This window comes from Blastococcus sp. SYSU DS1021 (assembly GCF_054050995.1).
This window is the reverse complement of the sequence record NZ_JBJHAL010000016.1, coordinates 1-99,946: the sequence shown is the minus strand read 5'-3', so window position 1 is coordinate 99,946 and position 99,946 is coordinate 1. Positions and strand designations below refer to the sequence as shown.

Sequence of the window (99,946 nt, the reverse complement as noted above, 5' to 3'; positions counted from 1 at the left end):
TGTTTTTAGGTTTTTTATTTTGTTTTTGGTGGGGGGGGGGGGCGGGGGCGGGGGGGGGGGGGCCCCCCCCCCCCCCCCCCCCCCCCCCCCCACCTCACCCGCCCGATCCGCCTCTGCACCACCCATGGAGTTCCACCATGCCCACGCGCCGCACCGCCCGTACCGCCCTCGCCGGCGCCGCTCTGCTGACCCTGCTCACCGGCTGCGCCCCCACCGGCACACCCGCCGCACCCGCGCCCGGCGACATCACCGGCACGCTGCCGGCCGCGCACGTGCACGCCGTCGCCGTCGACCCGGGCGACGGTGCACTGCTGCTGGCCACCCACGAAGGGCTGGTCACCGTCGGTGACGACGGCCGGCCGGCAGCCGTCGGCCCGGTCATCGACCTGATGGGGTTCACCGTCGCCGGCCCCGACCACTACCTGGCCTCGGGCCACCCTGGGCTGCGCACCGACCTGCCCAACCCGGTCGGGCTCATCGAGAGCACCGACGGGGGTGAGACCTGGACGCCGCTGTCGCGCACCGGCGAGTCGGACTTCCACGCCCTCACCGCCCTGCCCGGAGGCGGTGCGCTGGGCTTCGACGGAACGCTGCTGCGCACCACCGACGGCACCACCTGGGAGCAGCTGGCCATCCCGGCCGAGCCGCACACGCTCACCGCCGCCCCCGACGGCCAGGTGCTGGCCACCACCGGTGCCGGGCTGCTGCGCTCCACCGACGCCGGAGCGACGTGGGCGCCGGTAGACGGGGCTCCGCTGCTACAGGTGGTCACCTGGCTCGGTGACGGCACGGCCGCGGTCGGCATCACACCAGACGGCGCGGTGTGGACCAGCACCGACGCCGCGGCCAGCTGGACCCACCGCGGGCATCTGGACGCGACGCCGGAAGCGGTGGCCGCGACCACCGTCGACGGCGACGTGCGCGTCCTCGTCGTGGCCGACCACGGCCTGCTGGAATCCACCGACGGCGGCGCCACGTTCACCACGCTGTTGCCGGCCTGAGCCCCGGCGCGGGTCAGCCGGTCGGTCAGTCGCGCAACGCCGATCCCTCGAACTCCGGAACGGGCCGGGTCCGCCGTGCCGGGCGCGGTCCTCGCCTCCACCGACGGCGGGACGACCTTCACGGAGCTGTACCGCGGGGTGTGACGAGCCCCCGTCAGCCGGGGAGCCGGCGGCGTCCCCGCTCCCCCAGGTGGCCCATCAGCAGGAAGGCACCCCAGGGGACGATCACCCAGAACGGCCAGAAGTACAGGAACTCGCCTGCGGCGATCGAGGTCACCGCCCAGATCGCCAGCACGAGCAGCGCCGTGCTCGACCACGATCCCCAGGCCTGCCGGCCGTGTGAGAACCCGTGGCGCGTGGCGCCGGGCGTGCAGGGGCTCGTGCCCGCGGGAACCGGCGCCGGTGCGGGCCGGGCGGGTGCGGCCGGCAGGTCGGCGGTGAGCTCGGCCAGCTCACCGAAGGTGCGGGCGGCGTAGGCGCGGGCGAGGCGCTCGTCGTACTCGGCGACGGTGAGCCGGCCCTCCGACATGGCGTGCCCGAGCGCGGTGGCGACGGCGGCGCGGTCGGAGTCGGCGGCGCGCAGGTAGGGCTCGGGCACGGTGCTCTCCTCGCTCGGGGACACCAGTCTGGTCCGGCGGGGCGGGCGTGGACCACTGACAGCTGTCACCGGTTCCACGTGGAACCCGTCAGCTGCGTGGAGGCGCGGGTCAGCCCGCCGGCGGGGCCGCCTGGGCGGTGAGGTGGCGGCCGATGACCATGCGCTGGATCTGGTTGGTGCCCTCGAAGATCTGCATGACCTTAGCCTCGCGCATGTACCGCTCGGCCGGGTGGTCACGGGTGTAGCCGGCTCCGCCCAGCACCTGGACGGCGTCGGTGGTCACCTTCATCGCCGCGTCGGTGGCGACCAGCTTGGCGATGCTGGCCTGCCGGGAGAACGGCTTGCCGGCGTCCTTGCGGCGGGCGGCGACCAGGTAGGTGGCGCGGGCCGACTCCACGGCCGCCGCCATGTCGGCCAGCAGGAAGGCCACGCCCTGGTGCTCGGCGATCGGGCGGCCGAACGCCTCTCGCTCGACCGCGTAGGCGACGGCGACGTCGAGGGCCGACTGCGCCAGCCCCACGGCGACGGCGCTGATGCCCAGCCGCCCGGAGTCCAGCGCCCCGAGGGCGATCGCCATGCCCCGCCCGGGCTCGCCGACCAGCCGGTCGGCGGGGATCGGCACGTCGTCCAGGCGGATCGCCGCGGTGGTGGAGCCGGTCAGGCCCATCTTCTCCTCGGGCTTCGCGGCGCTGAACCCGGGCAGGTCGGGCGTCAGGTGGAAGCAGGAGACGCCCCGGGGTCCGTCCGCGGGCGTGCGCAGGAACGTCGAGTAGAAGTCGGCGTGCCCGCCGTGGGTGACCCACGCCTTCTCGCCGCGGGCGACCCAGCCGTCGTCGGTGGCGGTGGCCGTGGCGCGCATCGCGGCGACGTCGGAGCCGGCATGCGCCTCCGACAGCGAGTAGGCGCCCAGCAGCCCGCCGCCGACCATCTCGGGCAGCAGGTCCCGGCGCTGCGCCTCGGTGCCGAAGTTCGCGATGGGGGAGCAGGCGAGCGTGTGCACGCTGATGCCGAGGGCGACGCTCGCCCAGCGGGCCGCCAGCTCCTCGAGCACCTGCAGGTAGACGGCGTAGGGCTGTCCGCCGCCCCCGACCTCCTCGGGGAACGACAGGCCCATCAGGCCGGCGTCACCCAGCAGCCGGAAGACCTCGCGGGGGAAGCGCTCCTCCCGCTCGTACGCCGCCGCCTTCGGCGCGAGCTCCGCGTCGGCGATCTCCCGGGTGAGGGCCAGCAGGTCCTCGGCCTCGGGCGTGGGCAGCTCGCGCTCGACGGCCACGGATCTCCTCCGGAAGGTCGGGGAACAGTACTGCTGACCGTACCGCAGTACTGTTCTGCGACCAGGTCCATGCTGGCCCGCCGGGAGGAGGTGGCATGGAGACCGCCGAGGGGCGGCTGACCCGTCGCCAGGCCGAGCTGCTCGACCAGCTCGAGGAGGTGTTCCTCGCCGAGGGCTTCGCCGGGTTCACGCTCGAAGACCTCGCCGTCCGGCTGCGCTGCTCGAAGAGCACGCTCTACGCGCTGGCCGGGAGCAAGGAGCAGCTGGCGCTCCGGGTGATCCGGCACTTCTTCCGCAAGGCGACGGCGGCGGTGGAGGCGCGCACCGTCACCGAGGCCGACCCCGCCCGGCGGGTGACCGCCTACCTGACCGCGGTCGCCGCCGCCCTCGCCCCCGCGGGGCCGGCCTTCCACCGGGACCTGGACGCCTTTCCCCCGGGGCGGGAGATCTACGAGCGCAACACCGCCCTGGCGGCCGGGCGGGTGCGCGAGCTGATCGCCGAGGGCGTCGCCCAGGGCCGGTTCCGCGAGGTGCACCCGGCGCTGGTTGCCGACACGGTGACCACGCTGATGCTGCGCATCGGCCGCGGCGACACCGGGCGCGCGACCGGCCTGGACGACGCGACGGCCTACCGGGAGCTGGCCGTCCTGCTGCTGCACGGCATCACCTTGTGATGATCTCCGCCGTGCGGGTGGAGGAAGCGGCGTGGGACGACGCCGACGTGCGACGGCTGACCACCGACCAGCAGACGGAGGTCCGCGCCCGCTACGGCGGCAAGGATGAGCCGGGCACCCACCCCTCCGCGGCCGACGTCGCCGTGGTGCTGCTCGCCCGCGACGACGACGCGACGCCGCTGGGTTGCGGGGCGCTCCGGGCGCTCGGCGACGGCGTGGCCGAGGTGAAGCGCATGTACGTGGTGCCGGCGGCACGGGGCCGCGGGGTGTCGAAGGCGGTGCTCGCCGGGCTGGAGGACGCCGCACGCGCCCGGGGGTGGACCAGCCTGCGGCTGGAGACCGGCCCACTACAGCCGGAGGCGATCGGCCTTTACTCGGGCGCCGGGTACCGGCCGATCGGCGCGTTCGGGGACTACGTGGGCGACCCGGACGCGGTGGACTCGCTGTTCTTCGCGAAGGAGCTCGACGCGACCTGAGGCCGTTCGGATACCGGCCGGTCCCCTTCCTCGCGGCCGCGCTGTGTGAGGGTGGAGCCATGCGCATCCGGGAGCTCGTCCTGCTCGCCGCCGTGGCGACCGCTCCGCTCGGCCTCACCGCCTGCGGTGGCTCCAGCGTCGAGGACTTCTGCGGCCAGTACCTGGCGACCGCCGAGATCGAGCCGGAGGACGGGGAGGAGGCCCGGGAGGTGCTCGAGGACCTGGCCGACAGCGTTCCCGACGAGGTGGACGAGGTGCAGGAGGCCGCCCGGTACATGGCCGAGAACTTCCCTGCCGCTGGCGACCTGGACAGCGCGGTCGCGGAGGGGCAGCTGGGCGAGGAGGAGCTGACGGAGTTCCTCGCCGCGGCGGACACCGTCAGCGCCTATGGCGACGAGAACTGCCAGGGCTGAGCGTCGGCGACGTTCCCGCGGGATCGCCGGCGTTCCCGGCGGCGGGGAGGCGACCGCGGTCTCCCGGGAGGAAGCCGTGAACCAGATCCGCCGCTCCGGACATCAAGGGATGTGACCACTTCACCGATCGCGGCCGGATCACCACCGGCCGTGACCCCGACGGCGCTGCACCGATCCGCCGGTCCACCCGCCGAACCCCCGCGGCTGCGCGCCCTGCCCGACTCGCTCCCCAGCGACGCGGAGCTGATCGCCCGGTCGGTCGACGACCCGGCGGAGTTCGCCCCGCTGTTCGACCGGCACGCTGCCACGGTGCACCGCTACCTGGGCCGCCGGGTGGGGGAGCTGGCCGACGACCTGCTCAGCGAGACGTTCCTCATCGCCTTCCGGCGCCGGGCGGCCTACCGGGCCGACCACGTCGAGGTCCGGCCGTGGCTGCTGGGCATCGCGACGAACGTCGTCCACGGGCACGTGCGCACCGAGCAGCGCCGCTACAAGGCGCTGGCCCGCGCGGCCGCCGAGCCCGAGCGGCCCGGCGACGACCCAGGGGACGCCGCCGGCCGGCTCGACGCCGAGGCGCTGCGCGGCCCGCTCGCCGCGGCGCTCGCCGGCCTGAAGCCGCGCGACCGCGACGCCCTGCTGCTGCTCGCCTGGGGCCAGCTCGGCTACGAGGAGATCGCCGCCGTCCTCGACGTCCCCGTCGGCACGGTGCGGTCCCGGCTGCACCGCGCTCGCCGCCAGACCCGCGCCGCGCTCGGCGGCGTCCTCCCGCTCGACCCGACCTCCGAGGAGGGGGACCGATGAACGACGTGACGCTCCTGCGCGAGGCGGGCCCCGCGGCGCCGCCGCTCTCCCCCGCCGCCCGCTCGGCCGCCCGCGCCGCGCTGCTCGCCGAGATCGAGGGGCCGGCCCCCCGACGGGCGCGCCGGCCGAGCCGTAAGGCCACCCTGCGCATCGGGCTGGCCGCCGTCACGGTGGCGGCGGCCTGGGCCGCCGCCGTCGTCATCGCCGCGCCCGACGGGCCGGGGACCCCGGCAGAGAGCGTGACCCTGGTGGACTTCCGGATGCCGACCTTCCCGCTGTCGCTGGAGCCCGAGCCCGTGGGGATGCGGCCCGGCTTCACCGGGGACGGGGAGTCCGCCGGCTTCGCCGAGTACGACTCCGCGGACGGGGCCGACCGGTTCACCGTGGGGGTGCACGGGGACGAGCCCGACGGGTGGGAGGACTCCTTCGAGCACGTCGACGTCACGGAGCGCTCGCAAATCAGCGTCGACGGTGTGTCCGCCGACCTGGTCCACGGGACCCGGGACGTGTACTGCGACGACGGCCTGACGGTCTGTGGGCGGGAGCGCTTCGCCGAGCTCCTCTGGGAACGCAGGGACGACCAGTGGGTGACGATGACCGGTGAGGGCCGGTACAGCGCGACCGCCGACCTGGTCGCGGTCGCCGAGTCGCTGGTCGATCGGCCGCAGCGGGCCACGCTCGCCGCCGAGCTCGCTCCGCTGGGCTGGTCGGTGCAGTTCTACAAGATGGGGCGGGTCCTCACCCTGGTGAACGACGCCTACGAACAGCAGACGATCACGGTGCACGTGCCGCTGCCGGAGGACGTGTCGCCGCTCGCCGAGGTGCGCGCGAACCTCATGGGTCCGGTGGGGCCGCAGCTGGAGGTGGTGGTGCAGGGCCGGCCGGCAGCTCTGGTCCGGGTCGACAACGGGCCCAGGGACCGCGGCTGGTTCCTGCAGGCGCAGTTCGAGGACGGGACGACCTTCACCCTCCAGGTGCCCGACGCGTTCACCCAGGAGCAGGTCCTGCAGTTCGCCGAGCAGGTGACCTACCACCCCTGAGCCCACGAGATCTGCACACCGGCCCCCGTCGACGGCCCGATGGGGGCGAGTGTGCAGATCTCGCCGGGGCAGCGGGGCGGCGATGTGGTGAGCTGAGCGCATGCCCGACACCTGGCCCACCAGCGACCGCACCGAGGTGGAGCTCACCGCCGGCGACGCCCGCCTCGCCCTGGACCTCCGCGGCGGGACCCTTCGCCGGCTCGTGGTCGGGGATTGGGAGGTCCTCGACGGCTACCCGGCCGGGCAGGTGCTGCCCGGCTGGCGCGGCGCGACCCTCGCACCCTGGCCGAACCGGCTGCGGCACGGCCGGTGGAGCTGGCGCGGCGAGGAGCTCCAGCTCGACGTCCGTTCGCCCGACGAGCCGCACGCCATCCACGGCCTGGTCGCCTGGCAGCCGTGGACGGTGCTGGCGGAGGCGGACCGGTCCGTCACGGTCGGGACGACGGTGGAGCCGCACCCCGGCTATCCGTTCCGCCTCGCCGTCGCGGTGGACCACACGCTCGACGCCGACCGGCTCACCTGCACGCTCCGCGTCCGCAACACCGGCGACCGGCCGGCGCCGTTCGGCGCCGGTTTCCACCCCTACCTCTCCGTCGGGGCCACCCAGGACGGCGGCATCGGCGACGCGGAGGTGGAGCTCCCGGCCCGCACCGAGCTGGCGCTGGACGGCGGCCTGCCGACGGGGGAGCGGCGGCCGTTCGACGGCGCCGTCGGCCGGATCGGCGACCGGGCGCTCGACGTCCCGCTCACCGACCTCGACCGGGACGACCAGGGGTGGTGGCGCGTGCGGCTGCGCGGCGCCGCGGGGGAGCTGCTGCTCTCGGCCGACGCCGCCTGGCCGTGGCTGCAGGTCTACAGCGGCGACACCCTGCCCGAGGGCCAGTGGCGGCGCAGCCTCGCCGTCGAGCCGATGACCTGCCCGCCCAACGCGCTCGCCGACGACGTCGACCTGCACGTGCTCGAGCCGGGCGCGGAGTGGGCCGGCACCTGGTCCCTCGCCTGGACGCCGGCGGGCTGAGATGCGCGTCGCGGAGCTCTGGCGCTACCCGGTGAAGTCGCTGCAGGGCGAGCGGCTGGCCGAGGCGGAGCTCGGCCCGCTCGGCATCAGCGGCGACCGGCGGTGGGCGCTGTTCGACCGCGACACCGGCTTCGGCCTCACCGCCCGCCGGGTCCCCGAGCTGCTGTTCGGCGCGGCCCGCGTGCGCCCGGACGGCGGGGTCCAGGTGGTGCTCCCCGACGGAACGGTCACCGCCGACGAGGCCGTGCTCTCCGACTGGCTCGGCCGCCGGGTGGAGCTGCGGGCGGCCGGGGACGACGACACCGTCCCCACCTACGAGTCGGCCGTGGGCGACGACGAGCCCGATCCGAACGAGTGGCGGCAGTGGGAGGGCGCCCCCGGCCCGTTCCACGACAGCCCTCGCATCCGGCTCTCCCTGGTCTCCACCGGCACGCTGGGCACCTGGGACCGCCGCCGCTTCCGGGCCAACGTCGTGCTGGACGGCGCCGGCGAGGACGCGCTGCGCGGCACGGAGGCGGACCTGGGCAGCGCGCGGCTGCGGTTCGGCACCGGCATCCCGCGGTGCGTGATGACCACCCGCCCGCAGCCCGGCGGCATCCCGCGCGACACCTCGGTGCTCAAGACGGTGCACCGCGAGCGGGAGGGGCTGCTCGCCGTGCGGGCCGCCGTCCTCGCACCCGGGCAGGTCCGGGTCGGCGACGAGCTGCGCCGGACGGCAGACTGACGACCGTGCGCACCGTCGATCTGCGTCCCGACGAGGACAGCATCCGGCTCGGCCAGCTGCTCAAGCTGGTCGACGCCGTCCCCACCGGCGCCCAGGTCAAGGACGTGCTGCTCTCCGGCGCGGTGACGGTGAACGGTGAGCCGGAGGACCGGCGCGGCCGGCAGCTCCGCTCCGGCGACGTGGTGGCGATCGAGGGCCACGAGGACGTCCGCATCGCCTGAAGAAGGACCCCCTGCCCCCCGCGACTCGCAGGCTCGCCGCGGGACCCTGCAGGGGGCCGCGTGGAACCGACCCGGGAAAGGAGCCGCATGACCGCACCGCTGGCGTCCCGGCTGCGCGGTTTCGGGACGACGATCTTCGCCGAGATGAGCGCGCTCGCCGTCGCCACCGGGTCGATCAACCTGGGTCAGGGCTTTCCCGACTACCCCGGCCCGGCGGAGGTGCTCGACGCCGCCCGCGCCGCCATCGGCACCGGCGCCGACCAGTACCCGCCCGGCCCGGGCATCCCCGAGCTGCGCTCCGCCGTCGCCGAGCACCGGCAGCGGTTCTCGGGTGGCACCTACGATCCCGACACCGAGGTGCTGGTCACCGCCGGCGCGACCGAGGCGCTGGCGGCGGCGATGCTCGCCCTGCTGGAGCCCGGCGACGAGGTGGTCCTCTTCGAGCCCATCTACGACAGCTACAGCGCCTCGGTCGCCATGGCCGGCGGCGTGGTGCGCCCCGTCCCGCTGCACGCGCCCGCGGACGGCTCGGGCCCCTGGGTGTTCGACGAGGCGGAGCTGCGCGCCGCGATCACGCCGCGCACCCGGCTGCTGTTGGTCAACTCCCCGCACAACCCGACCGGCACGGTGCTCACCCGCGACGAGCTGGCCGTGCTGGCCGAGCTCGCCACCACGCACGACCTCACGGTGGTCACCGACGAGGTCTACGAGCACCTGGTGTTCGACGGCGCGGAGCACGTCTCCCTCGCCACGCTGCCCGGCATGCGCGAGCGGACGCTCGTCGTCTCCAGCGGCGGCAAGACGTTCAACGTGACCGGCTGGAAGGTCGGCTGGGTCTGCGGCCCGGCTCCGCTGGTGGCCGCCGTCCGCACCGCCAAGCAGTTCCTCACCTACGTCAACGGCGGGCCGTTCCAGCCCGCGGTCGCCGCGGGGCTGCGGCTGCCGGAGGCGTACTTCACCGGTATTGCCCGCGACCTGCAGTACCGCCGCGACGTCCTGGTGGCGGGGCTGCGCGAGGCCGGGCTGCCGGTGATCAGCCCGCAGGCGACCTACTTCGCCACCGTCGACGTCCGCGGGGTGCAGCCCGACGGCGACGGGCTCGCCTTCTGCCGGGCGCTGCCGGAGCGGGCGGGCGTGGTCGCCGTCCCGACCGTGGTCTTCTACACGCCCGAGCACGCCGCCCTCGGGCGGCACCTGGTGCGGTTCGCGTTCTGCAAGAGGGATGACGTGCTCGGCGAGGCGGTCGAGCGGTTGAGGAGGCTGGCATGAGGGTCGCAGCGGTGCAGCACGACATCGTCTGGGAGGACCGGGGGGCGAACTTCGCCCGGCTCGCCCCGCAGGTGGCCCGGGCGGCCGCCGCCGGCGCCGAGCTGGTGCTGCTCACCGAGACCTTCTCCACCGGGTTCTCGATGACGCCGGGCATCGGGGAGCCCGAGGACGGGCCGTCGGCGGCGTTCCTCGCCGCGCAGGCCGCCGAGCAGGGCGTGTGGGTGGGCGGCAGCTGCCCGGAGATCGCGCCGGGGGAGCAGCTGCCCTACAACTCCTTCGTCCTGGCCGGGCCGGACGGCGGGACGCACCGCTACCGCAAGCTGCACCCGTTCAGCCACGGCGGCGAGCACGAGCGGTTCCGCGCCGGCGACGGGCCACTCACGGTGACCATCGGGGGGCTCAGGATCACCCCGTTCATCTGCTACGACCTGCGCTTCGCCGACGTCTTCTGGCGCGCCGCCCTGGAGACCGACCTCTACGTGGTGGTGGCCAACTGGCCGGCCGCCCGGCGCCTGCACTGGCAGACGCTGCTGCAGGCCCGGGCGATCGAGAACCAGGCCTACGTCGTGGGGTGCAACCGGGTGGGCACCGCCGGGGACGGCACCGAGCACACGGGCGACAGCCGGATCGTGAACCCCATGGGCGAGCTGCTGGCCACCGCCGCCGGGACCGAGACCCTCGTGCTCGCCGACGTCGACGCCGCCGAGGTGGCGGCCACCCGCGACCGGCTGCGGTTCCTCCCCGACCGGCGCGGCTGAGAGGCCGGCGGCCGTCAGCTCCGGGGCGTGCCGTCCTGGTCGACGGTGATCTGCTCGCGCAGCACCTGCTCGGTGACCGTCTCCCGGCCCTCCACCACCTCCGTGCGCAGCCGCACCCGCTCCACGGGCACCACCTCGACACCGAACACAGGACGCTCGGCGTGCAGCACGATCTCGTCCGGCAGGCCCGTCGCGGCGGTGTCCTCGGGCACCAGCGACTCACCGGAGTGGGGGGCGTCCCCGGCCGCCGCGGTGCCGTCCAGCGGGATCTCCTCCAGGCGGATCTCCTCGCGCCGGATGGGCACCGTCACCTGCACCTCCTCGGTGACGACGTACTTGACCAGGCGGACCCGCCGGTCGGCGACCCGCTCGGTGTCGACCCGCAGCCGTTCCTCGCTCCGCGTCATGGCGCCGTCGGTCGGGGTCGCGGCGTCGTCGGGTTCCCGGTGGCGCCCACCGCCGGTTCCCGCGCCCCGCGCCTCGTCGATGCCGTAGTGGCGCCGCAGCTCGGCCTCCTCGCCCGGGTCGAGGTGGTTCCCGCCGACGGCCGGGGCGCTCGTCACCGCCTCCGCGGTGACCGGCAGCCGCAGTCGGCCGTCCTCCCAGGAGGCCTCGCGGGCGGGCACGATCGAGTGCCGGGTGCCGAACAGGCCGGTGGTCACCGCCACCCAGGTCGGCTCACCGGTCCGGTCGTCGACGAAGAAGTGTTCGACGGTGCCCAGTTTGTCGCCACCGTCGCCGTAGGCGGTGCTGCCGATCGCTTCCGCGACCTGGTGCTCGCTCAACATGGGTCGGCTCCCTCCATGCGGCGCGCCCGGTCGCGCGTCCCGCCGTACAAGGCTGCCCACCGGGCGGGGTCGGTGAACATCGGCTGCCGCGCCTCAGCCGCCCGGCACCACCAGGTCGACCACCACGGACCGGTGATCGCTGCCCCGCACCGGGACGAAGCCGCAGCCGGCGACGGCGAGTCGCGGATCGACGAGCACGTGGTCGAGGGCCAGCCGGGGGACCGGGACCCGCAGCGGCCGCCAGGTCCAGGTGTGCCCCACGCCGACGGCGCGGGCGGCGTCCAGGTACCCCAGCCGCAGGACCGCGCGCAGCGCCGCGTGGTCGAGCGTGGCGTTGAAGTCGCCGGCGAGCACCCGCAGCACCGCCGGATCGGGAGCCGGCAGGGCGGCGAGGTCGGCGGTCCAGGCGCGGACGGCGGCCGGTGACGTCGCCGGGGGCACGGCGTGCACCGCGGTGATCTCGAGCGCGGGCCCCGCGCCGATCGGCAGCCGGACCGTCGGCTGCTCGAAGCCGCCCGGCACGGCTCCGCGGCCGTCGACCGGCAACCGGCTCCAGACGCCACCGGAGGCCGCCGCGACGCTGCCCGGCCGGGCGGGGATGACGTGGGCGTGCGGCAGCAGCTCCGCCAGCCCGGCGGCGGTCAAGCGCCCCTCGGCCTCCGGGGTGAGCTCCTGCACCGCCAGGACGTCGACCCCGTGCCGGCGGACCAGCTCGACGACCGGCTCGGCGGGGACCAGCCCCCGGCGCAGGCTCACCGTGGCGATGCGCACCCGTCGCCCCGTCGGCGGGTCGCCGGCGGGCGGCCTGCCCCGGTGCGAGCGCACGGCGGCGCCGAGCGTGGCGCCCGCCGCCGCGGCGAGCAGGGTGCCCGCCCGTGACCGGGCCCGCACGGCCGCGACCAGGGGGACGACGGCGGCGGCGGCGGCGTACGGGGTGAACGCCAGCGCGGGCACCAGCGGGAAGCCCCGCTCGGCGCCGGCGCGGCGCAGCACCGCCCACACCGCCCACGGCGTGGCGGCCGCGACGGCCCACCGGGGATCGGTATCGGTCCGGGCCATGGCGGTCACGCTAGCCAGGGCGCCGGTGGGCCGCCGCCCCGGTCGGTGCCCTACGGTCGGGCCGTGGTCGCCGAGCAGCTCGAGATCGAGCGGAAGTTCGACGTGGACGAGGCGTTCGTGCCGCCGTCCCTGGACGCGGTCCCCGGCGTCGCGGTCGTGGACGCCCCGGTGGTCCACCAGCTGGCGGCGGTCTACCACGACACCCCGGACCTCCGGCTCGTGCGCGCCCGGGTCACCCTGCGCCGCCGCACCGGGGGGCCGGACGAGGGCTGGCACCTCAAGCTCCCGGCGGACGGGGCCCGCCGGGAGCTGCACGCGCCGCTGGCGCACGGCACCGACGTGGCACCGGCCGAGCTCCTGGAGGTGGTCGCCGGGCTCCTGGCCGGGGAGGTGCCCGGGCCGGTGGTGACGATGCGCACCCGGCGGGTGGTCACCGCGCTGCGGGACGCGGCCGGCCGGGTGCTGGCCGAGCTCGCCGACGACACGGTGACCGCGACGGTGGCCGCGACCGCTCCCGGCGACGTCCCCGAGGTGCGCAGCTGGCGCGAGCTGGAGGTCGAGCTCGTCGACGGCTCCGAGCCGATCCTGGCCGCCGTGGGCGACGTGCTCGTCGCCGCCGGCGCCCGCCCTTCCCCGCGGGCGTCGAAGCTGGCCTCCGCGCTCTCCTCCCGGCTTGACGGCACCGGCTGATCCCGCTCCGGGAACACCCCGGCGTCCTCCGTCGTCCATCCTCTGCACCGGCGTGCATCGACCCGGTCCCGCCGTGCTCCCCGATCCCGCCGGAGGTCCGCCCTGTCCCTCATCGGTCTGCTGGGCTTCGGGACGGTCGTCCTGCTGGCCGTGGGGTTGCTGCACGCCTACCTGTGGCTCCGGCTGGTCCGGAGCACCACCGAGCCCGGCCGCCTGCGCCGCCGGCTCACCCTGCTCACCGTCCTCCTGGCGGTGTCGCCGGTGGCGGCGTTGCTGTCGCGCGGCGTGCTGCCGCTGGACGCCGGCACCCCGCTGAGCTGGATCGGCTACAGCTGGCTCGGCATCGCCCTCTACGCCGTGCTCGCGCTGCTCGTCCTCGAACCGGTGCGGCTGGTCGGGAACGCGCTGATCAGCAGGCGTAGCGGGGGAGTTGTGCGCCAGGTCGTCCCGAGTGGGGCGTGGAGCGCTCCGCGGAGGGACGACGCAGCGGCTCCGTCCGACAGGGGGACGCCACCTGGCCGCGGCGCCGTCCGGGCGGACGGCGACCTCCTCGCCGACGCCCCCGCCGATGCTCCGGCCGACGCCCCTGCCGACGCCCCTGCCGACGGCATGGGGCGGCGGCTCTTCCTGGCCCGCGGCCTCGCGGTGACCGCCGGAGCGGTCGCCCTGGGCACCGCCGGCACGGGCGCCTGGTTCGCCAACTCCGCGCCGGTGGTGCGGCGGGTGCCGGTCACCCTGCGGGGGCTGGACCCGGCGCTGGACGGGCTGCGGATCGTCACCTTCTCCGACGGCCACCTGTCGGCCACCTACGGCGGACGGCGGTTCGAACGGGTCGTGGAGCTGGTCAACGAGCAGCGGCCGGACGTGGTGGCCATCGTCGGCGACCTGGTCGACGGCGACGTCGACGAGCTGCGGGAGGACGTGGCCCCGCTGGCGGACCTGGTCAGCGAGCAGGGCGTCTACTTCGTCACCGGGAACCACGAGTACTTCGTCGACACCCGGGCCTGGATGCGGCACCTGCCGACCCTGGGCGTGGACGTGCTGCGCAACGAGCGGGTGGCGATCCGCCGCGGCGCCGCGTCCTTCGACCTCGCCGGGATCGACGACCGGACCGCGGCGGTCTCGGGCCTGCCCGGCCACGGCGCCGACCTGGACGCCGCGCTGGACGGGCGCGACGACGCCACCCCGGTGGTCCTGCTCGCGCACCAACCGGTGATGGTGGAGCAGGCGGCCGCGGCCGGCGTCGACCTGCAGCTGTCCGGGCACACCCACGGCGGGCAGCTCTGGCCGTTCGACTACGCCGTGCGGCTCGACCAGCCCTCCGTGGAGGGCTGGTCCCGGCACGGCGACACCCAGCTGTACGTCTCCTCGGGGGCGGGCTACTGGGGCCCGCCGATGCGCATCGGCGCCCGGCCGGAGGTCACGGTCGTGGAGCTGCGGGCGCCGGGTCGCTGAGCCGGCGCCGAGCCCCCGGTTCGGTGGGTGCGGCGGGCATGTCGAGCCGCGCCGTCGGGTGTCCAGCCGCGCCGTGACGCGGCGGAACGTCCGGTGCAGCGGCTCGACCCATGCCGGACGGGGTCAGGCCCTGGAGAGGGCGTCGAAGGCCTCGGTCAGGCACCCCCCGAGTTCCCGCTCCCCGTCGCTGTCGGCCCACACGAGCATCCCGGTGGTGAACGCGGCGAGGTGGGCACTGGCGATCACCAGGTCCGACGACCGGACGGGCTGATCGCCGGCGCTGGCCTCGGCGACCATCGTGGCCGTCATCCGGTCGAACTCCCCGGCCCGGTACCGCAGCGCGGGGCTGCCGGCGATGATCCGCCAGCGCGCGAGCAGCTGGGCCCGCTCCCCGTCGTCGAAGCTGGTCAGCGAGTTCACCGCCGCCTGTCGGATCCGCGCGCCCAGCGGCTGGTCGGCCGGCTGGGCGGCGATGAGCTCGGCCACCTGGTGCGGCGCGAGGAGGGCCATGATCAGGTGCTCCTTGCTCGGGTAGTGCGCGTAGAAGGTGGGCACCGACACGCCGGCGGCGGACGCGATGCGGGCGATCGGCACCTGGTCGTAGCCCTCGTCCTCGAACAGTCGCAGCGCCATCTCGTAGATGCGCAGGTGGGTGGCCCCCCACCTGCGCCTGCGCCAGTCGGGTGAGTCCGTCACACGGTGATCATCGACCGGTCACCCGGGTGGCTGCCAGCCGCCGTACCGGGCGACATCCCGGTGGGCCACGTGACGCACGCCACGACACGATCGATGTGACGTCTCATACGACATGACGACCAGACGTCTCCTCGGGCAGTACCTTTGTCCCGTGGTCAGCCCCGTAGCAGGTCCCAAGTACCTGTCGGTCCGCGAGCACCTGCGCCGCCGGGTCGCCGCGCTGCCCGAGCTCACGCTGCTGCCCCCCGAGCCGGTCCTCTGCGCCGAGTACGGCGTCAGCCGCATCACGCTGCGGCGCGCGGTCGACGGGCTCGTGGCCGACGGCCACCTCGTGCGGGAGCAGGGCCGGGGCACCTACGTGACCCGCCCGGCCATCCGGCACGAGTACCGCGAGAGCTTCGTGCACCGCATCGCGGGCTTCAACTCGGTCATGACCGAGCAGGGCGCGCAGGTCGGCACGACGGTGCTCGTCCAGCGGGTCGTGCCGGTGCCCGCCCCCGTGGCGACCGAGCTGAAGCTGGAGCCGGGGTCGGAGGTGGTGGAGCTGGTGCGGCTGCGCAGCGTCGACGGCACGCCCAACCACGTCGCGCACAGCTTCCTGCCGGCCGCCGCGTACCCCGGCGCGGTGGACGCCGACTTCAGCGAGGGCTCCCTCTACGACTACCTGCGCCGGGAGTACGCGGCCGACCTCGCCCACGCCCGCATCGTCGTGGACGTCGGCACCGCCGCCCCCGACGAGGCCGAGGCGCTCGGCGTGGTCGCCGGCTCCCCGCTGCTGGTCGTCCGGACCACCGTGCGGGACGGCGAGGGGCGCCCGCAGGTGCACAGCTTCTCCCGACTGCGACCCGACGTCAGCCAGGTCGAGTTCGAGGTCTCCGTGGGCGGCCGCTGACGTGCCGACGACCGCGACGGGCACCCGGGAGGTGCCGCAGCCTCGCGCGGAGGTCTGGCGCGCGCTGGCGGTGCTGGAGCCCTACTGCGCCGTCTGCGACGTCTCCTACGTGCTCGCCGGCACCGGGTCCCCCGGGGTCGGCACGACGTTCGTCTGCTCGCCCGGGCAGCTCGACGGCGGCGCTCCGCGATCGGGCGCGCCACGCGGGGAGATCGTCGCGTGGGAGCCGCTCCGGCGGGTGACCACGCGCCTGGAGCTCACCCCGGAGACGTGGACGACGGAGATCGAGCTCTCCGACACCGCCGCCGGCGGCACGCATGTCTCGATCACGATCGGTCACGAGCCCACCGGGGGCAGCCGGCTGGTCCGCCGGCTGACCCGCACCGCCGTGCGCCGGCTGGTGCAGCGGACGGTCGACGCCGAGCTGGCCAAGGTGCCCGCGCACGTGGCTCAGGCGGCCGCGGGCTCCTGACCGGGGAAGCCGTGCCGCTCGTTCGGGGGAATCACGCATCGTCGTGATCAACCGGGGTACAGGGCCTTGTCGTGCACCGGCGGCACGCTCGGCACCGTGCCGGGAGAACCGTGCTCGCCGGTCGAGCGAACTGAGGAGCTTGCTGTGGAAATCATCGGTCTGATCATCGCCGGGCTCATCATCGGCCTGCTGGGGAAGTTCGTCGCCCCCAGCACCCGGGACAACACGCCCATCTGGCTCACGCTGCTGTGCGGCGTCGGCGGTGTGCTCCTCGGCTACTGGGTGAGCGGTCTGCTGGGCGTCGAGGACACCGCCGGCATCGACTGGCTGCGGTGGATCATCTCCATCGTCCTGGCGGCGGTGCTGGTGGTGGCGGCGTCCACGCTCACCGGGCGCAACGACCGCGCCGTCCGCTGACCTGACCGCCGTCCCCGGCGGAGGCGGTCGGGTTCAGACCTCGACCGTCTCCCCGGGGGTCAGCCGGGCGACCGGCGTGGGGGTCCCCGGACCCCGCTCCCCGAGCAGCCCGCTCACCACACCGATCCCGGTGTCGTTGAGCAGCCCGTCGTGCACGGCGTAGGCCTGGTCGGCCCGCACCTCCCGCAGGTAGTCGATCACCTCGGCCGTGCGCGACCAGGGCGCGTGCAGCGGCAGGAGCAGCGTGGGGACGGGCGTGCCCGGCACGGTGAAGGCATCGCCGGGGTGGAAGACCTGCCCGTCGACGAGGAATCCGACATTGGCCACCCGGGGCAGGTCCGGGTGGATCTCGGCGTGCAGCTCGCCGTGCACCTGCACCTCGAACCCGGCGACCGTGACCGCGTCGCCGGCCCCGACCACGTGCACGCGGTCGCCGGCGCCCTCGAGCGCGGCCGCCACCGCCCGGTTGGTCCACACCTCGAGCGACGGGGTGGCGTCCAAGGCCGCCCGCAGCCTGTCGGCGACGAAGTGATCGGGGTGCTCGTGGGTGACCAGCACCGCCGTCGCACCGTCGAGGGCGACCGGGTCGGTGAAGGCACCCGGGTCGATGACCAGCCGCCGGTCGCCGTCGGAGAGGACCACGCAGGCATGCCCGTGCTTGGTGAGCTCCATGACCTGATCCTGCACCCGGCTCCTGCGGCTCACCCTTCGGGGTGAGGAACCGCGCCGCACCCGTCGCCCGCGCCCGCGCACCTGCCGACCTCCTCAGCATGATGCTGACGACCACCGCGTTCGCCGCCGCCCGCAGCCGCGCGCACGGTCCCACCGCCGCGCTGTGGCACGCCGTGGAGCTGCACCGGCCGCCGGCCGAGGTCGACAGCGCCTGCGAGCTCACCGTCTGCGGCTCGCTGGCCCGGGTCACCCCCGAGCAGCAGTGGCCGCTGCGGGCCTCCGACGTCTGCCCCGCCTGCGCCACGCTCGCCCGGTGACCCCGTCGCCGGGAACGGCGGCCCCCTGACGCCCTGCCGCCGGCCCGGCCCGCCCGCCCGGCGGCAGGTGCACTCCTCCCGCGGGCCGGCCGCCTCAGCGGCCGGTGAACCGCGGCGCCCGCTTGGCCAGGAACGCCTCGACGGCCTCGCGGTGGTCGGCGGACTGCCCCACCTCGTTCTGCAGCCGCCCCTCCAGGGCCAGCGTCTCCTCCAGCGAGTCGGTGGCGGCGGTGGCCAGCACCGTCTTCACCGCGCGGTAGGCCGCGGTCGGGCCGGCGGCCAGCCGGGCCGCCAGCTGCTGGGCCTCCGGCAGCACCTGCTCCGGTGCGACGACGCGGTGCACCAGCCCCCACTCCGCGGCGCTCTCGGCCAGGAACGGCTCCGGCAGCAGCAGCAGCTCCGCGGCGCGCGAGCCGCCCACGCTGTGCACCAGCCGCGCCGCCAGCGCCGAGTCGCTGGACAGCCCGATCCCCGTGAACGCGGTGGTGAACTTGGCGCCGGCAGCGGCCACCCGGAGGTCGCCGGCGAGGGCCAGGCCCAGGCCCGCCCCGGCGCAGGCGCCGTTGATCCCGACGACGACGGGCACGCGCAGGCCGGCCAGCGCCAGCACCAGCGGGTTGTACTCCCGCTCCACCACCGACAGCGGCGCCTCGGCGCCCCCCTGCATCTCCGCGAGGTGCTCCCCGAGGTCCTGCCCGACGCAGAACGCCCGTCCCGTGCCGGTGAGCAGCACGGCGCGCACCGAGTCGTCCGCCGCGACGTCCTGCACAGCGGCCAGGAGGTCGCGGCGGGAGGCGTGGGTCAGCCCCGGGCGGAGCAAGGTGAGGGTGGCGACGCCGTCGGCGTCCTCCCGGGTCACGGTGTCGGACATCGTCGCCCGCCTTCCGGTTCGCGGTCGGCCGCGGCGCGGCCCTGTCGCCGGTCACCTTGCCAGGCCGCGGGCAGCGGGAGGCAGTCCCCCGGCCCGGACCCGGCGCCGGGGGATGCGTGGTGCCTCGTGCACGCCACGCAACCGGCGCGCCGACGAGACGGGTGGTGTGGGAGGGGCGGATGCGGCGCCGCGGGTCGGGTGGTGGACGATGATGCGCGTTCCGCGACGCGCCAGGCGGGTCGTGGAGCGGACAGGCGGGCGCGGGCGGCGCGCCGGCCCCGTGCGGCGACGCCACGGCCCGTGCGCACGGGCCGGACGGACGAGGAGTGACCCCCGTGGTGGAACCAGGACGCCGGTGCCTGGGTGACCGCTACGAACTGCAGCAGCTGATCGCCACCGGTGGGATGGGCCAGGTCTGGCGGGGGCTCGACGTCGCCCTGCACCGCCCGGTCGCCGTGAAGGTCCTGCGCAGCGAGTACACCGGCGACCCCACCTTCGTCGCCCGGTTCCGCGCGGAGGCCCAGCACGCCGCCGCGCTGAACCACCCCAACATCGCCGCCGTCTTCGACTACGGCGAGGAGACCGCCCGGGACGGATCGGGGGAGACCCTCGCCTACCTGGTGATGGAGCTGGTGGAGGGGGAGCCGCTCTCGGCGTTGCTGCGCCGGGAGGGCGCGCTGGACGCCGAGACGACGCTGTCACTGCTCGGGCAGACCGCGGCGGCGCTGGCGGAGGCGCACCGTCGTGGCCTCGTGCACCGTGACGTCAAGCCCGGCAACATCCTCGTCCGCCCGGACGGGACGGTGAAGATCACCGACTTCGGCATCGCCTGGTCCGCGCGCAGCGTCGCGCTGACCCGCACCGGGCAGGTCATCGGCACGCCGCAGTACCTCTCCCCCGAGCAGGCCGAGGGCCGGCACGCGACCCCGGCCAGCGACGTCTACGCCCTCGGTCTGATCGGTTACGAGTGCCTGACCGGGCACCCGGCCTTCGACGGCGACAACGCCGTCACGATCGCCCTCAAGCAGGTGCAGCAGGAGCCGGAGCCCCTGTCCGGGGCGCTGCCCCCCGGCGTCCGGACGCTGATCGGCCGGGCGCTGGTCAAGGATCCCGAGGCGCGCTTCCCCGACGGCGCCAGCTTCGCCGCGGCCGTCGCCGAGGTCCGCGCCGGTCGGCAACCGGACCCGGGCACGGTCGAGGTCGGCGTGGTGCCGCGACGTCGCCGGGCGGCGCCGGCTCGCCGCGCCGGGGCGTCGACCACCGGCCCGCGGGCCACCCGCCCGCCGGTGGCGCGGCGGCGCGGCCGGCTGGCGGTCGTGCTGCTGCCGCTCATCGGGCTGCTGGCCGGCGCGGGGATCACCGCCACCCTGCTGCAGACGCTGACCCAGGGCAGCTCGCCGAGCACGGCCGCGGCGGCCGAGGAGCGCATCGCCGGCAGCATCGTGCTGGCCCTGGAGGACTACCTGGGCCGGCCGGTGGGCGAGGTCGCCGAGCGGCTGGCCGACCTCGGGCTGACGGTCACCGTCCGAGCCGAGACGCGCGACGACGTCCGCGCGGGCCGGGTGACCGGCGTGGAGCCCGCCGGCCGCCCGCTCCGTGCCGGCGACCAGGTGGTCGTGCGGTACGCCACCGCCCCGGAGCAGGGCGAGCGGCCGCGCGAGCCGGTGGTGACCGGCGCCGCCGTCGACCGCGTCGTCCCGCCGAGCACGTCGCGCACGGAGCCGACGACACCTCCGGCCAGCACCTCGGCGCCGACGGTGACGACGACGCCTCCGCTCCCGGCGTCGCCCACCACGACCACCGGGCAGCCGGAGGAGACGAGCACCACGCCGACGACGACGCAGACGCCGACGCCGACGACGACGACGCCCACGACGTCGTCGCCCAGCCAGACGAGCGGGTCCCCCACCCCCACCTCGACGAGCCCGTCCCCGGAACCGTGACCCCGCGGCAGCGGCCGCTGTCCCCGCGCCTCCTCGGTGGCCGCTACGAGCTGCTCTCGCTGCTCGCGACCGGCGGCATGGGTCAGGTCTGGCGCGGGCGGGACGTCGTCCTCGACCGGCCCGTGGCGGTGAAGGTGCTGCGCAGCGAGTACACCGGCGACCCCACGTTCCTGGCCCGGTTTCGCGCGGAGGCCCGGCACAGCGCCCTGCTGACCCACCGCAACGTCGCGGCCCTGTTCGACTACGGGGAGTCCACCGACACCGACGGCGAGGCCCTGGCCTTCCTCGTCATGGAACTGGTCGAGGGCGAGTCGCTGGCCGCGGTGCTCGAGCGGGAGGGACGGCTCGCGGTCGACCGCACGCTCGACGTGCTGCGCCAGGCGGCGGCCGGCCTGGCCGCGGCGCACGCGGCAGGCCTGGTGCACCGGGACGTCAAACCGGGCAACGTGCTGGTCGGTGCCGACGGGATCGTGCGGATCACCGACTTCGGCATCGCCTGGTCCGCGGCCAGCGCACCGCTCACCCAGACCGGGCAGGTGGTCGGCACCGCCCACTACCTCTCCCCGGAGCAGGCCGGTGGCAGCAAGGCCGGCCCGCCCAGCGACGTCTACGCGCTGGGCATGATCGGGTACGAGTGCCTGGCCGGGCACCGCGCCTTCGACGGCGACAACCCGGTGCAGATCGCGCTGCGCCAGCTCCGGGAGCCGCCGCCCCCGTTGCCCGCCGACGTGCCCGACGCGGTGCGCACGCTCATCGACCGTGCGCTGCTGAAGGACCCGGCCGAGCGGTTCCCCGACGGGGCCGCGTTCCGGGACGCCGTCGACGACGTGCGGGCCGGCCGGCCGCTGCCGCCGGTCGCTCCGCCGGTCGCGCCGCCGTCCGGCACGCGGCCCCTGGCCGCGCGGGCGGTCGCACCGCGGCCGCTGCGGCGCCTCCTCGCGCCTCTGACCGCGCTGGTGCTCGGCGCCGGCCTGGCCATCGCCGCCCTGCAGGTGTGGGGTGACGCCCCGGCGGATCCCGGTACGGGTACCAGCGACGCCGCGGAGCCGGTCCTGCTCGCCGCCGCCGACTTCGTCGGCCGGCCGGTCGTCGAGGTGGAGGGGGAACTGGCCGCCGCGGGCCTGGGCGTCCACCTCGTCGGCCGGGAGAGCGCCGCCGTCCCCCCTGACCACGTGCTGGCCCTCGCGCCGGTGGGTGCGGTCGCCCCGGGCACCGTCGTCACGGTCACCTACGCGGTCGCGCCACCGGAACCCGAGCCGGGCCCCGAGCCACAGCCCGCCCCGGCACCGGCCGACCCGGGCCCCGTGGTCCCCGCCCCGGTGCCGGTCGGGGCCGGGGCCGACGGCGCGCCCGCCGAGGCCGGCGGGAACGGCAGCGCGGGCGGGAACGGCAATGCGGGCGGCAACGGCAACGCGGGCGGGAACGGCAACGCGGGCGGGAACGGCAATGCGGGCGGGAACGGCAACGCGGGCGGGAACGGCAGCGCGAGCGGGAACGGCAATGCGGGCGGCAACGGCCGGGGCCGCGGCTAGCGGATCAGCCGCGGGCCGGCGCCGCGTCCTCGGTCGGCCGGTGCTCCTGGCCCGCGGCCAGCCACAGCGCCCCGCCGAGAGCGCCGAGCGCGGCCGTGTGCAGGAAACCCCGGTCGGTGCCCGCGTCGGGCAGCACCACCAGCACCCAGAAGACCGCCAGGCCGCCGAGACCGCCGGCCGCCACCCGCCACCCGGTCCGGTGGTCCAGCCGCCGGCCGACGGGCAGCAGACCCGCGAACGCGGCCAGCCCCAGCACGACGCAGACCGTGGCGAAGGCCGACCACAGCGGGGTGGCGGACCAGGCCGGCTCCGTGCCGAAGCGCAGGAACAGGGCGAGCTGGAGCAGCACCAGGGACAGCGCCACCAGCCCGGCGCCGACGAGCGCCGTCCGGTCACGGGGGGCACGGGGGAGCTCGGTGGCGGCGCCGGCCGCCGGGGGAGGCGGGGCGCCGACGCCGGGCAGACCGGGGACGAAGTCGACCGGGCCGGTGGGCTGGGCCTCCCCGGCCGACGCGGCGGTCGGCGTGGTGAGCGGTCCGCTCGGCGCCGCGGGCGGGTGGACGGGAGCCGAGGGGGGCGGGAGCTGCTGCACCGTCGTCGGCGTGCCGGACGCCGGCGTGACCACCGGGATCTCCTGGGTCGACGACTGGGCGGGACCGGTGCCCGCGGTGGGGGACTGCGGTTCGGACGGCGTGCTCACGGGTGCCTCCAGGTCGGCTCCGGCGGGACCACCGGTCGGTGCGGTCGTCCCGCACGCTAGCGCCGCCCGGCCGGCCCGTCCGCGCGCCACCCGGGGGAACGGGCCGCACCTGCCGGAGCGGTCCGCCGCGCCTAGGGTCGATCCGTGGTCACGCGCGCTGGGATCGTCGTCACGGGGACCGAGGTGCTCACCGGACGGGTGGCCGATCGCAACGGTCCCTGGCTGGCCGAGCAGCTGCGCCGGCTCGGCGTCGACGTCGGGCACGTCGTCGTGGTCGGCGACCGCTCCGAGGACCTCGTGGCCGCGCTGTCCTTCCTGGCCGGCACCGGCGCCGACCTGCTCATCACCACCGGCGGGCTGGGGCCCACCGCCGACGACCTGACCGCCCAGGTGGTGGGTGGCTTCCAGGGCCGCGCCTCGGCGGTGGACGCCGCGCTGGAGCAGCGGATCGGCCGGATCGTCGAGCGGCTGATGGCCCGCCGGGGCTGGCGCGCCGACCCGGCGTCCACCGCGGCGGGGGTGCGCAAGCAGGCCCTGGTCCCCGAAGGGGCCACCGTGCTGGAGCCGGTGGGAACCGCGCCGGGCCTGGTCGTCCCGCCCGCGCCGGGCCGGACCGGGCCGCCGGTGGTCGTGCTGCCCGGACCCCCGGGCGAGCTTCGGGGCATGTGGCCCGCGGCCGTCGCCGCGGCTCCGACCCGGGCGGCGCTGGCGGGCGCCGCGGAGCTGCGGCAGGAGACCCTGCGGCTGTGGGGCACGCTCGAGGCCCAGCTGGCCGCCACGCTGCGCGAGCTCGAACCCGAGCTCGGCGGCCTGGAGATCACCACGTGCCTCCGGGACGGGGAGCTGGAGATCGTCACCCGCTTCCCCGCCGCGGCGCAGCCGGCCTACGACCGGTTCGCGGCCCGGCTGGGCGAGCGCTACGCCGACACGCTGTTCTCCACCGGCCCCACCCTCGACGAGCTGGTGGCCACCGCGCTCACCGAGCGGGGCCTGACGATCGCCACCGCGGAGTCCTGCACCGGCGGGCTGCTCGTCGCCCGCCTCACCGAGCGGCCCGGCGCCTCCGCCGCCGTGCTGGGCGGGGTGACGGCCTACGCCGACGGGGCGAAGGAGGCGCTCCTCGGGGTTCCCGGCGCGCTGCTGGCCGAGCACGGCGCGGTCAGCCCGCAGGTGGCGCGTGCCCTCGCCGACGGAGCCCGCGGGCGCTTCGGCGCCGACATCGGGGTGGGCATCACCGGCATCGCCGGCCCCGGAGGTGGCACGGAGACCAAGCCCGTCGGGACGGTCCACCTGTGCGTCGTCGGCCCCGAGGGGGTGGAGGCGCGCTCCCTCGCGCTGCCGGGCGGCCGATCGACCGTGCGGGAACGCTCCGTCACCATGGCGCTGCACCTGCTCCGCCGGCTGCTGCTGGGCGGCCCGGCGGCCTGACGCCGTACGCGCCGCCGGCCCGCCGCCTGCACGCTCGAGCAGCTCGCCGGCGGAACGGGGAGCACGATCCCGTGCCGGACCGGATTACGGTGCCGTCGCCCAGCCCGACGGCAGCTACCGGCTCACCGGGCACAAGTGGTTCACCAGCGCGCCGATGAGCGACCTGTTCCTCGTCCTCGCCCAGCTCGAGGAGGGGTCTCCTGCTTCCTCGTCCCCCGCGTGCTCCCCGACGGCACCCCCAACGTCTTCCGGCTGCAGCGGCTCAAGGACAAGCTGGGCGACCGCGCCAACGCCTCCAGCGAGGTGGAGTTCGACGGGACGACCGGGTGGCTGGTCGGCGAGCCCGGGCGGGGTGTCCCGGCGATCATCGAGATGGTCAACATGACCCGGCTGGACTGCGTGCTCGGCTCGGCGGCCACGATCCGGGCGGCGCTGACGCAGGCGGGTCACCACGCCCGGCACCGGCACGCGTTCGGCGCGCTGCTGGCCGACCAGCCGCTGATGCAGAACGTGCTCGCCGACCTCGCGCTCGAGAGCGAGCCCGCCAAGGCGCTGGCCATCCGGCTGGCCGCCGCGGTGGACGCCGGCGAGGCGGCCTTCCTGCGGCTGGCGGGGGCGGTCGCCAAGTACTGGGTGTGCAAGCGCACCCCGGGGGTGGTCGCGGAGGCGATGGAGGTGCTGGGCGGCAACGGCTACGTGGAGGAGTCCGGGTTGCCCCGCCTCTACCGGCAGGCGCCGCTGAACTCCATCTGGGAGGGCTCGGGCAACGTCATCGCCCTCGACGTCCTGCGGGCGCTGGGGCGCTCCTCGGAGTCGCTGGCCGCCGTCACCGCGGAGCTGGAGCTGGCCCGGGGAGCGGACCGCCGGTACGACGACGCGGTCAAGCGGCTGTCGGCCGAGCTGGGTGACCGGGACGGGCTGCCCTTCCGTGCCCGGCGGATCGCCGGGTCGCTGGCGCTCTGCCTGCAGGGCTCGCTGCTGCTGCGCCACGCACCGGCCCCGGTCGCGGACGCCTTCTGCGCCTCTCGCCTGGGCGGAGAGTCCGGCGCGGTCCTCGGCACCCTGCCCGCCGGCACCGCCGTCGCCGAGATCGTCCGGCGATCCGAGGTCGCGGCTCCCTGAGGCGGGCTCCGGGCTATTACCCTCGGGGACGGCTCACGTGCTGCCCGTGTTCTTCACGAGCGGTCCGTGTCCCCGGCGTCTGCGGAAGCGGACCGGACGACCACTGGACGAGAGCGGGCAGCGTGCAACCAGGCGACGACCGGTCCCTCGGGATCCGGCCCGACCCGTTGAGCGGCGTGCCCGACGCGGTCTACCGCCTGGACACGCGGGGATGCTTCGCCTACCTCAACGAGGCGGCCGAGCGGCTCCTCGGGCGCCGGGCCGACGAACTGCTCGGCCAGGACGCCCGCGACGCCTTCCCGGCCCTGCGCGGCTCGCTCGCCGAGGAGCAGTACCGCCAGCTCCTCGCGGACGGCCGGCCACGGGAGTTCCACTTCTTCTACGAGCCGACGGGGCGCTGGTACGAGGTCCGGATGTTCCCCGATCCGGCCGGCGCCGCCGTCCTCTTCCGCGACATCGACGTCCGCCGCCGCACCGACCAGCAACGCGACGCCCAGATCCGCGGCCTCACCGCGGTGCTGGAGGCCCTGCCCTCGCCCACCGTCCTGATCGGGCCGGACGGGCGGATCCTGTCCACCAACGGGGCGTGGGTGCGCAGCAGCGAGGAGCTGCTCCCGGCGGTCTCGTGGCCGGGCCGGGAGGGCGAGGACTACCTTACGATCATGACCCGGGGACTGGCTCCCCGGGAGCACGCCGGGCTGGCCGAGGGGCTGCGGGCGCTGATGACCGACACCGCGCGGTCGGACGGGCGCACGTTCTCCTACGACTACTCCTGCCAGACCCGGCGCGGTGCCGCCTGGTTCCACCTGCAGGCGACGCGGGTCGACCGCGAGGGCCGGGTCGTCATCACCCACAACGACGTCACCGACCAGGTGCGCGCCCGGCAGGACCTGCTGTGGAAGGCGCAGCACGACGACCTCACCGGGCTGCCCAACCGCTCCAGGCTGCTCGAGCTCACCGGCGAGGCGCTGGCCGCCGACCACCAGGCCGGAGTCGCACTGCTCGTCATCGACCTCGACGCCTTCAAGACCGTCAACGACTCCCTGGGCCACCAGATCGGTGACGAGCTGCTGCGCCAGGTGGGCGGCCGGCTCTCCGAGCAGCTCCGCCCGGGCGACGCCGTGGCCCGCCTGGGCGCCGACCAGTTCGTGGTCCTGGCGCGCGGGTGCGACGCCTCGGAGGCCGCTGCCCTGGCCTTCCGGCTGCAGACCGCGTTCGGCCGGCCCTTCCTCGCCGGGGAGATCTCCGTGCCGCTCAGCGCCAGCGTCGGCGTGGCGGTGGCCCGGCAGGAGGTCCGCGACGCGCACCACCTGCTCAGCGATGCGGACGCCGCGATGTTCGCCGCCAAGAGCTCGGGGCGGGACCGGGTCCACCTGTTCTCCCCCGCGTTGCGGGAGGCGGCCCGGTGGCGGCTGGAGGTGGCCACCCGGCTGCGGGGTGACGCCATCGACCAGCTGGTGGTGCACTACCAGCCCGTCGTCCGGCTGGACACCGGGCAGATCGAGGGCGTCGAGGCGCTGGTCCGCTGGCAGCACCCCGAGCGCGGGCTGCTGTCGCCGGACACCTTCCTGTCCGTGGCCGAGGAGACCGGGCAGATCATCCCGATCACCCGCTGGCTGCTCCGCGAGACCACCCGCAAGGCGGCGGAGTGGGCCGCCGAGGGGCTCTCCCTGCGCATGTCGGTGAACGTCAGCGCCCGGCACTTCTCCGCCGAGACGCTGGTGCGCGACGTGCGACTGGCCCTGCAGAGCTCCGGCCTCCCGGCCGACCAGCTGGTGCTGGAGCTCACCGAGACCAGCGTGGCCGAGGACCCGACGCGGGCGGAGGACCAGCTGTCGGTGCTGCGCGGCTTCGGCGTCCGCGTGGCGATCGACGACTTCGGCACCGGGTGGTCCTCCCTGGCCCAGCTGTTCGCGCTCCCCATCGGCACGCTCAAGATCGACCGCTCGCTGCTCGCCGCCGCCGAGCGGGTGGCGGCCGGCGACACCGGTGCGGTGCTCGCGGCCATCGTCGGGCTCACCCGCACGCTGGGCATCAGCTCCGTGGCCGAGGGGATCGAGACCCCCGAGCACCTGCGGATGGTGCGCGAGGCCGGCTGCGACCTGGCGCAGGGCTGGCTGCTGGGCCACCCGATGCCCGCCGACCGGCTGCCCGGCTGGGTCCGCGAGGTGCAGCAGGCCGGAGGGGACCTGTGCGCCCTGGCGATCGCCGGCCACGCCGTCCCCGCGCCCGGGTGAACCTCCGCCGTCCCGGCCGCCGGGCGACGGCGCCGGCCGGTCCGCCACCCCCCGCCGGAACGCTCCAGGCGCCGCCCCCGGCGACGCCCGTCGCCGGGCCCGGGCAGACTGTCCCCGTGCTGGACACCTCCGAGGCCGTGCCCGCGCCCGCCGAGCAGCCGGCCGGCCCCGTCGACGACGGCCGGTCGCGTCCCGCCCTGGACCTGCTGATCTGGGACGCCCCGAACATCGACATGACCCTGTCGACGGTGATCGGTGCCCGCCCGACGGCGGCCTCGCGGCCGCGGTTCGACGCGATCGCGGCCTGGTTCGTCGAGGGCGCCGGCGATCCGGGTGCGCCGGACTCCTCCGATGTCGAGGCGTGCGTCTTCGCCAACATCCCCCCGCAGCCGGGATCGCTGCAGCGCTGGGTGGAGGCGCTGCGCGGATTCGGCTACTCGGTGTTCGCCCGGCCGAAGACCCAGCCGGACGACGACATCGACCAGGACATGCTCGACCACATCGCCGTCCGCCGGCACAGCCACCAGCTGCGGCGGCTGGTGGTCTTCTCCGGTGACGGCCGGAACTTCGCCGAGCCGCTGGAGGACCTCGCCCGCCAGGGGACGCAGGTCGTCGTCGTCGCCTTCAGCGAGGTGGCCGGTTATGCGATCGGCTCGGACCTGCTGGAGTTCATCGACATCGAGGACGTGCCGGGGGCGTTCGTCGAGCCCCTCGACCGGGTCCGCCTGGACGCGCTCCCGCCGGACGGTGCCTGGCTGCGGCCCACCCGCAGCCTCCGGGACTTCGTCGCCGGGTTCACCGCGCGCCGCGGCTGACCGCCGTCCGAACACGGTGCCCCCGCCCGGTTCACCCGCGGGGGTGAACCGGGTGCGAGCCGTTCAGGAAACGGCTCGCCGTGCCGATCGCAGAACAGTGCCGTTCTCCCTGACCGAGCGCCTGGTGGCCATGCTCCGCCGAGGCGACGTGCTGCCCTCGCCGGCGTCCGCCGCCGGTGCCGAGGGCGGGGCGGGACGGCGCCGGGTGGCGTCGGCGTCGCAGCTGGCGCGGGCGATCCCCGGACTGGCCGAGGAGCGTGCGGAACGGGCTCGCACCGCCGGGCTGCTCGTCGGCTGGGTGGCCGTGGTCGTCGTGCCCCTGTGGTCGCTGGTCGACCTGGTGACCGAGGGCAGCAGCGCCGGCACCTTCCTCACGGTCCGGCTGCTCTGCGAGATCCCGATGCTGCTCGCCCTGCTCGCGCTGTGGCGGCTCCCGCTGGGCCGCCGGCGTCCCGAGCTTCTGACGTTCCTCGTCCTGGCGGTCGTGCAGGCGGAGGTCGCCTGGATGGTCACGCGCTCGGACGACCCCCGGTACCACCTGCTCGGCTTCACCCTCGCGATCTACGGCAGCGGCTGCGTCCTGGTGGCCCGCCCGCGCTGGACCGTCGCGCTGGTCGCCGTCTCCTGGGCCGCCCTCGGGCTCGCTTCGGTCACCGTCGAGGACGGGCTGTCGCCCGGAGACCTGCTCGCGGTGACCGTCTACCTCGCCAGCGCCTCGCTGATCGCGGTGCTCGCCCACCTGCGGCGCTACGCGCTGGACAGCCGGGAGCTGCACACCCGGGTCCGGCTGGAGCGTGAGCAGCAGCGGACCGGGGTGCTGCTGGCCCAGCTGGAGCGGCTCAGCCACGAGGACCCTCTCACCGGCCTGGCCAACCGCCGCCGGTGGGACGCCGAGCTGGCGGAACTGTGCGCCCGCGCCCGCCAGCGGGGAGACGTGCTCAGCGTGGTGCTGGTCGACCTGGACCACTTCAAGGAGGTCAACGACCGGTACGGGCACGGCGGAGGGGACGACGCGCTGCGCGCGGTCGCCGGGCTGCTGTCGGCCCGCGTGCGCGGTGGGGACCTGGTCGCCCGGCTCGGTGGTGACGAGCTCGCCGTCCTCATGCCGGGGGCGGACCAGGCGCGCGCGACCGCGCTGGCCGAGCAGCTCCGGCGCGAGGCCCGGCTGCTGCAGCCCGCCGGCTTCGACGCCGCGGAGCTCAGCCTCTCCCTCGGGGTGGCGACGGCGGCCGGCGACGACGCCTACCCCCTCGAGCTGATGTCCCGGGCGGACGAGCAGCTCTACCGGGCCAAGACCACCCGGAACGCCGTCGGGGCCGGGCTCGCGCCGCCCGGGGCGACCGAGCCGCAACCGGCCCGCTGAGCGGGACCGGTCCATCCCGGCGCGTCACGCTCCCCTGCCGCCCGGCGCCCGCCGACGGCGGTTACCGTTCCCGCGCGGACGGGCGACCGGGAGGTCGCCGGCCGAGCACCGGATGATCGAAAGAGGACCATGACCAGCGTTCCCGGCGTCGACCACCCGGCGGAGCAGAGCGAGGCCGAGGTGCGGCTGGGCGGCACCAACGTCGCCGTCAGCGCCCGGGTGGAGGTGGTCCACGCCGGCGTGCTCTCCGTCCGGCCGTCGGCGAGCGAGTTCGTGGAGGGCACGGTCGTGAACCCCGGCGACGTCGTCGAGGTCTACTGGCGCACCGAGAGCGGCCACCGCATGCTGCCGGCCGAGGTGCTGGACGTCCAGACGGGCGCGGTCGTGCGCTGGCGGCTCACGACGACCGGGCCCGCCGAGCACAGCCAGCGGCGGGCGGCGGTGCGCGGCCGCGTGACGGTGCCGGTGGAGGGTGCTCTCGGCGGGGTGGACCTCACGGGCGAGACGCTGGACCTCAGCGAGGCCGGCATGCGCGTCCACTTCGAGGGCTTCGGCGTGGTGCCGGACGCCGGGACGACGATGGGGCTGACCGTCCGCCTCGAGGACGGTCCGCTGGTGTCGCGCGGCGAGATCATCCGCATCCAGGCCCGGGGGGCGCGCTGGGTGATGAGCATCCGGTTCGTCGACATCGCCGAGAAGGAGCAGGACCGGGTCCGGCGGCGGGTGTTCCAGGCGCTGCGCGAGGAGCGTGCGCGGATGGCGGAGTGACCCGGGGGAAACCGGCGGGTAGCCGGCCGCCTCCCGGGGCAGAGCAGCAGGCGTGATCCCGTCGCCGCCGCGTCTGACCGAGGCCCTCACGGTGCTCCGCGACCGGGTGGCCGCCGCACCGCTGGCCCTGGCGACGGCGAGCCGCGACGAGGCCGTCCGGACCGCCCGGGGCATCACCGACCAGATCGACGACTACCTGCTGCCCCGGTTGCGCGACCTGGACGCCCCGCTGCTCGTCGTCGTCGGCGGCTCCACCGGCGCCGGCAAGTCCACGCTGGTCAACAGCATGGTCGGCGCTCCGGTCACCACCGCCGGCGTGCTGCGCCCCACCACCCGCGCCCCGGTGCTCGTCTGCGCCCGCGCCGACGCCGGGAGCTTCTCCGGTGACCGGGTGCTGCCGGGGCTGGCGCGGGTCACCGGCGGGAGCGGCGGCCCCGGGACGCTGCAGCTGGTCCCCCGTGACGATGTGCCAGCGGGGCTGGCCGTGCTCGACGCTCCCGACGTCGACTCGGTGGTGGCGAGCAACCGCGACCTCGCCGGCCAGCTGCTGGCCGCCGCCGACCTCTGGGTCTTCGTGACCACCGCGGCCCGCTACGCCGACGCCGTGCCGTGGGACCTGCTGCGCACCGCCGAGCAGCGGGGGACGGCGCTGGCCGTCGTGCTGGACCGGGTTCCGCCGGAGGCCGCCACCGAGGTCGCCGACGACCTCGCGGCGATGCTGCGGGGCGCCGGCCTCGCCGCCGCCCGGCTGTTCGTGGTCGAGGAGCGGCCGCTGCAGGACGGCCGGCTGCCCGAGGAGCAGGTGGCGCCGCTGCGGAGCTGGCTGCACGGGCTGGCCGCCGACCAGGAGCAGCGGGCGGCCGTCGTCCGGCAGACCCTCGCCGGGGCGCTGGACAGCCTGCAGGAGCGCACCGCCACCGTGGCCCTGGCCGTGGAGGAGCAGCTGGCCGCGGCCGGGGCGCTGCACGGAGCGGCCGCGGCCGCGTACGACGGGGCGCGCGACGGGATCGACCAGGGGGTCCGCAGCGGCAGCCTGCTGCGCGGCGAGGTGCTCGCCCGCTGGCAGGAGTTCGTCGGCACCGGGGAGTGGATGCGCACGCTGCAGAATCGCGTCGGCCGGGTGCGCGACCGCGTCACCGCGGCGCTGACCGGGCGCCCGGCCCCGGCCGAGAGCCTGCAGGGCGCGCTGGAGAGCAGCGTCGAGCACCTGCTGCGGGCCGAGGCGGACCGGGCCGCGGAGCGGACGGTCACGGCGTGGCGTGCGCTCCCGGCCGGACCAGGGCTGCTGGGCGACCGGGAGCAGGAGCTCGCCGCCGCGTCGCCCGACTTCCCGGAGGCCGCCGCGGCGCAGGTGCGCGACTGGCAGGGCACGGTGCTGGACCTGGTGCGCGACGAGGGCGCCGACAAGCGCTCGCGGGCCCGGCTGCTCTCCTGGGGCGTCAGCGGGACCGGCGCGGTGGTGATGGTGGCGGTCTTCGCCCAGACCGGTGGGCTCCTCGGCGGGGAGGTGGCGGTCGCCGGCGGCACCACTGCGGTCGGCCAGCGCGTGCTGGAGGCGGTGTTCGGCGACGCCGCGGTGCGGTCGCTGGCCGAGCGGGCGCGGGCCGACCTGGAGGAGCGGGCCGAGGCGCTGCTGCGGTACGAGCAGGACCGCTTCGACGGCCTCCTGGACGCGGCGGCGCCGGCGCCGCAGGCCGCCGACGACCTGCGGCTGGCCGCCGGTGCCCTCGTCGAGGCACGCCGGGCATGAGGCGTGCGGGAGGAGCGCTGGCCGACCGGCTGGCCGCGCTGCGCGAGGCGGTCGAGGTGGCCGACGGGCAGCTGGCGGTGCCGGAGGTGGCGCGGGCCAGGGCGGTGCTGGCCAAGGCCGGGGCGCGCGAGGCGCTCGGGGACGCCACCGTGGTCGCGCTGGCCGGGGCGACGGGCAGCGGCAAGTCCACCCTGTTCAACGCGCTGTCCGGCAGCGAGGTGAGCACCCCGGGGGTGCGGCGTCCCACGACCGGCGTCGCGCACGCCACCGTGTGGGGCGCGGCCGAGGACGGCGCCGACCGGCTGCTCGACTGGCTCGAGGTGCCGCGGCGGCACCGCCACGAGCCCGAGCCGGCGCTCGACGGGCTGGTCCTGCTCGACCTCCCCGACCACGACAGCGTGCGGCTGGAGCACCGGCTGGAGGTCGACCGGCTGGTGGAGCTGGTCGACGTCCTCGTCTGGGTGCTCGACCCGCAGAAGTACGCCGATGCCGCCGTGCACGAGCGGTACCTGGCGCCGCTGGCGGGCCACGCGGGCGTGCTGCTCGTCGTGCTCAACCAGGTCGACCGGCTCGACGACGCCGCGGCCCGCGCCTGCCTGGCCGACCTGCGCGGCCTGCTCGACCGCGAAGGGCTGGCCGCGACCCCCCTGCTGGCGGTGTCCGGTCGCACGGGAGCGGGGCTGGCCGAGCTGCGCGGTGAGCTGGCCCGACGGGTGGGTGACCGCCGGGCGGCTGGGGAGCGGCTGCTCGCCGACGTCCGCGGCAGCGCCGCGGAGCTCGCGGCGCACTGCCCGCCCACCCCGGCCGGTGGGTCGCGGTGGTGGGGGCGGGCCGGTGCCGCCGACGACCCGGCCCGGGAGCCGACCGACGGCCTCACCGACGCGCTGGCCCGCGCGGCCGGGGTGCCCACCGTGACCGCCGCCGTCGAGCGGTCGACCCGGCGGGAGGGCGCCGGGCGCACCGGCTGGCCCCTGCTGCGCTGGACGCGCACCCTGCGCCCCGATCCGCTGGGGCGGCTGCACCTGGGGGACGAGCGGGCCCGCACGTCGCTGCCCCCGGCCGGCGCGGTGGAACGGGCCCGCATGGCGACCGCCGTCCGCGAGGCGCGCGACGCCGTCGGAGAAGGGCTGGCGCCGGCGTGGCGCGAGGAGCTGCGGCGCACCGCCGAGGTCTCCGAGGACCGGCTGGCCGACGCGCTGGACCGGGCGGTCGGCGGGGCCGATCTGGGGCCCGACCGGGTGCCGCTCTGGCAGCGGGCCGCTGCGGGGCTGCAGTGGCTCCTCCTGGCCACCGCCCTGGTGGGTGCGCTGTGGCTGCTGGCCCTGGTCGCGCTCGGGTTCCTCCAGCTCGACGGCGTCGTCCCGCTGCCCCGGGTCGAGGGGCTGCCGCTGCCCACGCTGCTGCTGGGCGGTGGGCTGCTCGCCGGCCTGCTGTTCGCCCTGGTGTGCCGCCCGTTCGTGGCGATGCGGGCGCGACGACGGGGGCGAGCGGCCGACCGCCGGTTGCGCGCGGCCGTGCGCGCGGTGGCGGAGGAGGAGCTGCTGGCACCGATGGCCGCGGTGCACGCCGATGCCGCCCGGTTCTGCGCGGCGGTGACCCGCGCCGCGCGGTGATGCGCTGGGGCGGGGCTTCCCGGGTCCAGCCGGACCGCCGGACGAAGAGCCGCGGCATGGCACGGCTGCAGGGACGGTGCACCGGGCCGACCGCGCCTGGTGAGGTGCTGGGACGGCCCCCTCCGGAGGCTCGCCCCGAGCGTGCGAGGGGTGAGGAGGAGGGGGTCCTCCGTCAGTCCCGGTGGAGGCCGGGTGAGCGCTGCTCGGGCAGCCGGTCGCGCAGCCCCTCGACGGCCTCCCGCCCCGAGGGCAGCAGCGCCCAGACGTGCTTGCGGCCCGGCCGCTCCTCCCAGCCGTAGGCGGTGGAGAGCTGCGCGACGAGGTGCAGGCCCATCCCGCCCAGCGCCGGGTCCCGGTCGACGGCCGGCACGGGCGGGCGGTCGGGTGCCTCGTCGCTGAGGTCGAGCAGCCAGCCGGCGGGGCCGGCGACGACCAGGGCCCGCACGTCGCCCCCGCCGTGCCGCAGCGCGTTGGACGCCAGCTCCTCGAACACCAGGAGCAGCCCGTCCCGGGCGTCCTCGGTCGAGGCGGCGGAGACCGACGGGTGGGCGATCCGCGCGCGCAGATCGGTGCGCACGCGGGACACCACGTGCATGGCTTCCAGCTGCCAGTGCCAGACGTCACCGGGGACGGAGGGGACGGGCGCGGTCGGCCACGCGTCGGGGGCCAGCTCGTCGGCCATCTCGTCCTCTCGCGTCTGCTCCGCGGGTACCCCGGGACCCGGCCCGGATCGCACCATCCTGACCGATGGGGACGCCACGCGCGAAGGGGGGCGACCGGTGCGGGTCCCGCCGGGCAGACTGTGCCGGTGGACGACGTCCTTCGCGAGCTCGCCCGGGTGACCCTGGGCGGCCGGGAGCTGACCGAGGTGCTCACCGAGATCACCACGATCGCGGCCCGGGCCGTCCCCGGCGCCGACGCCGTCTCCACGACGCTGGTCCGCGGCGACAAGGCCTTCACGGCCGGCTACCGCGGCGAGATGGCGCTGGCGGCCGACGAGCTGCAGTACGCCGAGGACAGCGGTCCCTGCCTGGACGCCGGCCGTGGCGGCGTCGTCCTGCGGATCGACGACGTGCGCACCGAGGAGCGGTGGCCCGCCTACGTGGCCCGCGTGCGCGCGACCCCTGTCCGCAGCTCGCTGTCGGTGCCGCTGCCCTACCAGGGGTCGAGCATCGGCGCCCTGAACGCGTACTCGACCCGGCCCGCGGCGTTCGCCCACCCCGGGTCGCTGGCCGCCGCCCTCGGGGTGGCCGAGAGCATCGCGGTCGCCGTCGCCAATGCCGACGCGCACGCGCAGATGACCGAGCAGGCCCGCAACATGCGGATCGCCATGGAGTCGCGCGCGGTCATCGAGCAGGCCAAGGGCGTGCTGATGGCCCAGCAGGGGATCGACGCCGATCGGGCCTTCGAGGTGCTGCGCCAGGCATCGCAGCGCTACAACCGCAAGCTGCGCGACATCGCCGCCGGCATCGTCGCGGGCACGCAGGCGCGCCGCTAGTCAGCCGTCCAGCCGCGCCAGCCGGGAGACCAGGAACTCGACGGCGGCGGCGCTGTCGACCGTCTCGGCCACCTCGACCGCCGTCGCGGACCCCGAGACCGCCCGGCGGTCCACCAGGGTCTGCCCCCGGCCGGCGCCCAGCGTGGTGTCGACGACGACGTCGCGCCGGACGGTGCCCAGGGTGCCCGGGGCGATGGCCTCGGTGAGCGCCAGGGCGTCGTGCACGACGACGCCCGCGGTGCCGTACGCGTCCCGGGCGTGGTCCACGTACTGCTGCAGGATCGCCGCCGCGCTGCGGCCGACCGGGCCCGCACCGGCGAAGCGGGCGATCCCCTCCTCGGTGAGGACGGTGGGCAGCGTGACGTCCAGGCCGACCAGGACGGCGGGCACCGAGGAGCAGAGGACGGCCTGCGCCGCCTCCGGGTCGGACCAGATGTTGAACTCCGCGGCGGCGGTGACGTTGCCCCCGCGGGAGGCGGAACCGCCCATGACGACGAGCCGCCCGATGCGCTCCGCGGCCTCCGGGTACACGGCCAGCAGCAGCGCGAGGTTCGTGAGCGGGCCGATCGCGGCCACCGTCACCGGCGTGCTCGCGGCCAGCAGCGTCTCGGCCAGGGCGACGACCGCGGGGCGGGGGTCGACGACCGCGGGGGAGGGCGGCAGCTCGACGCCGCCGAGCCCGGCGACGCCGTGCACGTGGCCGGCCCGCTCCGGCTGTGGGTGGACCAGCGAGGCGCGGGCGCCCGCGGCCACCGGCACGTCGGAGCGCCCGGCCAGGTGCAGCACCCGCAGGGCGTTCTCGGTGACCTGCGCCAGCTCCACGTTGCCGTGCACCGTGGTGACCAGCCGCAGGTCCACCTCCGGGCTGGCCAGGGCCAGCAGGATGGCGAGGGCGTCGTCGATGCCGGGGTCGGTGTCGATCACCAGGGGGATGCGCTCGGTCACCGCCGCATCCTCGCAAGCCGGTCCGCACGGGCCCGCCGCGGTCCGGCCGGTCCGCACGGGCCGACGGCGCTCCGGCCGGGGCCGACACGCCGGGCGTGCCGGAGTCGTCCGGAAGTGACCGACGGCCCGGATCGGCCCGTCCACGCTCGCGGGGGGCCGTCGAATCGACAAGGGCATGCGCCGGGCGAGGGGTCACCGACCGGTGCGCAGGGGTTGGGCAACGGTTGGGTCACGCGGTTCCGGCGAGGCGCCGGAGGAACCGGCTGCCGGGCCCGCCGATCCCTACGTTTCTCCTTGTCCGCGGCACCTTCCCCTGCTGCGGACACGACTTCGGGAGGCGACATGAGCAGCAGCCGGCAGGCCGTCAGGCCGGCGGACTCAGCGGCGCGCGCCGACCGTTCCCCGCGCGAGCCGGCCAGCGCGTTGGTGGGTCTCATCGACGTCCTGGACCGGGCGGACGAGGTCCGTCCCCGCCCGCGCCCCCGGCCGGCCACGCACCGGGCGGCGGCCCGACCCGTCCCGCTGCGGTCGGTCCAGCCGGCGCCCGCGGCCCGTGCCCCGCACGTGCCCGCTCCGCCGGTGTTCAGTCCTCGGGTGACCGTGGTCCCCGAGCGGGTCCGCGAGCCCCTGGGCGGAGTGCGCGGGTTCACCCGCCGGATGGCGCTGTGGGGTGCCGGCGAGCAGGGTCAGAACCTGGCGTGGCGCACCGCCGCACCTCCCGCCCCGGTGCCCGGTCGGCGCCGTGCGGCGCTGCGCGGGTTCACCCGCCGGATGGCGCTGTGGGGCGCCGGCGAGCAGGGCCGGCACCTCGCCTGGGGCCGCCCCGCGTCCCCTGTGCTGCGCGACCTCGATCCCCCCGTGGTGCTGCGCGAGATGCCCAGCACCCCCTCCGTCCAGCCCGTGGCGCCTTCCCCCGCCGCGGCGCTCCTTCCCGCGGGACCGGCCTCGTCGCCGGGGTCGCGAACCGGTACGGCCGCACCTGACGCGACCGCCCGCCCCACCACCCACCCGAGTTCCACGGAACCCTCGGTACGGAGCCGGCCATCGGCCGGCTGGCGTCCACCGGGGGACTGGCCGTCCTCGGGTCGGTACGGGGCGCGGTCCACGCCGCCGTTCCTCCCGGTCCGCACCCCCGGCCCGGCGGGCCGCACCCCCCGGGTACCGGCACCGCGGTCCCCGCAGGGATCCGGTGGAGCCGGGGCCCGCGGCGACCCGGCCGGGTGCCCGGTCCGCGGGTCTCCGCCCCCGCCGCGACGAACCGGGCCCGCGAACGGCACCTTCGCCTCGCCGTTCACCGTGCGGGCACCCTCGGCGCACCCCCGCCCGGCGCCTCCCGCGCCCGGCTGATCCTGCAGCGCGACCACGGCATCCAGCCGCGGCAGCCGTCCACCGCTCTCCCGTCGAGCACGCCGGCCCCGACCTCCCTCTTCCCCGGGTGGTCGCGGATCGTCGACTCGGTCCCGCGAGCGCGTCCCCCTCGGCCGACCTCGGCCGCACCTGGCCCACCCCCGACGGTGCCCTCCGGGCGCCCGCAGACCTCGCCGCTCCACGAATCCGGCCTCGTCCCCCCGCCCGGCTGCTGCCCAGCACGCAGCGCGCGGACCCTCCAGGGAGGCACGGATCGCGGACGGCGGGCAACGCGGACCCGGAACCGTCCGGCGGGGTGGACGACAGGCCCCTGCCGGTGCCCGGCGGCGCGATCCCCCTCGCGACCGCCCGGGTCTCCGACCGGCGGCGCCTGGCCGGCTGCGGCGGAGGGGCCACCGGTCCACCGACCGGCAGGGTCCCGACGCCGCCCGGGCCCGCGGTCCGACGTCCCGGCGCGGTGCTCCGGGACGAGGCGTCGGACGACGTCGCGGAGCTCGTGGCACGTGCCGGTGGACGGGCATCCCGTCCGCTTCCTCCCGCCGTCGGCGGGCGCCCGCCGACGGCGGGCCGGACCGCTCGCCGGTCCGGTCCCCGCCCGGGCGCCCGCCCCGGCTACCGAACCCCCACCCGCCCTCTCCCGCCCTCCTCACGGTCCCCTTGCAGACGCGATCCGCGCGCCCGGCCGACCGGTGTGACAGGCTCTGCACCTCTCGCCGCGCAAACGGAGCAGCCGTGCCGCCGGCCACCCGCGGACCGTCTGTGGAGGGAAACCCACGTGACCGCCGCCGAGCTCCCCGACGGGCCGGCCCCCCTGGGCGCTGCCGAACGCTCGGCGACGGGCATCGCCGACCGCGCCGAGGCGGTGCGCCGGCTGGCCGGCGAGGCCCTCGGCAACCGCAGCCTGCAGCGGCTCACCGACCTGGCCACCCGGCTGCTGGACTGCGAGTCCGTCGACGTCTCCCTCGTCGGCGAGGTGCAGACCGCGGTGGCCGGCACCGGCCTGCCACCCGGCGGCATCGGGGCCCGGCTGCCGCTGGCCTCCTCGCTGTGCGCCGTCGCCGCGACGGCCGACGGCCCCCTCGTCGTGCCGGACGCAGCCCGCGACGAGCGGGTGGCCGACCGCGACCCCGTCCGGTCCGGGCAGGTCGGCGCCTTCCTCGGCATCCCCCTGCGGGCCACGGGTGGGGACCCGATCGGTGCGCTGTGCGCGTACGAGCCCCGGGCACGGGCCTGGACCGAGCGGGACGTGACCCTGCTCCGCCAGCTCGCCGACTCGGTCAGCACCGAGCTCCAGCTCATGGCGCTCACGGCGGAGTACGAGGCGCACCGGCTGCGCTTCGAGCTGGCCATCGACGCCGCCGGAATCGGCAGCTTCGACTGGAACCTGGTCACGGGCCGGCTGCTCTGGGACGACCGGATGCTGGCCCTCTTCGGCTACGAGCGAGCGGGGTTCGACGAGAGGATCGACTCCTTCGTCGCCCGGGTGCACCCCGACGACCGGGAGCGGACGACCGAGGCCCTGCAGACGGCCATCGAGGGGCGCGGCGACTACGAGGCCGAGTTCCGGGTCGTGCTGCCGACAGGGCTGACCCGCTGGGTGCGGGGCCGGGGCCGGGCGGTCTCCGACGACAGGGGTACCGCGGTGCGGCTGCTCGGCGCCGCCTACGACACGACGCCGCAGCGGCAGGAGGACGTCCGCCTCGCCCGCCTGCTGGAGGCGATGAAGGCCTCGTTCTTCTCGCTGGACCGGGAGTGGCGCTTCACCTACGTCAACGCCGAGGCCGAGCGGGTGCTGGGCGCCTCGCGGGAGGAGCTGATCGGGCAGGTCGTCTGGGACCGGTTCCCGGCGGCCGTGGACAGCGACTTCGAACGGCACTACCGGACGGCGGTGTCGACCGGGCAGGAGCAGCTGTTCGAGGCCTACTACCCGCCGCCGCTGGCCGCGTGGTTCGAGGTGCGCGCCTGGCCCACGCCCGACGGTCTGTCGGTGTCCTTCCTCGACGTGACCGAGCGCCGGGCGGCCGAGGAGAAGGCCCGGCGCAGCGCCGCCCGGCTCGCGCTGGTCGCGCACGCCACCACGGCCGTGTCGGCGTCGCTGAACACCCGGCAGCGGGAGGAGGAGGCGCTGCAGCGGGTCGCCGAGCTGCTCGTGCCCGAGCTCGGCGACTGGGCGATCCTGAGCCTCGCCGACGAGGAAGGCCGGATGCGGGACGTCGCCAGCTGGCACCGCGACCCGGAGTACCGGGACGCCGTCCGCCGCTACGCCGCGCTGCGGCTGGCCGCCCTGCCCCCCGACGCCCCCATCATGCGGGCGCTCGCCTCCGGGCAGGTCCTGGTCGTCCCCGACGTCGGGGTGGCCGTGGGGCAGACCCTGCCACCGGGCGACGTCAGCGACGCCTTCTGGCGGTTGGCGCCGCGGTCGGCGGTGACGATGGCGCTGGCCGCCCGGGGCCGGACGCTCGGGGCGCTCAGCGCCTACCGGTCCGCCGACCGCCCGCTGCCGGACGAGGAGGACGTCGCCACTGTGCGCGACGTCGCCGGCCGGGTGGCGCTGGCGCTGGACAACGCCCGGCTCTACGAGCAGCAGCGCCGACTGGCCGAAGGTCTGCAGCGCAGCCTGCTCACCGCACCGCCGCAGCCCGATTCCGCCGAGATCGTGGCGCGCTACCAGCCGGCGATGGCGGTGGCGGAGGTCGGTGGCGACTGGTACGACGCCTTCCAGCAGCCCTCGGACGCGACCGTGCTGGTCATCGGCGACGTCGTCGGGCACGACACCGAGGCGGCCGCGGCGATGGGGCAGCTCCGCGGCATGCTGCGCGGCATCGCCTACCGCGACATCGGCCCCGCAGAGGTGCTCACCGACCTCGACGCCGCCATCCGCGGCCTGCACGTGGGCACGCTGGCCACCGCGGCGGTCGTGCGCGTCGAGCAGACGGCCGAGGAGCGCGCCGCCGGCATGACCCGGCTGCGCTGGTCCAACGCCGGCCACCCGCCGCCGCTGGTCCTGCGGCCGGACGGGCGGATCGAGGAGCTGGCGGGGGAACGGGCCGAGCTGATGCTCGGGGTCGACCCGGAGACGCGGCGCACGGAGACGGTGGTGACGGTGCCCCGCGGGACGACCGTGCTGCTCTACACCGACGGCCTGGTCGAGGGGCGCGACCTCTCGCTCGACGAGGGCACCGCCCGGCTGCGCGCGGCGCTGGCCGACCTCGGGGGCCGGCCGCTGCCGGAGCTGTGCGACGCCGTCCTCGACCGGCTGCGCCCCGCCGAGGCGCTGCAGGACGACGTCGCGCTCGTGGCGGTCCGGCTGCACCCCCACGGCTGACGGCCGCTCAGCGGCCCAGCATCGCCCAGACGTGCTTGCGCCCCGCGGCGACGTACCAGCCGTGCGCGGCGGCCAGTTCGGCGATCAGGTAGAGGCCCAGTCCCCCCAGGCTCGGGTCGCGGCCGACGGCCGGTGCCGGCGGGCGGTGCGGCGCCTGGTCGGTCACCTCGACGAGGTAGGCGGCGCCGGTGGTGCGGAGGGCCGCCCGCACCTCACCGCCACCGTGGCGCAGCGCGTTCGACGCCATCTCGTCCAGGGCGAGCACGAGCCGGTCGAGCAGGTCACCGATCCCCGGGCCGGTCACCCGGTGGCGGACCTGCGCGCGCACACCCGGGAGCTCGGCGACGTCGTGCAGGTCCCAGACGAGGACGGGCTCGGCCGCAGGCGGGTACGCCGAGGGCCAGATCGTGCCGGCCGCCTGCCCTGTCACGCCTGTGCTCTCCTCCGTCGAGGCCCGCTGCTGCCGCGTGCTGGCCTAACCATCACCTATGGGTCGTGGCCCCGGGCGTCAAACCTGATGTCGTGCGGATCACACCATCAGCCGACGAACACCGGCGACCAGTATCCGGATCGGACGCTCGCGGCCACGGCGAGCACGCACACCGCGACGGCGGCGGCGACGAACCAGGCATCGCGCCGGTGCAGCGTGGAGCCCCGCGCGTTGCTGCGGGGGATCCCGGAGTCGAAGCCGCGGGCGTCCATCGCCGTCGCCAGCCGGCTCCCCCGCCGGATCGCGCCGACGAGCAGTGCGAAGGCGGTGCCGGCGAACAGCCGGACGTGGGCGACCGGGCTGGCACCGGCGTCGACGCCCCGGGCGCGGCGGGCGAGGCGGATGGTCTGCCACTCGGTGGCCAGCAGCGGCACCAGCCGCAGGGCGGCGAGCGCCCCGTAGGCGAAGCGGGTGGGGACGCGCCAGTGCAGGGTGAGCGCGTCGGCCAGCCGCACGGGGTCGGTGGAGGAGACCAGCAGGACGCCGGGCAGGGCCAACGCGATCACCCGCAGCCCCCAGGTGGCCCCGCTCAGCCACGCCGCCGCGCCGTCGAGTGTGCCGAACGCGACGTTGACCCAGGCGACACCGGCCGCGCTCAGCAGCAGGGGCCACGTGCGGCGCAGGACCGACCGCGGCGTGGTCAGGCCCGCCGCGGGCAGCAGCGCCAGCTCCGCGGCGAGGACCACCGACGGCGTCACCCAGTCACCGCTGACGAGCAGGACGACGGTGAGGACGACGATCGCCGAGAGCTGGGCGACGGGATTGATCGCCGACAGCGGGACGGCCCGGGCCGGGCCGAGCGTGAGGGGGGCGCTCACGGTGCCGGCACCGGGTCGCCGAGGCGGAGCACGTCGTCGGCCAGCGCGCCGACGACGGCCGTGTCGTGGGTGATCAGGCACAGTGCACGGCCCTCGCCCTGCTGCTCGGCCAGCAGCGCGGTCAGCTCGGCCCAGGTGTCGCGGTCCTGGCCGAAGGTCGGCTCGTCCAGCACCAGCACCGGCGGCCGGGTCGCCAGCGCGGTCGCCACCGACAGCCGTCGCTGCTGGCCACCGGAGAGGGTGAAGGGGTTGGCCTCGGCGAGCGGGGTCAGCCCCAGCCGCTCGAGCAGCTCGTCGGCGCGTCGGCCGGCCGCCGTCCGGTCGGTCCCGGCCCGCAACGGTCCCAGGGAGAGCTCGTCGCGCACCCGTCCGGTCAGGAACTGGTGCTCGGGCTGCTGGAACACCGTGCCGATCCGCTCGACCAGCTCGGCCGCCCGCCACCGCGCCGGCGGCCGGTCGGGTCGGCGCAGCCCGGCGCGCAGGGTCGGCCCGACCCTGACCTGCCCGCCGGTCGGCGCGCGCAGCCCGGCGAGCAGCAGGGCCAGCGTGGACTTGCCGGTGCCGTTCGGTCCCGTCACGGCGAGCGTCCGGCCGGCGAGGAGAACCGCGTCGGTCGGCGCGAGCGCCGGGCGGTCGGACCCGCGGTGGGTGTAGCTGACGGCCTCGGCACGCACGAGCGCCTCGCCGGCCGGTGGGTCGGCCCGGCGCGCCGGGAACCGCAGCGGCGGCGGCGTCCAGCCGGCGGCGTGCTCGGTCAGCCCGCCGCCCGGCAGCAGCTCCACGACCCGGTCGACGAGCGGCAGCCACGCCTCCAGGTCGTGGTCGACGATGACCAGGGTGGCCGAGCGGTCGGCCACCGCGCGGTCCACCGCCGTGCGCACGAGCGCGGCGCCGTCCGGGTCGAGCTGGGCGGTGGGCTCGTCCAGGAGCAGCAGACCCGGGCGGGGGGCGAGGGCGCCGGCCAGCACCAGCCGTTGCTTCTGACCGCCGGAGAGTGCGGCGGTCGCCCGGTCGCGGCCGAGACCGAAGCCGACGGCGTCGAGGGCGGCGTCGACCGCCGGCCAGATGCGGTCCCGCGGCGTCCCGACGTTCTCCAGCCCGAAGGCGACGTCGTCGCCGGCCCGGGTCATGACCAGCTGGGAATCCGGGTCCTGGAAGACCGTGCCGACCCGTTGACGGCGGCGGTCGGGCGGCCCGCCGTCGACGGTGATCTCCCCCTCGACGTCACCGCTCTCCGGTTCCAGCAGCCCGCCGAGCGCGCGCAGCAGCGTGGACTTGCCGGCGCCCGAACGGCCGGTGAGCAGCACCCGCTCGCCGGGGGCGATGCGCAGGTCGACGTCCCGCACCGCCCAGGCCCGCCGGGTGGCGTGCCGGAAGCCCCACCCGTCCAGCCGGACGGCGGCCGGGCCCGTGGCCCCGGACGTCGTCAGACCCGCGTGCGACCGGAGGCGAACGACGACAGCGCGCCGCTCGCGGCCAGTGCGCGGGCCAGCAGCACGCTGCCGATCCCGGCGACGACCGCCGTGCTGCCCACGACGAGCGCGACGTAGGTCGTCTTCCAGCCCGCCGACCAGTCCGGGTAGTAGTAGACGAGGTCGAGGACGGCGGCGGTCGCACCGGTGAGGACGGCGGCCAGCAGCGCGGGCGCCCAGCCGAAGCGGCGGTAGCGGAAGGCGGCGAAGCCGGCGTCGCCGGCCAGGCCCTGCAGCAGGCCGTAGACGATCGTCGTCGTCCCCCAGGCGGAGCCGAGCAGCGCGGAGACGATCGCGGCGACCAGCTCGGCGAACAGGCCGGCGCCGGGCTTGCGGACGATCAGCGGGGCGAGCACCGCGGGGATCAGCCAGACGCCGTACATGAACGCCTGGGCGGGCGGGAAGGCGGCGAACGCCGTCCCCGTGCCGGCCCAGAGCAGGCCCCACGCCCAGAAGACGACGCCGAAGGCGGCGCCGAGGACGGCGGTGACGACGATGTCGACGGTGCGCCAGCGGTTGCTGCGCTCCCGGGCGGGCGCAGCGTTCGACGAACGGACGGCCGGATCGGCCATGTCTCTTCCTCCAGGCTCCCTGCGCCGGCATGACCCGGATCAGGTTCGAGGGTCTGCGGTGTCCCGCACTCTCAGCGCCGAAGCGCTCCCCTGCTGCGAATGTGTGTGTTCGGTTGTGCCGCCAGACTAGCCCGGCCACGGTGGGGACGGAGCCTGCGGCCGGGCGCCGGGTCCCGGGCGGCTGACCGGGGGCATCGCCTCGAGGTACGCGGCCGCGCGCCCCGGGTCGCGCATCAGCGGGCCCATCACGGCGACCCCGTGCGCCCCTGCGGCCAGGAGCGAGGGCACGTGCTCGGGGAGGACCCCACCGAGCGCGAGCGCCGGCGGTGCCCCTGGCACGAGGATCGCGCGCAGGCCCTCGGGCCCCAGCGCGGGGCCGTAGCCGGGCTTGGACGGGGTGGGGAAGACCGGCGAGACGGTGACGTAGTCGCATCCCTCGGCGCGGGCGGCCGCCACCTCGGCCGCGGAGTGGCACGACCGGCCGACGACCGGCGGGCGGGGTGCGGGGAACGGCTCGCTCGCCGAGAGGTGGACCGCCCCGGTGGCGCCGGGCGCACCGGCGCGCAGCAGCACGCCGCCCACCGACGCGAGCACGGGCGCCAGCTCCGCGGCCAGCAGGTCCCGCTCGGCAGCGGGCAGGTCCTTCTCCCGGAGCACCACCGCGCGCGCTCCGGCCTCGACCGCTGCCGCGACCACGTCCACCAGCGGCCGGTCGCACTGGGTGCGGTCGGTGAGCACCAGGAGGCGGGGCGGCGTCACAGCTCGGGCAGCCCCTGCATCGACGTGGAGGCTTCGGCGTGCCAGCGCCGCGGGATGCGCCCGGCCCCCCGGGCGAGCCTGCCGGCCTCCACCCCGTGGCGCATCGCCAGGGCCATCCGCTCCGGTTCCCGCGCCCGGGTGACGGCGGAGGCGAGCAGGACGGCGTCGCAGCCCAGCTCCATCGCGAGCGTCGCGTCCGACGCCGTCCCGATGCCCGCGTCCAGCACCACCGGGACGTCGACCGCCTCGCGGAGGAGCGCGATGTTGTGCGGGTTGCGGATGCCCAGGCCGCTGCCGATCGGCGAGCCCAGCGGCATGACGGCCGCGCACCCGATGTCGGCCAGCCGGCGCCCGAGGATCGGGTCGTCCGTGGTGTACGCCAGCACGGTGAACCCGTCGGCGACGAGCTCCTCGGCCGCCTCGAACAGCTCGATCGGGTCGGGGAGCAGCGTGTGCTCGTCGCCGATGACCTCCAGCTTCACCCAGGAGGTGTCGAACGCCTCGCGGGCCAGCCGGGCGGTCAGGACCGCTTCCCGGGCGGTCCGGCACCCGGCCGTGTTGGGCAGCAGCCGCACCCCGCACCGGTCCAGCACCTCGAGCATCGCCGCACTGCTGGAGGCCTCCACCCGGCGCAGTGCCACCGTCACCAGCTCGGTGCCGGAGGCCACGACGGCCCGCTCCAGCGACTCGAGACTGGGCGCCCCGCCGGTGCCCAGCAGCAGCCGGGACGTGAACGTCTCCCCGCCGAGGAGGAAGGGATCGGCCTTCTCCTCCTGCTCCAGCGCGGGGACCACCTCGTGCACGGTCATCGGGTCAACCTCCTGCGGTGGGGGCGAGGACTTCCAGGCTGTCCCCGGCGGAGAGCCGGGTCGACTCCCAGCCGCTCCGGGGGACGACGTCGCCGTTGCGCGCGACGGCGACTTTGCCGTGGCCGTTGGTGCGGGCTTCGACGAGCGCGGCGACGGTGCAGTCGTCGTCCACGTCGGTGGGCACGCCGTTGACGGTCACCTGCATGCGGATCACCTTCCGAACCTGTCTGCGGTGAAGGGGGCGGCGAGACCGGGCAGCTCGCCGGTCGCGAGGTGCTCGGCGACCACCTCGCCGGTCACGGGCGCCAGGAGGACGCCGTTGCGGTAGTGCCCGGTCGCCAGGACCACGCCCGGCACCCCCGATGGTCCCAGCAATGGCCCGTTGTCCGCCGTCGCGGGCCGCCACCGGGCGATGGTCTCGACCAGCTCCAGCTCGGAGACGCCGGGGACCACCTCGAGCGCGTCGTGCAGCAGGTCGTGCACGCCGCCGGCGGTGACCGCGGCGTCGAAGCCCCGGTCCTCGACGGTGGCGCCGACGATCAGCCCGTCCCCGGTCACGCCGTCGTCGTACGGCACCAGGTACACCTGCCGCCCGCGCACCAGCGCCCGCACGGTCCCCTCCAGCAGGCCGGCGGCCCCCCGCATGCGGAGGATCTGCCCCTTGACCGGCCGGACGGGCAGCGGGGGAACCCCGGTGAGCGCGCCGCTGCGCGCGCCCAGGGCCACCACGACGGCGTCGGCGGCCAGCTCCGTGCCGTCGGCCAGCCGCACCCCGGCGGCCCGGCCGTCCACGACCCGCACCTCCGCGACCCGGGAGGACACCAGCCGGACGCCGGCCGCCTCGGCGGCGGCCAGCAGCCCGGCGTGCAGGGCCCGGCCGTCCACCGAGTGGTCGCCCGGGACGTGCAGGGCGCCCCGTACCCGCGGCGACAGCGACGGCTCGCGGCGCCGGGCGGCCCGCGCGGTCAGCCGCTCGACGGCCAGTCCGAGCTCGCGCTGGAAGTCCAGCAGGGCATCCAGCGCGCGCATGTCGTCCTCGTCGAAAGCGACGACGACGGTGCCCTGCGTGCGCAGGCCCACCGGCACGCCACCGGCCCGCTCCACCTCCGCGACGAAGGCGGGATAGCGCTCCAGCGACGCCAGGCACAGCCGGAGCAGCGCCTCCTCGCCGTAGGCGGCCTCGGTGACCGGCGCGAGCATGCCGGCGGCGGCCTGCGACGCACCGCCTCCGGGCGCGTCGTCCACCACAGTGACCGGCAGGCCCCGCTGGGCCGCCCGCCACGCCACCGACAGCCCGATCAGCCCACCGCCGACGACGACGACGGTCACGGTCTGCCGCCCAGGGCCCGGAGCAGCTCACGGGTGGCGGCACCGGGGTCGGCCGCGGCCGAGACGGCGCCGACGACGGCCACCCCGGCGGCGCCGGCGGCGAGCAGGTCCGGGATCCGCTCGACGGTCACCCCGCCGATGGCGATCACCGGGATCTCGACCGCCTCGGCCACCGCACGCACTCCTGCCGGGCCGAGGGGAGCGGGCAGCCCGGCCTTCGTCGCCGTCGCGTAGGCGGGCCCGACGCCGAGGTAGTCGGCGCCCTGGGCCACCAGGAGGCGGGCGCGTTCCGGGTCCCGGGCCGTGCCGCCCAGCAGGTGCCCCGGGCCGGCCAGCCGGCGGACGACGTCGAGCGGCAGGTCGTCGGCGCCCAGGTGCGTGCCGTGGGCGCCGACGGCCAGCGCCAGGTCGACGCGGTCGTTGACCAGGCAGGTCGCCCCCGCGCCCGCGCAGACCTCCACCACCCGGCGGGCGAAGTCGTAGCGCTCCCGGTCGGAGGCGTCCTTGGACCGCACCTGGACCACCGGGGCGCCGGCGGCGACCGCGGCGGTCACCGCGTCGAGCGCCGCCCGGCCGACCCGGGCGTCGGTCAGGACGTGCAGGCCCCCGAGGGACGCGGTCACGCCGCCGCCCGGCGGTGCCGCAGCGCGCCCGGCAGGGCCACGGCCACGGTCAGCAACGCGGCCACGGCGAGGCTCACCAGCGAGGCCGACCAGCCGTTGGCCGGGTCGATGCCGAGGTCGGTCTGGCGCTCGGTCCACCACGTCGTCCAGGCCGCACCCGGACCGGCGAAGAAGGTCGGCAGCGTGAGCTGGTAGGCCACGAAGCCGGCCACCCAGGGGAGCAGGAGCAGCGGGCGGGCGCGCGCGGTGTCGGAGGTGTCCCACGCCCCCCGGGGCAGCAGGAAGTAGGCGACGACGAAGACCCCGATGAGCGGGACGAACACCGCGCCGATCAGGAAGAGGAACGGCTCGTACGCGGCGAGGTCGAAGGCCAGGGCGAGGGTGGTGGCCACGACGCCGACCGCCACGGCGAGCACGCGGCGGTCGAGCCGGGCCACCACGTTCTGGGCCGAGACCGCGGTCGAGTACACGTTGGCGAACGCCTCGTCGACCTCCACCACGAGCAGCACCAGGACGGCGACCAGACCCAGCGGGACGGCGAGCATCGCGTCGATGACGTCGAGCCCGCCGCGGCCGTAGGCGGCCAGCGCGATGACCCCGAGGCTGAACATGGCCACGGTGGCCAGGCCGTAGCCGGACGCCGTCCCGACGAAGGCGGTCCGGCCGCTGCGGACGTGCCGGGTGTAGTCGGCTGCCAGCGGGAACCACGAGATCGGCAGGGCGATGACGATGTCGGCCGCCGTCCAGAAGGACGTCGCCCCGCCCTCGGTCACCGGTGGCAGCGGCTCGGACAGGACCTGGACGAAGAGGTACGCGATCGCGGCGATCGCCGCCCAGACGGCGTAGCGCGCAAGCACCCGCACGACACCGAGCGGGCGCAGCGCCATCAGGGTGGCGAAGGCGCCCGCGGCGATCGCGAACGGCCAGCGCGGCGCGTCGAGGGCGCGCGCGGCGGCCTCGGAGATGATCAGGATCTCGAAGGCGGCCCAGCCGACGCACTGCACGAGGTTGAAGCCGGTGGGCAGGAACGAGGTCCGCCGGCCCAGCAGGCCGCGGAGCAGCACCATCGCCGGCACGCCCTCGCGGGCGCCGGCGGCGGCGCCCAGCCCCAGCAGCACCGACCCGATGACCGCGCCGACGACGATGGCCCCGATCGTGTGCCACAGCGGCCGGTCGGCGAGGACCACGAAGGTGGCTGCCACGGGCAGCAGCAGGCTGATGCCCAGGCTGGCCCAGAGGCCGGCGGTCTCCCGCAGGCCCAGGGTCCTGGGCGGCGGCTCGGACAGGGTGAGGGGCGCATCTCCCCCGCGGGTGGCTGCGCCGACGGTTCCGGACGTGCTCATGATCGCTCCCTACGCCGGCATTACCCGGTCAGGTTCCAGCGGTCGGCGGCGCGGCAGCCGCCCTCTCAGCCCGGTCGATCCGAGCTCCCGCACCACGGCCTCGGCCGTGACACCGCCACCCTAGGCCGTCTCGTACAGTCGGCGCCCGTGCCGGTCGACGAGCTGCCAGTCCGCCATGCCGAGGCCTTCGCGGACGCCACCCGCCATCCCTTCCTCGCCGCCGTGCGGGACGGCACGATCGCGCCGTCGGCCTTCGACACCTGGCTGGTGCAGGACGCGCGGTTCGTCGCCGACCTCCTCCGCTTCCAGGCGCGGCTGCTGGCCCGGGCGCCCCGGCCGGCCCAGGAGGTGCTCGCCCGCGGAGCCCTGGCCCTGGTCCAGGAGCTGGACTGGTTCGAGGAGCGGGCGGCGGCCCGGGGACTGGACCTCTCCGCGCCCGCGCTGCCGGCGACGACCGCCTATGCGGAGCTGCTCGAGCGGCTGGACGGCGCCGATGTCCCGGCCGCGCTGACCGCGCTGTGGACCATCGAGCGCACCTACCTCGACGCCTGGTCGGCCGCGCTCCCGGGTGCACCGGCCTACCGGGAGTTCGTGGAGCACTGGACGGCGCCGGAGTTCGGCGGGTACGTGGCGGACCTCGCCGCGGCGGTGGACGCGGTCGGCGGAGGCGACGAGCGCGTCTTCCTCGAGGTGGTCACCGCAGAGGTCGCGTTCTGGGACATGGCGGTGGCGACGGGATGAGCCTGGCCCGTGAGCTCTGGACCGCCGAGGCCGGCCTCGCCGCCGCGGCGCTGTCGCACCCGTTCGTGCAGGGGATCGCCGACGGCACGCTGCCGCGGGACCGGTTCGCCGGCTACGTGGCCCAGGACGCGTTCTTCCTGGAGGCGTTCGCCCGGGCCTACGCGCTGGGCGTCGCGCACAGCCCCGACCGCGCCACCCTCGACGTCTTCGCCGACCTGCTGGCCGGGGTCCGTGAGGAGCTGGGGCTGCACGCGTCCTACGCGCAGCGCTGGGGCATCGACCTGACCGCCGTCCGGCCGGGGCCGGCGACGTCGGCCTACACCGACTTCCTGCTGGCCACGGCCTCGCTGGGCGGCGTGGCGCTCACCTGCGCGGCGATGACCCCGTGCATGCGCCTCTACGCCCATCTCGGGCAGTCGCTGGCCGACCGCGCGTCGGGCCCGTACGAGGAGTGGGTGCGCACCTACGCCGACCCGGGCTTCGAGGAGCTCGCCGCCACGCTCGAGCGGCTGCTCGACGCCGTCGCCGTCGACACCCCGGCACTGCGGGCGGCCTACTCCCGGGCGATGCAGCTGGAGATCGGCTTCTTCGACGCCGCCTGGCGCGGCGTCTGACCGGTGCGGCCGGGTGCGCCGCCCGATCGGGAGGTGCCTGCTGATTCAGCCGAGCAGGCCGACCAGCAGGTGGGCGTTGAGCCCGATGATCAGGACCGCGATGACGCTGCCGGCCACGGTGGTGGTCCGGCGGTTCACCCAGCCGCCCATCAGGTCGCGGCGGCTGGTGAGCCACAGCAGCGGCACCAGGGCGAACGGGATGCCGAAGGACAGCACCACCTGCGACCACACCAGCGCGGTGGTGGGGTCCCCGCCCAGCACCAGTACGGCCAGCGCCGGGGCCAGGGTGATCAGCCGGCGGGTGAGCACCGGGATGTGCCGCTTGAGGAACCCGGCCATGACCACCTGGCCGGCGTGCGTGCCCACCGAGGAGGAGGCGAACCCCGAGGCCAGCAGCGCGAGGGCGAAGGCGAGCGCGGCGCCGGTGCCGAGCTGGTCACCGAGCCCGGCGTGCACGCCCTCGAGGCTGTCGACGCCGCTGTCGCTGGTGAACAGCTGCGCGGCGATGACCAGCATCGCGGCGTTGACCAGCCCGGCCAGGCCCATGGCGACGACGATGTCGATCCGCTGAGCCCGCAGCAGCCGGCGGCGCCCCTCGTGCGTGCGGCCGGCGGTGACCGCGTCGCCGTAGCGGCCGGGGGTGAGCGCGGAGTGCACGTAGATCACGTGCGGCATGACCGTGGCCCCGAGGATGCCGGTGGCCAGCACCACGCTCTCCGCGCCGTCGAAGGAGGGCACCATGCCCCCGGCCAGCCCGCCCGGGTCGACGCCGGAGCCGAGGAGGGTGTAGCCGAACCCGATGCCGATGACCAGCAGCAGCCCCGCGATGACCCGTTCGAACGGGCGGTACCCGCGGGACTGCGCCGCCAGCAGGACGAAGGCGACGACGGCGGTGATGACGCCGCCGATCGGCAGCGGGACCCCGAAGAGCAGGTACAGCGCCACGGCGCCGCCGACGATCTCGGCCAGGTCGGTGGCGATCGCCACCGCCTCGGCCTGCAGCCACAGCCCCCGGGTCACGGGCTTGGGCAGCGTCTCGCGGCACAGCGTCGCCAGGTCGCGGCCGGTGGCCAGCCCGAGCTTCGCGGTCAGCGACTGGATCAGCATCGCCATGAGGTTGGCCGCGACGATGACCCACAGCAGCGTGTACCCGAACGCGGCGCCGCCGGCGAAGTTCGTGGCGAAGTTGCCCGGGTCGACGTAGGCGACGGCGGCGACGAAGGCCGGACCGAGCATCGACCACAACCGGCGGCGGCCCGGCTCGGCCAGCGGGGGGCGGTGCGCGGGGGCGCGCAGCGTCGTCGGCAGGACGGCGGCCTCGGTCTTCGACAGGTACACGGCGGTCCTCGCAGGCGGTCTCCGGGTGGGTGGTCGCTCGCTCCCTGCCCGCGCCGCGTGTCACGCCGGGGCCGACCCGTGGCCCCCCGGGGCCAAGGTCAGGCTTGCCTGCCCCGCCCGGTCCGGCGGGCCCGCTCGACCAGCGCGTCGATGCGCGCGGCGTGCGCGCCGCGCCAGTACACCCGCCCGCACACCGGGCACCGGGCGAAGGCGTCGTAGGTGCGGCGGGTGCCGGGCTCCAGCTCCGCCGCCACCTCGTCCTTCGGCACCGGGTGGACGGCGGCCCCGCAAGCGGTGCAGCGGGTGAGCGGCGCCAGCGGCAGGGAGAAGCGGTCGAGCACGTCGTCGAGCTGCTCGCCGGGCCGGCTCCCGCGGACGAGCGCGCCCTGCGGCAGGGCGCGCCGCATGAGCAGCCGCCGGTCCTGCGTGAGCAGCACCCGGCCCTCGGCGGCCGCCCGGGCGACCAGCGCGGCGTCGTCGGCGTCGTTCGACCAGGCGGCGTCGGCCCCGAGCAGCCGCAGCTGCCGCGCGAGGGCGCCCAGCCCGACGTCGAGGAGGAACCCACCGGGCGGGACGGCGACCGGCCGCGGCGCCGGGTCCACCTCGAGCACGGCGCCGGGGGCGGTCCGGTCGGCGGGCGTCGCCGGTGCGCCGTCCGCCAGGATCGTCCCCACTTCGGTCAGCGGGATCCCGGCGGCCTGCACCAGGTGCCCGGCCGTCGCGTCGGGGTCGAAGGGCAGCCGGCGTTCGCCCGCTCTCCGGTACCGCGGGGCGAGCAGCCACCGCAGGTCCGGGGCCGGCCGCACGCGCACCTCCATGGCGACGGGCTACCCCGGCCGGACGGCCGCCGACACGCGCCAGGCGTGCGCGGGCCTCTTCCTGGGCACGGAGGTGGCCGTCCGCCGATCCACCCGTGGAGGTCCTGTGTCCGAAGCAACCGCCCGTCCCCTCGCCCTCGTGACCGGTGCGTCCAGCGGCATCGGGCTGGAGCTGGCCAAGCAGTTCGCCGAGCACGGCTTCGATCTGGTGGTCGTCGCCGAGGACGCCGAGCTCGACGCCGCGGCCCAGCAGCTGCGCCAGCGCGGCGCCGCCGTCTCGCCCGTCCGGGCCGACCTCACGGTGCGCGCGGAGGTCGAGAAGGTCGTCGCGGCCGTGCGCGCGGCAGGCCGGCCGCTGGCCGCCGCCGCGCTGAACGCCGGCGTCGGGATCGGGGGTCGCTTCGCCGAGACCGATCTGGAGGCCGAGATCGGGATGGTGGAGCTGAACTGCGTGTCGACGCTGCACCTCGCCAAGCGGGTGGTGCAGGACATGGTGGTCCAGGGGGAGGGGCGGATCCTCTTCACCTCCTCGGTCGCCTCGCAGGCGCCCGAGCCGTTCCAGACCGTCTACTCCGCGACGAAGGCGTTCGTGCAGTTCCTCGCGCTGGGCATCCGCGAGGAGCTGACCGACACCGGCGTCACCGTCACCGCCCTGCTGCCCGGGCCGACCGACACGGAGTTCTTCGACCGGGCCGACGCCACCGACACCAGGCTGGGTGCCAGCGACAGCAAGGACGACCCCGCCCAGGTCGCCCGGCAGGGCTTCGAGGGTCTGATGAAGGGCGAGGCGTCGGTGTTCGCCGGCTCGGTGAGCAGCAAGCTGATGGGGCGGCTCTCGGCGCTCATGCCGGACGCGCTCGCCGGCAGGTCCCACAAGCCGATGACCCGGCCAGGGTCCGCCGAGTAGCCCGGGGGGCGGGGGCCTCCGGCGCGGTGCCGGCGATCAGCACCCGCAGCTGCCCCCCGGCGCCGGGGCGGTCAGCGGATCGACCGCCGGCCGGTGCACGCCCTCGTCGGTGACCACCGGTAGGCCCTCCCGCGCCCAGTACTCGAACCCGCCGATCATCTCGCGCACCCGGTAGCCGAGCAGGGCGAGCCGGAGCGCCGCACGGGTGGCGCCGTTGCAACCCGGACCCCAGCAGTAGGTGACGACCGGGACCGCGGGGTCCAGCTCCGCGGCCGCCCGGTCGGGGATCTCGGCGCCCGGCAGGTGCACGGCGCCGGGCACGTGCCCCTGGTCCCACGCCTGCGTGCTGCGGCTGTCGAGCAGGACGAACCCCGGCGCCCCCGACTCGAGTGCGGCGTGCACGTCGCTGACGTCGGTCTCCACGGCCAGCCGCCGGGCGAAGTGGGCGGCGGCCACGGCCGGTTCGGTGCTCCAGTCCATCACCGGGCCGACGCTAGGGGTGCCGCCCGCCGCCGACGAGGCCCGCTCCTGCCGACCATCGCAGCGGATCTGCCGTCCTCAGAGCGGCACGGCGAGCCCGTCCGGCGCCGGCCGTGCCAGCGCGGCCGCGACGTCCGGCCGCATCGGCGCCAGCCCCGCCCCGGCCAGGACGACGTCACGCGCGAACGCGTGCCAGCGGTGCGCCGAGCGCAGCATGCTGTGGCCGCCGGTGATGGTGAACCGGGCCACCCGCGCGCCCGCGCGCTGGGCCCGGACCGCGAAATCGGCGGAGAGCTGCGCGGGCACCCACCGGTCGCCCCGGCCGTGCAGGATCGCGACGGTGCGGTCGCGCAGGTGGCCGACGGGCTCGCCGGGAGGCGTCCACGGCGCGAGGGCGCAGACCGCCGCGACGCCGTCGTGCCCCCCGGCGCGCAGCACGGCCCGCCCGCCCATCGAGTGCCCGACCAGCACGACCGGCAGCTCTCCGTGCTCGGCACGGATCCGGTCCAGCGTCCAGCGCACGTCGGCGTAGGCGTCCGCGGCGGCGCCGTTCCAGCCGGCCACCCGGTAGCGCAGCAGGCAGGTGGTGAGCCCCCGCTCCGCGCCGGCGGAGGAGACGAACTGTTCGATCGCCCGCATGCGCACCAGCGAGAGCGCCCGCTCCTTGGGGGGCTCCACGCTGGCCACCGTCCCGCCGTGGCAGAACAGCGCGACGGCGCGGGGTCGGCCGGTCGCCGGGCGGGTCTCCAGGACCGGTCCGGTCACGCCCGGCGGGACCGGCGGCCGCCGCGGAGGCTCGCCCGGGCCCGGTCGCCCAGGTCACCGGCCTTGAGCAGGCCGTTGCTGAGGGACGAGGGCCCGCGGCGCCGCTCGAGGGCGTGCCCGAGCCGGCGCAGCACGCCGGTGGCCAGCGGGACCAGGATGGTCAGGATCAGCCACATGCGCAGCCGGCGGGTGAAGAAGAGCCACATGCGGTGCACTCTGCCCCGCCGTGGTCCCGGGGAACCGCCGGGTCAGTCGGCCAGCTTGACGATCATCTTCCCGGTGTTCCCCCCGCGGAGGAGGTCGAGGAAGGTGTCCACCGCGTCGTCCAGCCCCTCGCGGACGGTCTCGCGGACGACGAGCTTCCCGGACGTGAGCAGGTCGCCCACCTTCTCGCTGAACTCCGGGGCGAGATCGGCGTGGTCGCCGACGATGAACCCGCGCAGGCTCAGCTTCTTGGTGACCATCATGAACATGTTGCGCGGACCCGGGGCCGGCTCGGTGGCGTTGTAGCCGGAGATCGCCCCGCACAGCGCGGCCCGGCCGTGCTCGTTGAACGCGCCGATGGCCGCCTCCAGGTGCTCGCCGCCGACGTTGTCGAAGAAGACGTCGATGCCGTCGGGCGCGGCGGCCGCGAGCAGCTCCGCGACCGGGCCGTCGTGGTAGTCGAACGCGGCGGTGAACCCCAGCTCCCCGGTCAGCCAGCGCACCTTCTCCGGCGTCCCCGCGCTGCCGACGACCGCCGAGGCGCCGTGGAGACGGGCGAACTGGCCGACGAGGCTGCCGACCGCGCCCGCGGCGCCGGAGACGAACACGGCGTCGCCCTCCCGGAACTCCGCCAGCCGGAACAGCCCCGCCCAGGCGGTGAGGCCCGGCATGCCGAGCACGCCCAGGTGGTAGCTGGGCGGGATGCCCGGCAGCTCGGGCAGCACGCGGACGTGCGCGGCGTCGAGCACCGCGACGTCCCGCCAGGCGGCGTCGGCGAGCACCAGGGCGCCCTCGGCGACGTCGGGGGAGCGGGACTCCACCACCCGGCCGACCGCACCGCCGCGCATCGTCTCGCCGATCTCCCAGCGGGCCGCGTACGACTTCCCGGGGTTCATCCGGCCACGCATGTACGGGTCGACGCTCATCACCAGCATCCGGACGACGATCTGGCCGTCGGCCGGGTCGGGTCGCTCCAGCTCGACCAGGCGGAAGTCGTCGGGGGTCGGCTCGCCGTGCGGCCGGGCCGCCAGCTGCCATTCGCGGGTCCGGATGGGCATGCGGCCATCCTGCCGGGCGGAGCGCGCGTGCGCCGGGTGCGACGAACTCGTGGTGATCAGCGCGTGATGGCCACGAGTTCGTCCCATTCGCGTGGCCCCGGGCGGTCAGGCCGAGCGGCCGTCGCGCTCCCCGGTCCTCGGCTGCGGCTGCTCGGCCGGTGCCGTGCGCCGGGCCCGCTGCCCCCGGGCCACCTCGGTCGCCAGCGCGTCGAGGGGCTGGGCGAATGCCGCCAGCGGGTCGGCCAGGGCCACGAGCCAGGCCTGGGCCGCCGCCAGGCCGGACGGGTCGAGGGCGTAGAGCCGGCGGGTGCCCTCGGCGCGCACCGTGACCAGGCCCGCCTCCCGCAGCACCCGCAGGTGCTGGGACACCGCGGGCTGCGAGATCGGTGCGGTGCCCTGCAGCGCGGCGACGACGGCCCCCGCCGGCTGCTCGCCGGTGGAGAGCAGCTTCAGGATCTGCCGGCGGGTGCGATCGCCCAGCGCCTCGAAGGTCCCGTTCACTCAGCTCCCGGCAGCATCCTCGGACGGCGGGGTCGTGTAGAACGCCACCGTACGGTCGGCCGCCTCGCGCGCGACGGTGGGGTCGTCCCCGTCCGCGGCCGCTGCGTCGCCCCAGCCGGAGGCGGCCCGGCGGACGAACTCGACCCCCTCCGGCGTCAGCCCGAACGTGGCCGTGAGCTGCGGGTCGACGGGGGCACCGCTCTCCAGGTGTAGCCCGAGGCCCATGAGCGCCAGGTCCCAGCCCACGCCGACCGCGCCCGGCCCGAACTGCGCCCAGAACTCGGGGTCGACCGGCGCCTCGTGCCTGAGCTCCAGGGCCGTCCCGCCGTCCGAAGGCGTGAGGTCCACCTGCAGCCAGGAGACCATCCCGCCGAACTCCCAGGTCACGGCGAAGGATTCGGGCTCCGAGCACCGCTCGACCACGCCGCCCGCGTTGCCCTCGAGCTGGTAGCGGCCGCCGGGGCGCAGGTCGCCGCTCACCGGCAGGAACCAGCGGGGGAGCCGCTCGGCGTCGGTGAGCGCGCCCCAGACCTCGGCCCGGTCGGCGCGGTAGGTGCGCGTTGCGACGGCGATGCGCGTCGGGGCCCCGTCCCGGGAGGCGGTGCGGACCTCGCGCGTGACCAGCCCGGCCGTGGCGACCGGATCGATGGTGGTCATGCCCTGCTCCCTCCATAAGTCAAATCTTATGGAAGGACGGTAGCGTCGGGGTCCGTCCGGGACAAGCCCCCTGGCGGCGGCCCGCGGAACGCGCTCCACGCCGGGATCGGTGTTGCACGACCGACCTAGAGTGGGGGCATGCTCTTCTCCCGGTCCAAGACCCAGCCGGTGTCGCCCGAGGACGCCCTGCCGGGCCGCCCCGACCCGCTGCCGCACGTGCCCGAGGTGCACGCCGTCAACGGCAACCGCATCCAGCCGCCGTTCCCCGAGGGCATGCAGACCGCCGTCTTCGGCGCGGGCTGCTTCTGGGGCGTGGAGAAGGTCTTCTGGGAGCTGCCCGGTGTCTACTCGACCGCGGCCGGCTACGCGGGCGGGCACACGCCGAACCCGACCTACGACGAGGTCTGCTCGGCCCGCACGGGGCACACCGAGGTGGTCCTCGTCGTCTTCGACCCCGCCGTGACCTCCTACGAGCAGCTGCTGAAGGCGTTCTGGGAGGACCACGACCCGACGCAGGGCATGCGGCAGGGCAACGACATCGGCACCCAGTACCGCTCGGCGATCTACTACGCCACCCCGGAGCAGGAGGCCGCCGCGCTGGCCACCCGCGACGCCTACCAGGAGCGGCTGAAGGCGGCCGGGTACGGCGAGATCACCACGGAGATCGCGCCGCTGGGGGAGTTCTACTACGCCGAGGACTACCACCAGCAGTACCTGTACAAGGTGCCCAACGGCTACTGCCCGGTGCACTCGACCGGCGTCTCCTGCCCGGTGGGCCTGGGCGTCGACAGCTCCGACAGCTGATCCGCCCCGGCGCCGGCTGCGTCCCGAGCCGGTAAGACTGAGGCATGGAGATCCTGCGGACGCCCGACGAGCGGTTCACCGGTCTGCCCGACTTCCCGTACGAGCCCCGCTACGTCGAGGTGGACGACGGCGGGGGCGGCCGGCTGCGGGTGGCCTACGTCGACGAGGGCCCGGCCGACGGCGAGACGGTGCTGCTCCTCCACGGGGAGCCGTCCTGGTCCTTCCTCTACCGCCGGATGATCCCGGTCCTCGTCGACGCCGGCCTGCGCGTCGTGGCGCCCGACCTGGTCGGTTTCGGCCGCTCGGACAAACCGGTCGACCGCGCGGCGTACACCTACGCCCGGCACGTGGAGTGGATGCGGCAGGCGCTGCTCGACGAGCTGGGGCTGCGCGACGTGACCCTCGTCGGCCAGGACTGGGGCGGGCTGATCGGGCTGCGGCTGGTCGCCGAGAACCCCGACCGGTTCGCCCGGGTCGTGGTGGCCAACACCGGCCTGCCCACCGGCGATCAGAAGATGAGCGAGGCGTTCCTGGCCTGGCAGCGGTTCTCCCAGGAGAGCCCGGAGTTCCAGATCGGCCGGATCGTCGGCAACGGCACCGTCGGCGGGCTCGCACCCGAGGTGGTCGCCGCCTACGACGCCCCGTTCCCGGACGACCGGTACACCGCCGGGGCCCGGCAGTTCCCCGCCCTGGTGCCGACCTCGCCGGACGACCCGGCGGCCGCGGCGAACCGGGCGGCCTGGGAGGTGCTCTCGCGCTGGGAGAAGCCGTTCCTCACGGCGTTCTCCGACGGCGACCCGATCACCGGCGGGGGCGAGCGGGTGTTCCAGAAGCTGGTGCCCGGTGCCCAGGGCATGCCGCACACCAGGCTGGCCGGCGGCGGGCACTTCCTGCAGGAGGACGTCGGCCCCGAGCTCGCCCGGGTGGTGGTGGACCTCGTCGCCGCGACGCCCCGTTCCTGAGCCCGCCGTGGAACCCACCGCCGACGAGGTGCTCGCCGCGCTGCGGCGCGAACCGGACGTCGAGGCCCCCGACCTGGTCGCCGTCGACGCGACCGACCGGCTGCTGCTGGACCTGGCGGCCGAGCTGGTCCCCGGCTGCGCGGCCGGCGAGGTCGCGGTCGTCGACGACTCCTACGGCGCGCTCGCCCTGGGGCTGGCCGCCCGGCACGGCCTCGCCGGGGTGCGGGTCGGGCAGGACCTGCTGGTGGGGGAGCGGGCGCTGGCCGCCAATGCCGAGCGGGTGGGCCTGGCCGGGCGGTACCGCGTGCTGCCGCTGGGCCCGGAGCTGGCCGCCGGGGCCCGGCTGGTGCTCGTCAAGGCGCCCAAGGCGCTGGACGCGCTGCGCGAGATCGCCGAGGTGGTCGCCGCCTCCGCGGCGCCGGACGTCACGGTCCTGGTGGGCGGCCGGGTGAAGCACATGACGCACGCGATGAACGACGTCCTCGGTGCGTCGTTCGGCGAGGTGTCGGCGACGCTGGCCCGGCAGAAGTCCAGGGTGCTGGTGGCCCGCGGACCGCGGCCGGGACGGTCGTCCTTCCCCCGCCGCCAGGAGCACCCCGACCTCGACCTGACGGTCTGCGCCCACGGCGCCGCGTTCGCCGGCACGAGGATCGACGTCGGGACCCGGGCGCTGCTCCGGTCGCTGCCGGAGATGGCCCCCGACGCCCGGACGGCCGTGGACCTCGGCTGCGGTACCGGCGTCCTCGCCACGCTGCTCGCCCGGAGCCGACCGGGGCTGCGGGTGCTGGCCGTGGACCAGTCCGCCGCGGCCGTCGCCTCGGCCGCGGCGACCGCCGCCGCCAACGGGGTGGCCGACCGCGTGGAGGTGCGCCGGGACGACGCCGCCGCGACCGTGCCCGACCGCAGCGTCGACCTCGTGGTCTGCAACCCGCCGTTCCACGTCGGCGCGGCGGTCGTCACGACGGCCGCCGACCGGCTGTTCGTGGCGGCGGCCCGGGTGCTGCGCCCCGGCGGTGAGCTCTGGACCGTCTACAACTCGGCGCTGCGGTACCGGCCGGCGCTGAACCGGGTGGTGGGGCCGACGCGGGTGGCCGGTCAGGACCCCAGGTTCACGGTCACCGTCTCCACCCGCCGCTGAGGCGGCAGGGGCGGGTGGTGAGCCAGGTCACCGATTGGTGTCGATCCACCCGCTCGGGTTGACCCCGGGCCGCGGATCCCGAGTACGGGGGCGAGGGATCCGACCGAAGGAGCATCCATGACCGGGCGACTGCGCGGTGTGAAGGTGAGCACCCGTCTGATGACGCTGGTGCTCGTGGCGGTCATCGGGATGGCGACCATCGCCGTGATCGGGGCGCTGCAGGTGCGCTCGACGATCGAGGAGGAGCAGCGCACCCAGGCCCGCGTGGCCGTCGAGGCCGCACTGGGCGTCATCACCCACTACGGCGAGCAGGAGGTGGCCGGCGAGCTGACCCGGGCGGAGGCGCAGGCGGCGGCGACCGCCGCGATCCGCGGGCTCCGGTACTCCGGCGAGGAGTACTTCTGGATCAACGACATGACCCCGCGCATGGTCATGCACCCGATCAAGCCCGAGCTCGACGGGCAGGACCTCTCGGCCAACGAGGACCCCGACGGCAAGAAGCTCTTCGTCGAGTTCGTGGAGGTGGTCGAGGCCGAGGGCAGCGGCTTCGTCGACTACCTGTGGCCCAAGCCCGGCGAGGAGGAGCCGCAGCCCAAGATCTCCTTCGTGACCGGGTACGAGCCGTGGGGCTGGGTGGTCGGCTCGGGCATCTACGTCGCCGACCTCGACGGCGCCTTCCGGGAGGAGCTGGTCACGGTCGCGCTCTGGGCGGCGCCGCTCATCCTGCTCATCGTGGGGCTGTCGCTGGTCATCTCCCGCAGCATCAGCCGGCCGCTGCGCACCATGACCGAGGTGCTCTGCACCGGTGACCTCAAGCGCCGGCTCGACGAGGGTGCCGGCCGGACCGAGCTGGACCAGCTCGCCGGCGCGGTGAACACCACGCTGGGACGGGTCTCCGGCGTCGTGACCGAGGTCGGCCAGGCTTCGCAGCTGCTCGAGGAGGCCGCCCGCACGCTGTCGTCCACCAGCGAGTCGATCGCGGGTACGGCCGACCGCTCGCAGGGCCAGGCCCAGAGCGTCACCAGCGCGACCCGCGAGGTGAGCAGCGGGATCGAGGCGGTCGCCGCGGGAGCGGAGGAGATGGGTGCCTCGATCCGGGAGATCGCGCACAACGCCGCCGAGGCCGCCCGGATCGCCGGCAGCGCCGTCTCCGCGGCGGAGTCGACCTCGGCGACGATCGGCAAGCTGGGGGAGTCCTCGGCGGAGATCGGCAACGTGGTGAAGGTGATCACGAGCATCGCGGAGCAGACCAACCTGCTGGCGCTGAACGCCACGATCGAGGCGGCCCGCGCGGGTGAGGCCGGCAAGGGCTTCGCCGTGGTGGCGAACGAGGTGAAGGAGCTGGCGCAGGAGACGGCGAAGGCGACCGAGGACATCGCCAAGCGGGTCGAGGCCATCCAGACCGACACCGGCAGCGCCGTCCGGGCCATCGGCGACGTCACCACGATCATCGCGGAGATCAACGACTACCAGACGACGATCGCCTCGGCCGTCGAGGAGCAGACCGCCACCACGAACGAGATGAGCCGGGCGATCGGGGACGCCGCGGAGAGCGGCCGGTCGATCGCCGGGACCGTCGCCGAGGTCGCCCAGGGTGCGCAGGAGACCTCCGCCGGGGTGGTCGCCATGCAGGCGGCGGCCGGCGACCTCGTGCGCATGTCCGGCGAGCTGCGGAAGGTCGCCGGAGCCTTCCAGCAGTGACCTGACGCCGGCCGGTGGCGGTGGGGTGGACACCCCGCCGCCACCGGTGCGTCCGCCCCCGGGCCGCCCCAAGGGGTGAACGGGACCCACCCCGCCGCGCGCTGCCGGTGCCGCGTGGCCCAGGATGTCGCAGAATGCTCAACCAGCCGGCCGGAAGGCTCCGGCCCGAGGGCGCAGGGGGCTGCATGGCTCAGGTGAGGGACGGGGACGCCGCGGTGGCCGGCCCGGTCGCCTGCCACCCTGCGCCCGCGCAGCAGGTGCGCACCCACACCGCCGCGCTGGTCGGCTCGGACGCGGAGCTGCTCGCGGCCGTCCTGCCCTACCTGGACGAGGGCCTGCGCGACGACGACCTGGTCGTCCTCTGCTGCCCGCCGCAGACGGCGGCGCTGATCGGCGGGGGGCTGGGGGAGCGCGCCGGCGCCCTGGCAGCGGACCCCCGGGTGTCCCTGCTCGACACCTCCGTGCCCGATGCCGTCGCCGCCACCTGGGAACTGATGCGACGGGCGAGGGAGACCGGCTCGGGCCGGCTGCGCGTCGTCGGTCAGGTGCAGTTCGGCCCCACGCCGCGGACCTGGCGGGAAGGCCTGCGCTACGAGGCCGCCGTCAACATCCTGCTGGCCGCACGGCCGGTCTCGGCGCTGTGCCTGTTCGACCGCCGCGAGCTCCCGGCCGAGGTGCTGGCCGGCGCGGCCGCCACGCACCCCGAGCTGCTCACCGGCGGCCGGGTGGAGCGGAGCGGGGCGTTCGAGGAACCCGCCGACTACGTGCGCCGGCTGCCGCTCCCCCGGGAGCCGATGGAGGCCGGTGCGCCGGCGCTCGCGGTCGAGGACGCGCCGTCGCTGGCCTACCTCCGCCAGGAGCTCCGCACGGTGATCACGGCCCGGGTGCCCGACCGGGACCAGGCCGCGGACCTGCACCTGGCCGCCAGCGAGATCGCCTCCAACGCCTTCCGGCACGGGTCCCGACCGGTCTCCGCGTACGTGTGGGCCGACGGCGAGGGCCTGGTGTGCACGATCACCGACCAGGGCGCCGGCTTCGACCTGCCCTGGGCCGGGTTCCGCCCCGCGCACGGGGTCGACCTCGCCAACGGCGGGATGGGGCTGTGGCTGGCGCGCAAGCTGTGGGACCACGTGGACCTGCTCCCCGGTCCGTCCGGCTTCTCGGTCCGGCTCAGCAGCCGGCTGCGCTGATGCGCGGCGGCCTGGCTGCGCGGTCGGGGCCGTTACGGTGAGCGACGTGGAGGACGCCGTCGACCTGATCCTCGAGCAGTGGGCTCGGGAACGCCCGGATCTGGACTGCTCTCCGATGGGGATCATCGGGCGCATCACGCAGCTGCAGCGGGAGGTCCACCTCGCGCAGCGGGACACCTTCGCCCGGCACGGTCTCGACGCGCCGTCCTTCGACGTCCTGGCGGCGCTCCGGCGGGCGGGAGCGCCCTACCAGCTCACTCCCACCGCCCTGATGCGCACGGCGCTGGTCACCTCCGGGGCGATCACCCAGCGGCTGGACCGGCTGGAGGAGCGCGGCCTGATCACCCGTGAGCGCAGCGAGGCCGACGGGCGGGCCGTCGTGGTCACGCTCACCGACGCCGGCCGGGCGGCCCTGGACGCGGCCCTGCCCGACCACCTGGAGACCGAGCGGCGCCTGCTGGAGGCCCTGCCGTCGGGGGACCGGGAGCAGCTCGCGGCGCTGCTGCGCCGCCTGCTCGTGGGCCTGGGCCGGCTGCCGCAGCAGCCCTGACCCGTGGAGCGGGTTCAGCCGAGCACGGCGTCCGTCGCCGCCAGCAGGGCGCGCGAGTCCTTGCCCGACCGCTTCGCGGCGTACATCGCGGTGTCCGCCCGGTGCAGCAGTTCCTCGGCCGTGCAGCCGGCCACGCCCAGCGCGCCGCCGATGCTGGCGGTCACGGTGATCGTGCGGTCGCCGACCTCCACGGGGGCCCGGAGCGCCGCGAGCAGGCGGTCGGCGACCTCGCGCAGGCGGTCGCCGTCGGCGTCGTCGAGCAGGAGGGCGAACTCGTCGCCGCCCAGCCGCGCCACCACGTCGTCCCCCCGCACGTCGGCGGACAGCCGGGCGGCGACGGCCAGCAGGAGGTCGTCCCCGGCCGCGTGGCCCAGGGTGTCGTTCACGCTCTTGAAGTCGTCGACGTCGACGAAGAGCACCGCCGGGGCGGCGCCCGGGGCGGCGGCGGTGGTGGCCTGGGCCAGCCGTTCGTTGAAGGCGGTGCGGTTGAGCAGCCCGGTCAGCGGATCGGTGCGGGCCTGACGGCGCAGCTCGTCCTCGAAGAGCTTCCGGTCGGTGACCTCCCGGAAGTTCACGACCCAGCCCTCGATGCCGACGGCGTCCACGCGACCGCTGATCCGCATCTCGACCCACCGGGTCCCACCCGAGCTGTGCTGCACCCGGATGTCGGTGTCCACGACGCCGGAGTCCCCGCCTGACGAGCGGCCGGCCGCGGCGACGGCGGCCCGGAGGCGCGGCTGGTCGCGGGGGTCGGCCAGCGAGACGGCGTCGCGCCCGACGTAGTACGCCGGGGGACGACCGAGCAGCGACTGGACGGCCGGGCTCATGTAGGTGACCGACCCCGCGGCGTCGACGATGGCGATGACGTCGGCCGCGCTCTCCAGCAGGAGCTGCAGCCGGGCCTCGCTCGCGGTCAGCGCGAGCCGGGTGCGTTCCCGCTCCCGGCTGAGCGCGAGCAGCCGCCAGAGGGCGAGCCCGGTCAGCAGCGCGCTCCCGCCGCCCAGGACGTAGCCGACCTCACCGTGGTCCGCGGTCCACAGGATCAGGACGGCGGGGCTGACCAGCAGGGCGGCGCCCACGGTGACGACCCGGCCGAAGGTGGTGTCCCCGTCGGTGGCGGGGCCGGGCCCCAGCGCGGTGACCGAGGGGTGCCGGCCGGCCAGGCAGAGCGCGGCGACGGGGAGCAGCGACAGCGGGTCCAGCACCCCCGACCCCCGCAGCGCGGAGCCGGTGAGGATGGCGCCGCCGTATGCCGCCACGGCCAGCGCGGCGGCGGCGAACAGCGCCGTCGTGGTGACCGTCCGGCCCCGGGTGAGGGCCAGCGGCACGCAGACGACGAGCAGGACGGCGGTGAGCACGGGGGTCCCGACGCTGACCTCGACCAGGTTCTCCCCCTGCCTGTGCGGGTCGCCCTGCACCGCGAGGAGGATGAGACCGGCCGCCAGCAGGAGGGTGAGGGTGTCGGTCCAGGAGGCCCGGTCCCGTCGCCGCCTGCCGCCGCGGACCACCCCCACCGCCCCGACGACGAGTGCCGCGTACGCGGCGACGTCGAGCGCGGATTCCAGCGGTGCGCTGACCCCCGGTGCGAGGCCGGCCTGCGCGGCGACGTCCGCCACGCAGCTCAGCGCGAAGAAGACGAGTCCGGCCGCCAGGCCGGACCAGGCGACGACGAGCGGGGTCCGGTGCCGCCGCAGCGCGGTCAGCACCCCGGCGGTCCCGAGGGCGTAGAGCGCGATCTCGGCGGCCGGACGCCACGGGCCGACCGGGACGAGCGCGACGACGAGGCCGATGCCCAGCACGAGCACCGCCGTGTGCAGCCATGCGGCACGGGCGGTCGGGGCGTCGGAACCGGTCACGCGAACCCATCGGCAGCGACGACGCGCTCCTTTGATCACCTCATCCCACCGGGGGAGGTGCCGGCGTCAGGGCAGCAGGGGGAGGTCCTCGGGGCGTAGGTCGGGTCGCACCCGGACGAAGCGCAGCGGGTGGCGGAACACCCCGGCCTGGAGGGCCGCGTCGGCGCTCACCTCGACGACGGTGGTCGGTTGCACGCGGGTCAGCGGCACGGCGAGACGGCCGCCGCCGAACCGCCCGGTGCCGATGCGCTCGGGCCACGGGTGGTCGGTGCCGGCCGGGCGCAGGACGCCGGCCAGCTCGACCGACTGCGCCGGTGTGAGCGGGCTGCTGCGGCCGACGACGACCAGCTCGCCGTCGCGGTAGCGGCCGGCCACCAGCTGACCGGGGCGCTCGAGGGAGCCGATGACGCCGCCGGCGAGCACCTCGGTGGTCTCCCAGCTCTTGACCTTCAGCCACTCGCGGCGTCCCGGCGCGTAACGGGTCGCCGCTCCCTTCACCACCAGCCCCTCGACGCCGGCCGGGCGGAAGTCGTCGGACCACTGCCGCGCCTCGACGGGGTCGGCGGTCACCGGCGAGAGCTGCAGCGGCGGGGCCCAGCCGCCGGCCAGCTGCTCGAGTGCGGCCCGGCGCTTGGTGAACGTCCGGCCGCGGAGGTCCTCCCCGCCGGCGGCGAGCAGGTCGAACGCGACGTAGGAGGCCGGTGCGGTCGCCACCTCCGCGGCGATGCGGCCGGCCGAGGTCACCAGGCGCCGCTGCAGCAGCCCGAAGTCCAGCCGGTCGCCGTGCCAGATGACGACCTCGCCGTCGACCACCGTGCCGGCGGGCACCTGGGCGAGGGCGGCGGCCGCCACGTCGGGGAACCGGTCGGTGAGCTCGCGCCCCTGCTTGGACCACAGCCGGGTCGAGCCGTGGTCGCGCACGATCACCAGCCGGTAGCCGTCCCACTTGGGCTCGTACCGGCAGCCGCCGGTCAGCGCCGTGGGGGGCGGGATGTCGCGCACCGGCTTGGCCAGCTCCACGGCGACCGGCCCGGCGAGCTCGGGCGGCAGCGCGGGCAGACCCGGGGCGGACAGGGGCACCCGGACAGCCTGCTGGCCGGCCGGGCGCCGCGCACGCCGGCAGCGGCAGGTCACACCCGTTCGAGGGCCGGTCGCCACGCTGCGGGGTCGGTGGGCTGCGCCGGCCCATCCCCTGCTCGTCGTCAGGTCAGCGGGCCGCCCCGTCCCAGCCCCAGGAGGGCGTAGGCCGCCAGCGAGGGGCCGTCGGTGAACCGGCCGTCCAGGATCATGGCGCGCAGCTCGTCCTCGGGCACGAACGCGCAGATCATGTCCGCCTCGGTCACCTCCCGAGCGGTGGCGCCGACCGTGAGGTCGGTGGCCAGCCAGACGTCGAACCGCTGGGTGGACAGGCCCGGCGCCAGGTCGAGGCGGCCCAGGTGGGTCAGGGACCCGGCCCGCAGGCCGGTCTCCTCGGCGAGCTCGGCCCGGGCCAGCTCGTCAGCCGTGCCCTGCGCGCCGTGGGACCAGGTGCCCTGCGGGAACTCCCAGGCGCGGCGGCCGACGGGGTGGCGGAACTGCTCCACGAGCCAGAAGCCGTCCCGCTCGGCGGGCAGCACCAGCGCGAAATCGGGCTTCTCCACCACGCCGTAGACGCCGGTGGAGCCGTCGGCCCGCTCCACGCTGTCCTCCCGCACCCGGATCCACGGGTTGCGGTACACCTCTCGGCTGCTCGTCGTCCGCATGGTGGCGAGCCTGGCAGATGCGTGGACCATGGACGGTGATGACCGAGCGGAAGCCCCCGGGGGTCTCGTTCGAGACCTGGGTGGAGACCCAGATCGCCCAAGCGCGCGAGCGCGGGGACTTCGACCGCCTGAGCGGTGCCGGCAAGCCGATCGCCGGCCTCGACCGGGAGCAGACGGCCTACGACTGGGCGGTGGCCAAGGCCCGGCGCGAAGGCGTCGAGACGGCGGCCATGCTGCCGCCCGGGCTGGCGTTGCGGCGGGAGCGCGACCAGCTGCCCGCCCGGGCCGCGCGGCTGACGACGGCGGCGGAGGTGCGGGCGCTCGCGGAGGACTACAACGCCCGGGTGGAGGCATTCTGGCGCCGGCCGCAGGAGAGCCGCTGGTCGCCGGTGCCGGGCCTGGCCGACGTCGACGCGCTCGTGGCGTCCTGGGAGCGCGACCGGCCGCCGCCCGCGCCCGCCCCTGTGGAGCCCGCGCCACCGCCCCGTCGCCGCTGGTGGCGCCGCCCCTGACCCGCGCCGGTGCGGCCGGGCACGCCGGCGTTCGCCGCTGGCGTATCCCGCGTCGGAGGCGCCGGGCCCGGGTAGGGGCCGGGTACGCCGAGAGGAGGTCGAGATGACCGAAGTACCAGGGACCGACCGGGACGACGCCCGGGAGAACGTGCTCGAGGAGACCCCGGTCACGCCGGAGGGCGTCGAGCAGGACACCTCCACGGAGGGCGACGAGGGGCAGACCGGCGACCAGGCCAAGCCGGAGTCCGGGAGCACCGAGCCGCTGACCTGACCGGCTCCGCGCAGTGCCCCCGTCAGCAGGCTGGCGGGGGCGCTGCGCGGGTCCCGCTCCTGGCCGGTGCAGATCGGCGCCTCCTGGCCCTCGGGGCCCGGCCCCCACGGGGTCAGCGTCGGCGCAGGCCGAGCAGTTGCAGCGCCGCGAACCCGGCGACGACCGCGGCCTGCAGGACGAGCCAGACGGCGCCGAGGGTGGTCGGGGACCACCACCCGGCGACGACGGCGACGACGCTGAGGGCGGCCCACAGCAGGTTGCCGCCGACGACGGCCTCCACCGCCGCGGTGCTGGGGCGGCGGCGTGCCGCGACGAGCCAGACGGCGGCGGCGTAGCCGAGCAGGAACACGCCGGCGCCGCGGAGGAGGCCGGCGGGCAGGCCCAGGGGGCCGTCCAGCAGCGGTGCGGCCAGCAGGTACGCCGCGCCGTTCGCGGCGGTGACGACGGCGTCGATGCGGAGGGCCGGGCGGAGCAGGTCGCCGGCCCCCAGGGGCGAGGGGGCGGGGTGCATGGTGGTCATGCCGGCAACGGTGGCGGCGCGCAGGCCGCGGGTCGATTACCTCGGAGGTAAGCGACACGGGGCACCGTCGTCGCTAGCGTCGGCGGCGTGACCGGTGGAGTCGTGCAGGGCCGCCACGTCGGTGAGCTGCTGCGCACGTGGCGGCAGCGCCGCCGGCTCAGCCAGCTCGACCTCGCCGGCGCGGCGGGGGTCTCCTCCCGGCACCTGAGCTTCGTCGAGACCGGCCGCGCCCGGCCCAGCCGCGACATGGTGCTGCACCTGGCCGAGCAGCTCGAGATCCCGCTCGGTGCTCGAAACGAGCTCCTGGCGGCGGCCGGCTTCGCCCCCGCCTACCGCCGTCGGGATCTCGCGGATCCCGACATGGGCACGGTCCGCGCCGCGATCGACCTCGTGCTGGCCGCGTACGAGCCGTTCCCCGCGGTCGTCGTCGACCGGTCCTGGTGCCTCGTGGCGGCCAACCGGGCCGTCGCCGCGCTCACCGGGGGCGCTGCCCCGCACCTGCTGGAGCCGCCGGTCAACGTGCTGCGACTGAGCCTGCACCCCGACGGCCTGGCTCCGCGGATCCTGAACCTGCCGCAGTGGCGGCGGCACGTCCTGCACCGGCTGGGCCGCGAGGCGCACCTGAGCGGTGACCCGGGGCTGGCCGCGCTGCACCGGGAGCTTCTCGCGCTGCCCGGAGGCAGCGACCGCAGCGTCCCCGACGGCATCGCCGTCCCGCTGCGCCTCCGGGTGGGTCCGGAGGTGCTCAGCTTCCTGAGCACCGTCACGACGTTCGGCACCGCCGTCGACCTCACCGCCGCCGAGCTCAGCATCGAGGCCTTCCTGCCCGCCGACAGCCGCACCGCCGGCGCGCTGGGTGCGGGGTAGGGCTCAGTCGGCCCGGTTCTCGTCCGCCTTCTCGGCGTCGAGCTCGCGGGTGGCCATGCCGCCGTGGCCGCCCTCGTCGTACTGGCCGGGCCGCAGGTTGTTCGGCTGGTCGTCGTCCTCGCGCGGTTCGGTCATGCCCGGAGCCTGCCCCACCGGCGAGGACCGCGCAGGCAAAGGAAGCTATGCATGCGGAATCGGTCGCCGAACCACATGCATAGCTTCCTTCGCCTGGGCCTCTAGAGGAGGTCGAACTCGTTGAACGCCGCGCCGCCGGAGAGGGTGGCGTAGCCCGGGCCGCGGTCGAAGAACGGCTCCTCGCCCGTGCGGGCGGCCCGCATCGACGCGCGCAGCTCCTCGGTGGCGGCCGGGTCCGCCGTGCCGTCCTCGAGGACGACCACGCCGTAGTCCGCCCGCGCGCCCTCGACCGACACCTTGCGCCAGGCGATGTCCCGCAGCACCTCGTCGACCGGGCGGTCCAGCGGGTCCCCCCAGCCGCCGCCGCCGGTGGTCCGGATGCGCACCACCGTGCCGGCCTTGAGCGGCTCGGCGTCGGCCAGCGCATCGACCTCGTGCTCGTCGGGGCCGCCCGGGTCGACGGTGATCTGGAACGGCCGCCCGGCCTTGCCGCCCTTGACCCCCCAGCAGGCGAGGATCGAGCGGTCGGCGATCGACATGAAGTGCGCATCGCGTAGCACGCGGATGTGCTTCTCGTAGCCGCAGCCGCCGCGGTAGCGGCCCGGGCCACCCGAGTCCATCGCCAGGCCCAGCCGCTCCACCCGCAGCGGGAAGCGGCCCTCGGTGAACTCGGTGGGCAGGTTCCGGGAGTCCGGGACGACGTGGATCGTGTCCTCGCCGTCGGCGTAGTACCGCCCGCCCGAGCCGCCGCCCAGCACCTCCCGCATCAAGTACGGCTGCCCGTCGAAGTCCGTGCCGTAGACGCCGGTGTAGCGGATCGTCTCCTGGTCGGCCGGCATCCGGCCGCCGGTGGCCTTGGCCAGCACCCCGGCCAGGACGCCGAGCAGCCGCAGGATCACGAACGTCCGCGCGTTGGTGGGTGCGGGGAAGATCGGGGTGAGCAGCGTGCCCTTCTCCGGGAACCGCATCTCGATCAGCGGGACGACGCCCTCGTTGACGTCCAGCTGGGCCATGCGCTCGGGGCTCTCGGCCAGATTGCGCAGGATCGGCGCCAGCCACTTCTTGAGGAAGTTGCCGTCGGCGTAGTCACCGCAGTGGTTGATCGGGCCCTTGGCCTGCGGGCCGGTGCCGGTGAAGTCGATGACCAGCGGGGTCTCCTTGGTGGAGTCCATGGTCAGCGTGATCCGCTGGCGGTGCAGCTGCGGCTCCTCGACGCCGTCGTGCTCGGCGTAGTCCTCCCACACGTAGGTGCCGTCGGGGATCTGGCTGAGGATCTCCCGCCGGTAGACCTCCGTGGAGCTGTCGAGGATCGCGTCGAACGAGGCCTCCACCGCCGGCACCCCGTACCGGTCGAACAGCTCGCCCAGGCGCCGGGCACCGGCCAGGCAGGCCGAGCACTCGGCGTCGAGGTCGGCGGCGAGCGAGTCGGGCATCCGCGAGTTGCGGGTCATGATCTTCAGCGCGCTCTCGTTGGGCACGCCGCGGTCCCACAGCTTGATCGGGGGGACCATCAGGCCCTCCTCGTACACGCTGGTCGCCGCGCTCGGCATGGACCCGGGCACCGCGCCGCCGATGTCGTCGTGGTGGCCGAACGCCTGGATGAAGGCGACGACGCGCTCGGCGCCGTCCACGTGCGCGAACACGGGCACCGTCACGCAGAGGTCGGGCAGGTGGCCGATCCCGCCCTCGGAGGCGTAGACGTCGTTGTGGAAGTAGACGTCCCCGGGGTTCATCGTCTCGATCGGGTAGTCGCGCACCACGGGGTGCACGAGCGCCGAGTACGAGCGGCCGGTGAGCTTGCGCAGGTTCCGGTCGTGGATGCCGGCCCGGAAGTCGTGCGCATCCCGGATCATCGGCGAGCGGGAGGTCCGGCCGATGGAGGTCTCGACCTCCTTCTCGATCGCGGCCAGCGTGCCGGCGACGATCTCGACGAGGACGGGGTCGGCGTCGACCTTCGTGGCGTTCAGGGGACCGGTGGGGAACGTCGTCACTGGTCCGACTCCTTCGTGAGGATCAGGTTGCCGTAGCTGTCCACGGTGGCGGTGAAGCCCGGGTGCACCGGGACGGTGGAGCCGAACTCCTCGACGATCGCCGGGCCGCTGACCACGTCACCGGGGGCGAGGTCGGGGCGGTTGTACGTGGGCGTCTCCACCCAGTCGTCGAAGAAGACGGGACGCGAACCCGTGACGGCCCGGTCCGTCCCGCCGTTCCCGGGCGCCAGCTCGACCAGGTCGGGCCGGCGGATCGGGCCGATGCCGCTCACGCGGAGGTTGACCCACTCCACGGCCTGGCGCGGGTCGTCGGCGAAGTCGTAGCCGTAGAGCTGGCGGTGTGCGGCGTGGAACGCCTCGGCGACCTGCTCGGTGGCCGCCGCGTCCAGCTCGCCCTCGGCGACCGGCACGCGCACCTCGAACGCCTGGCCGACGTAGCGCAGGTCCGCCGTCCGCTGCATGCGCTGGGCGTCGCGGGCGAAGCCCTCGCCGTCCAGCGCCTCCTGCGCCTGGGCCTCGAGGTCGGCGTAGACCGCGCGCACCCGGGCCAGGTCGAGGTCGACGTGCTTGCTGATCACGGTCTGCACGTAGTCGTTGCGGACGTCGACGGTGAGCAGGCCGAACGCGCTGACGTTGCCCGGGTTCGGCGGCACCAGCGTGCGCGGCAGGTTGAGGATGTCCATGAGCCGGCACGCCAGCAGGGAGCCGGAGCCGCCGAAGGTGGTCAGCGTGAAGTCGCGGACGTCGAGGCCCTTGGCGACCGTCACCTGGCGCAGCGCGTTGGCCTGGTTCCACGCGGAGATCTCCAGGATCCCGGTCGCGGTGCGCTCCAGGGAGAGGTCCAGTTTCGCGCCGAGCTGCTCCAGCCCGGCCCGCGCCGCGTCGACCGACAGCGGGATCTCCCCGCCCAGCAGGTGCGGGGGGATCCGGCCCAGGACGACGTGCGCGTCGGTCACGGTCGGCTGGTCGCCGCCGTTCGGGTAGCAGATCGGGCCGGGGTCGGCGCCGGCCGACTTCGGGCCCACCTTGAGCGTGCCCTCGGGCGAGAGCCAGGCGATCGAGCCGCCGCCGGCGCCGACGGTGACGACGTCGATCATCGGGATCTTGCTGGGGTAGTCGCCGACCGAGCCCTCGGTGGTGAGCGCGGGCTCGCCGTCGATGACCACGGTGACGTCGGTGGAGGTGCCGCCGCCGTCGCAGGTGAGCACCCGGTCGAACCCGGCGGTGCCCGCGATCAGCGCGGCACCGAGCGCGCCGGCGGCGGGGCCGGAGAGCATCGTGGTGATCGGCTGGTGCACGACCTCCGCGGCCGACAGCACGCCGCCGTTGCTCTTCATCACGTAGAACGGCACGCCGGGCGCGATCTCGTCGAGCCGGGTGCGGATGTTGGTGACGTAGGCGCCCACCTTGGGCTTGACGGCGGCGTCGACCAGCGTGGTCACCGACCGCTCGTACTCGCGGTACTCGCGCAGCACCTGGGAGCTGATGCTCACCACGGCGTCCGGGTGCTCCTCGCGGAGCACCTCGAGCATGCGGCGCTCGTGCGCGTCGTCCGCGTAGGCGTGCAGGAAGCAGACCCCGATCGTCGAGATGCCGGCCTCGCGGAAGAACCGGGCCGCGGCGCGGGCGTCGTCCTCGTCGAAGGGGCGCACCTCGGCGCCGGTGTGGTCCAGCCGCCCGCGGACGGTGCGCACCAGATCGGCCGGGACGATGCGGGGCGGCTTGACCCAGAAGTAGCTGTTGCCGTAGCCGTCGGGCACCGACTGACGGGCGATCTCCAGCACCGACTCGTAGCCCTCGGTGGTGATGAAGCCCAGCCGGTCGAGCTTGCCCTCGAGCAGCTGGTTGGTCGCGACCGTCGTCCCGTGGCTGACGGCGGTGACCGCCTCGCCGGTCAGCCCCATGAGGTCGAGGACCTTGCGGACACCGGTGAGGAAGCCCTCGGCCGGGTCGGCGGGGGTGGAAGGGGTCTTGGTGGTGGTCGTCCGACCGGTCTCCTCGTCCACGGCGACGACGTCGGTGAACGTCCCGCCGGTGTCGATGCCGATGCGGACCCGGCGCGTACTCATGGGATGAAACCTTAGCGCTGAGATATCCATGGGGGAAGCGGTTCGTGGATCCCACCGCAGGGAAAGCGGTTGCCTTAGCCTTCGGTGCGTGACCCAGGTCTCGATCGTCGTCGCCCCCGACAAGTTCAAGGGCAGCCTGACCGCCGCCGCGGCGGCGGACGCCATGGCTGCCGGCTGCCGGGACGCGCTACCGGACTGCCGGGTCGTCGCCGTCCCGGTGGCCGACGGTGGCGACGGGACCGTCGACGTCCTGCGCCGGGCCGGGGCGCGGCTGGTCCGCCGCAGGGTCACCGGCCCGGTGGGCGGAGAGGTCGACGCGGACCTGGCGATCATCGGCGACACGGTCTACGTCGAGACGGCGCAGGCGTGCGGGCTGCGGCACGTGCCGCAGCCCGGACCGGCCACCGCCCGCACGGCGACGACGTACGGCGTGGGGCAGCTGATCACCGCGGGCCTGGACCTGGGCTACCGCAGGTTCGTGCTGGGGCTCGGCGGCAGCGCGACCACCGACGGCGGGGCCGGCATGGCCGTCGCCCTCGGCGCCCGGATGCTCGACGCGTCCGGGCGGGAGCTCCCCCCGGGAGGGGCGGCGCTGGCGGAGCTGGGAACCGTGGACACCGCCGGGCTCGACCACCGCCTGCGCGAGGTGGACGCCGTGCTCGCCTGCGACGTGGACAACCCGCTCACCGGTCCGGCAGGCGCTGCCGCGGTGTTCGCACCGCAGAAGGGGGCCGACCCGGCGACCGTGGCCGAGCTCGATGCCGCCCTGGCCGTCTACGGGGACCGGCTGGCGGCGATGCGCGGCGGCGATCTCGCCGCCCGGCCCGGCGCCGGCGCCGCCGGGGGGCTGGGCGTCGGCGGGATGGCGTTCCTCGGGGCCCGGGCGGCGTCGGGCATCGACCTGCTGCTGGAGCTGCTCGACCTCCCGGCCGTCGTCCGCGGGGCAGACCTGGTGCTCATCGGCGAAGGGCACCTGGACGAGCAGAGCCTGGCCGGCAAGGCGCCGCTGGGGGTCGCCCGCCTGGCCCGGCAGCACGGGGCGGACGTGGTGGCGGTCGCGGGTCAGGTGAGCGCCCCGCCCGACCTGCTGCGGGCCGCCGGAATCCGGGCGGCGCACGCCCTGGCGGCCCGGGCGGAGGGCGTGGACGACGCGCTCCGCCGGGCGGCAGAGCTGCTGCGCGCCACCACCGCCGCCGCGGTGGCGGAGTGGGCGGCGTCCCGATCCGGTGCCGCGCAGGGCTGACGCACGCCGCGCGGACGACCGTTGACACCGGGAAAGCGCTTTACCTAGTGTGGCGCACGCCACAGAAAGCGATTTCCCGAGGGAGTCCCGCATGCGTCCGTTCCATCGCGCGGTGGTCGCCGGAGCCGCCGGAGCACTGCTCGTCACACTCCTCCCGACCGGCGCGGCCTCCGCGCGCGGCGGCGATCTGGGCCGGGAGGCGCTCGGCCCGCAGGACGGCTGGGCCGCGGCCGAGGGCGGCACGACGGGGGGCCGGGCCGCGAGCGCCGACCACGTCTTCCACGTCGACACCTGGGAGGAGTTCCGCGCGGCGCTCGGGGGCGACGCCGCGCGCGGCGACACGACCCCGCGCATCGTCTACGTGCACGGGGTGCTCGACGCGAACCTGCGCACACCCGACGGCGCTGTCGACTGCGCCGCCTACGAGGTCGAGGGCTTCGACATGCAGGACTACATCGACGCCTACGCGCCGGAGGTGTGGGGGACCGAGACCGAGCCCGCCGGCCCGCTCGAGGACGCCCGGGCGGCGTCGGCAGCCGTGCAGAACGCCCAGATCCGCCAGTACGTCGGCTCGAACGTCACCATCGTGGGCGTCGGCCGGGACGCCGGGATCGTCGGGGCGGCGCTCACGGTCCGGGGCTCCGACAACGTGATCATCCGCAACCTGCGGCTGTCCGACGCCTACGACTGCTTCACCGCCTGGGACCCGACCGACGGCGACGCCGGGGCCTGGAACGCCGACTACGACAACCTGTGGATCGCCGAGTCCACCCACGTCTGGGTCGACCACAACACCTTCGACGACGGGCGCAACCCCCCGGAGTCGCTGCCCACCGTCCACGGCGCACGCTTCGAGGTGCACGACGGGCTGCTGGACATCACCAACGGCGCCGACCTGGTCACCGTCTCGTGGAACGAGTTCCTCGACCACGACAAGACCAACCTGATCGGCTCCTCGAACAGCCGGACCAGCGACCGCGGCACGCTCCGGGTCACCTTCCACCACAACCTCTGGCAGGACATCGGCCAGCGGGCACCGCGGGTGCGGTACGGCGACGTGCACGTCTACAACAACCTGTACGTCGTCACCAACCCCGAGTACTACAGCTACACGTGGGGGGTCGGGGTCGAGGCCGAGATCATCGCGGAGAACAACGCCTTCCTCCTGCACCCGGCGATCGACCGCGCCGACATCGTCGAGGACTGGCGCGGTGACCGGCTCACCGACGCCGGGCTCGCGGAGTCCGGCACCCTCGTCCGCGGGGGCGGGAACGGCCGGGTGAGCCTGGTCGAGGCCTACAACGCCGCCCACGACCCGGACATCCCGACCACGGTGAGCTGGACGCCGGCCTTCGTCGAGCGCCTCGACCCGACGTCCGCCGTGCCCGGGCTGGTGCGGGCCGGGGCCGGCAGCGGCGAGCTCCGCTGAGCGCCGTCCCGAGGTGAGGGCGCCGTCCCCCCGGCCATGCCGGGGGGACGGCGCCCTCGCGGGCTCCCGGGCGGTCAGCGCACGAGGACGTCGGGGCGCGGCAGCCCGAGCGCATCGGGCGTCTGCGGCCACACCCCGTCGGTGGTCAGCACCTCGAGGCCGTCGGGGCCCAGCAGCACCGTGTCCTCGGCCTTGACCCCGGGGGCCGACGGGTTCCAGGCGAACGCCTGGTGGAGGACCACCGGGACGCGGCTGCCGGGCGTGGCGACCGGGTCGCGCCCCCAGTAGCCCGTCGGCCCGCCCTGGTGGTGCCGGGTCCACTCGTCGGCGCGGAACCCGGCGGCGGCGTACGCGGCGATGCCGGCGGCCAGGGCGTCGCCCACCGTGCGGCCGGGGACCGTCGCGGCGAGGAAGGCCGTCTCGACCTCCCGGATGCGGGCGGCCGCGCCGGCGTCCTCCCGGCCCGGCCCGCCCAGGCGGACCCACCGGGTGGCGTTGGCGATCAGCCCGTGGCGCCGGGCGCAGACGACGAGCATCACCCGGTGGCCCAGCGGCCCGGCGGTGGGCAGCGCGTGGCGGAAGGGCAGCCGATCCTCCCCGGCGACCAGCACGACCACCGGATCGGCGCCCCGGGCGACGAGCTCGCCGGCGAGCAGCGCGGCCGCCTCCCGCTCGGGCATCCGCGGGTGCAGCCGCAACGCGGCCGTGGTGAGCGCCTCCGCGGCGTCCCGGCCCAGCGCCCGGTACCGCTCCCGCTCGGCCGGCAGCAGCGCCGCCCGGGCCGCCCGGAGCCCCTCGGCGGCCGCCGGCTCGTCCTCGTGCAGGACTCCCGGTGCGCCCGGCGCGAGCTCGGGCCCCAGCAGCGGGGCCCACCAGTCGGTCACCCGGACGTCGACCGCCGCGGGCAGCTCCTCGGCGCGGAGCCGGTCCACCTCGTTCCCGGGCACGATCACGGCGTCCCCGTCGGCGTCCACGACGACCGCGAGGACGCCGCGTTCCGCGGAGAGGCGGACGGCCGGCCGGGCGCCGTCGAGGTACCAGGCCAGCGCACCGACGCTGGTCAGCACGAGGCGCTCGCGCCCGGCGTCGCGGAGCAGGCGCAGGACCCGCTCGCGCTTGACGCCGCGATCGGCGGCCGACGGTGCGGCCGGGTCCGGGGACACGTCGCCTCAGCGCAGCCGGCGGGTGCTGTCGCGCAGCACCACCTCGGCGTGGACCTTCACGCTGCGCGGCTCGGCGTCCGGTTCGGCGTCGAGAGCGAGCTGGGCGGCCTGGACCCCCATCTCCTCCAGCGGGAGCCGCACCGAGGTGAGCGCCGGGACGACGTCGCGCAGGGTGGGGATGTCGTCGAAGCCGGCCAGCGAGACGTCACCGGGCACGTCGACACCCGCTTTCCGCAGACCCGAGAGCGCACCGAGCGCCATCACGTCGTTGACGGCGAAGATGCAGCTGGCCCGGAGCCCGTCCTCGACCAGCCGGGTGACCATCTCCTCGCCGCCCTCGTGCGTGAAGGCCCCGTGCAGCACCTGCATGTTCCCGGGGGGAACCCCCTCGTCGGCCAGCCCGTCGCGGAACCCGGCGACCCGGTCGCGGGACGCCAGCAGGCCCGTCGGCCCGGCGAGCACGGCGAACTCCCGGTGCCCGAGGCGGCACAGCTCCCGGGCCAGCTTCCGCGCGCCGGCGCGGTTCTGCGGCACGACCGCGTGCGTTCCCAGCCGGTTCTGGCTGATGACCGCGGCGCGGCCACCGGCGGCCGTGTAGCCGTCGAGCTCCTTGGCCAGCCGTTCGTTGTGGGCCCGGTCCGTGGTGCGGCTGCCGCAGATGATCAGCGCGCGCGAGCGGTGCGAGCGCATGGTGGCCACGAACTCCAGCTCGCGCTGGAGGTCGCTGTGCGTGCTGGCCAGCAGGACGACCAGCTCCCGCTCCTCGACGTGCCGCATGACACCCCGGGCGATGCTGGAGAAGTACGGGTCGAGGACGTCGTGGATGATCAGCCCGACGACGTTGCTCGCCCCGCGGGCCACGGCCTGCGCCTGTGCATTCGGCGTGTACTGCAGCTCGCGGGCGGCGGCCAGCACCCGTCCGCGGTGCGGCTCGCCCACCGAGCGGCTGCCGCTGAGCACCCGCGAGGCGGTGGCCAGCGAGACGCCGGCCTGGGCGGCGACCTCGGCGAGCAGGACCGGACCGGCCCGCCGGGCACCGTCGGGCCCGGCGGCGCCCGGACCCGGCTTGCGGCGGGCGGGTTCCTGCGGCGGGGTGGTCACGGCCCGTCCTCGGCGGCGGCGGTCAGCGCGCGGGTGATGCCGTCGGGCCCGGGCGTCCCGTCGGCGATCAGGGCGCGGAAGCTCCGGGTGGTCTCCTCGCCGGGGGCGAGCAGCACCGGCCGCTCGGCGGCCAGCTGCGAGCCCAGGCCCGGGTAGTCGGCGACCCGGACGAACCACGGGTCTGCCCGTGCCTGGTCATCGAGCCCGGCCAGCGCCACCGTCACAGGATCCGGACCGCCGGCGGAGTACGCCACCCAGGGCGCCACCGCGCCGTGCACGGCATCCTCCCCCTCGGCGTCCGCGGTGGCGACCCGCGCGTCCGGCGCGGTGGGCAGCCGCCAGAACAGCCCGCCGTACCCGGCCCCGGACCGCCCGTGGGTGGCCGGGCTGCCCAGCTGCAGCTGCGCACCCGTCGCGTTGCACAGGCGGGTGGAGAGGTCGAGGGTCCACCCGCCCGGCAGGTCGGCCGCGCGTGCCCGGAGGGTGCGCTCCTCGGTGAGCAGGACCTCGCCGCGGGGCCCGCGCCACTCGAGGGTCTCGGTGAACCCCGTGGCGTCCCGGGAGCGCCAGCCGGTGTGTACCTGCCGGCCGTGGTCGGCCCGCCACGTGTACCCCTCCCCGGCCAGGTACGTCCGACCGCCCCAGATGTTGGCCCCCCCGACGTCCTGCAGGGTCACCGAGACGCCCAGGTGCCACCGGTGGTCCTCGGGCTGGGCGTCGGTCACCGGGCGGCCGGACAACGTGGTCACCGGGTGCAGGAACGGCCGGGGGGCCAGGACCGCCGGCAGGTCGGCGCCGTCGCAGTAGGTGGCGACGACGACGTCGCCGACCCGAAGCGTGGCGAGCGTCCTGCCCGCCGGCACCGGGTGCTCCGGGACGTGGCCCTGGTGGACCCCCTTGAGCGCCATCGTCAGGCTCCCGCCGCGCCGGTCGGCAGACCGGTGCGCGTGCCGGGCCGGGCCCACGGCGCGTCGAGCTCGGAGAACAGCCGCAGCTGCTCGGCGGCGTCGTCGACCAGTTGGTCGATCCCGGGCACGACCTGGTGGCGGGCCGGGCCCGCGCCCTCGCTCCGCCGGTGGTGGGCCGGGATCTCGATCGGGTCCGGCGCGCAGCGGACCGCCTCGACGATGCGCATGAAGGAGTGGGTCTGCGCCGGCGGCACGAGGAGCGGAACGCTGCGGTCGGCGATGTGCGCCAGCAGGTTCTCCAGCAGGTCGGTGCTCGGGTGCGTCGTCGTCTCGTCCACCTCGCCGGCCTGCAGCCGCACCGTGCCGGTCTTGTAGGACAGCGTGATCCGGCCGGCCGAGCCGTGGACCACCAGTTGGGGGTCGCGGGGGCGCTCGGCGGCCAGCGTGGCCGCGATGACGATGGTCACGCCGTCGGCGGTCCGCACCCGCAGGCAGGAGGTGTCGTCGGCCTCGATCGGGTTCGCCCGGTAGAGCTCCACCTCGATGGCGGCCAGCGAGCCGGGGCCGGTCGCCCCGGTGAGCGCCAGCGCGGTGGCGACGGCGTGGGCGAACGGGTTGGTCAGGGCGCCGTCCACCACCGGGACCCCGTCGACGGTGCGCCGGCCGGCCCAGGGGGCCCGGTCGTAGTAGGAGGCGTCCCGGACCCAGGCGCAGGCGCCGCCCACGCCCCGGAGCGAGCCGATCGCCCCCTCGGCCACGAGCGAGCGCACCCGCCCGATGGCCGCCGAGCCCAGGCTCTGGAAACCGACCTGGCAGGCCATGCCGGTCGCCTCGATGCCGGCGACCAGGCGCTCGAAGTCCGCCATGGTGGGCGCCGGCGGCTTCTCCAGCAGCACGTGGCTGCCGGCCCTGGCCGCGGTCAGCGACAGGTCCGTGTGGGTGTGGATCGGGGTGCAGATGATCGTGACGTCGGGGGCCACGCGGGTGAGCAGGTCATCCAGGGCCGGGGACACCGGCACGTCACCGGCCAGCTCGGCCAGCTCGTCGTCGAGCGGCCGGGGGTCGCAGATCCCGACCAGCCGGATCCCGCTGGAGGCGCTCAGGCGACGGAGGTTCTGCAGGTGCCAGCGCCCGTGGCCGTGGGCTCCGACGAGGACCACGCGGCCGGCCGGCCCGGACGTCTCCGACACCGTTCCCCCGTTCCACCCAGTGCGGTCGCCCGGTGGGCCGCAGCGCTGCCGAGCGTAGCGACGGTCACCTGCGCTGGAAAGGGGTTGCCGACGACGCGCCCCCATGGCTGCGGCCCCCCGGCTCCTTGTGGAGACAAATACGCAGGTCAGCGCGGTGCGGGAAGCGCGCGCGGTGATCTGCGCCGGATCGACCCATTGACATGGTTTCGGCGGTTCGTTAGAAAGCGCTTGCCACACTGTGACTCACCGCACAGCTCCTCGCGGGGGGTGCAGCCGCCGGCTCGTGGCGGAAGCAGGTCGTCGCGGAAGGCTCTAGAAAGCGCTTACCAAGTGTGATGCACTGCACTCCGTCCACCGGGCGAACCCGTCCGCCGAGCTCTGCAGAGAGGTGAGAGCCCGTGTCGTCCACGCTCGACGTCTCGTCGCGTGCACGCCCGCACGACGAGGCTCCCCCCGGGGGGCGCAACGCGTCGTCGCCCGGAAAGCGGCGGCGCAGCAGGCAGTCCGGCCGGCTGGTGCCCTACCTGTTCCTCGCACCGTGGTTCGCCGGCCTGCTGTTCATCACCGCCGGCCCCATCCTGGCGTCGGCCTACCTGTCCTTCACCGACTACAGCCTCATCGGCTCGCCGGAGTGGGTCGGGCTGGCCAACTTCGAGCGGATGTTCGACGACCCGCGCTTCTACCAGTCGCTCAAGGTCACGTTCACCTACGTCGTCGTCTCGGTGCCGCTGCAGCTGGCGTTCGCGCTGTTCCTGGCGATGATCCTCGACCGCGGCCTGCGCGGCCTCGCGCTGTACCGGTCCATCTACTACCTGCCGTCGCTGATCGGCGGGAGCGTCGCGATCGCCATCCTGTGGCGGCAGATCTTCGGCTCCGACGGCCTGCTCAACCAGGTGCTCCGGTTCGTCGGGTTCGACAACCCGCCCGGCTGGGTCTCCGACCCCGACTACGCCCTCGGCACGCTGATCGTCCTGAACGTCTGGACGTTCGGTGCCCCGATGGTCATCTTCCTGGCCGGCCTGCGGCAGATCCCGACGATGTACTACGAGGCGGCGTCCCTGGACGGCGCGGGGAAGGTCCGGCAGTTCTTCCAGGTCACCCTGCCGCTGCTCTCGCCGATCATCTTCTTCAACCTCGTGCTGCAGACGATCAACGCGTTCCAGACCTTCACGCAGGCGTTCATCGTCAGCGGCGGCACCGGTGGCCCGGCCGACTCGACGCTGTTCTACACGCTCTACCTCTACCAGCGCGGCTTCGGGAACTTCGACATGGGCTACGCGTCCGCGCTCGCCTGGTTCCTCCTGCTCATCGTCGGTGGGCTGACCGCGATCAACTTCCTCGCATCGAAGTACTGGGTGTTCTATGGCGACTGACCTGACCGTGGCCCCCCCTGTGGCTGCCACGGAGAAGCTGCCCGACCGTCGGAAGAAGCAGCGGCCGCGCTGGCTGGCGCACACCGTCCTCATCCTGGGCGCGCTGCTCATGCTCTACCCGCTGCTGTGGATGCTCTCGAGCTCGTTCAAGTTCACCGAGGACATCTTCAGCCAGACGGGGCTGATCCCCGAGCGCGTCACCGCGCAGAACTACCCCGAGGGCTGGACGGCGCTGCCCCGGGACTTCGGCCACTACATCTGGAACTCGCTGATCATCGTCGCCGGTTCGATCATCGGGAACCTGCTGGCCTGCTCCCTGGCGGCCTACGCGTTCGCCCGGCTCGACTTCCGGTTCAAGAAGGTCTGGTTCGCGATCATGCTCGGCACGATGATGCTGCCGATCCACGTGGTGATCGTCCCGCAGTACATCCTCTTCTCCGAGCTGGACTGGATCAACACGTTCTGGCCGTTGATCGTGCCGAAGCTGCTGGCCACCGACGGCTTCTTCATCTTCCTGATGGTGCAGTTCATCCGGGGCATCCCGACCGAGCTGGACGAGGCCGCGCGGATCGACGGCTGCGGCCACTGGGCGATCTTCTGGCGGATCGTGATCCCGCTGTCGGTGCCGGCCCTGGCGACCACGGCGATCTTCACCTTCATCTGGACCTGGAACGACTTCTTCAGCCAGCTGATCTTCCTGACCGACCCCGAGATGTACACGGTCCCGGTCGCCCTGCGGACGTTCGTCGACGCGACGAGCCAGACGCCGTGGGGCCCTGTCTTCGCCATGTCGATCGTCGCCCTGGCGCCGGTCTTCGGCTTCTTCCTCGCGGGCCAGCGCTATCTCGTCCGAGGCATCGCCACCACGGGGCTCAAGTGACACCCCCCAGCACACGTGACAGCACTTACAAGGAGGTAAGGAACGTGCACACGATCCAGAGATTCGGGATGCGGGCGTCCTGGCCCACCCGCCTCGGCGTGACCGGCGGCGTCCTCGGGCTGCTGCTGACCACCGCTGCGTGCGGTGGCGACGGCGGCGGCGCGGCCGCTGACGGCGGCACCACCCGCGAGGACGGGCCGGTCACGATGCGGATGTCGTGGTGGGGGAGCGACACCCGGCACGCCGCCACGCAGGAGCTGATCGACCTCTACGAGTCGCAGAACGAAGGCGTCACCATCGAGGGCGACTTCACCGGGTTCGCCGACTACTGGGACAGGCTGGCCACCAACACCGCCGGCGGCCAGGCGCCCTGCGTCATGCAGCAGGACACCCGGTACGTGCGTGAGTACGCCGACCGCAACGCACTGCTGGACCTGACGCCGTACATCGAGGACGGCACGATCGACACCGGCAACCTCGACGAGAACGTCGCCGAGACCGGCATGGTGGACGACGCCACCTACGCGATCCCCACCGGTGTGAACGCCTTCTCCGTGGTCGTGGACCCGCAGGCCTACGCCACCGCCGGGGTGGAGATCCCCGACGGCGAGTCCTGGACGTGGGAGGAGATGGTCGAGACCGCCGCCCAGGTCACGGAGGCGACGGGCGGTCAGGTGTACGGCATGCAGGCCATGGGCCTCAACGGCGGCGACACCAACTTCGAGATCTACGCGCGTGAGCAGGGCGAGGCGCTGTTCGACGAGAACGGCGAGATCGGCTTCACCGCCGAGACGCTGGCCGAGTGGTGGAACATCGAGAAGCAGGCGTCGGAGTCCGGCGCCGAGCCACCGCCCTCCACCACGGTCGAGGTCTTCAACGGCGGGGTCGACCAGGCGCTGGTCGCCACCGGCCGCGGGGCCTCCGGGTTCTGGTGGACCAACGAGCTGCCGGCGCTGACCGCCGGAGCCGGCCGCGAGCTCCAGCTGATGCGGTTCCCCACCGAGGCGGGGGACGGCGAGACGGGGATGTACCTCAAGCCGGCCATGTTCTGGGCGATCAGCAGCGACTGCGAGAGCCCGCAGGAGGCCGCGATGTTCCTCGACTGGCTGATCAACTCCGAGGAGGCGGTCGAGATCATCAAGGCCGACCGCGGGCTGCCGGTGAACACCGAGCTGCGCGAGCAGATCGCTCCGTCCCTGGACGCGCCGGGCCAGGCCGCCATCGCGTTCGTCGAGGAGATCACCCCCGACCTGCAGGAGCCGCCGGCGCTGCCCCCGCAGGGCGCGGGTGAGGTGCAGGCGATCCTGCAGCGCTACACCGAGCAGATCCTGTTCGACCAGATCTCGGTGGAGGACGCCGCCGAGCGGTTCATGTCCGAGGTCGAGGCGGCGATCGCCTGATCACCGGCCGGGGGGGGGGGGGGGGGGGGGGGGGGGCGGGGCCCCCCCCCCCCCCCCCCCCCCCCCCCCCCCCCCCCCCCCCCCCCCCCCGCCCCCCCCCCCCCCCACCACCACACCCCCCGCCCCCCCCCCCCCCCCCCCCACCGCCCCCCGCGCCACCCGTCCGACCACCGAGAGGGAGACGTGACCTCCACCGACTCGTCCGCGCCCCCGGCGCCGCGCAGGTACGCGATCGTCGGCACCGGCCACCGCGCGGAGATGTACGTCGCGGCGCTGCTGGGCAGCCACGCCGACGTGGGCCGGCTGGTCGCCCTCTGCGACCCCAACCGCGTCCGCATGGCCTACTACCAGCGCCAGTACGCCGCGGCCCACCCCGGCGCGGCGCCCCTGCCGGCGTACGCGCCGCAGGACTTCGACTCGATGCTCGAGGCCGAGCGCCCGGACACCGTCATCGTCGCCAGCGTCGACCACACGCACGCGGAGTACGTCTCCCGCGCGCTGCGCGCCGGGCACGACGTCATCTGCGAGAAGCCGCTCACCACCGACGCCGCGGGCTGCGCCACGATCGTGGACGCGGTCGCCGACAGCGGGCGCGACCTGGTCGTCACCTTCAACTACCGCTACTCGCCGCGGAACGCCGCCGTCCGCCGGCTCGTCGCCGAGGGCGCGATCGGCGCGGTCACCTCGGTGCACTTCGAGTGGGTGCTGGACTCCGTCCACGGCGCCGACTACTTCCGCCGCTGGCACCGGGACAAGTCGCTGTCCGGCGGCCTGTTCGTGCACAAGGCCACGCACCACTTCGACCTGGTCAACTGGTGGGTCGACGCGGTTCCCGAGACCGTCTTCGCCCTCGGCGACCTGCGCTTCTACGGCGACGCCAACGCGAAGGAGCGGGGCCTGGGCGAACGTCCGGCGCGCAGCCACGGCGCCCCGGACGCCGGCCGCGACCCGTTCGCCCTCGACCTGGCCGGGAACGACCGGCTGCGCGCGCTCTACCTCGACGCCGAGGCCGAGGACGGTTACGTCCGCGACCAGGACGTGTTCTCCCCGGGCATCACCATCGAGGACAACATGGCGCTGCTGCTCGGCTACGGCGGCGGCCCGATGCTCAGCTACTCGCTCAACGCCCACGGCCCGTGGGAGGGCTACCGGGTGAGCATCAACGGCACCGAGGGCCGGATCGAGCTGTCGGTGGTCGAGCGGGCGGCGGTGATCGCCGCCGACGACGTCATCGGCGGGTTCGGCGTGGCCGTCGACCCCAGCGCCACCCCCGAGGCGGCCCCGGCGTCCTCCGGTGCCCGCACCGAGGGCACCGAGCTGCTGCTGCAGCGCCGCTGGGAGACCGCCCAGCGGATCCAGGTGCCGGAGGGGCCCGGCGCGCACGGTGGCGGCGACGCCCTCCTCCTCGACGACCTGTTCCGCCCCGGCACCCGACCCGACCCGCTCGGCCAGGCGGCCGGCTGGCTCGACGGCGTCCGCAGCGTCCTCGTCGGCGCGGCCGCCAACCGGTCCCTGACCACCGGCCAGGTCGTGCACCTGGCCGACTTCGGCATCCCGCTGCGGCCCGAGGTCGCAGCCGCTCCCGCCGGGAGCACCCGATGACCCCTTCACCCGCCCCGGAGGCAAGCACCGTGTCCAGCTCGATCGGCATCATCATGAACGGCGTCACCGGCCGGATGGGCTACCGCCAGCACCTGGTCCGGTCCATCCTCGCGATCCGGGACGCCGGCGGCCTGGAGCTCGCCGACGGCCGCAGGGTCGTGCCCGAGCCGATCCTGGTCGGGCGCAACGAGCGCAAGCTGGCCGACCTGGCCGCCCAGCACGGCATCGAGCGGTGGACGACGGACCTGGACGAGGCGCTGCGCGACGACTCCGCGCCGATCTACTTCGACGCGCAGGTCACGCAGGCGCGGGAGAAGTCGATCAAGGCCGCGATCGCCGCCGGCAAGCACGTCTACACCGAGAAGCCGACCGCGGAGTCCCTCGACGGCGCTCTGGAGCTGGCCCGGCTGGCCGCCGAGGCCGGGGTGAAGAACGGGGTGGTCCACGACAAGCTCTACCTGCCGGGCCTGGTGAAGCTGAAGCGGCTGATCGACGGCGGCTTCTTCGGCCGCATCCTGTCGGTGCGCGGCGAGTTCGGCTACTGGGTCTTCGAGGGTGACTGGCAGGAGGCCCAGCGGCCCAGCTGGAACTACCGCAAGGAGGACGGCGGCGGGATCGTCGTCGACATGTTCTGCCACTGGTCCTACGTGCTGGAGAACCTCTTCGGCCGGCCGGAGGCGGTCACCGCCAAGGCGGTCACGCACATCCCGACCCGCATCGACGAGCACGGGCAGGCCTACCCGGCCACCGCCGACGACGCCGCGTACGGGATCTTCGAGCTGCCCGGCGGCGTGATCGCGCAGATCAACTCCTCGTGGGCGGTGCGGGTCTACCGGGACGAGCTGGTCGAGTTCCAGGTCGACGGCACCGAGGGCAGCGCCGTCGCCGGGCTGCGCGAGTGCAAGATCCAGCACCGCGCCACCACGCCCAAGCCGGTGTGGAACCCCGACCTGCCGGTCACCGAGCGGTTCCGCGACCAGTGGCAGGTCGTGCCGGACAACGCCGACCTGGACAACGGCTTCCGGGCGCAGTGGGAGCAGTTCCTCCGCCACGTGCTGGAGGACGCCCCGCACCCGTACGACTTCCTCGCCGGTGCGCGCGGCGTCCAGGTCGCCGAGCTGGGCCTGCAGTCCTCCGCCGAGGGCCGCCGGATCGAGATCCCCGAGGTGACGGTGTGAGCGGCCCGGCCGTCCTCCTGCCCCGCGCCGACGGCACCGTCGGCGAGCACCGGCTCGGCGAGCCCGGCGCCTTCACCCGCCCCGACGGCCCGCTGACCAGCCGCACCGCCTACGCCGCCGCGCACGTCGTCGCCGACCCGCTCGGCGACAACACCCCGGGTGCGCCGGTGGACGTCGACTGGGACGCGACCCTGGCCTTCCGCCGGCACCTGTGGTCCTACGGCCTGGGCGTCGCCGACGCGATGGACACCGCCCAGCGCGGCATGGGCATGCCCTGGAGCACCACCGCCGAGCTGATCCGCCGCTCGGCCGCCGAGGCGCAGGCCTGCGGCGGGCTCCTGGCCTGCGGGGCGGGCACCGACCAGGCGCCGGCCGAGCTGGCCGGCACCGACGAGGTGCTGGCCGCCTACCTCGAGCAGATCGAGGTGATCGAGGGCGCCGGGGCCAACGTGATCATCATGGCCAGCCGGCAGCTGGCCCGGGTGGCCGGCAGCGCCGAGGACTACGCCAAGGTCTACGGCCGGCTGCTCGAGCAGGTGTCCCGGCCGGTGATCCTGCACTGGCTCGGCCCCATGTTCGACCCGGCGCTGGCCGGCTACTGGGGCTCGGCGCAGCTGGCCGAGGCCACCGACACCGTGCTGCAGGTGATCGCCGACCACAGCGCCAAGGTCGACGGCATCAAGGTCTCGATGCTCGACGAGGCGCACGAGGTGGACATGCGCCGCCGGCTGCCCGACGGCGTCCGGCTCTACACCGGCGACGACTTCAACTACCCGACGCTGGTGCGCGGGGACGGCGAGTCGTACTCGCACGCCCTGCTGGGCATCTTCGACGCGATCGCCCCGGCCGCCTCCACCGCGCTGCAGGCGCTGGACCGCGGCGACCTGGCCACCTACGACCGGCTGCTGGAGCCGACCGTGGCGCTGTCCCGGCACCTGTTCGGCGCGCCCACCTACTACTACAAGACCGGGATCGTCTTCCTCGCCTGGCTGGCCGGTCACCAGCCGGGCTTCCGGATGGTCGGCGGGCTGGAGAGCGCCCGCAGCCCGCAGCACCTGGCCGAGGTGTTCCGGCTGGCCGACGCCGCCGGACTGCTGCCCGACCCGGAGCTCGCCGCTGCCCGGATGCGCACCTACCTGCAGACCGTGGGGGTGGGCCAGTGAGCGCCGACCCGCGGTTGGCGAAGCTGTCGATCAACCACAAGACGGTCGAGGGCTGGCCGATGCCCGACTTCGTCGACGGCGTGGCCGCGGCGGGGCTGTCCGCGCTCGGCACCTGGCGCGAGCCGGTCGCCGAGTTCGGGCTGGAGCGGACGGCGAAGCTGATCCGCGACGCCGGGCTGCGGGTGTCCTCGCACTGCCGCGGCGGTTTCCTGACCGCGACCGACCCGGCCGCCCGGGCCGCGGCCCTCGAGGACAACCGGCAGGCGATCGACGAGGCCGCCGCCCTGGACGCGGGGTCGCTGGTCATGGTGGTCGGCGGGCTGCCGGCCGGATCGCGGGACCTGGTGGGAGCCCGGGAGCGGGTGGCCGATGCGCTGGCCGAGCTCGCGCCGTACGCGGGGGAGCGTGGGGTCCGGCTCTCGCTGGAGGCGCTGCACCCGATGTACTGCGCCGACCGGGCCGTGCTCTCCACCCTCGGCCAGGCCCTCGACCTGGCGGCGCCCTTCCCGTCGGCGCAGGTGGGCGTCGTGGTCGACACCTTCCACCTGTGGTGGGACCCGGAGGTCTGGCGGTCGATCGAGCGGGCCGGCGACCGGATCGCCTCCTTCCAGGTCTGCGACTTCCTCATGCCCATCCCGGCCGACGCGCTGATGGCCCGCGGCTACATGGGCGACGGGGTGATCGACTTCCCGCCGTTCGTGGCAGCGGTCGAGGCCGCGGGCTGGACCGGGGACGTCGAGGTGGAGATCTTCAACGCCGACGTCTGGGCCCAGCCCAAGGCCGAGGTCGTGGAGACGGTGAAGCAGCGCTACCTGGACGTCGTGGTGCCCGGCGTCGGGGCGGGTGGCGTGGGCGCGGGCAGGGTGGAGTCGGCGTGAGGGTGCTGGTCACCGGGGGTGCCGGCCGGCTGGGCCGCAGCGTCGTCGACGGGCTGGCCGACGCCGGCCACGAGGTCGTCTCGGTCGACGTCACCGCGGCGCCGTCGGAGAAGGCCGCCGCGACGTTCCCCGCCGACCTGGCCGACCTCGGCCAGGCCTACGGCGTCATGGCCCGCTACCGGCCCGACGCCGTGGTGCACCTGGCGGCCATCGCCGTCCCGTTCAGCCGTCCCGAGTCGGTCATCCACGCGACCAACACCGCGCTGGCCTACAACGTGCTGCAGGCCGCGGTCGACTCCGGCGTCGGCACCGTGGTGACCGCCAGCAGCCCCACGGTCATGGGGTACGGCAGCCCGGCCGGCTGGGCGCCGCGGTACCTGCCGCTGGACGAGGACCACCCGGCGCGGCCGTGGAACGCCTACGGGCTGTCCAAGCTGGCCGCCGAGCAGACCATGCGGATGTTCGCCGCCCAGTACGGCGACCGGGTGCGGCTGGCGGCGTTCCGGCCGTGCTTCGTGATCGCCCCGGAGGAGTGGGCGGGCGCGCCGACCCAGCAGGGGCACACGGTGCGCGAGCGGATCGCCGACCCGCGGCACGGCGCGGTCTCGCTGTTCAACTACGTCGACGCCCGGGACTGCGCGGACTTCCTGGACACGTTGCTGGGCAAGGCCGGTGAGGTGCCCAACGGCGAGGTGTACTTCGTCGGCGCGCGGGACGCGCTGGCCGAGGCGCCGCTGGCCGAGCTGCTGCCCGAGCACTCCGGGGTCGCGCCCGAGCTGGCGGCCGGGCTGACCGGCACCAGCCCGGCGTTCAGCACCGCGAAGGCCGAGCGGCTGCTGGGCTGGACGGCGTCGCGCAGCTGGCGCACGGAGCTGCGATGAGCACGGTCACCCGGCTGTCCAGCCGGCTGTTCCGGCTGCCGCTGTCCCGGCCGTGGGGCGCCGACGTGCCCGCGCTGCACCTGCTGGTCACCGAGCTGGAGACCAGCGACGGGCGCACCGGCACCGGGTTCAGCTGGACGCCGTCGATCGGGGCCCGCGCGCTGCAGGCGCTCGTCGACTCCGACGTGGCCCCGGTGGTCGTCGGCGGGCCGGTGGAGCCCGGCGTGGTCTGGGACCGGCTCTGGTGGCACCTGCACGAGGCCGGCGGTGGCGGGCTGACCACGATGGCGATCGCCGCCGTCGACACCGCGCTGTGGGACCTCGCGGCGAAGGCGGCCGGGCGGAGCCTGGTCGACCACCTGGGCCGCCGACGGGACTCGGTCGCCGTCTACGGCAGCGGGGTCAACTTCCACTACTCCCTCGAGGAGCTGGTGGCGCAGACCGAACGCTGGGTCGCCGACGGGTGCACCGCGGTGAAGATCAAGGTGGGCCGGCCGGACCTGGCCGAGGACGTCGAGCGGGTGGCCGCCGTCCGCGCGGTGCTCGGACCGCACCGCCGGCTGATGGTCGACGCCAACCAGCGCTGGGACCTGCCGACGGCGATGCGTGCGGTCCGGGCCATGTCGGCCTTCGACCTGCACTGGGTCGAGGAGCCGCTGGTCGCCGACGACCTGCCCGCGCTGGGCCGGCTGCACGACGCCGGGCTGGGCGTGCCGATCGCGGTGGGGGAGAACGTCTACACCGCGTTCCAGTACCGCGCGCTGCTGGCGTCCGGTGCGGCCGACGTCGTCCAGCCCAACGTCGTGCGGGTGGGGGGCATCACGCCGTTCCTGCGGATCGCCCAACTAGCGGCTGCGGCGAGCGTGCCGGTGGCGCCCCATCTGCTGCCGGACCTCTCCGGCCAGTTGGCGATGTGCCTGCCGCTGACCACCATGGTCGAGGACGTCGAGGACGCCTCGTTCGCGGCGCTGGGGGCGCTCGCCCGGCCCAGCGGGGTGGCCATCGCCGACGGCGTCCTGCGTGCCGACACCGCCCCCGGGCACGGCCTGGTCTTCGCCACCGACCGGATGGCGGAGCTGACCGGATGAGGATCCTTGACGCCGGAAAGCGCTTGCCCATAGGGTGAGCGGAGTCACACCGTGCGGGAGCGCGGCCCCACGCGTTCGCGTCGGGACCGTTCCGCGCCGCCCGTCCCACCCCGTCAGAGCGAGGGAGCTCCCCGATGGCATCGGTCACCTACGACAAGGCGACCCGGCTCTACCCCGGCGGTTCGACGCCGGCGGTCGACCAGCTGGACCTGGCGGTCGAGGACGGCGAGTTCCTCGTGCTGGTCGGCCCGTCGGGCTGCGGGAAGTCGACGTCGCTGCGGATGCTGGCCGGGCTGGAGGAGGTCGACGGCGGCGCGATCCGGATCGGCGACCGCGACGTCACCGACGTGCCGCCCAAGGACCGTGACATCGCGATGGTGTTCCAGAACTACGCGCTGTACCCGCACATGAGCGTGGCCGACAACATGGGCTTCGCCCTGAAGATCGCCGGGATGGGCAAGGACGAGCGGGCCACCCGGGTGCGGGAGGCGGCCAAGCTGCTGGACCTCGAGGACTACCTGGACCGCAAGCCCAAGGCGCTGTCGGGCGGGCAGCGGCAGCGGGTGGCGATGGGGCGGGCGATCGTGCGCCAGCCCCAGGTGTTCCTGATGGACGAGCCGCTGAGCAACCTGGACGCCAAGCTGCGGGTGCAGACCCGCACCCAGATCGCCTCGCTGCAGCGCCGCCTGGGCATCACCACCGTCTACGTCACCCACGACCAGGTCGAGGCCATGACGATGGGCGACCGGGTGGCGGTGCTCAAGGACGGGATCCTCCAGCAGGTCGACAGCCCGCGGGAGATGTACGACCGGCCGGCCAACGTCTTCGTGGCCGGCTTCATCGGCTCCCCGGCGATGAACCTCGCGGAGGTGCCGCTGGTCGAGGGCGGTGCCCGGCTCGGCGAGCTGATCGTTCCGCTGTCCCGCGAGACCGTCGCGGCGGCCGGCTCCGACCGGTCGGTCACCCTGGGCTTCCGTCCCGAGGCGATCGAGGTGGCCCCGCCCGGCGAGGCGGGGTTCCGGGCCTGCGTCGACCTGGTCGAGGAACTCGGCTCGGACGCCTACGTCTACGCCTCGCTGCTGGATCAGGAACTCGCCGAGCACCTGCACGGCGGGGACACCGCGCAGATCGTCGCGCGGGTCGACGCCCGGCGGCCGCCGCGGGCCGGTGACGAGGTCCGGTTCGTCATCCGCGGTGGTGAGGAGCACGTGTTCTCCACCAGCACCGGGGCGCGGCTGTCCCGCTGATCGGCATCCCCCGGTCCCACCGTCGGGCGGACGCCTCGCCGGACGGTGCGACCAGACCGTCGTCCGCGGCTGCCCCCGGCGGCCGACCGCGCAGTGAGGAGTCCTGTGGACCACGCAACCACGCCGGTCCGGGTCGCCGTCGTCGGAGCCGGCGCGATCGCCGATGACCGCCATCTTCCCGCGCTGGCAGACGTGGGGGAGCGGGTCCAGGTCGTCGCGATCGCCGACGTCGACCTCACCCGTGCCCGCGAGCTCGCCGGGCGCTGGGGCGTGCCCGGCGTCTACGGCGACATCCGGGCGATGCTCGCCGCCGAGTCACCGGACCTGGTCACGCTGTGCACCCCGCCGTCGGCCCACCTCGAGGGCGTCACGGCGTGCCTCGACGCCGGGGCCTGGGTGTGGTGCGAGAAGCCGCCGATGCTCTCCCTCCTCGACCTGGACGCCGTCGCCGAGCGCGAGCAGGAGGGTGGGCCGTACGTCGCCTACGTCTTCCAGCACCGCTTCGGTTCGGGCGCCCAGCGGCTGCGCGAGCAGGTGCGCACCGGTGCGCTCGGGCGCCCGCTCGTCGCCGTCTGCCACACCCTCTGGTATCGCGGCCACGACTACTACGAGGTGCCGTGGCGGGGCCGCTGGGAGACCGAGGGCGGCGGACCGACGATGAGCCACGGCATCCATCAGATGGACCTGCTGCTGTCCGTGCTCGGGAACTGGCGCGAGGTCAGCGCGGTCACCGGAACGCTCGACCGGCGGGTCGAGACCGAGGACGTCGCGATGGCGGTGGTGACCTTCGAGTCCGGCGCCATGGCCTCGATCGTCAACAGCGTGCTCTCCCCGCGGGAGACCAGCTACCTGCGGTTCGACTTCACCGACGCGACCGTCGAGCTGGAGCACCTGTACGGCTACGGGGACGACGACTGGACGTGGACGCCGGCTCCGCACGTCACCGACCGGGAGCGGATCGCCGGCTGGGCCCCCACGGGCGGGGTGGCGAGCGGGCACGTGGCGCAGCTGCGGAGCCTGCTCGACTCCTTCGACCGGCGGGAGCGCCCGCTGGTCAGCGGCCGGCAGGGCCGCGAGACGATGGAACTGGTCACCGGTCTCTACCGCTCCTCGGCGTCCGGGGGCAGCGTCGCCCGGGCCGATCTCGTACCCGGCAGCCCGCACTACGACCGGCTCGGTGGCGACCTGGCGACCACCGGGGGTCAGCGGTGAGCGCCGCGCTCCGGGTCGTCCACGAGCACGGCCGCCGCGTGGTCGTCGCCGTCGAGGGCGACGGCGTCGGCGTCGGCGAGGGTGCCGGGCGGGTCGAGATCGCGTCGTACGACTACGACCCCCAGGTGCCGGACTTCGAGTCCCGGAAGCCCTACCTGCACCCCCTGCGGACTCTCTCCGGCGGGCTGGTGTCGGCCTATCGACCGCACGACCACCGCTGGCACAAGGGCCTGCAGATGACCGTGTCCCACCTGTCGGACCAGAACTTCTGGGGCGGCTACAGCTACCGCCACGGGCAGGGCTACGTCCCCGTCGACAACATCGGCCGCATGCGGCACGACCGCTTCGCCGAGTTCGTCGTGGCCGACCACGAGGTCCGCCTGGTCGAGGAGCTCACCTGGGTGACCGCCGCCGGTGAGGACTGGGTCACCGAGCGGCGCGAGTTGCGCTGGCACGGGGTCGACGTCGAGCGGGGCACCTGGGCGCTGGACTTCGGCACCGAGCTCTGCAACGTCCGCGGCCGGGACCTGCACGTCGGCAGCCCGACCACGCACGGACGCCCCGACGCCGGCTACACCGGGTTCTTCTGGCGGGGACCGCGCGGCTTCACCGGGGGAGAGGTGCTCGTCGCCGACGAGGACGCCGCACCGGAGCCGATGGGCGCCACCTCGCCGTGGCTGGCCTACACGGGTCTGCACGACGAGGTCGACGGCGGCGCGACCCTCCTCTTCATGGCCGGGACCAGTTCCGCGGCGGTGCCGTTGCGCTGGTTCGTCCGCCGTGAGCCGTTCCCCGCGGTGAACCCCTCACCGGCTTTCTCCGAGGAGGTGACGCTCGCGCCGGGGGACGCCCTCACCCTGCGGCACCGGGTGGTGGTCGTCGACCGGCCCTGGACCCGCAGCGACGTGGCGGCCCACGTGGCCGAGCACCCGCTGTGACGGCCGCCCGGCACCCCGCGGCGGGCGCCCCGCCGGCGCCGTTGCCGGGGGCGGTCGGCCTCAGCGGCCTGGACGTCTACCCGTGGGATACCCACGACGGCCTGCACGGGGGTTCCCCGCACCTGCACCTGTGCTGCTCGGAGGCCTACGTGGTCGTCGGCGGCCGGGGGCGACTGCAGACGCTCACGATGGAGGGCGGCGCCGGGGAGGTGCCCCTCGTCGCCGGCGACGTCGTGTGGTTCACGCCCGGGACCATCCATCGGGCCGTGAACGACGAGGAGCTGCGGGTCGTCGTCGTCATGGAGAACAGCGGCCTGCCGGAGGCCGGCGACGCCGTGCTGACCGTGCCGGGGGAGTACCTGCGCGACCCGGACGCGTACGCGGCCGCGACGTCCCTGACGGGTCCTGACGGGCGCCCCACCCCCGAGCGGGCCCGTGCCCGTCGCGATCTGGCCGTCGAGGGGTTCCTCCACCTGCGACGACGCACCGAGGCCGGGGACCGGGGGGCGCTGGCCGCCTTCCACGCGGCCGCTGCCGCCCTCGTCCGGTCTCGCGTACCGGACTGGCGGGAGCGCTGGCGGGCGGGTGCACTGGCGGCGGCGCAGCGCACCGGCGACCGGCTGGACGCCCTCCAGCTGGGCAAGGCCGACCACCTGCGCGCCGCTGGTGTGCACCACCTGTCCCGGCGGTCCGACCCGGTGCTCGGCATGTGCGGTTTCCTCTCGCCCTACCTGCCCGAGCGCGAGGCGTCGGCCCCCCCGTTCCCGGAAGCACCCGGCGACGAGCGGCGCCGCCCCGGCGCGTGAGGCCGGGGGGCGCCACCGCCGGCCGCCCGCATCGCGGCGCTGCCCGCGCCGACCGGGTCCCCGGTCGAGGAACCCGACGACGGACCGTAGCCATCCGTCGCCATCGGCCGTGACGGCGTCGCACCCGGCCACCGGGGCCGGCGCACTCTCCGGGGCGCAGGCGCGGACGTCGTCGTCGGGAACCCGCTCGGCGTGCAGTGGGCGTCCGGTGGCAGCACCGCTCATGCCGGCGAGGAGGCCCGGTCGGCCATCCGCGGCGGCGGGGAGGCCGTGACCTCCAGCAGCACCGGTCAGCGGCGCTCCCGCTGACCCGGGCGGCGCGTCCTCCGCGGATGGGGGCGCCCGGTGGCTCAGGCGGGACGGCCGGGGCCGGCGGCGGGGACCAGCCGGGCGGCGTCCGGCACGTCGGAGAAGAGCCACGGGTCCAGCGGCTCGGACTGCCGGATGACGCTCACCGCCCCGGTGCGCTCGAGGACGACGCATCGCACCTCCGCGAGGTTCCGGATGCCGGCCAGCCGCAGCTTCTGCCGCAGTTCGTCCTCGGCGACGTGCGCGGCGCGCAGGTTCTCGTGCAGCGGAGTCGCGCCGGCCATGAGCAGCACCGGGGGGCGGTTCATCAGCCGGTCGGCCCACCGGCTGCGCCGCAGCCGGGCCAGCGCCGTCTGGGTTCCGAAGAGGGTGACCATGGCGAGGGCACCTGTGGCCAGGGTGGGGTCGAGCAGCAGCACCGTGCGGCCGATGACGGCGCCGAGTGCGATCGCGCAGCCGAGGTCGAAGCTGGACATGGTGGCGAGGCTGCGCTGTCCGACGAGCCGGACGCAGAGGATCAGCAACAGGTACATGGCCACGGTGGAGAGCACGACGAGCCCCGCCCGCTCCCAGTCGATCCCCAGCTGATCCATCTTCGGGCCTCCCCGGACGGCGACGGTCGTGCCGCCCATTCTCGGGGGCTGCCGGCCCGGGGCGTCAGTCGGTGAGGTCGTGCAGGATCCGGGCGAGGGTGGCGCGGTCCTCGGGGCCGAGGCGGGCGAACAGCTCGGCGGAGTCGGCGGCCCGAGCGCGCCCCACCTCCCGCCGGACCCGCCGGCCCTCGTCGGTGGGGCGGACGATCACCGCCCGCCGGTCGCCCGGGTCGGGGCTGCGCTCGACGAGGCCGCGTTCCTGCAGGCCGTCGGCCACCTCGGTCGCCGATCGGGGTGCGATGTGCAGCGCCTCGGCCAGGTCGGAGAGCCGGACGCCGTCCCGCTCGCAGACCACCCGCAGGGCCCGGGCCTGGTGCGGGGAGAGGTCCCAGGGCGCGAGGGCCTCGCGCCAGCGACGGCGCTGCGTGCGCGCCACCCGCATCAGCAGGTCGCCCAGCTCGCCGGTCCCGTCCTCCGTCACGGGGGAATGGTAGCGATGATCCGGAGGTTCCCAGACAGTGAGGTAACCTCAGCAACCGAGAACGGGGGTGGCGACATCAGCGAGACGATGACGGGTGGCGGCCGCGGCGGTGGCCGGGGTGGTGGCGGCGGCGAGAACGTCGGCCGCAAGCCAGATCCGGCCGACCTCGGCCAGCTCGAGCGGTCCCCGGTCCGCTGGAGCCGGGTCGCCGGGCTGTTCCGGCCCTACCGCTGGCAGCTGGGGGTCGTGGTGGCGCTGATCGTGGCGTCGTCCGCCGTCGCGCTGGCCACCCCGTTCCTCATCCGCCTGGTCATCGACGAGGCGATCCCCGGGCAGGACGTCCCCCTGCTGCTGTGGGCCGTCGCCGGGATGATCGCCGTCACCGTGGTCACGGCGATCTTCGGCGTGGTGCAGACCTGGCTGTCCACGACCGTCGGCCAGCGGGTCATGCACGGCCTCCGGACGGCCGTCTTCACCCACCTGCAGCGCCAGTCGCTGGGCTTCTTCACGCGCACCAAGGGTGGCGAGGTGCAGTCGCGGCTGATGAACGACGTCGGCAGCATGCAGTCGGTGGTCACCTCGACCGCCACCTCGTTCGCCGCGAACGCCACCACGGTCATCGGCACGGTCGCGGCCATGGTGGTGCTCAGCTGGCGGTTGTCGCTGCTGTCGCTGGTCGTGCTCCCGCCGGCCGTCTGGCTGACCCGCCGCGTCGCCCGCATGCGCCGGACCATCACCGCCCAGCGGCAACGGCACCTGGCCGACCTGCACTCCCAGGTCGAGGAGGGGCTGAGCATCAGCGGCGTCCTGCTGGGCAAGACGCTGGGCGCGGGCCCGGCGCAGTCGCGGCGGTTCGCCGGCACGTCGGAGTTCCTGGTCGACCTCGAGGTGCGCTCGCAGCTGGCCGGCCGCTGGCGGATGGCCACCATGAGCATCGTCTTCGCCGGCATCCCTGCGCTGATCTACCTGGCCGCCGGGCTGCCGGCGACGTCGGGCGGGATGACCATCGGCACCCTCGTCGCCTTCACCACGCTGCAGGGTGCGCTGTTTCGGCCGCTGATGCAGCTGCTGGACATCGGTGTCTCGCTGACCGCCTCCATGGCGCTCTTCAGCCGGGTGTTCGAGTACCTCGACCTGCCCGTCGACATCGACGACCCCGCCGACCCGGTCGCCGTCGACGCCGCCTCCGTCCGCGGCGAGGTGCGGTTCGAGCACGTCGGCTTCCGCTACCCGGACGGCGTTCGTCCCGCGCTGGCCGACGTCGACGTGACCGTGCCCGCCGGCTCGACCCTGGCGCTGGTGGGGGAGACCGGCTCCGGCAAGAGCACGCTGGCCTCGCTGGTGGCCCGGCTGAACGACCCCACGACCGGGCGGGTGCTGATCGACGGCGTCGACGTCCGCGACCTGCGGCTGGCCGATCTCGCGCGGATCGTCGGCGTCGTCAGCCAGGAGACCTACCTGCTGCACGGCACCGTGCGGGAGAACCTGCTGCACGCCCGGCCCGAGGCCACCGACGCCGAGCTCGTCGACGCCGCCCGCCGCGCGCAGGTGCACGAGGTCATCGCCGCGCTGCCCGACGGCTACGACACGGTGGTCGGCGCGCGGGGGCACCGGTTCTCCGGCGGGGAGAAGCAGCGGCTGGCGATCGCCCGCACGCTGCTGCGCGACCCGCGGGTGCTGGTGCTCGACGAGGCGACCAGCGCCCTGGACAACGAGACGGAGCGGGCGGTGCAGGCGGCGCTCGACGAGGCCAGCCGCGGGCGGACGACGATCACCATCGCGCACCGGCTCTCCACCGTGCGCGACGCCGACCGGATCGTCGTCCTGGACGCCGGCCGGGTCGCCGAGCAGGGTACCCACGAGGAGCTCCTCGCCCTCGGCGGCCGGTACGCCCGGCTGGCCGGGATCGCGCAGCGGGACGCCGTCCTCGCCGGGTGACGGGCGCAGCTCCCCCACTCGTCCTCGCCGTGCGGCCGCCGTCCTCGCGGTGCACCACGAGGACGGCGGCCACACCGCGAGGGCGGCGAAGCCCCAGCACCGCGGCGGCGAAGTGACGCACGCCCCGGAATCGGTTGGTCACCGCCGGCGGTTGCGCCGGTCATGGACCTGTTCTCCCCCGTGCGGCTCGGCGACCTCGAGCTGGCCAACCGCGTCGTCATGGCACCGCTCACCCGGATGCGCTCCGGCCGCGCCGCGATTCCCCGCGACGTCGTCGTCGAGCACTACGAGCAGCGCGCCGGCGTGGGCCTGATCATCACCGAGGGGACCTTCCCCAACGACGAGTCGCGCGCGTTCGCCGGGCAGCCAGGCATCGTCACCGACGAGCAGGCCGAGGGCTGGCGGCGCGTCGCCGACGCCGTCCACGCCCGCGGCGGCCGCATCGTCCTGCAGGTCATGCACGGCGGCCGGGTCTCCCACCCGGAGCTGACCGGCACCCGCGTCGTCGCCCCCAGCGCGATCGCCATCGAGGGCGAGGTGCACGTCGGTGGCGGGGTCAAGAAGCCCTTCCCGGTGCCGCACGCGCTCACCACCGAGGAGGTGCGCGCCACGATCGCCGACTTCGTCGCCGCCTCGCGCCGCGCCGTCGACGCCGGCCTGGACGGCGTGGAGCTGCACGCGGCCAACGGCTACCTGCTGCACGAGTTCCTGTCGCCGGCGTCCAACCGGCGCGAGGACGCCTACGGTGGCAGCCCCGAGAAGCGTGCCCGCTTCGTGCACGAGGTCGCCGCCGCGGTCGCCGAGGAGGTCGGCGCGGGGCGGGTCGGCCTGCGCATCTCCCCCGAGCACAACATCCAGGACGCCCTGGAGACCGACCGCGCCGACGTGCTCGCCACCTACGGCGCGCTGGTCGACGGACTGCGCCCGCTGGGCCTCGCCTACCTCAGCGTGCTGCACGTCGAGCCCGCCGGTGACCTCGTGCAGGAGCTGCGCCGCCGTTTCGGTGGGCCGCTGATCGCCAACAGCGGCTTCGGCACGGTGACCACCCGCGCGGAGGCCGTGCGGCTGATCGAGGAGGCGCACGCCGAGGCCGTCGCCGTCGGCCGGCCGGTGCTCGCCAACCCCGACCTGGTCGAGCGCTGGGCCGGTGAGCACCCGGAGACCCAGGCCGACCCGCGCACTTTCTACACCTCCGGGCCGGAGGGGTACACCGACTACCCGACGCTGGCCGCCGCGGGGCGCTGAGCACCGGGGGGGGGGGGGGGGGGGGGGGGGGGGGGGGGGGGGGGGGGGGGGGGGGGGGGGGGGGGGGGGGGGGGGGGGGCGGGGGGGATGTT

99 protein-coding genes and 2 riboswitches are annotated in these 99,946 nt (G+C 75.4%); of the genes, 58 read left to right on the top strand and 41 right to left on the bottom strand.

Features of this window, described 5'->3' with window-relative positions:
• Positions 1–137 precede the first annotated feature (137 nt).
• The gene (locus ACI8AP_RS13525) at positions 138–1,001 is read left to right on the top strand and encodes a F510_1955 family glycosylhydrolase (protein WP_456589871.1); all 864 of its coding nucleotides are present in this window, start codon (positions 138–140) and stop codon (positions 999–1,001) included.
• 154 nt (positions 1,002–1,155) lie between these two features.
• Here ACI8AP_RS13525 and ACI8AP_RS13520 read toward each other — a convergent pair whose 3' ends face one another.
• Positions 1,156–1,599 (bottom strand): DUF1707 SHOCT-like domain-containing protein, encoded by a 444-nt coding sequence (locus tag ACI8AP_RS13520; RefSeq protein WP_456589870.1) that lies wholly within the window; start codon positions 1,597–1,599, stop codon positions 1,156–1,158.
• 109 nt (positions 1,600–1,708) lie between these two features.
• On the bottom strand, positions 1,709–2,872 hold the full coding sequence (locus ACI8AP_RS13515) for an acyl-CoA dehydrogenase family protein (protein ID WP_456589869.1): 1,164 nt from the start codon (positions 2,870–2,872) through the stop codon (positions 1,709–1,711).
• Positions 2,873–2,967: 95 nt separating this feature from the next.
• Between ACI8AP_RS13515 and ACI8AP_RS13510 the strand changes: the two genes are divergently transcribed.
• The 10 genes from ACI8AP_RS13510 (at position 2,968) to ACI8AP_RS13465 (ending at position 10,266) form a co-directional block, all read left to right on the top strand.
• The gene (locus tag ACI8AP_RS13510; protein WP_456589868.1) at positions 2,968–3,546 is read left to right on the top strand and encodes a TetR/AcrR family transcriptional regulator; all 579 of its coding nucleotides are present in this window, start codon (positions 2,968–2,970) and stop codon (positions 3,544–3,546) included.
• A complete protein-coding gene (locus tag ACI8AP_RS13505) occupies positions 3,546–4,022 on the top strand; it encodes a GNAT family N-acetyltransferase (protein WP_456589867.1) in 477 nt (158 codons plus the stop codon). Before ACI8AP_RS13510 ends, ACI8AP_RS13505 begins: the two co-directional genes overlap by 1 nt.
• A gap of 59 nt (positions 4,023–4,081) precedes the next feature.
• Complete coding sequence (locus ACI8AP_RS13500; RefSeq protein WP_456589866.1) at positions 4,082–4,435, top strand: hypothetical protein; 354 nt, start codon at positions 4,082–4,084, stop codon at positions 4,433–4,435.
• 111 nt (positions 4,436–4,546) lie between these two features.
• Positions 4,547–5,236 (top strand): RNA polymerase sigma factor, encoded by a 690-nt coding sequence (locus tag ACI8AP_RS13495; protein WP_456589865.1) that lies wholly within the window; start codon positions 4,547–4,549, stop codon positions 5,234–5,236.
• Positions 5,233–6,276: a hypothetical protein gene (locus ACI8AP_RS13490; protein ID WP_456589864.1), complete on the top strand. Its 1,044-nt coding sequence runs from the start codon at positions 5,233–5,235 to the stop codon at positions 6,274–6,276. Before ACI8AP_RS13495 ends, ACI8AP_RS13490 begins: the two co-directional genes overlap by 4 nt.
• Before the next feature lie 100 nt (positions 6,277–6,376).
• Positions 6,377–7,294, top strand: coding sequence for an aldose 1-epimerase family protein (locus ACI8AP_RS13485; RefSeq protein WP_456589863.1), 918 nt, complete (start codon positions 6,377–6,379; stop codon positions 7,292–7,294).
• Position 7,295: 1 nt separating this feature from the next.
• Positions 7,296–8,018, top strand: coding sequence for an MOSC domain-containing protein (locus ACI8AP_RS13480; protein ID WP_456589862.1), 723 nt, complete (start codon positions 7,296–7,298; stop codon positions 8,016–8,018).
• Positions 8,019–8,023: 5 nt separating this feature from the next.
• Positions 8,024–8,239 (top strand): RNA-binding S4 domain-containing protein, encoded by a 216-nt coding sequence (locus ACI8AP_RS13475; protein ID WP_456589861.1) that lies wholly within the window; start codon positions 8,024–8,026, stop codon positions 8,237–8,239.
• 87 nt (positions 8,240–8,326) lie between these two features.
• Positions 8,327–9,508: a pyridoxal phosphate-dependent aminotransferase gene (locus ACI8AP_RS13470; RefSeq protein WP_456589860.1), complete on the top strand. Its 1,182-nt coding sequence runs from the start codon at positions 8,327–8,329 to the stop codon at positions 9,506–9,508.
• Positions 9,505–10,266, top strand: coding sequence for a nitrilase-related carbon-nitrogen hydrolase (locus tag ACI8AP_RS13465; protein ID WP_456589859.1), 762 nt, complete (start codon positions 9,505–9,507; stop codon positions 10,264–10,266). Before ACI8AP_RS13470 ends, ACI8AP_RS13465 begins: the two co-directional genes overlap by 4 nt.
• Positions 10,267–10,280: 14 nt before the next feature.
• Here ACI8AP_RS13465 and ACI8AP_RS13460 read toward each other — a convergent pair whose 3' ends face one another.
• On the bottom strand, positions 10,281–11,054 hold the full coding sequence (locus tag ACI8AP_RS13460; protein WP_456589858.1) for a DUF2382 domain-containing protein: 774 nt from the start codon (positions 11,052–11,054) through the stop codon (positions 10,281–10,283).
• Between the two features lie 93 nt (positions 11,055–11,147).
• On the bottom strand, positions 11,148–12,113 hold the full coding sequence (locus ACI8AP_RS13455) for an endonuclease/exonuclease/phosphatase family protein (RefSeq protein ID WP_456589857.1): 966 nt from the start codon (positions 12,111–12,113) through the stop codon (positions 11,148–11,150).
• A gap of 63 nt (positions 12,114–12,176) precedes the next feature.
• Between ACI8AP_RS13455 and ACI8AP_RS13450 the strand changes: the two genes are divergently transcribed.
• Both ACI8AP_RS13450 and ACI8AP_RS13445 read left to right on the top strand, forming a co-directional pair.
• Positions 12,177–12,803, top strand: coding sequence for a CYTH domain-containing protein (locus ACI8AP_RS13450; protein WP_456589856.1), 627 nt, complete (start codon positions 12,177–12,179; stop codon positions 12,801–12,803).
• A gap of 150 nt (positions 12,804–12,953) precedes the next feature.
• The gene (locus tag ACI8AP_RS13445; protein ID WP_456589855.1) at positions 12,954–14,258 is read left to right on the top strand and encodes a metallophosphoesterase; all 1,305 of its coding nucleotides are present in this window, start codon (positions 12,954–12,956) and stop codon (positions 14,256–14,258) included.
• Positions 14,259–14,381: 123 nt separating this feature from the next.
• Here the strand turns inward: ACI8AP_RS13445 and ACI8AP_RS13440 are convergent, their stop codons facing one another.
• Entirely contained in the window at positions 14,382–14,954 is a 573-nt protein-coding gene (locus tag ACI8AP_RS13440) for a TetR/AcrR family transcriptional regulator (RefSeq protein ID WP_456589854.1), read from the bottom strand.
• Positions 14,955–15,105: 151 nt separating this feature from the next.
• Between ACI8AP_RS13440 and ACI8AP_RS13435 the strand changes: the two genes are divergently transcribed.
• The 3 genes from ACI8AP_RS13435 (at position 15,106) to ACI8AP_RS13425 (ending at position 16,735) form a co-directional block, all read left to right on the top strand.
• Positions 15,106–15,846, top strand: a complete 741-nt coding sequence (locus ACI8AP_RS13435) for a GntR family transcriptional regulator (protein ID WP_456589853.1) — start codon at positions 15,106–15,108, stop codon at positions 15,844–15,846.
• A gap of 1 nt (position 15,847) precedes the next feature.
• Positions 15,848–16,318, top strand: coding sequence for an SRPBCC family protein (locus tag ACI8AP_RS13430; RefSeq protein ID WP_456589852.1), 471 nt, complete (start codon positions 15,848–15,850; stop codon positions 16,316–16,318).
• Positions 16,319–16,462: 144 nt separating this feature from the next.
• Entirely contained in the window at positions 16,463–16,735 is a 273-nt protein-coding gene (locus ACI8AP_RS13425) for a GlsB/YeaQ/YmgE family stress response membrane protein (protein WP_347058774.1), read from the top strand.
• Positions 16,736–16,768: 33 nt separating this feature from the next.
• Here ACI8AP_RS13425 and ACI8AP_RS13420 read toward each other — a convergent pair whose 3' ends face one another.
• Complete coding sequence (locus ACI8AP_RS13420; RefSeq protein WP_456589851.1) at positions 16,769–17,422, bottom strand: MBL fold metallo-hydrolase; 654 nt, start codon at positions 17,420–17,422, stop codon at positions 16,769–16,771.
• Between the two features lie 83 nt (positions 17,423–17,505).
• Here ACI8AP_RS13420 and ACI8AP_RS13415 point away from each other — a divergent pair, with 83 nt between their 5' ends.
• Positions 17,506–17,724: a hypothetical protein gene (locus ACI8AP_RS13415; protein ID WP_456589850.1), complete on the top strand. Its 219-nt coding sequence runs from the start codon at positions 17,506–17,508 to the stop codon at positions 17,722–17,724.
• A 94-nt stretch (positions 17,725–17,818) separates the two neighbouring features.
• On the opposite strand, the gene ACI8AP_RS13410 is transcribed toward ACI8AP_RS13415, so the two are convergent.
• Positions 17,819–18,595, bottom strand: coding sequence for an enoyl-CoA hydratase-related protein (locus ACI8AP_RS13410; protein WP_456589849.1), 777 nt, complete (start codon positions 18,593–18,595; stop codon positions 17,819–17,821).
• A 335-nt stretch (positions 18,596–18,930) separates the two neighbouring features.
• Between ACI8AP_RS13410 and ACI8AP_RS13405 the strand changes: the two genes are divergently transcribed.
• Both ACI8AP_RS13405 and ACI8AP_RS13400 read left to right on the top strand, forming a co-directional pair.
• Positions 18,931–20,538 carry a protein kinase domain-containing protein gene (locus tag ACI8AP_RS13405; protein ID WP_456589848.1) on the top strand — a complete coding sequence of 536 codons (1,608 nt, stop codon included), beginning with the start codon at positions 18,931–18,933 and terminating at the stop codon, positions 20,536–20,538.
• A complete protein-coding gene (locus ACI8AP_RS13400) occupies positions 20,535–22,070 on the top strand; it encodes a protein kinase domain-containing protein (protein WP_456589847.1) in 1,536 nt (511 codons plus the stop codon). Before ACI8AP_RS13405 ends, ACI8AP_RS13400 begins: the two co-directional genes overlap by 4 nt.
• Before the next feature lie 4 nt (positions 22,071–22,074).
• On the opposite strand, the gene ACI8AP_RS13395 is transcribed toward ACI8AP_RS13400, so the two are convergent.
• Positions 22,075–22,770, bottom strand: a complete 696-nt coding sequence (locus tag ACI8AP_RS13395; protein WP_456589846.1) for a hypothetical protein — start codon at positions 22,768–22,770, stop codon at positions 22,075–22,077.
• Positions 22,771–22,914: 144 nt separating this feature from the next.
• Between ACI8AP_RS13395 and ACI8AP_RS13390 the strand changes: the two genes are divergently transcribed.
• From ACI8AP_RS13390 to ACI8AP_RS13355, 8 genes are all read left to right on the top strand, one after another.
• On the top strand, positions 22,915–24,198 hold the full coding sequence (locus ACI8AP_RS13390) for a competence/damage-inducible protein A (protein ID WP_456589845.1): 1,284 nt from the start codon (positions 22,915–22,917) through the stop codon (positions 24,196–24,198).
• Positions 24,199–24,417: 219 nt separating this feature from the next.
• The gene (locus ACI8AP_RS13385; protein WP_456589844.1) at positions 24,418–25,320 is read left to right on the top strand and encodes an acyl-CoA dehydrogenase family protein; all 903 of its coding nucleotides are present in this window, start codon (positions 24,418–24,420) and stop codon (positions 25,318–25,320) included.
• A 122-nt stretch (positions 25,321–25,442) separates the two neighbouring features.
• Positions 25,443–27,557, top strand: coding sequence for a putative bifunctional diguanylate cyclase/phosphodiesterase (locus tag ACI8AP_RS13380; RefSeq protein ID WP_456589843.1), 2,115 nt, complete (start codon positions 25,443–25,445; stop codon positions 27,555–27,557).
• A gap of 116 nt (positions 27,558–27,673) precedes the next feature.
• Positions 27,674–28,372, top strand: coding sequence for an NYN domain-containing protein (locus ACI8AP_RS13375; RefSeq protein WP_456589842.1), 699 nt, complete (start codon positions 27,674–27,676; stop codon positions 28,370–28,372).
• A 97-nt stretch (positions 28,373–28,469) separates the two neighbouring features.
• Positions 28,470–29,735, top strand: a complete 1,266-nt coding sequence (locus tag ACI8AP_RS13370) for a diguanylate cyclase (protein ID WP_456589841.1) — start codon at positions 28,470–28,472, stop codon at positions 29,733–29,735.
• Between the two features lie 129 nt (positions 29,736–29,864).
• Positions 29,865–30,503, top strand: a complete 639-nt coding sequence (locus tag ACI8AP_RS13365; protein ID WP_456589840.1) for a PilZ domain-containing protein — start codon at positions 29,865–29,867, stop codon at positions 30,501–30,503.
• Positions 30,504–30,555: 52 nt separating this feature from the next.
• Entirely contained in the window at positions 30,556–32,253 is a 1,698-nt protein-coding gene (locus ACI8AP_RS13360; RefSeq protein ID WP_456589839.1) for an ABC transporter, read from the top strand.
• Positions 32,250–33,866 (top strand): GTPase, encoded by a 1,617-nt coding sequence (locus tag ACI8AP_RS13355; protein ID WP_456589838.1) that lies wholly within the window; start codon positions 32,250–32,252, stop codon positions 33,864–33,866. Before ACI8AP_RS13360 ends, ACI8AP_RS13355 begins: the two co-directional genes overlap by 4 nt.
• Before the next feature lie 172 nt (positions 33,867–34,038).
• On the opposite strand, the gene ACI8AP_RS13350 is transcribed toward ACI8AP_RS13355, so the two are convergent.
• On the bottom strand, positions 34,039–34,548 hold the full coding sequence (locus tag ACI8AP_RS13350; RefSeq protein ID WP_456589837.1) for an ATP-binding protein: 510 nt from the start codon (positions 34,546–34,548) through the stop codon (positions 34,039–34,041).
• Between the two features lie 126 nt (positions 34,549–34,674).
• Between ACI8AP_RS13350 and ACI8AP_RS13345 the strand changes: the two genes are divergently transcribed.
• Positions 34,675–35,364 (top strand): ANTAR domain-containing protein, encoded by a 690-nt coding sequence (locus tag ACI8AP_RS13345; RefSeq protein WP_456589836.1) that lies wholly within the window; start codon positions 34,675–34,677, stop codon positions 35,362–35,364.
• Here the strand turns inward: ACI8AP_RS13345 and ACI8AP_RS13340 are convergent, their stop codons facing one another.
• A complete protein-coding gene (locus ACI8AP_RS13340) occupies positions 35,365–36,309 on the bottom strand; it encodes a nucleoside hydrolase (RefSeq protein ID WP_456589835.1) in 945 nt (314 codons plus the stop codon). It lies immediately after the preceding gene.
• A gap of 2,143 nt (positions 36,310–38,452) precedes the next feature.
• Between ACI8AP_RS13340 and ACI8AP_RS13335 the strand changes: the two genes are divergently transcribed.
• Entirely contained in the window at positions 38,453–41,002 is a 2,550-nt protein-coding gene (locus tag ACI8AP_RS13335; protein ID WP_456589834.1) for a SpoIIE family protein phosphatase, read from the top strand.
• Between the two features lie 7 nt (positions 41,003–41,009).
• Here the strand turns inward: ACI8AP_RS13335 and ACI8AP_RS13330 are convergent, their stop codons facing one another.
• From ACI8AP_RS13330 to ACI8AP_RS13285, 10 genes are all read right to left on the bottom strand, one after another.
• Positions 41,010–41,432, bottom strand: coding sequence for an ATP-binding protein (locus ACI8AP_RS13330; protein ID WP_456589833.1), 423 nt, complete (start codon positions 41,430–41,432; stop codon positions 41,010–41,012).
• 107 nt (positions 41,433–41,539) lie between these two features.
• Positions 41,540–42,310, bottom strand: a complete 771-nt coding sequence (locus ACI8AP_RS13325) for an energy-coupling factor transporter transmembrane component T family protein (RefSeq protein WP_456589832.1) — start codon at positions 42,308–42,310, stop codon at positions 41,540–41,542.
• Positions 42,307–43,656 carry an ABC transporter ATP-binding protein gene (locus tag ACI8AP_RS13320; protein WP_456589831.1) on the bottom strand — a complete coding sequence of 450 codons (1,350 nt, stop codon included), beginning with the start codon at positions 43,654–43,656 and terminating at the stop codon, positions 42,307–42,309. Before ACI8AP_RS13320 ends, ACI8AP_RS13325 begins: the two co-directional genes overlap by 4 nt.
• An 80-nt stretch (positions 43,657–43,736) precedes the next feature.
• On the bottom strand, positions 43,737–44,354 hold the full coding sequence (locus tag ACI8AP_RS13315; protein WP_456589830.1) for an ECF transporter S component: 618 nt from the start codon (positions 44,352–44,354) through the stop codon (positions 43,737–43,739).
• Positions 44,353–44,456, bottom strand: a riboswitch (TPP riboswitch). (Overlaps the previous gene by 2 nt.)
• A 24-nt stretch (positions 44,457–44,480) precedes the next feature.
• Entirely contained in the window at positions 44,481–45,113 is a 633-nt protein-coding gene (locus tag ACI8AP_RS13310) for a thiamine phosphate synthase (protein WP_456589829.1), read from the bottom strand.
• Positions 45,110–45,922 (bottom strand): thiazole synthase, encoded by an 813-nt coding sequence (locus ACI8AP_RS13305; RefSeq protein WP_456589828.1) that lies wholly within the window; start codon positions 45,920–45,922, stop codon positions 45,110–45,112. The genes ACI8AP_RS13310 and ACI8AP_RS13305 overlap by 4 nt, the downstream gene beginning before the upstream one ends.
• Before the next feature lie 4 nt (positions 45,923–45,926).
• On the bottom strand, positions 45,927–46,127 hold the full coding sequence (gene thiS, locus ACI8AP_RS13300) for a sulfur carrier protein ThiS (protein ID WP_456589827.1): 201 nt from the start codon (positions 46,125–46,127) through the stop codon (positions 45,927–45,929).
• A gap of 5 nt (positions 46,128–46,132) precedes the next feature.
• A complete protein-coding gene (gene thiO, locus ACI8AP_RS13295; protein ID WP_456589826.1) occupies positions 46,133–47,251 on the bottom strand; it encodes a glycine oxidase ThiO in 1,119 nt (372 codons plus the stop codon).
• The gene (thiE, locus tag ACI8AP_RS13290; RefSeq protein WP_456589825.1) at positions 47,248–47,874 is read right to left on the bottom strand and encodes a thiamine phosphate synthase; all 627 of its coding nucleotides are present in this window, start codon (positions 47,872–47,874) and stop codon (positions 47,248–47,250) included. The genes thiO and thiE overlap by 4 nt, the downstream gene beginning before the upstream one ends.
• Positions 47,871–49,217: a purine-cytosine permease family protein gene (locus ACI8AP_RS13285; protein WP_456589824.1), complete on the bottom strand. Its 1,347-nt coding sequence runs from the start codon at positions 49,215–49,217 to the stop codon at positions 47,871–47,873. The genes thiE and ACI8AP_RS13285 overlap by 4 nt, the downstream gene beginning before the upstream one ends.
• A riboswitch (TPP riboswitch) is annotated at positions 49,207–49,318 on the bottom strand. (Overlaps the previous gene by 11 nt.)
• A gap of 46 nt (positions 49,319–49,364) precedes the next feature.
• Between ACI8AP_RS13285 and ACI8AP_RS13280 the strand changes: the two genes are divergently transcribed.
• Positions 49,365–49,958 carry a thiaminase II/PqqC family protein gene (locus tag ACI8AP_RS13280; RefSeq protein WP_456589823.1) on the top strand — a complete coding sequence of 198 codons (594 nt, stop codon included), beginning with the start codon at positions 49,365–49,367 and terminating at the stop codon, positions 49,956–49,958.
• Positions 49,955–50,572 carry a TenA family protein gene (locus ACI8AP_RS13275; RefSeq protein WP_456589822.1) on the top strand — a complete coding sequence of 206 codons (618 nt, stop codon included), beginning with the start codon at positions 49,955–49,957 and terminating at the stop codon, positions 50,570–50,572. The genes ACI8AP_RS13280 and ACI8AP_RS13275 overlap by 4 nt, the downstream gene beginning before the upstream one ends.
• A gap of 45 nt (positions 50,573–50,617) precedes the next feature.
• Here ACI8AP_RS13275 and ACI8AP_RS13270 read toward each other — a convergent pair whose 3' ends face one another.
• Together ACI8AP_RS13270 and ACI8AP_RS13265 are read right to left on the bottom strand one after the other, a co-directional pair.
• A complete protein-coding gene (locus ACI8AP_RS13270) occupies positions 50,618–51,910 on the bottom strand; it encodes an Nramp family divalent metal transporter (protein ID WP_456589821.1) in 1,293 nt (430 codons plus the stop codon).
• 98 nt (positions 51,911–52,008) lie between these two features.
• Complete coding sequence (locus tag ACI8AP_RS13265; RefSeq protein WP_456589820.1) at positions 52,009–52,728, bottom strand: Mut7-C RNAse domain-containing protein; 720 nt, start codon at positions 52,726–52,728, stop codon at positions 52,009–52,011.
• Between the two features lie 139 nt (positions 52,729–52,867).
• Here ACI8AP_RS13265 and ACI8AP_RS13260 point away from each other — a divergent pair, with 139 nt between their 5' ends.
• Positions 52,868–53,635, top strand: coding sequence for an SDR family NAD(P)-dependent oxidoreductase (locus tag ACI8AP_RS13260; protein ID WP_456589819.1), 768 nt, complete (start codon positions 52,868–52,870; stop codon positions 53,633–53,635).
• A gap of 36 nt (positions 53,636–53,671) precedes the next feature.
• Here ACI8AP_RS13260 and ACI8AP_RS13255 read toward each other — a convergent pair whose 3' ends face one another.
• The 6 genes from ACI8AP_RS13255 to ACI8AP_RS13230 all read right to left on the bottom strand — a co-directional run bounded on the left by ACI8AP_RS13255 (position 53,672) and on the right by ACI8AP_RS13230 (position 57,300).
• Positions 53,672–54,115: a rhodanese-like domain-containing protein gene (locus ACI8AP_RS13255; protein ID WP_456589818.1), complete on the bottom strand. Its 444-nt coding sequence runs from the start codon at positions 54,113–54,115 to the stop codon at positions 53,672–53,674.
• Between the two features lie 78 nt (positions 54,116–54,193).
• Complete coding sequence (locus ACI8AP_RS13250) at positions 54,194–54,880, bottom strand: alpha/beta hydrolase (protein ID WP_456589817.1); 687 nt, start codon at positions 54,878–54,880, stop codon at positions 54,194–54,196.
• On the bottom strand, positions 54,877–55,086 hold the full coding sequence (locus tag ACI8AP_RS13245) for a hypothetical protein (protein ID WP_456589816.1): 210 nt from the start codon (positions 55,084–55,086) through the stop codon (positions 54,877–54,879). The genes ACI8AP_RS13250 and ACI8AP_RS13245 overlap by 4 nt, the downstream gene beginning before the upstream one ends.
• A 42-nt stretch (positions 55,087–55,128) precedes the next feature.
• Positions 55,129–56,142, bottom strand: coding sequence for an NADP-dependent oxidoreductase (locus ACI8AP_RS13240; RefSeq protein ID WP_456589815.1), 1,014 nt, complete (start codon positions 56,140–56,142; stop codon positions 55,129–55,131).
• A 105-nt stretch (positions 56,143–56,247) separates the two neighbouring features.
• The gene (locus ACI8AP_RS13235; RefSeq protein WP_456589814.1) at positions 56,248–56,643 is read right to left on the bottom strand and encodes an ArsR/SmtB family transcription factor; all 396 of its coding nucleotides are present in this window, start codon (positions 56,641–56,643) and stop codon (positions 56,248–56,250) included.
• Positions 56,644–57,300 (bottom strand): SRPBCC family protein, encoded by a 657-nt coding sequence (locus ACI8AP_RS13230; protein WP_456589813.1) that lies wholly within the window; start codon positions 57,298–57,300, stop codon positions 56,644–56,646.
• A gap of 138 nt (positions 57,301–57,438) precedes the next feature.
• Between ACI8AP_RS13230 and msrA the strand changes: the two genes are divergently transcribed.
• The 6 genes from msrA (at position 57,439) to ACI8AP_RS13200 (ending at position 63,645) form a co-directional block, all read left to right on the top strand.
• Positions 57,439–58,104 (top strand): peptide-methionine (S)-S-oxide reductase MsrA, encoded by a 666-nt coding sequence (msrA, locus tag ACI8AP_RS13225; RefSeq protein ID WP_456589812.1) that lies wholly within the window; start codon positions 57,439–57,441, stop codon positions 58,102–58,104.
• A gap of 44 nt (positions 58,105–58,148) precedes the next feature.
• Entirely contained in the window at positions 58,149–59,066 is a 918-nt protein-coding gene (locus tag ACI8AP_RS13220; protein ID WP_456589811.1) for a haloalkane dehalogenase, read from the top strand.
• A 7-nt stretch (positions 59,067–59,073) separates the two neighbouring features.
• Positions 59,074–60,204, top strand: a complete 1,131-nt coding sequence (locus ACI8AP_RS13215; RefSeq protein WP_456589810.1) for a methyltransferase — start codon at positions 59,074–59,076, stop codon at positions 60,202–60,204.
• Between the two features lie 117 nt (positions 60,205–60,321).
• Entirely contained in the window at positions 60,322–61,905 is a 1,584-nt protein-coding gene (locus tag ACI8AP_RS13210; protein WP_456589809.1) for a methyl-accepting chemotaxis protein, read from the top strand.
• Positions 61,906–62,090: 185 nt separating this feature from the next.
• On the top strand, positions 62,091–63,095 hold the full coding sequence (locus tag ACI8AP_RS13205; RefSeq protein ID WP_456589808.1) for an anti-sigma factor RsbA family regulatory protein: 1,005 nt from the start codon (positions 62,091–62,093) through the stop codon (positions 63,093–63,095).
• Between the two features lie 46 nt (positions 63,096–63,141).
• Positions 63,142–63,645 carry a MarR family winged helix-turn-helix transcriptional regulator gene (locus ACI8AP_RS13200; protein ID WP_456589807.1) on the top strand — a complete coding sequence of 168 codons (504 nt, stop codon included), beginning with the start codon at positions 63,142–63,144 and terminating at the stop codon, positions 63,643–63,645.
• A 14-nt stretch (positions 63,646–63,659) separates the two neighbouring features.
• Here ACI8AP_RS13200 and ACI8AP_RS13195 read toward each other — a convergent pair whose 3' ends face one another.
• From ACI8AP_RS13195 to ACI8AP_RS13185, 3 genes are all read right to left on the bottom strand, one after another.
• Positions 63,660–65,501 carry a diguanylate cyclase domain-containing protein gene (locus ACI8AP_RS13195; RefSeq protein ID WP_456589806.1) on the bottom strand — a complete coding sequence of 614 codons (1,842 nt, stop codon included), beginning with the start codon at positions 65,499–65,501 and terminating at the stop codon, positions 63,660–63,662.
• Between the two features lie 66 nt (positions 65,502–65,567).
• Positions 65,568–66,581: an ATP-dependent DNA ligase gene (locus ACI8AP_RS13190; RefSeq protein ID WP_456589805.1), complete on the bottom strand. Its 1,014-nt coding sequence runs from the start codon at positions 66,579–66,581 to the stop codon at positions 65,568–65,570.
• Between the two features lie 122 nt (positions 66,582–66,703).
• A complete protein-coding gene (locus ACI8AP_RS13185; RefSeq protein ID WP_456589804.1) occupies positions 66,704–67,243 on the bottom strand; it encodes an NUDIX domain-containing protein in 540 nt (179 codons plus the stop codon).
• Positions 67,244–67,281: 38 nt separating this feature from the next.
• On the opposite strand from ACI8AP_RS13185, the gene ACI8AP_RS13180 reads away from it, so the two are divergent.
• Positions 67,282–67,755, top strand: a complete 474-nt coding sequence (locus ACI8AP_RS13180; RefSeq protein ID WP_456589803.1) for a DnaJ family domain-containing protein — start codon at positions 67,282–67,284, stop codon at positions 67,753–67,755.
• 103 nt (positions 67,756–67,858) lie between these two features.
• Positions 67,859–68,026, top strand: coding sequence for a hypothetical protein (locus ACI8AP_RS13175; RefSeq protein ID WP_456589802.1), 168 nt, complete (start codon positions 67,859–67,861; stop codon positions 68,024–68,026).
• Positions 68,027–68,138: 112 nt separating this feature from the next.
• On the opposite strand, the gene ACI8AP_RS13170 is transcribed toward ACI8AP_RS13175, so the two are convergent.
• On the bottom strand, positions 68,139–68,546 hold the full coding sequence (locus tag ACI8AP_RS13170) for a hypothetical protein (protein ID WP_456589801.1): 408 nt from the start codon (positions 68,544–68,546) through the stop codon (positions 68,139–68,141).
• Between the two features lie 87 nt (positions 68,547–68,633).
• On the opposite strand from ACI8AP_RS13170, the gene ACI8AP_RS13165 reads away from it, so the two are divergent.
• Complete coding sequence (locus tag ACI8AP_RS13165; protein ID WP_456589800.1) at positions 68,634–69,413, top strand: helix-turn-helix domain-containing protein; 780 nt, start codon at positions 68,634–68,636, stop codon at positions 69,411–69,413.
• 3 nt (positions 69,414–69,416) lie between these two features.
• Here ACI8AP_RS13165 and ACI8AP_RS13160 read toward each other — a convergent pair whose 3' ends face one another.
• From ACI8AP_RS13160 to ACI8AP_RS13150, 3 genes are all read right to left on the bottom strand, one after another.
• On the bottom strand, positions 69,417–69,548 hold the full coding sequence (locus ACI8AP_RS13160) for a hypothetical protein (protein WP_456589799.1): 132 nt from the start codon (positions 69,546–69,548) through the stop codon (positions 69,417–69,419).
• A 101-nt stretch (positions 69,549–69,649) separates the two neighbouring features.
• The gene (locus ACI8AP_RS13155) at positions 69,650–71,539 is read right to left on the bottom strand and encodes a hydantoinase B/oxoprolinase family protein (protein WP_456589798.1); all 1,890 of its coding nucleotides are present in this window, start codon (positions 71,537–71,539) and stop codon (positions 69,650–69,652) included.
• Complete coding sequence (locus ACI8AP_RS13150; protein ID WP_456589797.1) at positions 71,536–73,608, bottom strand: hydantoinase/oxoprolinase family protein; 2,073 nt, start codon at positions 73,606–73,608, stop codon at positions 71,536–71,538. The genes ACI8AP_RS13155 and ACI8AP_RS13150 overlap by 4 nt, the downstream gene beginning before the upstream one ends.
• 88 nt (positions 73,609–73,696) lie before the next feature.
• Between ACI8AP_RS13150 and ACI8AP_RS13145 the strand changes: the two genes are divergently transcribed.
• Both ACI8AP_RS13145 and ACI8AP_RS13140 read left to right on the top strand, forming a co-directional pair.
• Positions 73,697–74,851, top strand: coding sequence for a glycerate kinase (locus tag ACI8AP_RS13145; protein ID WP_456589796.1), 1,155 nt, complete (start codon positions 73,697–73,699; stop codon positions 74,849–74,851).
• A gap of 91 nt (positions 74,852–74,942) precedes the next feature.
• Positions 74,943–76,280, top strand: coding sequence for a pectate lyase family protein (locus tag ACI8AP_RS13140; protein ID WP_456589795.1), 1,338 nt, complete (start codon positions 74,943–74,945; stop codon positions 76,278–76,280).
• 74 nt (positions 76,281–76,354) lie between these two features.
• Here the strand turns inward: ACI8AP_RS13140 and ACI8AP_RS13135 are convergent, their stop codons facing one another.
• Genes ACI8AP_RS13135 through ACI8AP_RS13120 form a run of 4 tightly spaced genes read right to left on the bottom strand, consistent with a single transcriptional unit; the run spans position 76,355 to position 80,642 of the window.
• Positions 76,355–77,443 carry a M24 family metallopeptidase gene (locus ACI8AP_RS13135; RefSeq protein WP_456589794.1) on the bottom strand — a complete coding sequence of 363 codons (1,089 nt, stop codon included), beginning with the start codon at positions 77,441–77,443 and terminating at the stop codon, positions 76,355–76,357.
• Between the two features lie 6 nt (positions 77,444–77,449).
• The gene (locus ACI8AP_RS13130; protein WP_456589793.1) at positions 77,450–78,544 is read right to left on the bottom strand and encodes a LacI family DNA-binding transcriptional regulator; all 1,095 of its coding nucleotides are present in this window, start codon (positions 78,542–78,544) and stop codon (positions 77,450–77,452) included.
• Positions 78,541–79,452: a DUF6807 domain-containing protein gene (locus ACI8AP_RS13125; protein ID WP_456589792.1), complete on the bottom strand. Its 912-nt coding sequence runs from the start codon at positions 79,450–79,452 to the stop codon at positions 78,541–78,543. Before ACI8AP_RS13125 ends, ACI8AP_RS13130 begins: the two co-directional genes overlap by 4 nt.
• A 2-nt stretch (positions 79,453–79,454) precedes the next feature.
• The gene (locus ACI8AP_RS13120; RefSeq protein ID WP_456589791.1) at positions 79,455–80,642 is read right to left on the bottom strand and encodes a Gfo/Idh/MocA family protein; all 1,188 of its coding nucleotides are present in this window, start codon (positions 80,640–80,642) and stop codon (positions 79,455–79,457) included.
• Between the two features lie 398 nt (positions 80,643–81,040).
• On the opposite strand from ACI8AP_RS13120, the gene ACI8AP_RS13115 reads away from it, so the two are divergent.
• The 13 genes from ACI8AP_RS13115 to ACI8AP_RS13055 all read left to right on the top strand — a co-directional run bounded on the left by ACI8AP_RS13115 (position 81,041) and on the right by ACI8AP_RS13055 (position 95,288).
• Complete coding sequence (locus tag ACI8AP_RS13115) at positions 81,041–82,015, top strand: carbohydrate ABC transporter permease (protein WP_456589790.1); 975 nt, start codon at positions 81,041–81,043, stop codon at positions 82,013–82,015.
• Between the two features lie 19 nt (positions 82,016–82,034).
• Entirely contained in the window at positions 82,035–82,895 is an 861-nt protein-coding gene (locus tag ACI8AP_RS13110) for a carbohydrate ABC transporter permease (protein ID WP_456589789.1), read from the top strand.
• Positions 82,896–82,939: 44 nt separating this feature from the next.
• A complete protein-coding gene (locus ACI8AP_RS13105) occupies positions 82,940–84,295 on the top strand; it encodes an ABC transporter substrate-binding protein (RefSeq protein WP_456589788.1) in 1,356 nt (451 codons plus the stop codon).
• A gap of 183 nt (positions 84,296–84,478) precedes the next feature.
• A complete protein-coding gene (locus ACI8AP_RS13100; protein WP_456589787.1) occupies positions 84,479–85,897 on the top strand; it encodes a Gfo/Idh/MocA family protein in 1,419 nt (472 codons plus the stop codon).
• A 29-nt stretch (positions 85,898–85,926) separates the two neighbouring features.
• On the top strand, positions 85,927–87,075 hold the full coding sequence (locus ACI8AP_RS13095; RefSeq protein ID WP_456589786.1) for a Gfo/Idh/MocA family protein: 1,149 nt from the start codon (positions 85,927–85,929) through the stop codon (positions 87,073–87,075).
• A complete protein-coding gene (locus ACI8AP_RS13090) occupies positions 87,072–88,238 on the top strand; it encodes a dihydrodipicolinate synthase family protein (RefSeq protein ID WP_456589785.1) in 1,167 nt (388 codons plus the stop codon). The genes ACI8AP_RS13095 and ACI8AP_RS13090 overlap by 4 nt, the downstream gene beginning before the upstream one ends.
• The gene (locus tag ACI8AP_RS13085) at positions 88,235–89,116 is read left to right on the top strand and encodes a sugar phosphate isomerase/epimerase family protein (protein ID WP_456589784.1); all 882 of its coding nucleotides are present in this window, start codon (positions 88,235–88,237) and stop codon (positions 89,114–89,116) included. Before ACI8AP_RS13090 ends, ACI8AP_RS13085 begins: the two co-directional genes overlap by 4 nt.
• Positions 89,113–89,997 carry an NAD-dependent epimerase/dehydratase family protein gene (locus tag ACI8AP_RS13080; RefSeq protein WP_456589783.1) on the top strand — a complete coding sequence of 295 codons (885 nt, stop codon included), beginning with the start codon at positions 89,113–89,115 and terminating at the stop codon, positions 89,995–89,997. The genes ACI8AP_RS13085 and ACI8AP_RS13080 overlap by 4 nt, the downstream gene beginning before the upstream one ends.
• Positions 89,994–91,085 carry a mandelate racemase/muconate lactonizing enzyme family protein gene (locus tag ACI8AP_RS13075; protein ID WP_456589782.1) on the top strand — a complete coding sequence of 364 codons (1,092 nt, stop codon included), beginning with the start codon at positions 89,994–89,996 and terminating at the stop codon, positions 91,083–91,085. Before ACI8AP_RS13080 ends, ACI8AP_RS13075 begins: the two co-directional genes overlap by 4 nt.
• A 134-nt stretch (positions 91,086–91,219) precedes the next feature.
• Positions 91,220–92,332 (top strand): ABC transporter ATP-binding protein, encoded by a 1,113-nt coding sequence (locus ACI8AP_RS13070; RefSeq protein ID WP_456589781.1) that lies wholly within the window; start codon positions 91,220–91,222, stop codon positions 92,330–92,332.
• 105 nt (positions 92,333–92,437) lie between these two features.
• Positions 92,438–93,544, top strand: a complete 1,107-nt coding sequence (locus ACI8AP_RS13065) for a Gfo/Idh/MocA family protein (RefSeq protein ID WP_456589780.1) — start codon at positions 92,438–92,440, stop codon at positions 93,542–93,544.
• The gene (locus ACI8AP_RS13060) at positions 93,541–94,482 is read left to right on the top strand and encodes a DUF6807 domain-containing protein (RefSeq protein ID WP_456589779.1); all 942 of its coding nucleotides are present in this window, start codon (positions 93,541–93,543) and stop codon (positions 94,480–94,482) included. The genes ACI8AP_RS13065 and ACI8AP_RS13060 overlap by 4 nt, the downstream gene beginning before the upstream one ends.
• Positions 94,479–95,288 (top strand): cupin domain-containing protein, encoded by an 810-nt coding sequence (locus ACI8AP_RS13055; RefSeq protein ID WP_456589778.1) that lies wholly within the window; start codon positions 94,479–94,481, stop codon positions 95,286–95,288. The genes ACI8AP_RS13060 and ACI8AP_RS13055 overlap by 4 nt, the downstream gene beginning before the upstream one ends.
• 350 nt (positions 95,289–95,638) lie before the next feature.
• Here the strand turns inward: ACI8AP_RS13055 and ACI8AP_RS13050 are convergent, their stop codons facing one another.
• Together ACI8AP_RS13050 and ACI8AP_RS13045 are read right to left on the bottom strand one after the other, a co-directional pair.
• The gene (locus ACI8AP_RS13050) at positions 95,639–96,190 is read right to left on the bottom strand and encodes a DUF421 domain-containing protein (protein WP_456589777.1); all 552 of its coding nucleotides are present in this window, start codon (positions 96,188–96,190) and stop codon (positions 95,639–95,641) included.
• 64 nt (positions 96,191–96,254) lie between these two features.
• A complete protein-coding gene (locus ACI8AP_RS13045; RefSeq protein WP_456589776.1) occupies positions 96,255–96,671 on the bottom strand; it encodes a MarR family winged helix-turn-helix transcriptional regulator in 417 nt (138 codons plus the stop codon).
• Positions 96,672–96,758: 87 nt separating this feature from the next.
• Here ACI8AP_RS13045 and ACI8AP_RS13040 point away from each other — a divergent pair, with 87 nt between their 5' ends.
• Both ACI8AP_RS13040 and ACI8AP_RS13035 read left to right on the top strand, forming a co-directional pair.
• Positions 96,759–98,609, top strand: a complete 1,851-nt coding sequence (locus ACI8AP_RS13040) for an ABC transporter ATP-binding protein (RefSeq protein ID WP_456589775.1) — start codon at positions 96,759–96,761, stop codon at positions 98,607–98,609.
• 162 nt (positions 98,610–98,771) lie between these two features.
• Entirely contained in the window at positions 98,772–99,854 is a 1,083-nt protein-coding gene (locus tag ACI8AP_RS13035; protein ID WP_456589774.1) for an alkene reductase, read from the top strand.
• Positions 99,855–99,946 lie beyond the last annotated feature (92 nt).

Excerpts from the sequence above, each read along its gene's own strand:
- ACI8AP_RS13525 (WP_456589871.1), top strand. The coding sequence starts at position 138 with ATGCCCACGCGCCGCACCGCCCGTACCGCCCTCGCCGGCGCCGCTCTG.
- ACI8AP_RS13510 (WP_456589868.1), top strand. The coding sequence starts at position 2,968 with ATGGAGACCGCCGAGGGGCGGCTGACCCGTCGCCAGGCCGAGCTGCTC.
- ACI8AP_RS13505 (WP_456589867.1), top strand. The coding sequence starts at position 3,546 with ATGATCTCCGCCGTGCGGGTGGAGGAAGCGGCGTGGGACGACGCCGAC.
- ACI8AP_RS13500 (WP_456589866.1), top strand. The coding sequence starts at position 4,082 with ATGCGCATCCGGGAGCTCGTCCTGCTCGCCGCCGTGGCGACCGCTCCG.
- ACI8AP_RS13490 (WP_456589864.1), top strand. The coding sequence starts at position 5,233 with ATGAACGACGTGACGCTCCTGCGCGAGGCGGGCCCCGCGGCGCCGCCG.
- ACI8AP_RS13485 (WP_456589863.1), top strand. The coding sequence starts at position 6,377 with ATGCCCGACACCTGGCCCACCAGCGACCGCACCGAGGTGGAGCTCACC.
- ACI8AP_RS13480 (WP_456589862.1), top strand. The coding sequence starts at position 7,296 with ATGCGCGTCGCGGAGCTCTGGCGCTACCCGGTGAAGTCGCTGCAGGGC.
- ACI8AP_RS13470 (WP_456589860.1), top strand. The coding sequence starts at position 8,327 with ATGACCGCACCGCTGGCGTCCCGGCTGCGCGGTTTCGGGACGACGATC.
- ACI8AP_RS13465 (WP_456589859.1), top strand. The coding sequence starts at position 9,505 with ATGAGGGTCGCAGCGGTGCAGCACGACATCGTCTGGGAGGACCGGGGG.
- ACI8AP_RS13460 (WP_456589858.1), bottom strand. The coding sequence starts at position 11,054 with ATGTTGAGCGAGCACCAGGTCGCGGAAGCGATCGGCAGCACCGCCTAC.
- ACI8AP_RS13455 (WP_456589857.1), bottom strand. The coding sequence starts at position 12,113 with ATGGCCCGGACCGATACCGATCCCCGGTGGGCCGTCGCGGCCGCCACG.
- ACI8AP_RS13415 (WP_456589850.1), top strand. The coding sequence starts at position 17,506 with ATGATGCTGACGACCACCGCGTTCGCCGCCGCCCGCAGCCGCGCGCAC.
- ACI8AP_RS13410 (WP_456589849.1), bottom strand. The coding sequence starts at position 18,595 with ATGTCCGACACCGTGACCCGGGAGGACGCCGACGGCGTCGCCACCCTC.
- ACI8AP_RS13365 (WP_456589840.1), top strand. The coding sequence starts at position 29,865 with ATGACCAGCGTTCCCGGCGTCGACCACCCGGCGGAGCAGAGCGAGGCC.
- ACI8AP_RS13355 (WP_456589838.1), top strand. The coding sequence starts at position 32,250 with ATGAGGCGTGCGGGAGGAGCGCTGGCCGACCGGCTGGCCGCGCTGCGC.
- ACI8AP_RS13350 (WP_456589837.1), bottom strand. The coding sequence starts at position 34,548 with ATGGCCGACGAGCTGGCCCCCGACGCGTGGCCGACCGCGCCCGTCCCC.
- ACI8AP_RS13315 (WP_456589830.1), bottom strand. The coding sequence starts at position 44,354 with ATGGCCGATCCGGCCGTCCGTTCGTCGAACGCTGCGCCCGCCCGGGAG.
- ACI8AP_RS13305 (WP_456589828.1), bottom strand. The coding sequence starts at position 45,922 with ATGACCGTGCACGAGGTGGTCCCCGCGCTGGAGCAGGAGGAGAAGGCC.
- thiS (WP_456589827.1), bottom strand. The coding sequence starts at position 46,127 with ATGCAGGTGACCGTCAACGGCGTGCCCACCGACGTGGACGACGACTGC.
- ACI8AP_RS13285 (WP_456589824.1), bottom strand. The coding sequence starts at position 49,217 with ATGAGCACGTCCGGAACCGTCGGCGCAGCCACCCGCGGGGGAGATGCG.
- ACI8AP_RS13275 (WP_456589822.1), top strand. The coding sequence starts at position 49,955 with ATGAGCCTGGCCCGTGAGCTCTGGACCGCCGAGGCCGGCCTCGCCGCC.
- ACI8AP_RS13265 (WP_456589820.1), bottom strand. The coding sequence starts at position 52,728 with ATGGAGGTGCGCGTGCGGCCGGCCCCGGACCTGCGGTGGCTGCTCGCC.
- ACI8AP_RS13255 (WP_456589818.1), bottom strand. The coding sequence starts at position 54,115 with ATGGACTGGAGCACCGAACCGGCCGTGGCCGCCGCCCACTTCGCCCGG.
- ACI8AP_RS13245 (WP_456589816.1), bottom strand. The coding sequence starts at position 55,086 with ATGTGGCTCTTCTTCACCCGCCGGCTGCGCATGTGGCTGATCCTGACC.
- ACI8AP_RS13240 (WP_456589815.1), bottom strand. The coding sequence starts at position 56,142 with ATGCCCATCCGGACCCGCGAATGGCAGCTGGCGGCCCGGCCGCACGGC.
- ACI8AP_RS13230 (WP_456589813.1), bottom strand. The coding sequence starts at position 57,300 with ATGACCACCATCGATCCGGTCGCCACGGCCGGGCTGGTCACGCGCGAG.
- msrA (WP_456589812.1), top strand. The coding sequence starts at position 57,439 with ATGCTCTTCTCCCGGTCCAAGACCCAGCCGGTGTCGCCCGAGGACGCC.
- ACI8AP_RS13220 (WP_456589811.1), top strand. The coding sequence starts at position 58,149 with ATGGAGATCCTGCGGACGCCCGACGAGCGGTTCACCGGTCTGCCCGAC.
- ACI8AP_RS13210 (WP_456589809.1), top strand. The coding sequence starts at position 60,322 with ATGACCGGGCGACTGCGCGGTGTGAAGGTGAGCACCCGTCTGATGACG.
- ACI8AP_RS13205 (WP_456589808.1), top strand. The coding sequence starts at position 62,091 with ATGGCTCAGGTGAGGGACGGGGACGCCGCGGTGGCCGGCCCGGTCGCC.
- ACI8AP_RS13185 (WP_456589804.1), bottom strand. The coding sequence starts at position 67,243 with ATGCGGACGACGAGCAGCCGAGAGGTGTACCGCAACCCGTGGATCCGG.
- ACI8AP_RS13180 (WP_456589803.1), top strand. The coding sequence starts at position 67,282 with ATGACCGAGCGGAAGCCCCCGGGGGTCTCGTTCGAGACCTGGGTGGAG.
- ACI8AP_RS13175 (WP_456589802.1), top strand. The coding sequence starts at position 67,859 with ATGACCGAAGTACCAGGGACCGACCGGGACGACGCCCGGGAGAACGTG.
- ACI8AP_RS13170 (WP_456589801.1), bottom strand. The coding sequence starts at position 68,546 with ATGACCACCATGCACCCCGCCCCCTCGCCCCTGGGGGCCGGCGACCTG.
- ACI8AP_RS13160 (WP_456589799.1), bottom strand. The coding sequence starts at position 69,548 with ATGACCGAACCGCGCGAGGACGACGACCAGCCGAACAACCTGCGGCCC.
- ACI8AP_RS13150 (WP_456589797.1), bottom strand. The coding sequence starts at position 73,608 with ATGAGTACGCGCCGGGTCCGCATCGGCATCGACACCGGCGGGACGTTC.
- ACI8AP_RS13140 (WP_456589795.1), top strand. The coding sequence starts at position 74,943 with ATGCGTCCGTTCCATCGCGCGGTGGTCGCCGGAGCCGCCGGAGCACTG.
- ACI8AP_RS13125 (WP_456589792.1), bottom strand. The coding sequence starts at position 79,452 with ATGGCGCTCAAGGGGGTCCACCAGGGCCACGTCCCGGAGCACCCGGTG.
- ACI8AP_RS13075 (WP_456589782.1), top strand. The coding sequence starts at position 89,994 with ATGAGCACGGTCACCCGGCTGTCCAGCCGGCTGTTCCGGCTGCCGCTG.
- ACI8AP_RS13070 (WP_456589781.1), top strand. The coding sequence starts at position 91,220 with ATGGCATCGGTCACCTACGACAAGGCGACCCGGCTCTACCCCGGCGGT.
- ACI8AP_RS13050 (WP_456589777.1), bottom strand. The coding sequence starts at position 96,190 with ATGGATCAGCTGGGGATCGACTGGGAGCGGGCGGGGCTCGTCGTGCTC.
- ACI8AP_RS13040 (WP_456589775.1), top strand. The coding sequence starts at position 96,759 with ATGACGGGTGGCGGCCGCGGCGGTGGCCGGGGTGGTGGCGGCGGCGAG.
- ACI8AP_RS13035 (WP_456589774.1), top strand. The coding sequence starts at position 98,772 with ATGGACCTGTTCTCCCCCGTGCGGCTCGGCGACCTCGAGCTGGCCAAC.